The organism is Chitinophaga agri (genome assembly GCF_010093065.1).
Classification (GTDB): domain Bacteria; phylum Bacteroidota; class Bacteroidia; order Chitinophagales; family Chitinophagaceae; genus Chitinophaga; species Chitinophaga agri.
Window position 1 is genome coordinate 5,305,775 of the sequence record NZ_CP048113.1, and the last position, 115,343, is coordinate 5,421,117.

A 115,343-nucleotide genomic window follows, 5' to 3' on the forward strand; every position below is an offset into this window, starting at 1 on the left:
TCCCTTAGGTGTTCCGGTTGTACCGGAAGTATAAATGATGGTCGCCAGCTGGTCTGGCTGTATTGCATCTCTGATAGCAGGGATCTTGTCGATGTCGGGCTGTGTGGCCAGGGCAGGTATTTCCAGCCAGTGACGAACTCCTTCCATTTTATTAAAGGAGAAGATCTCTTTGAGATGTGGCAGTTTGTGACGGATAGGCGTTACTTTATCCAGCATGTCCTGTCCACTGATGAACAGTATGGAGGCACCTGAGTCATTCAGGATAAACTCCATTTCGGTTTCACTAAGTGTCGGATAAAGCGGCGCAAGAATAGCACCTGCCTGCTGACAGGCAAGATCAGTGATCACCCATTCAGGACGATTAGGAGAGATAACGGCGATTTTATCACAACCTTCGGGCGTTGCATCCCCTTTGCCTATTCCCAGTTGCAGCAGTCCGGCGCTAAAACGCAATGTAAGATCGGCTACTTCCTGTGTACTATACTTTTTCCAGACATTATTTTCTTTTCCTACCAGCATGTCTGTTTTCGGGAAATTTTTTAGCTGGTGCTGAATTACATCAAATAGTCTTCGTGGCTGCTCCATAGATTGTAGATAGCTTTGGTGGTATGCTTACCCCTGTAAATGTAGTGGAATTTATATGCCTCTGCGCTGTTTCTCTTCCTGCAGTTTTTCATATTCTCTTACGGCATCGCCAAACGGATCACGATGCCATGCGTTGAAGTACTGGAATGCGAGTCCCAGTCCCCATCCTAATGCTGGCCATACTGGCCATGGTGTGCCGCCCCGGTACCCGTTTTCCGTTGTAATGAACCAGAGGGCCCAGAAGAATGCGTTCATAATAAGATAGATGAGTAGGGATGATCTGAAAGATGCCCTTGCTTTGGCAATCTTCCAAAGTCTTTCGTCTCGTTGCGTGGTTGTTTCCATGTGCAATAAGTGTTTTAGAAGGCTTGACTAAATATAATGTTTTTTCCTGAATAGTATTGTGAGCAGGAGGAGAGGAAGGGGTATAAAAAATGCCGTGTTAAAAATCACGGCCCAGTCTGGAACTGCAATGTTATTTCAGCATGACCTGCTAATTTTGAGAGAAGACCTGAAGGAAAGACTACGTTACGCGATACAAAATATCCCGGCATTTCCACGAATCACACTTAAACTTATTGCTTGAACATTATTACGCTACTACTATAAAGATTGTGTCTTAATGGTTATTTAATTGATGAAACCCAGAGCGTTTTATCCAATAATGCACTCACCAGTCTCTGGTGATAAAAATTCTTTTACCATCAGGGACCGGTGAGCTGGTTTTTATTTCTTTCTACCTGAACCTTCTACTTCGGGCAGGAAGCCTGTGAGCAGACCAATCAGCGGGAGATAAGCACAAACGTCAAACACATAACTGATGCTGGTGTTGTCAGCCAGTTTGCCAAGCAAAGCCGACCCAATACCGCCCATTCCAAATGCAAGTCCGAAGAATAAACCTGCGATCATACCTACTTTGCCGGGAACCAGTTCCTGCGCATATACCAGTATGGCAGAAAAGGCAGACGACAGTATCACGCCAATGAAGACACTGAGCACTGATGTCCACAGCAGATTAGCATGTGGCAGCAATAACGAGAACGGTGCTACACCGAGAATAGAGATCCAGATGACATACTTCCTTCCTATTTTATCACCAACAGGCCCACCGATAAATGTACCGGCTGCAATAGCAAACAGGAAAATGAACAGGTATACCTGTGCGCTCTGTACAGATACATGGAACTTGTCTATAAGATAGAAAGTATAATAGCTGGTCATACTGGCCATGTAGAAATACTTGGAGAAGATCAGTATCAGGAGTATGCTCAATGCAAATACCACCTTGCCCCTGGATAGCTGTACATGATGTACCTCGCCCGTGCTTTTTGATTTTGCACGGATGCGGTGTGTATTGTTCTTATACCAGTTGGCAATATTGATCATTACAACAATGGCCAGTAAGGCGGCTAACGCAAACCAGCTGATACTGGATTGTCCCTTCGGTACAATGATCATAGCTGCCAGTAATGGTCCCAGTGAACTACCGGCATTGCCTCCCAGCTGGAAGAGTGACTGTGCCATACCATGCTTACCACCTGAGGCCATATAGGCAAGCCTGGAAGCCTCGGGGTGGAAGATAGAGGAGCCTACACCCACCAGCGCAACAGATGCCAGTACCAGGTAGAAGTGATGCGCCTGTGACAGGCTGATAAGCCCGAGCAGGGTGAAGGCCATACCAATGGCCAGGGAATAGGGCTGTGGATGTTTATCAGTGTATATGCCTACCAGCGGTTGCAGTAATGATGCTGTGAGCTGATAGGTAAGTGTGATCAGGCCTATCTGGCTGAAGCTCAGTCTGAGAGAGTCCTTTACGATAGGATAGATCGCTGGGATCAATGACTGAATCGTATCATTGATCAGGTGTGAGAAACTGAGTGCCAGCAATATAGAGAATACGGTATTACTGGCAGCCTGTTGTGCCTGTACTTTGGCAGTGTCCTGTAAAGTCTTTTCCATGAATTATTTTATTGGCTCTTCGTTATTGTGTTGTGAGATGCGCTGCGCCCACTGCCAGGCTTTCTGTGGTTCCTGTGCGGTAATGCTGTTAAGCAGATTTTTATGCAGTTGCTGGGTTTCCCTGAAGGTTTCGGCATTTTTGAACCGGGCAAGGAAGTGGTTTTTCAGGTGATGCGCCACAGTCTTGTACAGATCGGTCAGAATACTATTGCCAGATGCCTCTGCGATACTGATGTGAAAGTTGATATCTGCTTCAATGGCAGCGGTTATATCATCTGTCATTGCTGCTTCTTTTCGCTGGCGGAGATAGCGCTCCATCTTTTCCAGGTCAGCGGCGGACCGGTTTACAGCGGCTTTTTGAGCGATCTTGATTTCCAGCAACAGCCTGACCTCATCCAGGTCGTCGGCGGCTGCCCGTTTCAGCCGCTGGGGAAGTGGTTCATCAATGCCGGCACTAGCCTCTACGAAGGTGCCCAGCCCCTGTTGTACACGTAATACACCTGAGTTGGCCAGTATGCGTACAGCTTCCCGTATGGAAGACCGGCCCACGCCAAAAGTTTGCATTAAAGCCGGTTCGGTCGGTAGTTTCTCTCCTGGTTTATAGGTGCCGAGTGAGATCTGTTCCTGCAGTCGCTGGGCCACCTCATCGGCCAGGCTGTTCTTTCTGATTGTAGTCATATACTAAGTCGTCATATCATCTGATGATTCAAAGGTAGAAGAATCTCTTAATATTGACACGTCTTTTTTTATTTATCTTTGCGCCTCTTATAAGAAGTACATAATAAAACGTGCAACTTTGTAAGACGTTCCACCTGATTTTTAAAACAAGATTCGCAAATGAAAGCATTTAATTTTTTTATTCTATATCGTCTGCCATTAGGCATCCTTTTCCTGGTGGGTGGTGTGGCACTGGGTATTACCGTTGGATGGTGGGAAGCAGTTATTCCTTTGCTGATAGCTGTGATATGCATTGTTACGCATTTTATGTTCGGGCCAATGAGACTGGTGCAGGAAGCTGTTGAAGCCGGAGATATTGAAAAGGCGATGGGAATGATGGATAAAATCGCTTTCCCTAAACTGCTGTACAAACCGATCCGCTCCGTATACTACTTTATGCAGAGTAACATGGCGATGTACAATAAAGACCTGGATAAAGCTGAAGCAACTATCCGCCAGAGTATCCAGTCCGGTAGTCCGATGAAGGAATACGAGGGGATGCAGTACTTCCAGCTGGGTACAATTGCTTACCAGAAGAACGACCTCAAAGAAGCCGATCAGAACCTGAAAAAGGCAGTGCGTATGGGGCTTCCAGATAAGGAAAACACAGCCGCCGCATTGCTGACCCTGGCTTCCATTGCTATGAGTCGCCGCGATTTCAGGACTGCTAAAGATTACCTCCGCAGGGCGAAAACGCAGAAAGCTACTACCGCTCAGATAGTTAGTCAGATCAAAGAATTAGATAAATATCTTTCCCGTATGCCAGGTTGATTATACGGCCTGAAAACGGAAAAAAGCGTCCGCCAATGGCGGACGCTTTTTTTATGTCCCTGACATTTCTATTTATGGTAGTATATTTCAATATGTAATAACCAATTAAACCATTATTTTTGTTTAAAACACGTTACTCCTATGTTCAGTCTCGACCTGTTCAATTTTGACCAGATACTGGCTATTACCTTTACGCTTTTTGCCGTAATTGATATTGTTGGTTCTATCCCCGTTCTGATTTCACTGAAGGAAAAACTGGGCCATATTGATTCCGGTAAGGCTACCATTGCTTCCGGTTTCCTGATGGTACTGTTCCTGCTGGTAGGAGAGCCCTTCCTGAACCTGCTCAGTGTTGACGTCCACTCCTTTGCTGTTGCAGGCTCTATTGTGATCTTTGTGATCGGACTGGAAATGATCCTCGGGGTAGAGTTCTTCAAAAGTGAGAAGGACACAAAAACAGGGAGCCTGATCCCGATCGCCTTCCCCCTGATTGCAGGTTCCGGTACGCTGACCACTATTATGTCGCTGAAAGCCAATTATAAAGAGACGAATATCCTGGCGGGAATACTCCTTAATCTGGTGATCATTTTCATCGTATTGCGTTCCCTGAGCTGGATAGAACGTATCCTGGGTAAAGCGGGGCTGATGGTAGTACGTAAGTTCTTCGGCGTGATCCTGTTGGCTATCGCGGTAAAAATCTTCAAGAGCAATCTTACAAAGTGATCAAAAATAAGCGGCAACCGCTTTTGTAATTGATCTTTAAATACCTTAGTTTTGCCTTCCTTTCCTGGTGAACAGGATGGCTTTGGCCTCGTAGTACAATGGATAGTATAAGAGTTTCCGAAGCTCCAGATACAGGTTCGATTCCTGTCGAGGCCACAAAACGGGAACAATACAGTAAAATGTATTGTTCCCGTTTCTCTTTTTAGCCTACACCATCCTTTATCGCTTACCGGATCAGGTACCGCAACTAAATGACAAATCCCCGGTGTCTATACAATAGAACGGCTTGTGATACCTAATCAACCCATCCTGCTGACCAGTGAAACCAGATCGGTATCTCTCTGGAAATGATCAGTACGTCCTACGTGACGCTGGCAGGGAACTGGCGAAAGGCGCGCAATAATTATCTGTATAAAGGAAAGGCGACATAGCGTATCGCTGTGTCGCCTTTTTGTTTCATCAATCATTGAAGATGACCTGCACACCAGGGAGATTTGCCGCTATTTTTGCCTGCTCTTCTTCGCTAAATGAGTTGTAACGTAAGTCGATATATTCCAGCACCTTCAGCTCATAGATCGTATCTGGTAAATAGGGAAGTTTATTAAAAGAGAGATCCAGGTACTTCAGCTTCGGCAACTTGTTGATATGCTGTATGTCTTCAGGGGTGACGCCGGGATTCAGGATATACGAAAATCTACCATCCGCTTCCAGCTTTTTATTGGCAATAATTTTTTTAAGATGCCCATATTGTGCAGGGTCCTCTTCCATCATCTCCAGCCAGATATCCGCTGTGGTTTGATCAAAGTACTCTTTCTGTTCACTGTTCCTGTCTATTACCAGGTATTCCAGTGATGGGATATCAAATACCTCTTCTTTCCAGCTAAGCAGCTTTCTGCTGATGACCAGTTTTTTGAGGTGGGTGAATTTTGTGAAATCAGGAAACTGATCGGAATCTGTGTTACTACCCGTCCACATAAATGCTTCCAGTGATTGTACCTGCTCAAGCGACGTTGGTAGTTCTTTGAAATAATTATCCCGTAGATCAAGCACTTTCAGGTGCTGCAGTGAAAGCATTGCCTCCGGAAAGTCAGCCGCATTACTGCGATCCCTATATGCTCCATATAAACTGATCTCTTCAAGGTTCGGTGGCAATTTAAATGTTGCTGGTAACTCCAGGCTTACATGATCTGCTTTCAAGACCTTCAAACTGGTCAAATTGACAATACTTTCAGGGAACGTGCGTAAGTTGAAATTACTGCTGATATTAAGCGTGTGTAACTGCTTTAATGCGCCGATGGATGATGGCAAGGCTTTCAGCTTGCAGCCATACAATGACAATTCTTCCAGGTTCGTTAAACTGCTTATTTCTTCCGGCAGTTCCTCTATATCATTGTCATTCAGGATCAGCTTGCGCAGATTAGTCAGTTTGATGAGTGATAACGGGAATGCCTTTAGCTTTTTATCGGTCAGATCTAGTTCGGTGATAGCGGTAGTATCGCCTTCAGCGATCTTCGCGATCTCTTCCTCATTTTCTTTCTTCGCGGGTCTGGCGTTCTTCAGGAAGGGCGATTTGCCGGCTTTCAGCACTTCAATGAACTTCCAGCCATCTGGCATACCACTTTTATCTAAAGCAGCTTTGACCAGCTTGGATTCAAGTTCTTCACTCGTATAATCGTATTCAAAGAAATCATTGTCGTCACTGTAAAGATTGATCAGTACAGCTCCTTCAGGCGTGATGTCAGAATGGTGGTCTGAGTTCAGTACGTAGGGAACATAGGTGGTGCCTTCCACTGTAATACTGCCATCGTTATAGTATCCATAGTATGCATATTTCACGTTGGCATCTCCGTTGATGTAGGTTGTATTATCGCCACTGTATAGCACATCACAGGTCACATTGCCGGTTACCAGTAGCCAGGGGCGATAATCCCTGATAGCAATATCTCCGGCGACAATGAGATTGCCGTTCACAAAAACAAGCCTGGCTTCCTGGTGGATGCTATCCGTATAATCAAGGTTAAGATGGCCGTCAATATGTGTATCACCGTCAAAGAAGATGACGTCACCCTTATCGAGGTTACTGATCACGTCATATGCTGACAGGTCAAATTTCTCCCGGATGGCAGACAGGGAAACGATTTGGGGAGTTGTGGTTTTCATATATAGTTAAATTACGAATGACGAATTTAAGATGCTATGGATGTTCACGCATCTGGAAAAACATCTTTATACAATAAAGGAATTTCCTGAATGGGTTACGCTTCTTCATCGCCAGCAGATATCTTTTATACACAAAGTATAAACGCATGCGATTGAAGTTATGTACCAGAGAATAGCTTTCATAGGTTTCCAGCAGGGCAGCAAAAACTTTCTTCTCTTTTGCAAATGCCGGCGGACAGGCATCGCGGAATGTCCGGATCCTGAACTTGGTCGCATCTATCCTCAGTTTGGTACCAGTATGCTTACTGGTTACATTATTACCATGTTGTCTCCATTTTACAAATGGTTTATCCAGGTACTTAATCGTGCCATGCAGCGTTGTGAAGAACCCCAGCCAGAGGTCATGTGGCATATTGGGGAATGGCATAGCCGCTTCTGCGATGGCTCTTTTCATGATCAATGCGTGTCCTGCCACACAGTTATCCGTAGCAAAACAAAGCGGATTGTCAAAGTCCTGTATGGCTTTCAGATCGGAATGGTTCCAGCGCTTCTGGAGGTCTTGCGTCACGATCTCAGAGTCGGAGGTGATCATGGGGTAATCTCCTATGGCAGCCATCAGCTCAGTTGTTTTCTCCGGCACCCAGATGTCGTCCTGGTCGGAAAAGGAGATATAGCTGCCCTTTGAAAGCGTGATGCCTTTTTCGAAGTTCTTGATGTATCCCAGGTTCACCTCATTCTCATATGCATGTACATGCGGATATTTTTGGGCATATCTTTCCAGTATTTCGAAGGTGTTATCGGTACTGCGGTCGTCCACCACAATGATTTCGGTATTGGGATATGTTTGCGCAATCAGCGAATCCATTTGTGCCTCAATATACTTTGCTCCGTTGTAGGTAGCTACCACTATCGATACCAGGGGGTACGCTGCTGTTTGGCTTGACATAGAAAAAAATGCTGTTAATAAGTTCGCCGTTTGGGCATTAAGGGAGTAAAAATATTGATATTCTTCATATTTACATAAAAATCACTATACGCCGGCCCCGGCAGCTATATGACCAAAAAACGCCAGGTATGCGGGTATACCTGGCTTATAGTATCCATTCATCCTGCATGGTATATCGGGCATTTCGACTGCCAATAGCGGCTTTAAAAACTCCTAAAACCAGTAAACAGGCGATTAATAACGATTTCATAGTCAGGCGAAGCCTCAAATTACTATTTTCCCATTATCCACAACCGCTCACAAATCCATTTTTTTTCTCCAAATTACAGCCCTTTGGGGATTTATTATGAATAAAGACGATCTATATTGGCTAATATCCACCTCGCCAGCTATACAAATGCTACGCTTGCGGAATACGCAATGGATTTTACCCTTCCTATATGGTGTTTTTAAGGAGGAGAACCGGTTTTCCATATCAGAAAGCCAACTCACCCGTCTGCTTGCCGAAACCCTTGGGCAGCAGGATGATGGTACCGAAGATCTGGAAGAAGCAAAGATCAACTTTGGAGAGGATGAAGAGACCCGCGCCAGAAAGTATATCCTGAACTGGGTGCAGAAAAGACTGTTGCAGGACTTACCGGACGCTGAAGGTAATACCCAGTATCAGCTGAGTGCTTACACCGAAAAGGTTTTTCAGTGGATGCAGGCCTTACAGCTGCGTCAACACGTAGGTACTGAAAGCCGGTTTAAACTGCTTTTCAACTCCCTGCGGGATATTGTGGAGAATACGGAAGATGACAGGGCTAAAAAACTGGAAATATTAAAGAACAAGCGATCGGAACTGGATAAAGAGATCAAGGCGCTGGAGCTGGGTATCGTTCCGGACAGGTATAACAACGCCCAGGTGGAAGAACGCCTGGAGCTGTTTACCCGACTGTGCTATGAACTGATCAGTGACTTCCGCGAAGTGGAAGATAACTTCAAATCCATTCACCGTACTATCGTAGAGCAACATACCAAAGCAGAACAAAGCAAAGGGGCCATCATTGGTTTCGCATTTGAAGCCTATGATTCCCTGCGCAACAGTAATCAGGGGAAGAGTTTCTATGCTTTCTGGGACTTCCTCATCTCCCGTGCCGGACAGGAGGAATGGCGCGAGTTGACGGAGCAGTTGCTGCATACAGTTGAAGAAAGGAAGATCAGTGCAGATGAACAGTTCCTTCAGAATATCAAATCAATGCTGTTGCAGCAGGGTAAAACGGTATATGATGCCAACGATAAAATGGCTGAAAAGCTGAGTCGTATCATTTCTGAAAAAGAAATTGCCCGCCATCGACGCTTGCGTAAGCAGATCAACAGTATCAAGGAGTTCGTTTTTGACCTGAGAGAAGAAAACCAGGACATTGACTGCGGTATTTCCATTGATGACGGTGCCCAGATCAAAATGGTTATGGAGAAGAAGCTGGCACTGGAGCAAAAGAAAGCCAATGTGGAAGTGAAACAACCTTCCAATGCGACAGAACAGATAGCCGATATAGAGCGTTTCAGCCGCCTGCTGAATACCTCTTTCATCAACAGAAAACAGCTGTGGCAGAAAGTAGAACATGTGCTGAAAGGTAAACAGACGGCCACACTGAAAGAAGTGCTGGAAGAATCACCACTGGAATATGGGCTGGCGGAAATCATCAGTTACTATGATTTTCTGCGTGAGAAATCCAGTCGCGCATACATCGTAAAGAACACTACTGAACTGATACCGTTAAATCCGGAGCAGACAAGATTTGTAGAAGTTCCATATCTATTATTTGGAAAATAAACAGGATATACTATTATGAGCACAGCGAAAATACTACCTTATGCAGCAGTAGTGGTAAAACTATTGAAAGGCCCCGTAGAATATGTAGAGAAAGGTGCATGGGAAAAACTGTTGCAATATAAGGTCGAACTGACCGGTTTCCTGCAGCAGCTCGGCCTGTACCTCGTGTTAGATGAACAGGACGGGTATGCTTTTGTAAAACATGCATTGTCTGAAGATGATGAAGCATATGTGAGCTGGGTACACCGTCGTTCTTTCAGCTATGAGGAAAGCATTATGCTGGTACTTTTGCGTGAAATGATGGCTGAATTTGAGATCAGTGAGTCAGCTTCCCGTGAACTGATCAAGAAACGCCGTGAGATAAAAGAATACGCAGAGCTCTTCTTCAAGGAAGGTGCCAGCCGTATCAAATTCCTGAAAGAGATCGACAAGCTGATTGACAAAGTGGAAGAAAGCGGATTCCTGCATCGCATAGAAAATCATGAAGTGCCGGACGAACAAAAGTTCAGGATCAGAAAAATTATTAAAGCAAAGGTAGACAGTGAAGCGCTCGAGACTTTCCAGCAGCAACTCAGCGAACTGGCAGTTGGCAGCACTGTAGAGGCGGAATAACATACCTTAAAAACTTTTTGTTAGCATAATGCAGTTAAACGTTTTCAGTACTGATAATCATAAGAGTGGATTCCGGTTGCAATACCTTGAAGTATTGAACTGGGGTACATTTGACGAACATATCCACAGCATCAAACCTAACGGGGAAACCAGTTTGCTGACAGGTGCCAATGGTAGTGGTAAGACCACTTTTATTGATGCCCTGCTAACACTCATGGTACCTGAGAAGAGATACCGTTTCTATAACCAGAGTAGTGGTAGTGAGAAGAAAGGTGACAGAACGGAAGATTCTTATGTAATGGGCGGATATGGTATGGTCAACAACGAGGCGACCGGTATTACCAAAACCCTTTATTTAAGAGAGAACAAGGAAGATGCATACAGTATACTGCTGGCCAACTTTGCCAATGAAGCGGACCAGTATGTTACCCTGTTCCAGGTAAGGTATTTCGTGAATGGGGATATGCGTAAGATCTTCGGTGTGGCACACCGCGCAATGCATATCGCTGACGACTTTAGCCCGTTTGATATGGGTGGCGCCTGGAAGAAACGTATCGATCAGCTGTACAATAAAGGCGGCCGCCGACAGGTAGAATGGTTCGATGCTGCCAGCAAGTACGCGCAGCGTATGGTAGATGCACTCGGTATGCAGAGTATTCAGGCATTGCAACTGTTTAACCAGACTGTAGGTATCAAGGTGTTGGGTAACCTGGATGACTTTATCCGCACCAACATGCTGGAGCCGCGCAATATGGAAGAGCAGTTCCAGGAGTTAAAGAAACACCTGACCACGCTGCTCGACGCACAGCGGAATATTGAAAAGGCAGAGGAGCAGATACGTTTGCTGACGCCTATCAAAGATCACCATGAGAATTTCTCATCTTACCAGACGTCTATACGTCAACTTAAACAGGAGCTCAATACAGCTACTATCTGGAATAGCTTTACCCGTAGTCAGTTACTGACACAGGCGCTGGTAGAACGTCGCCAGGAAGTAGAGTCGCTGCAAAAAAAGATTGAAGAGACGAAGGTGAATATGGCGGACCTGCAGGAGCAGGAACGTGTGACGAAGAACCTGATGGAGCAGAATAAAGCCGGTCAGCGTTTGCAACAGCTGGAAAAAGATATTCAGGAACTGGAGAAGAGAAAGGCCACGGCGGAGCAAAACCTGAAGGAATTCAGTGCATGGTGCGATACCCTGCATCTGAAAGATGAAGATATGAACGATGAAGCCACTTATCAGCGTATCCTGAAAGAGGTGAACCGTGCGTCACTCAAACTGGAAACAGAGCAACGTCTGAACGAAGAGGATGAATATAGTGCCAAGAGAGTAAAGGAACGCGCCGAATCTGAGAAAGAGACGCTGGAAAAGGAAATTGAATTATTACACCAGTCCAGGAACAATATTCCTTCTCACCTGGTTGATCTCCGTAAAGAAATCTGTCAAAGCCTTAGGATCGATGTAAGCGAGATCCTGTTTGCAGGAGAACTGATACAGGTAAAGTCGGAAGAGATTGAATGGCAGCCGGCACTGGAGAAGTTGTTACACTCCTTCTCGCTGCGCCTGTTAGTGCCGGAGAAGTACTATAAAAAAGTGACTTCCTACGTGAACAGCAATAACCTGCGTACACGCCTGATCTACTATCAGATCAAGGAATCAGCATTAAACCTGTATCCGGATGATGATACGGTGTATCATAAGCTGGAGTTCCATCCGGATCATAAGCTGAGCCCTTGGGTGCAGCAGCAGGTGATTCAGCAGTTCAGCTATGTGTGTGTGAACAGTGAAAGAGAGCTGCAACGACATGATATGGCGATCACAGTGGAAGGTTTGCAGAAGAACCGTGACAGGCATGAAAAGGATGACCGTGCACACAGTAATGATGCATCCCGTTATGTCATGGGCTGGAATAATGAGCGGAAGAAAGACGCACTCATCGCAAAAAGAAGCAAACTGAATGAAGCGATCATTTCATCCAATGAAATACTGCAAACCTGTAAATCAAGAGCAGCCAGACTGCAAAAGCAATTCTATGCAGTAGGTCGTCTGAAAGAACATAAAGGATTTGATGAGATCAATATTGGTAAGATCCAGAAAGCCATTCGTAAGGCACAGGACCAGATAGGCGCATTGACAGATGATAACCAGGAGCTGGACTCACTGAAACAGCAATTGCTGGAGATTGAGCGTCAGAAAGATGACAATCAGGAAGCCCAGGCCATGTTGATCAGAAATGAGGCCCTGCAGCAACGGAATATAGAGGACATGGAAGAAGAGCTGCAGGCAATGCAGCATCTCTTACAGCATATTACGGAAGGAGATAAGGACGAGTTGCTCAACTTCCAGCAGCAGAATAGCCATCTGTTAGGTAATGTGACATTGGAGAATGTTGGTGCTATCTACAAGTCCCTCCGTGAGAATAAAGAGCAGGACCTGAAACTGGCAGAGGAAGCCCGTCATAAAGAAGAGGTGATGCTGAACAGAAGTATCAGCCGTCTGAAAAACCCACAGGCAGATGTATTACAACGTTTTCCTGACTGGATCTCGGATGTACACGGATTATCTGATGATGCCGGCAATGCAACTGAATATATCGAATGGCTGGATAAACTGACGAATGATAACCTGCCACGGTTCAAAAAAGATTTCGAAAGCTATATCAATGTCACTATCACTTATAAGATCGGCGGATTGAATGAGGAGATGGAGAAGTGGGAACGTGACATCAGCACAACTATTCAGAAGCTGAACGACTCACTGGCTGCTATCAACTTTAACCGTATGCCGGATACCTACATACAGCTGGTAAAACGGCCGGTAGCTTCCGGTTCAGAGGCCCGTGAATTTAAGAGCCGTTTGCTGGATGCATTACCGCAGGAAGCTAACTGGCAACAAAGTACATTTGACGAGAAGGCGAAACACTTCCGGGAAAAGGTACAACCGTTGATCGCCGCGCTGGATGAGAGCGAGGCTTACCGTGCACGTGTACTCGATGCCCGTAACTGGTTTGAATTCTGGGCAGATGAGCGTTTCCGTGAAACGAACGAGTCCAAGAAGATCTATCGTCAGATGGGACAGTTATCGGGAGGAGAAAAGGCGCAGCTGACCTATACCATCCTGTGTAGTGCGATCGCCTACCAGTTTGGTATCACACGTGAGGGCAAGAATGCAAGAAGTCTGCGTTTTATTGCAGTGGATGAAAGCTTCAGTAACCAGGATGAGGAAAAGGCAACTTACCTGATGGAGCTTTGCAAACAGTTACACCTGCAATTGCTGGTAGTAACACCGAGTGATAAGATCCAGATCGTACAGAACTTCATTGCACACGTACACCTGGTGCAACGTGTGAATGGCCGTCAAAGTGTACTGTATAATATGACGGTAAAGGAATTGCAGGATAAGAAGATCGATACAGAAGTGGCTGTATAGATACTCCTGAAAGAATATAAAAGAAAACGCTTCGGCCAGTTAGCTGAAGCGTTTTCTTTTTATTAGTATGTGTGGCTGACTAATAGCTCATTTCAACGATCTTTTCCACATCTGCGGGCGTCAGTGCTTTTCTTTCACCAAGTCCGTTCCAGCCTCTTTCGGTGAACTTCTGCGAAATGATCTGCGCTGTGCCTTTAAACTCCCCGGTGTATGCTGATAGGCGGGTATTGATATCCATGGAATGAAAGAAATCTTCCGTTGCTTTGATACCAGCAGTGGCCTTTTCGTCTGTAGTGCCAGTAGTAATGTTCCAGACACGTTCTGCGTATTGCGCCAGTTTTTCTTTCTTACCGTCAAAATTATAGCGGTAGTGAGAAGGGGCAATAATGGCGAGTGTACGGGCATGGTCAATACCAAAGAGCGCGGTCAGTTCGTGCCCCATGGCATGCACGGCCCAGTCGGTTGGAACTCCTTTCTGTATCAGTCCATTCAATGCCATGGTGCAGCTCCACATAAAGTTGGCGGCTGCCTCATAGTCAGACGGATCTTTTATCACTTTAGGGGCTACTTCTACCAGCGTCTGCATGATGCTTTCGGCTATTCTATCCTGCAATAATGCACCGATAGGATAGGTCATGTATTGTTCCAGCACATGGGTGAAAGCATCTGTTATTCCATTCGCCAGCTGACGTTTTGGTATAGATGCGACTACTTGTGGGTCGAGCACGGAGAACTGCGGAAACAGCCCCGGGCCACCCATAGTGAACTTCTCCTGTGTTTCATGACGGCTGATGACTGCGCCCGAGTTCATTTCGGAAGCAGTAGCAGGGAGGGTAAGTACGGTGCCAAATGGCAACCCTACTTTTGTAACAATCCGCTGGGCAAGTATATCCCATGGATTATCTCCATCATATAGTGCAGCGGAGGAAAGGAATTTGACGCCGTCAATCACGGAACCACCGCCAACTGCCAGCATGAAGTCGATCTTTTCTTCTTTAATCACCTTTAGGGCCTTCAGCAGTACCTCATATTCGGGATTAGCAGGAATACCGCCAAACTCAAGTACGGTGAATCCATCTAACGCGGATCTTACCTGATCATAAATACCATTCTGTTTAATACTACCACCACCATAAAGCATCAATACTTTAGCTCCGGAAGGAATTTCTTTCGCAAGACTGGCGATCTGTCCTTTGCCAAACAAGATCTTGGTAGGATTCCTGAATTCAAAATTTAGCATATGGGCTCTGTTTGTTAAGTAAGTGTGCGGCTAATTACGCAAGGCAAAAGTAACGCCCTGCGCACTATGAATAACATGCTATTACATGAAATAGTTTGCCTGCCATTGTTAAAAATTAACTGTGCAGCAGGGCATTTGGGCAGGGTTATGCCGTAAAAGTGCTATTTGACATGGTCAATTATCAACTGTGACAGGTTATAGATGTGAAAATTTTTTTATTCATTATCAGGAAGATAAAACATTGACATCATCAAGTATGGGATAACAGTGTGAAAATAGTATCAGAAAAGGTGGAAACTGACAGGAGGCTTGTTCTGTGCTTCGCCGTCGCTAGTTCGTCGCTTATTCGTCGCTAGTTCGTCCAATGTTCGTTCGGAAGCTGATATCCTCTGTGAATAAGGGCCTTCCTGTTTTCTCATTATTTGAAACGATACTTTTTTCACACCCGGCGAATGCGATCATATACTTTAGAGGAAGGCATATCCAGCCTCCTGGATGGGGGCTATCGGAACAGGAGTATTGCAATAAGTGCAGAGCAGATCAATAAAAATATATAACCGAATAATTTACTCCAGGCGTTCAGTGGTTTTATGGCTATCATAAATCCGCCCCATATCAGTATACTTCCTGCAGCAACAGCAGCTGGCCATGTGATGTCAACATTCTGCATAGTGAGTAAGTTGAATACAATTAACGATATGAAAATAGCAATCACCAACAGTACATTCAGGAGGAGTTCTCCGATGCTGTTTGTTTTTTTTAAATCCAGATGTTGCGACAATACGTGTCTTATCTGATCATAGTTTTCAATGTTGGCCGGAATAACGATCTTGTCTTTTAATCTGCCGCCCTTAATTACAATTCGCTTATTGAAGGCATGCTCCTTTGCGGATTTTATCTTTGTAAAACCGATCGTCACAATATCACCTGTTGCGGTCTCACAAGCGATACTATTCTCATCAATTGTTAGTTTATAACCAGCATTTCTTTCACTTTCTGTTTTCGCATTATCATATAAAAAGACAGTTCTTGTAACGATAAATACCGTAGCAAATAAAAAACTTGATAGTAGGCTGTCTTCTGGCGCGCGATTTTTCATTAAATGCCCTATGATGCCGATACTTATTACCAGGGGAATGGCTATCAAGGTCTCTTTGATCAGCCGTTTCTTCTCGATGGCAGGGGTAATTGGGATAAGTTTATACGTGTTCATGAACCATGGGTTATGCCCCAATTTACTGGATTTTAGCAAAAATTTAAGGTAAACAATTCTATCTTGTGTGTGAAACAATGAATCAATAGCCATGATCAGAGCAATTAAATTATATACAGGAGAAGACGGACATTCGCACTTTACAGTAGGGACGGTCACACACAGAGATGTGAAAGAAGCGGATTCGATCATGTTCAATGAAACCGCCCCCCATTCTACCTATGACTGGCACCCGGCTCCCACTACACAATATGTAATTACTTTATCTGGCACCCTGTTGTTTGAAACAGCATTGGGAGAGCAGTTTGTACTCAGACCAGGAGATGTACTGATCGCCATGGATACATATGGCTCCGGGCACAAATGGGAGCTGATAGATGATCAGCCATGGAGACGTGTGTATGTTACTTTTAAGGATGGTGCGGATATTAATTTCGTACCTGATGTACAGTAGACTGGTATCCACTTTGGATGTCATTGCAGTCGCTGCCGGAACCGATAATGTGAGCGCCGATATTACAGCTGCTATTTTTCGGATGGACTTATGTCTTTTTGTAGATCCCCTATTTCCCGTTCCAAATTACCGGATTACATAAATATGTACAAAAAAAGCCAGGGAGACCTGGCTGCTGATAATTTATTTGAAAACGTTTCGCAAGAACCGTTCTACTGCGTAGGTGGACAACTGTCCGCCGGGGCCTTTCAGATTATAATCGAATCCATGTGTGGCCCAGGGTAGTGACAGAAAGAAGTGCTTGATGCCATTGCCGGCCAGTTTCTTATTCAGCCGGATACTATGCTCATATGCTACCAGTGCGTCTTTTTCCCCATGTATGATCAGCGTCGGAACGGCATGTTTATCTGCATATTCAATCGGAGAGCTGGCAGCATAATTCCCCGGTACAGCGGAATAAGTACCGCCCAGGTAGTCTTCCAGTACCTTGCGCGAGTCCATTACCAGCGGATTGGCCGGCAGGGAATAGCCCCATACCATATCAGCCGGGCCATAGAAGTCAACCACGGCTTTCAGCCCAGGTACGGGCTGACGGTAAGCTGCCAGCAATGCAATCTGCGCACCGGCAGAACGTCCCAGTAATGCCAGATTATTGGTGTCTATCTGTAACGTAGCAGCCTGTGAACACAGGTAACCGATCGCTGCGTAGACGTCTTCAATGGGAGCGGGACAGAGGAATGCCGGGGCCAGTCTGTAGTTGACAGATGCTACATGATACCCCGCATGTGCGAGATAACTGTTCAGCTCTGGTAGTTGTTTATTGTCCCCGCTTTTCCAAGAACCACCATGTACCACCACCACACACGGCCGGATACCGGGTTGCTGTGAGGGATAAAAATCCAGGGCGGATGAATGCAGGTTATCTGTACGGTAGAAATGGGTTGCTGCGGTTACCGGTGATTGTGGATAGTCAGTCAGCATAGTCAGAAAGCTAAAGGGAGTACCCTGTGCGCTTTCATCCTTCTGTTCGCCCAGTGCTTTGTCCATGGCTGCAGGCAGTTCTCTGGATATATACCAGGCCCGTAGGACCGGGGCCACATACAGCATGATCGCTGCTATGCCGATCAGGGTACCTGCCAGCTGAAACCTGCCGGCATAAAACCCTGTGACCAGTAATACGAAAGTGATCGTAACAAACACCCAGGCAAACTCTGCTACGCCAATAGCCAGCATCCACAGGTGATAGGTTGGCGCTCTGAAAATCGTTAAAAGTGATACCAGGAAAGAGATGATAATTAATACTAAACGAACCATAAACAGGTGTATTCCCTACGTAAAGATATGAATGAAAATGATTGCCCGGCCATCCATCCCAAACTGCTTTGCCGTATACCGCAATAGCAGTAATTTCAGTTTATTGAAAAAAAGGTGTTGTATATGGCAGAAAGAAAAACGAATTCATCCAACTATCAGAACCAGTCTTACCTGGAAAGTAAATGTCCGCTAAATGAGCTGTTGTTTACCATGAGCAGACGCTGGACGACAGATGTCCTCTTTTGCATAGAGGAAGGTAACAACCGTTTTTCCGGCATTCGTGAAGAACTGGCCTATATTACAGATCACATTTTATCAGACAGACTGAAAACATTGGAGAAAACAGGACTGATCACCCGTCATCAGTTTCCGGGAATGCCTCCGAAAGTGACCTATTCGCTGACAGAACATGGGGTAGAACTGTGTAGCCTGCTGGGTAAGTTATGTGACTTTTCCAGTGTGATATATGAAGACAAGGCAGTCACTGCCTGAGATAGGTTCCACGTTATGAAGCACAGCAGTTCTAAGTAAGTTTTATTATCTTGGGGCTAACTTAAACACCCACAATGAAACAAGTTAGCCTGTATCTGTGTCTTCTGCTGACCACCTTTCTGCAGGTCAGTGCACAATCATCGGAAAAGCCAGTACAACGTCTTGCTGGTATTGAAAAATCAATAGACAAGATATTACATGACTGGCATACGGCCGGTATTGCTGTTGCAGTTGTAGAGAAAGATAAAGTGATCTATGCCAGGGGATTCGGATACCGGGATTATGAGAAGAAATTACCGGTAACACCTAATACGGTTTTTGCCATCGGTTCCTGTTCGAAAGCATTCACTTCCGCCTTGCTGGGGCTCCTTCGTGAAGAAGGTAAGCTCGATTTTGAAACACCCGTACGTAATTATCTGCCGGAACTGGTATTCTACAATGATGATATGAACGCGCATATCTCATTGCGGGATATGATGAGCCATCGTACCGGTCTGTCCCGCTACGACGTTTCGTGGTACCTGTTTGGCGCTCCTTCAAGAGACAGCCTATTGTATCGTATCCGCTACATGGAGCCTAATGAGCCGCTTCGTTATAAATGGCAGTATAACAATTTCATGTTTTTTGCACAGGGTGTTGTAGCGGAAAAGCTGACCGGTAAAAGCTGGGAAGACAATATTAAGACCCGCTTCTTTGATAGCCTCGGCATGTCACGTTCATCCACCGCAATCTCGGGATTTAATGTGGAGGACGCCGCCTTCGGATATGGTGTTCAAAAGGATTCGATCATTTTTAAAAGAGAATATAAAAACATTAATGTGATCGGGCCGGCAGGTAGTATTAATAGTACTGTCAATGATATGGCGCATTGGGTAACCGCATGGATTAACGGCGGTAAATACAACGGCAAACAGGTCATTCCTGCTGCCTATGTCGCAGAGGCACAGAGCGGGCAGATGACGATGGGAGCCGGCAGACCAGACAAACAGATGCCGGAAGTATACGGTGGCACTTATGGTCTCGGGTGGATGATATCTTCCTACAGAGGGCATTACCAGGTGGAACACGGTGGTAATATTGATGGCTTTTCTGCCAGCACGTCCTTTTATCCTTCAGATAGTATCGGGATCATTGTACTCACTAACCAGGATGGCTCTCCAGTGCCTTCACTGGTAAGGAGCCTGATCGCCGACAGGATGCTCGGACTGAAGTATTATGCCTGGAGTGATACCCTGTTAAAGAAGGTGACAACACAACGTGCGGCAGATAAAAAGATTAAGGAAAAGAAAGAGGAAGTTCCTGTTGTAAAAGGTGCAGATGTGATCAGGAAGAACCTGACTGACTATACCGGAACCTATTCCAATAATGCTTTCGGCTCGTTTGAGGTGATTATACAGCATGACTCATTATTTGCGCTGCTCGGCGATCAGAAAGAATTTCTGAAACATGTCAACTACGATATCTTCCAGACCTATACTGTCGACAAAATGAAAGGTATAGACTCTACAGAAGGCGGTAATAAAGTGAAGTTTAATGTTGATATCAATGGTGATATCACAGCAGCTGAAATTGATCTCGGGGTAAAGTCGCCGGTTCTTTTTGGCAGAAGGGCGAAGGCCATTCCAATGACCAAAGCGTCTTTGGAGAAATATGTAGGTGTTTATTCTTTTGGTCCGCTGGATGCTACTGTACATCTGAAAGGAGAGGATCAACTGATGATGGATGTGCCAGGGCAAACGGACTACATATTGGTACCTGTTGAAAAAGACAAGTTTTTGCTGAAGGGGTTAAGTGGTTATACGGTGGAGTTTACGGCTAATGACAAAGGAGAGGTCGTGTCACTGACATCTGTACAGCCTAACGGCCGTTTCAAGGCAGAAAAGAAGAAGTAATACTGTTGATATTAAATGCAAAGAGGGTGTTCGTCATAACGGACACCCTCTTTGTTTATAGCAAAATGAATAATTATTACTTTCTGGAAGCGGTCACCCTGAATTCAAGATTCACCACAGAATTGATAAGTTTATCCTGCATGGACTTATCTGCCCTGTAGGTCATACCCCATAATGTCCGGTCAATATTGAAGTTTGCCATAGCAGTAAGTGTGCCTTCGTCAAACCTGATAATGGCAGGGAAAGAAACATTTTTAGTGATGTTTTTAATAGTCAGATTACCCTGCACCATGTAGTTGGCATTCTTCATCAATACCTCATTGCCAACAGAAGGTACGAAGTCGGTCACGTTGGTGATTTCGAAACTGGCTGTCGGGTATTGAGCTACATCGAAGAACAAGGGACCTTTTAACTCGTCCTCCAGTTTGCGCTTCAGGGTAGTGTCTGATTTAGACAGGTCGATGTTTTCCAGTGAGTTCATCCTGATGATGATATTACCACCGGTTACAAGGGAGTCTTTCACCAGCAGTTTTCCTTCCTGTAGTTCAAAACGGCCGGTATGTTTGCCGGTAGGTTTGGTGCCTATCCAACGCAGTTCGCTGTTAGCAGTGTCTACCCGGTATGGACTACCTTCGCCCTCTTTTACCGGATGCGCTTCTGTAATGGTCGCTTTGTCGGCTTTCGGTGCCTGTTCGCAGGCAGCCAGCAAGGCGATCAGCATGATAGAAAGTATATATCTCATAAACATATTATTCGTCAGCTTCCTGCCACTTCCCGGTTACCTACCCATACAAATCTGCGCAGGATAAATTCCGGATTAGTGAAACTGGCATTACCCGCAGGATTCCCACCTGTTACATGAAAATCGGAGAATGCCGCATGCTGGTTAACCCAGATGAATCCGGTAAAGTTAAAGGATACGGGTGTAAATACGTTGTTCATCTCTTCCGTAATCTTTTCTTTTACCTCAGGACTGGTCGTATAGGCAGCACAGGTGATAGCTCCATGTTGCTGCGCCATCTGACGGGCCAGTTGTATTGATTCACTGGTATCTTTTGTTTTAATCAGCAACAAAACCGGGCCAAACAACTCCTGTTCGAAGATATGTTTGTCCGTGCTGCTTACTTCAAGGATAGCCGGTGTGCAACCACGCACACGGGTAAACTCTTCATTGACCAGTGGCTGTCCCTCCAGGATCATTTTAGCACCCAGTTTAGCTGCATTATGCGCTCTTTGCAGGGTACTTTCGTTTTGTAAGGCACCCAGTGTACCTGCACCCATTTTCGGGTTGTTTACGAGGCTCACAACGGCATCTTTGAATTTTTGCACGACTTCATCAAACGACAGCTTACCATTGCTGGTGGTGATCCCATCCGCAGGAATGAAGAAATTCTGCGGAGCAGTACACATCTGTCCTGAATATAGAGAAACTGAAAATGCAAGGTTCTGCAGTACGGCATCAATATCTGCCACGCTATCCAGGATCACTGAGTTAACACCTGCTTTTTCAGTAAAAACAGTCTTGTTACGGAGTGATTCCACATACTCACCAAATCGGCTACCACCAGTATAGTCAATCAGCTGTATGCCCGGGTGCTCACATAATGTCTTGGTGATCAGTGTGGAAGAAGTGTCAGCGGCCAGCTGGCAAAGGGCTGGACTGAAGCCTTTCTCCTGTAATACCCCCTGAATAGCCGCTACTACAATAGCGATAGGCAGGATGGCTTTCGGATGTGGCTTTACGATCACCGGATTGCCAGTCACGAGGTCAGCATAAATACCAGGTAGCGAGTTCCATACCGGGAAGGTGGAGCATCCTATCACCAGACCTATGCCTTTCGGAATAGCTCTGAACTGTTTTTTCAATTGAAGGGATGTCTTACCCATTGGTTTTTCCCATACAAGGGAAGAAGGGTAGCGGTTGCCTTCATGATAGCCCATGGCGATCGCTTCCAGTGCCCTGTCATTGGCATGTGGACCAGAAGCCTGAAAGCTCATCATGAAGCTCTGGCCTGTAGTATGCATAGTCGCATAAGCGATGTCGAAGAAACGTTCTTTCACGGCTTCCAGTGTTTCGACCAGTATGTCGGCGCGTACGTCTACAGTTGTATTGCGCCAGTGGGGAGCGGCAGCAATGGCTGTATGGACCAGTTCATCAGCAGTGAAGATGGGATAGGTGATACCCAGTGCTTCCTGTGTATAAGGAGATACTTCTTCTCCTGCCCAGGAAGTTTCTCCTGTTTGCAGCAATTGCTTAAAAGGGTGCTGCAGCAGCGCTTTATAACGGGCTTCGCCCTGTTCTGCTGCGTTTTCACCATAGGCTTTGGGGTGTTCCGGGTACTGCGAATAGAATGCCCGTTCATGATTAGCCTTTACAGCGTTCTCAATTGTGTTTTGGTGTTTAATGTTTAACATATGTGGAATTTGTGAATTGAATTACCTCATGGTCCAATCACCTTACCAACGTAAACTTGTTATCATTGTAGTATTCATCCTGTCTTAATCTCAGTGGGTGATTACGTTGATATTGCAAAAAGGTGTCGTATTCTGTTTTGTGCATGGTGGTCCATGCTCTATATGCAGGCTGATTAGCCACAGGGCCAAACATCCATTGATTATATGCCTCAAACATACCCTGTTTTAACAGGGTGCGTTGGTAGTCAAACAGGGCATATGGATAATGCTCACCTGCGTAACTATACCAGTCCAGCAGGAAGCGGGTACGCAGCATGATCAGTGTTTCAGGATCAATACCTGCCATCACAACGCTGATTTGTTTACCCATAGATGCTTTGAAGGCAGCCGCAAAGTCAGCCATTTTCTTTTTGCCTTTCTGCTCGTTTTCCTGTTCTATGGCTTTATTCAGCAACGAAGGATCGTTGTATAAAGTTTTATAAGCATCCAGCAGCAGTGTTCTTACTTCCGCCGTACGGGCAGTATAACTTTCCAGGTTCACGAATATTTCCCCGTATATGATGATCCATACCGGATTATTCATGTATGCATATGCTTTCACAGCACTGTAGTAATTGCCTGAATAGTTAGGTGCTTTCTCAATACCTTTCAGATAACTTCCCATACCGCCTTCAAATATTTTGAGGAACATGAGCAGTTGTCCGTTGTCATTATAAAGTTCTCCGCTTTCAGGGAAGCGGCGTAACGCTTTTTCATACAGCTTCTGTGCTGTTTTCCACTCCTGGCGTGACTGATAGATATTGCCTGCTATCTGGAAAGTTTGTTCGTCCGCTTCTTTTTTATTCAGCAGCGGTTCCACTGTACTTTTTGCCTTGTTCATGTCACCCTGCAGGTAATAGGCAAAGCCCAGCTGTTTTTTAACGTCTATATTATCAGGTTCCTGTTGTAGCGCCTGGTTCAAAACAAGGATCGCATTGGCATAGTCTCCATCGCGTATAAAGCCAGTGGCGGTGGAATACAGTTCCTTCGCATCCTGTGCGGACGCAGTTATTATACAAGAAAATAATATAGCAGTAAACAAGCCTGCTTTCAGTAAAGATGCCCTCATATTCATGCCGGTCTGACGTTTGCTGTAAAAATAAAGAAAAAATGTGCCAAACATTCAGGCAGGGCGCGGAATTGGTATTTCTGCGCCTGTTTCCTGCCATATAAAAAAACAAACGCCCACCTGAAGGGTGGGCGCTGTATAGTATGATGAATAATCTTAAATTATCTGAGAGATCAGGCCATCACGCAGTTTAGGCTCAAACCACGTGCTTTTCGGAGGCATTACATTTCCGCTGTCAGCGATGTCAAACAGCTGTTGGATCGTAACCGGATATAATGCGAAAGCCACTTTCATTTCACCGCTATCTACTCTTTTCACCAGTTCCTGCAGTCCGCGGATACCGCCAACGAAGTCAATTCGTTTGTCAGTACGCTGGTCTTTAATACCCAGGATTTTGTCCAGTACATTATTAGAGAGGATGGTTACGTCAAGAATACCAATTGGATCGGTGGTATAGGTGCCTTCTTTAGCTACCAGGCGGTACCAGTTTCCTTCCAGGTACATGCTGAACTCGTGCAGCATGCTTGGTTGCTGTGGCAGGTGACCGATAGATTCTACGGTAAAATCATACTCCAGGCGGGAGAGCAGTGCTTCTTTGCTCAGGCCATTCAGGTCTTTTACCAGGCGGTTATAGTCCAGGATCACCAGCTGGCTGGCTGGGAAGATAGTGGTGAGGAAGAAGTTAGCCGGATCGTCAGTTCCGATCAGCTGTCTTTCTTCAAACTCTTTCTGTACGAGTGATGCAGAAGCTGCGCGGTGGTGACCGTCTGCAATGTAGGTATGAGGTACTTTGGTCTCAAACAGAGATGTGATCTCATTCACAGCGGCTGTTTCATCAACTACCCACACCGTGTGCTGAATACCATCCGTAGCGGTAAAGTCGTATGCAGGTGCGTGTGCATGGATCCAATGATCGATCAGGGAGTTTACTTCCGGAACGTCATTGTAAGCGAGGAACACGTTACCTGTCTGTGCGCGGGTGGTCTTAATATTGTTGATACGGTCCTGCTCCTTATCGGGGCGGGTAAATTCGTGTTTTTTTATAATACCCTGGTTATAGTCAGACACAGAAGAAGCACATACCAGGCCTGTCTGTATGCGACCGTTCATAATGAGCCGGTAGATGTAGTAGCAGGCAGTAGCGTCCTGGAACAGGATGTTATCTTTGATAAATTTCTGCAGGTTTTCAGCAGCTTTATCATATACAGCCTGACTGTATACATCGGTACCTTCGGGAAGGTCAATTTCCGATTTGGAAACATGGTAAAACGAGTACTGGTTACCGGCAGCTTCTGCTTTAGCCTCTGCTGCACTAAGCACATCGTAGGGGCGGGCAGCAACTTTTTCTGCAAGTTCCTGAGTAGGTCTTAATCCTCTGAACGGTCTGATGATTGCCATGATATTATATTGTTAGGCCGCAAAAGTAAATAATTAATTTTTCCCGTCTAAGCGGTAATTAGTTCGACAGAACATATAAAAAAGCCAAGGTCCTGCCTGAGCAGGACCTTGGCTTTTTTATATGTTCTGTCGAACTATGCCTTCTTCAGGCTGAAATATTTCATGGCTTCTACCAGTACTTCCACACTTTCATATGGCAGTGCATTGTAAAGAGAAGCGCGGAAGCCGCCTACGATACGATGGCCCTTGATGCCGACGATATCTTCCTTCTTGCAGAATTTGAGGAATTCTTCTTCCAGCTCAGGTTTATCCATGATGAACGATATGTTCATACGGCTCCTGTCTTCTTTTACTGTAGTACCACGGAAGAGCGGGTTCTGATCGATCTCGTTGTACAGCAGGTTCGCTTTTTTCTCATTTTCTACTTCCATCGCAGCAGCGCCGCCCTGTTCTTTAAGCCAGCGGAGCGTGAGCATGGAGATATAGATAGCAAATACGGGAGGGGTGTTTAACATGGAACCGTTCTCGATATGATTACGGTAGTCGAGGATCGTTGGGATCTTGCGTGTTACCTTACCCAGTGCGCTTTTACGGACAGCCACGAGTGTAGTACCGGCAGCTCCCATATTTTTCTGGGCGCCTGCATAGATCAGTGTGAACTTATTAAAGTCCATCGGGCGGCTGAGTATATCGCTACTCATGTCAGCGATCAGCGGAACATCTACATCTGGTATCTTCTGCCACTGCGTACCATAAATGGTATTATTGGTGGTAATGTGCAGATAGGAAGATTTAGGAGAGATGTTGAACTGTTTGGGGATGTGGTTGTACTGGCTGTCTTTTGAACTGGCCGCTACATCCACGAAGCCGTACTGTTTAGCTTCTTTTATTGCCTTATTGCTCCATACGCCGGTATCTATGTAAGAGGCTGTACCGTCATTTTCAAGGAAGTTTAATGGTACCTGCATAAACTGCGTGGTAGCACCTCCATGAAGATACAATACTTCGAAGTCGTCATCAAGTTGCATCAACTCTTTGACAAGATTTCGTGCCTCATCCAGTACAGCCTGAAATAAAGGAGTTCTATGCCCTATTTCCAAAATAGACATTCCTGAACCTTCAAAGTCAATCAAAGCTTTACTGGCCTTGTACAGCACCTCATTCGGCAATATGGAAGGCCCTGCGTTAAAATTGTGCACCTTCATAGGTCGTTCTAAATTAAATAAATTGTTAGCTTGTTCCACTTTGTTTGGTTTTGTCAGAGGAATGGAAAAAAAGTATGGCATTTCACATACGATGCTGAGCGCGTGTAGGATAAGGCTAAAAAGATAGTACTAACAAAGATAATTTATATTTTTTTAAAATCGAAATTAATTGAAGTACTGTTTTAGCTTTCCTGTCGCCCTATCATGCGCTCAGTTATTGAGGGTACTGTGTCCTGTATTAAGTTACTTTTTTTTAATCCGCTCAGTGGCGGCATTCCAGCGTTGACCCACGCAGTGTACCAGTAGTTGGCTGTAGCATAGATGGCGGCTCTCATTCTCCGTTCTACCATGTCCCCTAATGCGGCCTGATAGGCCCTGACATAAGCTGTTGCGTAATTTCTGACCAGTTTTCCTTTGCGTTTCTCATACGCAAATTTCCTGCCGGAAGGGAAATGATCACTCACTATTTTTTCATTGTGTAGAACGGTATCGGCCGCTGCTGCGCTTTCCAGTACGATCTGCCAGGTGTATGTATTAATATCTTTTATATAGATCGCTCGTCCCGTGAAGTAGTTAAAGTCCTTATCTGCCATCAGTTCGGGGATTCTTGATTCCCACAATCCGTGTATACCATGCTGCCCGGTGAGCTGCCCGTTGTGATTGGAACATGCATGAAGTGGTACATGGGCGTCGCCCGCATAATGGCCAAGGTCTGCGCTCAGCTTCAGTATCCGGTTGATATCCCTGTCTTTGAATGCCTGTGTGAGTCTGTACATCATTTGTGCGATATGCCAGGGCAGAATACCATAGGCATGCAGCGTATCCGCTGTGTACATGCATACTGCTTCCTGCCAGGACCTTGGTAGTGCCGCGAATGGCGCTGCTCCATAGTGATCAATGTCTATGTAATGTCGTGGTCCTTCTTCGGCAACGATGTATCGTCTTTTGTCCGCATCCGTAGCGTGTGCCGTGATATATTCAATATTTGCCTTATAGAACAGCAGCATGTCTGCAGGTAGTGAAAAGACGGCCAGCCGGTTAATACGCTGATGTGCAAAGAATCCCCATCCGTAAGCGGGGAATGAAAGACAGGTCAGGCAGATTGCCAGTAAGATATGGTGCATAATCGGTTGGTTAACATTCTACAATAATATTAGGAAAAAGTATCAATAAAGCGATGGTTTTTTTCATTAGGAGCCCATCTGGAAAATACTGATCGGGTGTAGTTTTATATTAAAATAGTCAGGCTTTCATTTACGTCGTAAAACGTAAGTGAAAGCCTGACTAATTAATAATAATCTCTAATATCTGTATCGGGGAGTTTTATTCTATTTCTTTCTTTTCCGGCTTCTCGTGTACTTCGATATTGGTCACGCCACCACTTACAGCAAATTTCATGGCTTCGCCGGCAGATATATTGGTCAGCGGCTTCACTTTCCCCACAGGTACCATGAATACTTTACCAGTAATGGCGTAGGCATGCGGCACATAAACGGCGGTATAACCTTCCAGTCCCAGACTGGACAGGTCCGCCTGCGTAATGAAGCCCATTTCCCATACGTTATCCCCATAGATCTGTACCAGCACAGGATGATCAAATTTCTTCTTCTCACCCACAAAGGCATCAAACACATCCTTTACCGAAGTATAAATATATTTAATGAAAGGGGTTCGTTCCATCATGTGATCGAACAGCGCAAAGATGCGTCCTACGATAAAAGACGAACTCAGGTAACCTACAATTATGACTAACAGCAGTACCAGCACAAAGCCCACGCCTTTATAGCGAAGGTATTTTAAGGGTGTTTCGAGTGGCAGAATTTCTTTGGGAATGATATTGTCAATAGTAACAAATACCCAATACAGCGTCAGGGCCGTTACTCCAATAGGGGCAATGATCAGTAATCCCTGGAAGAAGTATCTTAAAACCCGCGCTGCTATGACCTTTAAACGATTTTTAGGAGACATATAGATTTGATGCAGATACATACATGTCCGGAGCATCCCCGGACTTTGATACCTGACGGCGTCAAAGTTACATTGTTTATTTTATCCCGTTAAGTGTATTACAGGTATCGAGTATCTGCAAATGATGATCAACGGCAAATTCGAAGAAACCAGCAAGAGAAAAGATAAATCCGGCAAGAAGAATCATGTTCGCCTGAATATCTGATAGTTAAAGAATTTAGCCGGTTTACTGGATAAGTATATTAAAATAAATCGCATTGGAAACTTTCGTAGTTTAAAAAGTTTCCATAGTTTTGTTATCGCATCGCAAATCAGTTGGAGACCACCAAAGAACTATGAAGCCAGGAGGAATTGAAAAGCCACCACGATAAGGATTTGCAGAAGAAAATAAGAAACACATATACTGTCGCAAAATGGATATACAGGAACGTATTCTGGATACTGCATTTAGTCTGTTCTGCCAGTTCGGAACACGATCAATTACAATGGACGATATAGCCCAGCGTATGGGGGTATCTAAAAAGACCTTGTATGCACATTTTGCTGATAAAGATGAGCTGGTGACGCATGCGATATCCAGGTATCTGAATGAACTGGATAGCGGTTGTCTGGAAAACCAGGACAAAGCAGCGAACGCCATAGACGAGCTGTTCCTCGTGATGGAAATGCTGGATAAGAGCTTCCGTAATATGAACCCGATCATCCTGTTCGATCTGCAGAAGTTCCACGCGAAAGCCTACCAGGTATTTCAGGATTACAAGCATAACAATCTGCAGAAAACCGTAAGACAAAATTTGGAAAGAGGTGTACAGGAGGGGTTATACCGGGCAGATTTTGACATAGATATTATGACGCAATACCGGATGGCAACTTCCATGCTCTGCTTTCAGCCTGATATTTTTCCTTATGGAAAATACGATCTGAGTAAGGTGCAACGTATACTTTTAGAACATTTCCTGTACGGAATTGTTTCACGGGAAGGGTATAAACGTGTGGAAGAGAATAAACTACAACTACAGTAAAAAACCAATGACCTATATGCAACTTGACAAAAAGCACGCAGGGCTGACAGGACTACTGCTGCTGCTGATCTTTCACTGTGGGATGGCCCAGCAGCAAACCCAGCCTCCGCTGCAGGAAACTATCTCGCTGTCTGCAAAACAGGCAGTAGACTACGCGCTTACCAACCGGGCTACCGTGCGGATGGCCAAACTGGATGAACTGATCCAGCTGGCCAAGAATAAGGAAGTGAGTGGTCTCGCTTTACCAAACATCGCAGGCTCAGGTGTTTATCAGCATAACCCTATTGTGCAGAAACAATTGATCGATGCTTCCAACTTTAGCGACACTGTGCCTAAGGGAACACTGGTGCCTTTCGCATTTGGACTAAAATATAACGTAATCGGTGAAGTAACACTGAAACAGGTACTGTTTGATCCTAGCGTACTGGTGGCGTTGCAGGCAAGAGAAACGCTGGAGCAACTGGCCGCAAAGTCTGTACAGAAATCTGAGATAGATGTGAAAGTGGATGTCTACAAAGCATATTATAATGTACTTTCTGCGCGCAGGGCAATGGAGATCCTCAGTAACAATATCCGTAACCTGGATAAGCTGTTAAATGAAACGACCGAAATTTATAAGAACGGTCTGGTGGAAAAACTGGATGTAGACAGACTGGTTGTGCAGTTGACTAATCTGCGTACAGAGGAGACCAAACTGCGCAATATAACAGAAGTAGGTATTGCTGCTCTGAAGTATCAGATGGGCATGCCGATGAAACAATCGATTCAGCTGACTGATACATTGTCAACTGAAGGTATCAAATCGGCTATTGCTGCGGAACAATTTGACTACTCACAGCGTATAGAATATCAGCTGATACAAACACAGAAGAAAGCATATGAATACGATCTCAAACGTTACAAACTGCAAAAGCTGCCAACGCTCGCACTGTTTGGTACCGGTGGTGTAAGCCGCGCGAGTGATGTGTTCAATTACTTTAACCGTCAGACATGGTATGGTTATACCTCATATGGGGTTAACCTGTCATTTACCATATTTGGTGGTTTCCAGCGCAGACGCAAGGAAGATCAGGCGTTCCTGCAGTTGAAAAAGACAGAGATCGCCATGGAAGATACAAAACTGGGTATCGATATGGAACAGGCGCAGTCTACTTCCAGTCTCCGCAATAATATACTGACACTGGAAGCACAGGAAAGTAACATGAAGCTGGCAGAAGAAGTATACAATGTTACGCAGATAAAATATCGTGAAGGTGTTGGTTCCAGTCTTGAAATGAGCACTGCTGAAAACGAACTGCTCACGGCACAGAATAATTATTTCACCGCACTGTACAACGCTGCTGTAGCTAAAGTAGATTACCTGAAAGCATACGGAAAACTGTAAGTGAAAACAACCACTAACTATTAACTCTTTACTCTTTACTATATGTCCAAGATATATCGTCCCGCTTTACTGATCGTTATGCTGATGGCTGCCTGTGGTAGCCCATCTCCTGAGGAGCAATTGGCTGAGCTTAAAAAAGAAGAAGCTACGCTTAAGCAGAAGATTGCAAAACTGGAGAAAGAAACAAACAAATCGGATACGGCCGAGCGTAAGAAGAAATCTGTTATCGTTGCTGCTGTACAGGATACAGTATTTGAACACTATATTGATGTACAGGGTAGTATAGATGCACGGGAAAATGTGAGTGTATCAGCAAAAATGCCGGGTATTGTCACCGCTATATATGTCAAGGAAGGACAGGCTGTTAAAAAGGGACAGGCACTGGCACAGGTGGATGATCAGATCCTCAGAGCAAATGTAGCAGAACTACGCACGCAGATGGACCTTGCGAATACCCTGTTCCTGAAACAACAGAACCTCTGGAATCAGAAGATCGGTTCAGAAGTACAATATCTGAATGCAAAGAATCAGAAAGAATCACTGGAACGTAAAATGGCGACACTGAACGATCAGCTTGCGCAGACAAGGATCGTTTCTCCCATCAATGGTACTGTAGATGCGGTGATCGTTAAACTGGGCGATAACGCTGCACCAGGCAGTCCCGCGTTTCATGTAGTGAACGGTAGTAACCTCCGAGTGCTGGCTAATGTAGCGGAAGCGTATGCCAGCAAGGTGAAGACTGGTGATCAGGTCGTACTTGATTTTCCGGATATAGACAAGAATTTGCGTACAAAGATCGGCTTTGCTTCAAAGGTGATCGACCAGACCAGCCGTACCATAAAAGTAGAAGTGCCTTTACAGAATGATCCTGACCTGCGCCCTAATATGATCGCCAGGATGAAGATCATCGACTATGTTGCGCCTAACGCAATTGTAATACCGGTGAATATTATTCAATATTCTCTTGGTAAACCTTATGTCATCATCGCACAGAAACAAAACGGTAACATGATCGCGAAAAGAAGAGAGATCGAAATGGGGCGTACCTATAATGATAAGGCAGAGATCAAAGGTGGACTGAAGGCTGGAGAACAGATAGTGACTATCGGTTACCAGGGATTGAATGATAATGACCTTATCCAGCTTTAATACTCTAAAACTGGTTTATGCAAGACAATCTGAATAAAGAATTTAAACCTACCAGCTGGTCCATTGATAATAAGGTAAGTATTTATGTAGCCACCTTTATCATTGCACTCGCCGGTATTCTGTCCTATCAGAGCCTGCCAAAGGAACAGTTTCCGGAAGTAGTGTTCCCTCAGTTCTATATCAGTACTATCTATAGCGGTACATCCCCAGAGGATATGGAGACACTGGTAACGAAACCAATTGAAAAGCAACTGGGTGGTATTTCCGGCGTGAAGTCGATCAAGAGTACTTCCATGCAGGACTACTCGGCTATCAATATTGAATTTGATGCCAGTGAAGATATAGAAAGCGCCCGTCAGGAAGTACGTGAGAAAGTAGATGACGCGAAGAAGGACCTGCCAAATGACCTGACACAGGAGCCACAGATCATTAAGGTAGATGTATCACAGATACCTATCATGAACGTGAACCTGTCAGGAGACTTTGATCTGCAGTCCCTGAAAAAGTACGCTGATGAAATGCAGGACCGTATTGAAGCATTGAATGAGATCACCCGTGTAGATATAGTCGGCGCTCTGGAAAGAGAGATCCAGATCAATGTTGACAAGTATAAAATGGACGCAGCTAAGATCAGCTTTGATGATGTGTCCAATGCCATTGCAATGGAGAACCGTACCATTTCAGGTGGTCTGGTATCTATGGATGGACAGAAACGTACACTGAGTGTAAAGGGAGAGTACAAAGATGCTTCGAAAATTCGCGACATCGTAGTGCGTGGCATGTCAGGAGCAACGGTATATCTGAAAGATGTAGCAGAAGTAGTAGATGGATTTGAAGAGCAGGAAAGCTATGCGCGTCTGAACGGTAAGAATGTAATTACGCTGAACGTGATCAAGCAAAGTGGTAAGAACCTGATCGATGCATCAGATAAGATCCGGGTCATCATTGATGAAATGAAGGCCGATTATCTGCCTGCTGGTCTGGATGTTACTATCACTGCCGATCAGTCTAACTCTACCCGTGTAACATTACATGATCTGATCAACACGATCATTATCGGTTTCATACTGGTGACATTGATCCTGATGTTCTTCATGGGAGCGGTAAATGCGATCTTCGTAGCATTGTCCGTACCGATCTCTATGTTCATCGCATTCCTGCTAATGCCGATGTACGACTTTACCCTCAACATGATGGTGTTGTTCTCGTTCCTGCTTGCATTGGGTATAGTAGTGGATGATGCGATCGTTGTGATTGAAAACGTGCATCGTATCTTCTATGAGAGAAAGGACCTGGGTATTGTAAAGGCCGCGAAGGTCGCAGCAGGAGAGGTGTTCCTGCCGGTGTTCTCCGGAACACTGACCGTGCTGGCGCCGTTTTTCCCTTTGTTGTTCTGGCCTGGCATTATTGGTAAGTTTATGTTCTTCCTGCCGGTAACGCTGATCACTACACTCGGGGCATCACTGATAGTGGCGTATATTATCAATCCGGTGTTTGCGGTTGACTTTATGGACCGTCATGAAGGAGATAATCATCCGAAGCCGACCTTCAATAAAAACATGGTCATACTCACAGTGGTTGCTATTGTGCTGGCCCTGTTGTTCTATTTAAAGAAAAGTCCGGGTATTGCTAATTTCATCATTTTCGCATTGCTGATGATCCTGCTGGAAAGATTCTGGCTGGGTGGAGTAGCCCGTCGTTTTCAGACGAAGGCATGGCCAAAAGTACAGGAGCGTTACAGGCGTATTCTGAAATGGTGCCTGGTAGGATGGCGCCCGATATGGATATTGATTGCCACATTCGGTTTGCTGGTATTCAGTATTATGCTGACCATCATACGTAGTCCGCAGGTAGTATTCTTCCCGCAGGCAGACCCCAACTTCATCTATACATATATAGAACTGCCGATGGGTACCGACCAGAAGTATACTGATTCGGTTACACATATTATTGAGCAAAAGATCACGCAGGTGGTGGGCGCTAAGAACCCGATAGTGGAGTCTATTATTTCTAACGTAGCGGTAGGTGCAGGAGATCCGTCACAACAGGATCTGAGTGTGCAGCCGCACAAAGGTAAAGTGACGGTAGCATTTGTGGAGTTTGGCAAGCGTGATGGCCATTCAACGGTGCAATACCTGGATAAGATCCGTAAGGCGGTGAGAGGAATACCGGGTGTAGATATTACGGTTGAGCAGGAACAGGGCGGACCTCCTACGGGTAAACCGATCAATATTGAGATATCTGGCGACAATTTTGAGGACCTGACGGCGGCAGCAGATAAAATGAAACGTTATCTGGACAGCCTCGAGATTGGCGGGGTAGAAGAGCTGAAGTCTGATTTTCAGAGTAATAAGCCTGAGATACTGGTAAATATTGACCGTGAAAGAGCGAACAGGGAAGGCATCAGTACGACCACTATTGGTATGGCATTGCGTACGGCGCTTTATGGAGCGGAAGCTTCGAAGTTCCGCGATCCGGAGGATGACTATAAGATCATGGTAAGATTCCGTGAAGACCAGCGTAATAATATTAATACCCTGATGAACCTGAATATAGTGTACCGTGATATGAATATGGGTGGGGCTATACGTCAGGTGCCGTTATCAGCTGTGGCGGAGATTAAATACTCTAACACATACGCAAGTATTAAACGCATTGATCAGAAGAGAGTTGTGACGTTGTATTCCAATGTATTAACTGGGTTTAACGCCAATGAGGTAGTACAGCAGATACAAACGGCGCTGGAAGATTTTCCTAAAACACCGGGTATCACTGTGAAAATGACAGGTGAGCAGGAAGACCAGCAGGAGACATCCAACTTCCTTGGTCTGGCCATGGTTGGCGCATTTGGTCTGATCCTGATGATCATGGTGACACAATTCAACTCGATAGGTCGTCCGCTGGTGATTTTTATGGAAATATTATTCTCCATCATAGGGGTGTTCCTCGGTTTTGCCATCTTTGGTATGGACATCTCCATTGTAATGACGGGAGTGGGTATTATGGCCCTGGCAGGGATAGTAGTACGTAATGGTATCGTACTGGTAGAGTTTACCGACCTGCTGGTGCAACAGAAAATGCCTGTATATGAGGCTGTTGTAGAGGCGGGCAGGACACGTATGACACCGGTATTGCTGACAGCGATCGCAGCTATTCTCGGGCTGATACCACTGGCGGTAGGGTTCAATATTGACTTCGCCGGGTTGTTCAGCTCTTTTGAACCCCATATCTTCTTCGGAGGCGATAACGTGGCATTCTGGGGCCCGCTGGCATGGACGATGGTATACGGGCTGGTCTTTGCTACATTCCTGACCCTGATCCTTGTGCCGGTTATGTATGCTATGAACAAGCGTTCTATTGACGTGCTGGATTACTACGGATGGCCCCGAACGTTAAAGTACGTGCCGTTTCTGGTATTAATCCTGAAGATCACGACTGGTAAGGAGAAGATCCGTGAGCTGCATGATCCGAACTATGTATCTCCCAAGCCTTACAATTTCTTCCCGAACGGGGAGGAGGAAGCTGCCCAACAAACAAGTCACAAACATCATCAAGATAAGAAGATGCATGAAAGAGTTTAGTTCACACTATACAGTGTAACAGTTGTAGGTTTAACAGGTACCGCTTCGTTTCCACGAGGCGGTTTCTTTTTTTTATACCTTAACAAATTTTAACAATTGACTGCGGAAGCAATTACTTACATTTGACCCCACAAGAGCCATTCTTGTTAACCTGATTAATATATCAACGCTATGCGACGCAACCATGAAATAGATTACCGTATCTATGGCGAAGAAATACAGATTGTCGAGATTGAGCTGGATCCACAGGAAACTGCAATAGCTGAGAGCGGCAGTTTTATGATGATGGACCAGGATATACAGATGCAAACGATGTTCGGGGATGGTTCACAAGCTAATCAGGGATTTTTAGGCAAACTGGTATCAGCCGGTAAGCGGATGTTGACAGGCGAGAGTCTGTTCATGACTGCATTTACCAACATGGGCCAGGGTAAGAAGCGGGTCAGTTTTGCGGCTCCTTATCCGGGTAAGATCCTGGCAATGGACCTTCAGCGCCTTGGGGGCAAGGTCATTTGCCAGAAGGATGCGTTCCTGTGTGCAGCGAAAGGTGTTAGTATTGGGATTGAATGGCAGCGGAAGCTGGGAACCGGTATTTTCGGTGGTGAAGGCTTTATTATGGAGAAGCTGGAAGGGGATGGAATGGCATTTGTGCATGCAGGCGGCATGGTGATCGAGCGGGAGTTGTTACCAGGTCAGGTATTAAAAATTGATACTGGTTGTGTGGTAGCATATACTTCCGGAGTACATTTTGACGTTGAATTTGTAAAAGGGATCAAAAATATGGTGTTTGGTGGCGAAGGATTGTTCTTTGCCACGTTAAGAGGTCCGGGTAAAGTATGGATACAATCCTTACCGATCAGCAGGATGGCCGCAAGGCTGGTATCTTATGGTACCGGGAAGCGAAAGGAAGAAGGTAGTATTCTGGGCGGATTAGGTAATTTACTGGACGGGGATTGATCTTATACACGTTATAGCTGTTCCGTTTGCCTCGGGAGGCATCGACAGTACTCATTTTTTTAAGTAGAGTACGGGTAATAACGGAATCAGGCAAGAGAAACCTGGAATTTTGATTTATGTTTGAATTATCAAAGCGGTTTGCCGAAGAGCAGGACCAATCAGACCCATTAAAGACGTACAGGGAACAATTTTATTTCCCTCAGAGAAATGGAAGAGATGCGATTTATTTTTGCGGCAATTCTCTAGGATTACAGCCGAAGAACGTAAAACCGGCAATAGAACAGGAACTGAACGACTGGCAGCATCATGCGGTAGAAGGATACTGGAATGCGCAAAATCCATGGCTTTATTATCAGCAATACTGTAGCAAACCATTAACGAAAATAGTCGGAGCCAGCCAGGAAGAGTTGACAGTGATGAACACGCTTACTGTAAATCTCCACCTGTTATTGATGAGTTTTTACAAACCAACCAGTCAGCGCTTTAAGGTGCTGATGGAAGCAGGCGCCTTTCCGAGTGATCAGTATGCTGTGGAAACACAGGTCCGGTTTTATGGCCTGGACCCTGATGAAGCTATAATCGAAGTGGCCCCCCGGCCAGGTGAACGGTTGATCAGAGAGGAAGATATTTTTGATATTATTGAGCGGGAAAGTAGTAGCTTAGCAATAATATTATTGGGGGGAATAAACTATTATACCGGCCAATTGTTTAATATGCAGTCCATTACGGAAGCAGCTCATAGAGTTGGAGCTGTCGTCGGTTTCGATCTGGCACACGTAGTAGGCAATGTACCTTTGAATTTGCATGACTGGGAAGTCGATTTTGCCGTTTGGTGCTCTTATAAATATTTAAATGGAGGCCCCGGCGCAGTAGGTGGAGCATTTATACACGAGAAACACGCCCGCGATACTAACCGGCAAAGACTAGGTGGCTGGTGGGGCAACGAAGAAAGTACCCGTTTTAAAATGGAGAAGGGTTTTAAACCCAAAAGCCGTGCAGAAGGCTGGCAAATTAGCACGGCACAGGTATTTAACATGGTAGCATTAAAAGCCTCACTGGAACTATTTGAGTCCGCTGGGATGGCAGCTTTAAGAGATAAGAGCATTAAACTCACCAATTATCTTGAATTCCTGTTAAAACACATAGAAAACATAAAATTTGAAATAATTACGCCAAAAAATTGTAAGGAACGCGGTGCTCAATTATCTTTGCTCTTTCATGAAAAAGGGAGAGAAATCCAACAAAAGATGACAGACGCCGGTATAATCGTCGACTGGCGGGAACCCGGAGTAATTCGTATTTCACCGGCGCCCTTATATAACTCATATGGAGACGTATTTCATTTTTATGAAATCATAGCTAATATTGATTCAAACGCTTAATTAAGTAAGATGACTTTTGAGAGAAACGAACGCCCCCGCAGGCCCTACTCTCCACCTGGTACAGAAAAAGACCAAGATCCCAATAAGGAGAGACCAAGCGGCTACTTTAAACCCGATTATAATAACGAAAGGGAGGGCAGACCTGGTGGATACCGGGACAGAGAAGACAGACCTTTTAATTCTGATCGTGACGGTGGTTATAACCGCGGGGATCGTGATGGTGGCGGTGGCGGATATCGCCCACGCGATAATGGTGGCTATGGTGACCGCGATGGCGGTGGCGGTGGTTACAATCGTGGTGGTGGATACGGCGACCGTGATGGTGGCGGATACGGCAACCGTGGTGGCGGTGGTTACGGCGATCGCGATGGCGGTGGTGGTGGCTACAATCGTGGCGGTGGCGGATACGGCGGCGGTGATCGTGATGGTGGCGGAGGCTACAATCGCGGTGGCGGCGGTGGTGGTTACGATCGCGGCGGTGGCGGCGGTGGTTACGATCGCGGCGGTGGTGGCGGAGGCTACAATCGCGGCGGCGGTGGTGGTGGTTACGACCGCGGTGGCGGTGGTGGCGGCTACAATCGTGGCGGCGGCGGTGGTGGTTATGACCGCGGTGGCGGTGGTGGCGGCTACAATCGCGGTGGCGGTGGTGGTGGTTACGATCGCGGCGGTGGCGGCGGTGGTTACAACCGTGGCGGCGGCGGTGGCGGCGGCTTTAACCGTGGTGGTGGCCAACGTGGCGGCCCTCGTGGTGGCGGCCAGCGTAGACCATTTGAACCAAAACCAGACAATAAGATCTATTTTATCGCCTTACTCCCTACAGCTGAAGTAGGTAAGGAGATCATCAAAATAAAACAGGAATTCGCTGAAAAGTACGGCCCGATGTATGCGCTGAAAGTATTGCCGCATATTACCCTGCAGGTACCTTTCACAGCTGATCCTGCACTGGAAAAAGCTTTCTGTGATGAACTGGCTGAATTTGCCAAAACACAGGCGCCGTTTGAGGTTTCCCTCAATGGTTTCGGTACCTTCCCTAATAAACAGAACCGCGTTCTGTTCATCAATGTAGAGAAGAGCGAAACAATGGGTGCCCTGCACAGACAGCTGATCAACTTCCTGCGTAAGGAGTTTGGCTTCAGTACAATGCTGGCCCGTACCGGTTTCACTCCGCATGTGACAGTTGCTTTCAAAGACCTGGAAGATGCGCAGTTCGAAAAGGCATGGCCTGAATACGAAAACAAGGAATATCAAGCCACCTTTAAGGTGAATAACCTGTACTTCCTCCGTCATAATGGTAAATCCTGGGAAGTTCTGCAGAAATGCAAACTGGGAGGAGCCTGATGATAAAAAGGTGGTCTGTCAAACAGACCACCTTTTTTGTTTGAACACATTACAAACTAAGAGAGCCTGGTCATTTACGACCAGGCTCTCTTTATTTTTAACGGCCGACTGTAGCAGCTTTTATCATTGATTAGTCGCTGCTTTTCCCAACCGGTAGGTATCTCCATCTTTTGTCCAGCTTACATTTGCCGTTCTGGCAATGATCTCCAGCACTTGATCCAGTGGCTGACCAGGTGTAAGCCTTGTCTTGATAGTCAATCCCGCGACATTCTCATCTGCTACGATATTGATGCCATACAGGGCTTCCACCTTGCTGATCACATGGCTCACAGGCTCGTCGTTGAACACCATGATATTATCCTTCCAGGCCATGAAGTCATGATTGGCAATAGCGTCTTCTGATAACTGTTGCCTTTCACCAAGTGTCGCTTTGCGACCTTCTGTCAGCACAATCTGGTCCGTCTGCTTTTCCTCTCCTGCTGATACAGCTACTTTTCCACTTAGAACAAATACTTCGGCTGGCTGTTCCGCATAGGCTTTCACATCGAAAGTAGTACCCAGCACCTGGGTCCTGGTTTGTGATGTGTACACGACAAAAGGATGTGCATCATCTTTCACTACGTCAAAGAAGGCTTCCCCATCCAGATGGATCGATCTTTCGCCATCATTAAAATGTTTGGCGTAACGAAGGCTGCTCCCTTTATTAATGAAGGCTTTTGAGCCGTCTGGTAATACGATGATATTCGTTTCATTCGCCGCTGTCTGTACGGTGATCTGCTCAGGACTTGTTAACAGGAAGTAAGCTGTTACCGCTCCGCCTAAAAGCAAAACAGCGGCTGCTGCACGAATGAAACCGCGGTAACTTCTGACAACGGTCAGCTGCTGCGGCTGCGTATCCTGGTTGCCAGTCGTCTGCCGTTTACGGTTGAACGCCGCCCAGTTAGCGTCAATATCAGGAGTGATATCGTCGTCATTACTGTTGGTAAGTTCCCATGTTTTACGCAGTTCCTGGTAGTAGCGGCGGTTAGCGTCATCCTCCTTCAGCCAGCTATCCAGTTCCGCTTGTTCAGCGGCCCCAAGGCTGCTTTCAAGCGAGCGCACAATTAACGTTTCTATATGCTCAAAGGTGTATGACATACATTAAAATTGTAAAAGTAAAGGATAAATAGCGCTGCCTGCCAGAAACAGGACCATTACCTGCAAATAATCCTGCAGCGATACCCGAAGCTTTTTAAGGGCCGTCATCATCTGATTTTCAACCGTCTTGACAGATATGTTCAGCGTACTGGCAATTTCGCGATAGGATAGTTCCTCGTAACGGCTGAGAATGAAGATCTCTCTGCATTTTTCCGGTAGTTTATCGATCGCCTGCTGAATATGCCGGGTGGTTTGCTGTAGACTCTGACCAACGGGAGCTGCCTGGACGGGTTCCATATATTCCTCTATAGGCATATGAACGCCTTTACGCTTATTTTTATCAAGATAATCCAGTGCCATATTGATCCCTGCTCTCTGCAAATATGCTTTAAAATAGACCTGATGCAGCTCTGAGCGCCGGTTCCAGATCTTGATGAACACGTCTTGTGCAAGATCTTCCGCCGTAGCATTATCCTGTACAATGCGGTAAATGGTCTTACAGACGAATGAAAAGTAGGTCTTGAAAAGAGCCTCCATGAAGGCTTCTTCATTTTCCTGTAAAAGTTCTAGTAGTTGTGCATTTTCGGGCATAGTGCAAAAATAGGCTCTGTCCTTATTCCTGTTCACAAAACTGCTCGAAGTACCTGAAAATGCTGCTATATAGCTAGCCTGCATGTGTGACGTTTTCGGATTCGGAATTATAATTTGATGACCCTTCCTGAGCCCTGTATATCTTTCGTGATGGAGGGATTGCCCTTATACCTGACATCCCCGCTACCCCGTATGCTGACATCCAGTGAATGTGATACGCTGAGGGTATGATTGCCCGACCCTTTAACAGCGACTGTAACATCCTGACAAAGAAGATCCAGGCCGCTGACATTCCCGCTCCCACTGATCTGACTGTCGAATGAAGTAGCACTACCCAATAACTGCAGGTCTCCGCTGCCGTTTATCTCTGTGTCCAGTCTGTCTGTAACTATTCTGAAACGTGCGTTACCACTGCCGTCCGTTCTGTAGGTGAAGTTTGGTGAGCGAAGTGTATCCAGGCTTTCCACACTACCAGCACCTGCAAAAACAACGCTGTAATACTTCGCTGACTGCAGATAGATATCGATATTACCCACGGCACGGAGTCTCACGTCTTTTTTAATGCGGATACGCAGGGTATTACCACTGACGTATGTATCAATCACCCGCATCAGATTATCGTCAGCGGTTATCTCTACAGGACCGTCAGTACCTTGTCTTAAATGTATATGGAATGGACCTTCCGCATTAATATCGGTAAATGCAGCGACCGTTCTGGTTTCTGTGACAATAACACCTGAGCCGGAGATGAATTCTTTATCGCACGAAGTCAGGACAAAATTGAATATGGCGAGGAGGAGAAGCTCCCAGGTAATGGTGCTCCATCTGATAGATAAACCGCCTTTATAGTTCCATTTTTTCATTTTTCAGGGGACTTTAATCATTATAACGGCAAATGGAACAAATACCCCTAGATCCGCCGGATTTGGCTCACAAAAAAAGAGCCGGCCATACAGACGTACGGAACCGGCTTTTTGATTAACCCCTATGAAAACCAACTATTGCTTACATGTTTATTGTTCTAACTTGATTTCGCCCAGGTCAGTCACCCTACCTTCCTCTACTCTTACGTCGCTCAGCGTCACACTTTTAAAGGGTGTTTTTGCATTGACGATCACAGTGTAGATGCCTGCCTTTGCCCCCTGTACATTGAATGTGCCATCCAATACATCTGCTTTAAGCGTGTCTGCACCACTAATGGCCCAGGCTAAACTTGCTCCATCAAGTGGTAAAACTTTACCAGTGATAGCGCCTCCATCCATACTGCGGAAGGAGAAGATTGTAATTGTAATGACAGTCATTACAAGGGCTAATATGCTTACGCTGACTTTTTTCATATTGTCATATTTGTTTGAAGGTGATACAATAAAGTATGGCCTTGTGGTGTAAGCATATCTGCTAAATCAACTAAAGAACTATGCATGTAAAAGATCAATTTCCATGCCACCGGACCAATAAAGGAATTATCGGCCGTGTTTTAACATTCCTTTATAAGGGCTTTAACATTAAGCGGTTAGGTCTTAACATAAACCTGACAAGCTGTGAAAATTGGTCATGTCAGAGCGATGAATGTCACCAACAAAATGGCGCATACTGCCAACAAAGTTCACATATCTGCCGGGTTTTTATGCCGCAGCCCGCTACAAACGCAAATCAATTTCCGGAATACATAAACAACAATTGCAAAAGCTGACATAGCTTTGCCCGCCGATCGGGCAGACTGTAGCAGCAAACATGTTAATGGAATGTCCGTAATTACTTAAAGTTATGCGGCATAACATTATACTATATGGCATCCACCGGAAAAGTCTATCAACTTTGTGTACTTTTGTGCTCCCTGGCCTTGCCAACTGGCTTTAATATATCAGCGGTTACTACCTTGCGAATGATTAAATTTACAGCCTGAAAAACAACGGATAGTTAAATAAGATATTCAATGTCAAATACTTCGGTTCAACAGATAGAAGATGTAGTGATAAAATTTGCCGGCGACAGTGGAGACGGTATGCAGCTGACTGGTACCCAGTTTTCCAATAACACTGCGTTAATCGGCAATGACCTGAGCACATTTCCGGACTTTCCGGCAGAAATACGCGCCCCACAAGGTACCCTTGCAGGGGTGAGCGGCTTCCAGCTGCACTTCTCTTCTAATCGTATTTTTACTCCCGGTGATGCCTGTGATGTACTGGTAGCGATGAATGCTGCTGCGTTAAAAGCTAACCTGAAAGGTCTTAAAAAAGGCGGTATCATTATCGCTAATACAGACGGGTTTGATTCCAAAAACCTGCGCCTCGCCAACTATCCTGATGGCGTAAATCCGCTGGAAGATGGCTCTCTGCAGTCATACCAGCTGCATACCATGGACGTGACCAAAATGACCCGTGAGGCACTCAAGGAAGTGAACCTGGGTATGAAGGAGAAAGACCGTGCAAAGAATATGTTCGTGCTGGGCTTCCTCTATTGGTTATATGACCGTAGTATGGAAAGTACAGAGAACTTCCTCAACGAAAAATTCGGTAAGAAGCCAGAGATCCTCGACAGTAACCTGAAGGCATTACGCGCAGGCTATAACTTTGCTGAGACAGTAGAAGCATTCAGCACCCGTTTCCGTGTGGAAAAAGCACGTATGGAACCAGGTACCTACCGCAGCATCACTGGTAATACTGCCCTGGCATATGGCCTGATCGCCGCCAGCCAGAAGGCTAACCTGCCACTGTTCCTGGGTACTTATCCGATCACGCCGGCTTCCGATATCCTGCATGAGCTGAGCCGTTACAAGAACTTTGGCATCCGTACTTTCCAGGCGGAAGATGAGATCGCAGGTATTACATCTGCTATTGGTGCTTCCTATGGCGGGCACATGGGGGTTACTACTACCTCTGGTCCTGGTATGGCACTGAAGGGAGAAGCCATGGGACTGGCAGTGATGCTGGAAATACCACTGCTTATCGTGAACATTCAGCGCGGTGGTCCTTCTACCGGTTTGCCAACCAAAACTGAACAGTCTGACCTGTTACAGGCCTATTACGGTCGTAATGGTGAGTGTCCAATGCCAATCGTCTCTGCTTCTACACCGTCTGATTGTTTCAGCGCAGTTTTTGAAGCATTTCGTATTTCTATTGCACACATGACACCAGTGATCTTCCTGAGTGATGGTTATATTGCAAATGGTGCTGAACCATGGCGTTTCCCGCAAAGCAAAGATCTGCCTGCTATTCCGGTTACTTTCAAAAAGGGGCTGAAAGAAAATGAAGAACATTTCCTGCCTTATCACCGTGATGAAAACCTCGTTCGTCCGTGGGCTGTGCCAGGTACACCTGGACTGGAGCACCGTATTGGTGGCCTGGAAAAACAGAATATTACCGGTAACGTAAGTTACGATCCGGAAAACCACCAGTTAATGGTGCGTATCCGTCAGGAAAAAGTAGACAAGATCGCCGATCATATACCACCACAAACGATCGAACTGGGTCCTGAAAAAGGTAAGGTCCTGGTACTGGGATGGGGTTCTACCTATGGTGCTATCAAGAGTGCTGTACTCGAACTGCTGGCAGAAGGTCATGAGGTAGCACATGCGCACATCAGATACCTCCGTCCGTTCCCTAAAAATCTGGCGGAAATCCTGCATAGCTATGATAAAGTACTGATCCCTGAGATCAACAACGGTCAGCTGATCAAGATCATTCGTGAACAGTTCCTGATCGATGCAGTTGGTTACAATAAAATAATGGGAGTACCTATTACTAAAGGGGAATTGGTAATCAAGATTAAAGAGATGCTGCAGCAATAATTCGGCACGCTTTCATGATAAAATAATAGGAGATCCTGCCTCTCGGGGCAGGATTTTTATTATATTTAATACTATATAACAAAACAGGCAACTGCACGTTTGCTATATAGGAACGGAACACTACTACATAGCCAAAACCTTTATCATGAAAGGCGCCATCTGGTCTACACTGTTTATCTGCCTGTTTATGTTGAACAGTGCATTGTTACACGCCCAAACGCACAATTACGAAATACGTTTCAGTAATCACGTTATCGGTAACGTGACCGCGCATTGTAAAGTGAACGGAGCTGCCCGCAATATTTCTATCAAAAGTAATGTGGATATGAAATTGCTTGCCAGGTTCAATCTGGATATCTCCTGCGATTTTGATAATAATATCCTTATCAGGTCCAAAGTCATCAAAAGTAGCGGTAAGGACGGAGACAACAAGACTATTATCACACAACGGGAAGCTAAAAGCTATTCTGTTGTACTGAACGGTCAGAAGAGCGTACTGAATACTGCTGAGATCATACATTCGGTAGGTGAAATGTACTTTATGGAGCCCCGGCAGATCACGAAGATCTTTTCTGAGACCTTGGGCGTCTTTCTGACGCTTAATTCTCTCGGGAATGGATTGTATGAGCTGTTACTTCCGGAGGGCAAAAAAAACGTCTATAAATACGAAAAGGGGACATTGGTACAGGTGGAGGTGTCACAAACTTTAGGTAAAGCATATATCATAAGGGTTAGCTGATCATTCTTCCAATAGATATTCAACAAAAAGGGACTTCTCAGAAGTCCCTTTTCTGTTTTTAGTCTTATAATACCCGCTCAATGATCTGGCCGCTTTTCTTCTCTTTCAGTATCAGTTTTTTTGCACCAAAGTGGGTCATTTCTTCTTTCACCAGGTAATGATCTGCATCGTAATCCACCAGTGTCTGTGGCTTAGTTAAGCCGGTTTGTCCACGCCAGATATCCAGTTTTACAGGTTCCCATTGTTTGCTGGCAGCGCTACGGTAAGCTGCGTCAAGTACGGCATTTACCACATAGCCATCATAGAAAGTTTCACGTGCCGGCCGGTTGTTTTCAATTGCATTGAACATATCAGCAAACATGTGATTATAGCCTAGTTCATTCAGCTCATCTCCAACAGGGAATAACCAGCCGCTATTGCTTTCTGCCTTCTCTGCCACATAGTCGGCTCCCTTCCCCGTAGTGAACATGTCAAAACCTGTACGAAGGAAGCTATTCAGCCATATGGTTCCTTCTGTTCCCATTACCTCATCCCTGAGATCCAGTCCGCCACGGAAGGTCCAGCTTACTTCGAACTGGCCGATAGCACCGTTCTCGTATTTGACCAGGCCAATAGCATGATCTTCTGCGTCAATAGGTTTTACCTGTGTATCCGCCCAGCACATTACTTCCACCGGTTTAATATCCTTTCCGATGAAGCTACGCGCAATCTCCACGCAATGGCAACCCAGGTCCAGCATACAACCACCGCCTGCCTGTTCTTTATCCCAGAACCACTCACTGTGCGGACCAGGATGTGTTTCCCTGGATTTAGCCCATAGGATACGTCCTAATGCGCCACTCTGCACGCTATCCAGCGCCTTCAGGAATTTTGGCGTATATACCAGGTCTTCCAGGTAACCGTTGAAAATACCAGCAGCTTCCACCATTTCCAGCATGCGCTTCGCCTCTTCTGCATTACGGCCCAGCGGCTTGGTACAGATAACACCTTTTTTGTGTTTACAGCAGAGTGCTACCGCTGCTTCATGCAGATTATTAGGTAGGGAGATACAAACTACATTCACATCCGGATGGGCAATTGATGCTTCCATATCGGTCGTCCAGTGCCCCACATTATAATCATCTGCGAATTTCTTTGCACTTTCTTCTCTGCGCGAATAGATACTGACAATCTTGTCCCGGCTTCTCTGTCCCTGTAACGAGTCTGCATAAAAGCGGCCAATGAAGCCGGAACCTAACATGGAAATACGTTGCATAAATATCTGATTGAATTAAGTGATAACGATCGGGCTAAAATGAGCACTCCGCAGTAAAACACCAGTTTGACATAGGTAGTTCACTGCGGAGTGTGATATAGAAAAAAGGAAGATTATGCGATGACTTCTTTTTTGGTGTCACGGAAAGATACCATGAACAGGAGCCATACAACAACAGCGATACCGGATGGGATCACCCATACATGTCTCCAGAAATTATCAACAGGGTTAGTGGTGTAGTAGTCCGTAATGAAACCTGCTACCCAGAATCCTATCAGCATACCTACACCATAGGTGGCAAGGGTAACAAGACCCTGTGCCGCACTTTTGTATTTTTCTCCTGCCTGAGCATCTGTATAGATCTGACCAGATACGAAGAAGAAGTCATAACAGATGCCATGTAATGCGATACCGATGATCAGCATGAACGAAAGATTGTCCGCATTGCCATAAGCAAATAACAGGTAACGTACAGCCCAGGCAATCATACCTACCATGATGGTTTTCTTAAAACCGTAACGGTTAAAGAACACAGGGATCAGGAGTATAAATAATGCTTCTGATACCTGACCAATGATCATTTTACCGGATGAATTCTCCAGGCCAGACTGTTCCAGGAAATTATGCGCGTTCTGATAATAGAATGCCAGCGGAATACAGATAAGGATGGAAGAGATAAAGAAAATAAGGAAGTTCCTGCTCTTCAGCAGTTTGATGGCATCAAGACCGAGAATGGAACTGATACTGTCTTTCTGACTTTTATCTTTAACAGGAGGCGTTTTAGGTAATGTAAAACTGAGTAAACCGAGCAGCAGGGACGAAATTGCTCCCATTGCGAATGTGTTTTTCAGCATGCCGGCGGCAATACCTTCTTTAGAATCCCAATGGAAAATATAGCTGATAGAGAAACCAGCGACGATCCAACCTACTGTGCCCCATACACGAATAGTAGAGAATTCTTTTTCAGGATTCTTCATCTGGCGGAAGGAGATAGAGTTTACCAGCGCCAGTGTAGGCATATAACCTACCATGTAGGCAAATACATAAGGATAAAATACGCTCACACTTTCCGCACGATACATCTGGAACATCAGCACTGCGCCAAGCAGGTGGAGGATACCCAGGATTTTTTCAGCGTTGAAGTATTTGTCAGCGATCATTCCAATAATAAACGGGGCAATGATCGCGCCGTAGGACTGTGTTGAAAACACGCTGGCTGTTTCCAGACCGGAAGCAGACAAGTTATTTGCAAGAAATGTTCCCAATGTCACAAACCATGCTCCCCATGTGAAAAATTCGAGGAACATCATGATAGACAACTGTAAGCGAGTACCTGGTTTCATAACGATTTTTAGACTTTATAACTCTTTGATAAAACTTTAGCGGCAAAAGATAAGTAAAATATAACCGAAATTCCAAATTAGTAGTACGGACGGTGATGATTTACAGTAATTTTTTAGGCATGACACTGATAGCGGAGCCTTCTGCCAGTAATGCGGAAACCGGTTGCTGCTGCAACATGGGAACGAATGCCGGTCCGTATAGTGCCGCGGTGTCACAATGATAACTATAGTCGGTGATGCGATGTGTTCTCCATTGGGGGTGTGTCACCTGGTATTCGCCGGTACGCGCAGCGGCCATTTGCGTATAACCCCAGTAATGGTCGGTGATGAACTCAGCTTCACTGCCTGGTGGTATAGGCTGGGCTTCTTTTTCAGCAGTAGCTTTTAGATAGTTCCACTCCTGGTTTACTTTCCATTCATAGTTGACTTCCAGTAGGTTGTCTGCTGTATGTCCCCATCGATGGCGCATAGGATGCGTTGCATATTTTTCCTTATAGATCGTATTGGCAACGAAGGTGATCATTCGTTTTGGAACGATCTCTTTGACGAATACAACACCTCTTTTCCATATACCGTCTTCTTTGTAGCGTACATAGAAACGAAGGTTTACCTCTTCGAAGTCGCGATGGAAGGGGAGGGAGAGGCCCATTACGCGGGTATTCTGAAAGAGGAAGCCCACCAGACTGACATACAGGGTATTGTTCCATGTGTCCAGTTCTGTATTGTAGGGTACCAGTGGTTGCAGCACAGCAGGATCGGCCTCGAAGTTGACCATGAGGAGATTGCGCCATGCAGCTGTTAAAAAAGGTTTTGCCATAGTGGTTGGTTAGTTGCTGCGGATAAGTGACTGGTAGTATTTGCATACCGGCCGGAGACCACATTCTTCACATTTCGGAGAGCGGGCAACACAGATGTATCGTCCATGCAGTATCAGCCAGTGATGGGCGATATGCACTTTTTCCTTCGGAATATATTTAAGCAGTTGTTTTTCCGTCTGCAGGGGAGTAGTTGCATTGGTGGTAAGACCGATACGGGCTGATACGCGGAATACGTGTGTATCAACAGCCATATTGGGCTGCTGGTGTACAACGGAAGTGATGACATTGGCTGTTTTACGGCCTACACCAGGTAGTTTGACCAGTTGCTCTACAGTAGCGGGTATTTCCCCGTTAAAGTCTTCAACTACCATCTGTGCCATACCGATCAGATGCCTGGTTTTATTGTTCGGATAGCTGATGCTGCGTATCAGGGGAAAAAGATCATCAAACGTGGCGTGGCTGAGGGCTTCTACATCAGGATATTGGCTGAAGATAGCAGGTGTCGTCATATTGACACGTTTATCGGTGCATTGGGCCGACAGGATCACCGCTACCAGCAGTTGATAAGGATTATCGTAAATCAGCTCGGTCTCCGCATTGGGAGCATGTTCTTCGAAGTACCTGAGAACAAAGGCAAAGCGCTCTTTCTTTGTCATATCTGTAAAGATAGGGCAAAGATGATATGCTGCAAACAGACAGCAGGTATGACAGATAAGGCGCCTGTGTCCGTAAAATATGTTTTACGGGCTTTGGGCAGTGCCTTGATATTCAGTAGCTTATTTTGCCGGCGTTACTGCTTTTTTCGCATAGTCGGCGATAGCCTGCAATGTTTCTGGTCTGGGAGAGAAACGGATGGTGTCAAGCGCTTTTCTGGTCTGGTTAAGGCATCTTTCCTCTTCACGGGATAATTCCGGGTCCTGATTAGTCATTGTCTTTGATTTATTGGCGCTATTAGATACAGAATGTAAGGCAAAAAATGAGTGTGTAGAATTCCCCATGCAATATTTTTTTAATACAAATGATTAGTTGCTAATACTATAACGGAGATTGATGATGAAGTATTGTCAGACTAAGTGAAATATTTCGAAAGTAAGTATAACCGGTCTACGCGGAAAGCTTGCTGGCAAAAGGAATAATTGGTGACGTGGAATCTGGTTGCTAGTTTTTCTCCGTGATAATGAACAGGTCCTCATTATCTTTCTTCATCAGGTATTTTTCACGTGCGAATTTTTCCAGTTTTTCCGGACTGGATAGTAGTTCCTCCTGTTCTTTCCTTGTTTTGCTGATCTCCTCCTGGAAGAAGGATTTCTGGGCTTCCAGCTTATTGACTTCTGACTGCAGTTCGTACTGGGAAATAAAGTTCTTGCTATCCAGAAATACCAGCCATACAAAGAACGCAGCGGCAGAAACAAAGTATTTGTTTCGCATGTAAGCTGGTAGTCTGACGGATTTTAAACCTGGCATATAATGGGTGTGTGACTTAGAACAGTTGTTAAAAAAAGCCGGGTTTTGAAGTAAATCAAAACCCGGCAAATATGGACCACTAATTAAAATATCGTCATCAAAGATCAGATCCCGAAATTCGACGTACGAGACTCAATCCAGCGTTGGTTCTTACTTCTTACCAAATTTAACGGATTTTCCCGGATAATACGCCACGTTGTCCAATTCTTCTTCGATACGGAGCAACTGGTTGTATTTAGCCATACGGTCAGTACGGGAAGCGGAACCGGTTTTGATCTGTCCGCAGTTCAGTGCAACTGCCAGGTCAGCGATGGTAACGTCTTCAGTTTCGCCGGAACGGTGGCTCATGATAGAGGTGTAACCAGCTTTGTGCGCCATGTTTACTGCGTCAATAGTCTCAGTAACAGTACCGATCTGGTTTACTTTGATCAGGATGCTGTTAGCGATATCACCTTCGATACCGGTTTTCAGACGTTTAACGTTGGTAACGAACAGGTCATCACCTACCAGCTGTACTGTAGAACCAACAGCTTCAGTCAGTTTTTTCCAGCCATCCCAGTCGTCTTCAGCCATCCCGTCTTCGATAGAAACGATTGGGTATTTTTTGCACCATTCAGCCCAGAAAGCGACCATTTCTTCGCTGCTGATCACTTTACCGGAGCTTTTGTAGAATTTGTAAGTTTTGTCAGCGTCGTTGTACATCTCGCTGCTTGCCGCATCCAGTGCGATAGCGATCTGCTCACCTGGTTTGTAACCAGCTGCTTCGATAGCTGCGATCACAGTTTCGATAGCTTCTTCGTTGCTCTGGATCTCAGGAGCGAAACCACCTTCGTCACCTACGTTAGTGCTGTAACCCTTCTTTTTCAGAACGGATTTCAGGTGATGGAACACCTCAACACCCCAGCGCAGACCTTCAGAGAAGGAGGAAGCACCTACAGGAACGATCATAAATTCCTGGAAATCAATTTTATTGTCAGCGTGTACACCACCATTGATGATGTTCATCAGCGGAATTGGCAGAGTAGTAGCGTTAACGCCGCCCAGGTAGCGGTACAGAGGCAGGTTAGCTTCGTCAGCAGCTGCTTTAGCAACAGCCATGCTCACAGCCAGGGTAGCGTTTGCACCCAGTTTACCTTTATTTTCAGTACCATCCAGTTCAATCAGGAATTTATCGATACCGGCCTGGTCTTTCACATCCCATCCGATCAGTTCTTCTGCGATGATGTCATTCACGTTGTTAACCGCCTGGATAACACCTTTACCCATGTATACAGCTTTGTCGTTATCACGCAGCTCAACTGCCTCGTGCTTACCGGTAGAAGCGCCGGATGGAACAGCTGCACGGCCGAAATGACCGTCTTCTGTCATTACATCTACTTCTACTGTTGGATTGCCACGGCTATCAAGGATCTGCCTTGCATGGATTGATGAAATGGTACTCATTGTCGTTTAGTTGTTTTAATATAATAATTTGTAAGTTAATCGGTTACCGGTATATTGAGCCTCCCGGGCACCCCCTACTTTGTCAATTCCCTGAAGATGGATTCCAGGCTTTGTGAATTGCTCTGCAAAGAAAGGATGTTCCGGTTATTTATCAAAGCAAATTGTAGCAGGTTTTTACGTACTTCCTCCAGATTGGCCGCAAACAGCTGCCAGGTGCGGGCGTCCTGTTGCTTCAGCCTTGTGACCCCTGCAATTTGTTGCAGGTCTGTTTCCGTAGGATACGGTTCACCAAAGGCCACCTGTATGTAACCATTTTCTATATTACCCTGTTGCAGGTTCTGAAGAGAGTCATCTACAATAATATTCCCCTTATTGATAATGATGACCCGGCTGCACATAGCTTCCACCTCCTGCATAATGTGTGTACTGAGCAGGATCGTCTTTGTTTTTCCCAGTTCTGAGATCAGTTCCCTGATATCGGCCAGCTGGTTAGGGTCGAAACCTGAGGTAGGTTCATCCAGGATCAGTACTTCCGGATCGTGTATCAGTGCCTGGGCTAGTCCCACACGCTGTTTATATCCTTTGGAGAGATCGCCGATCTTCTTTTTGCTTTCCGGTTGTAAACCGGTCATGGCGATCACTTCGGCAATACGTTTATCTGCATTATTTCCCAGCCCGTGTACCTGGGCTACAAAACCGAGAAACTCCCGGATGTACATGTCTGCATAGAGAGGATTGGCTTCCGGCAGATAGCCGATGCGCTGCCTGACCTCCAGCGGATGTGTGACCACATCGTGACCGCCTACGCTGACGCTGCCACTGGTGGGCGGCAGGTATCCCGTGATCATTTTCATAGTAGTACTTTTACCGGCTCCGTTCGGACCCAGAAAACCCACTACTTCTCCCTTCTTCAGCGAAAAAGAGATATCATTGACCGCGCGCTGCTCTCCGTATACCTTGCTTAACTGTGTTACTGTGATTGACATTAGGTTTTCCACTTTGGCGGCCCTAAAGTATGAAAATCGGGCTAGAATAAAAATCGCTTATAATCGTCTACATGTTAAATAACTGTGTCTTCGGGTATTAAATGAGTCATGATACCGATTTAACTAAATATTTATGACTAAAATTATCACGGAATATATAATTTTAAATATATTCACAAATCGTAACCTGATGCTGAGCAGTATGTTCTGATATATTCTGGTTATATTTATCACCTACGTTCTGATGAATGCATGATCGCAACAGTTGTTAATCAATAATCACTATACATTTTAAACCCTGCAAACTTTTAAGATTTCATGGCAATTAATTTACAGAAGGGACAAAAAATCGACATCGGACTTTCCAATATCAGCGTAGGTCTGGGGTGGAATCCCAATGAAGGGACAGGAAATGATTTTGATCTGGATGCCTCCGCGTTTATGATTGATAGCAACAGGTTGATCCCGTCAGAAGGTTATTTTGTATTCTATGGTAATACAACTTCTCCTGATGAGGCATTACGCCACACCGGAGACGATCCTACCGGCGGTAACAGTGCGGACGGTGATGATGAAACCATTAAAGTAGACCTCTCGAAAGTACACTCCGACATCAAGGAAATACTGTTTGTGGTAACCATCCACGATGCGATTGATCGCCGTCAGAACTTTGGTCAGGTGAGAAATTCATATATCCGTATCGTTAATGATGCAAACGGTGAAGAGATCGCGAAATATGAACTCGGAGAAGATTTCTCTGTAGAAACCGGCGTGGAATTTGGCCGTCTGTATAACAGAGATGGCAAGTGGCGCTTTGAAGCTTCCGGTATCGGTTACAAAGAAGATCTGGCTTACTTTCTGGGTAAATACTACAAGGGACAGATCATTAAATAGTCTATTCTATCAACACACATTACTGAAATAAATTTTTATGGCAATTAACTTAGTAAAGGGACAAACCATTGACCTCCGTAAGAATGACAAAGGCGAAACATTTGACCTGTCAACAGTAACGATCGGTCTCGGTTGGGACGTACGTAAAAAAAGCGGTGGCTTTTTTGGTAAACTGTTAGGTGGTAAAGAAGAGGAATTTGACCTCGATGCAATCGCTTTCCTGTTAGATAAAAACGGTAAAGTAGCTGACCTGGGTAAAACCGTACAGACAAATGACGGTCGTAACCTGAGTCTCTACCAGGGAGATGTTGTTTTCTTTAACAGCCAGCGTCACCCGTCAGGCAATATCTGGCTGACAGGCGATAACCGCACTGGTGCCGGCGATGGTGATGATGAGCAGATCATTGTTAAACTGGATAGCCTGGATGCGAAATATGAAAAGATCCTTTTCATCGTTTCTATCTATCAGGGTCGTCAGCGTAACCAGCACTTCGGTGGTATCGAAAACGCTTTCATCCGTGCAGTAGATAACAAAGGAAAAGAAATCGTTAAATTCAATCTTTCCGGCGACGCATCTTACACCAACATGTGCTCCCTCGTATTTGCAGAAGTATACCGTAAAGACGGTACCTGGAAATTCAGAGCACTGGGAGATCCTCAGCCAGCTGATAGCTTTGTGGAAATACTGCGGAGCTACGTTTATTAATTAACCCTTTCTATAAGAGTCATTCATGAGAAGATTACCGGTTTATTTAGTGTTGGATACTTCCGGCTCTATGAGCGGAGAGCCCATAGAAGCTGTGAAAAATGGCGTACAGGTACTGATCTCCACCCTGAGACAAGACCCATATGCCCTGGAAACTGCATTCCTCAGCCTGATCACTTTTGATAGTGATGCGCGCCAGCTGGTGCCACTTACTGATCTGTCATCCTTCCAGATGCCCGAAATTAAAGCATCTGGTGGTACCTCCCTCGGCGCCGCGCTGCAGCTGGTATCTGACAGTATTAACAGGGAAGTCGCTAAGTCAACTCCTGACGTAAAAGGTGACTGGAAACCGCTGGTATTCCTGATGACAGATGGTATCCCAACCGATACGTGGCAGAACGGATTGAATGCCTTCCAGAATACCAAAATAGGTATTACAGTCGCCTGTGCCGCTGGCAATGGTGCTGATGTGAGCCTGTTAAAACAAATCACCAATACCGTCGTTTCACTCGATACAGCAGATGCCGCTACCATCAAAGCATTCTTTAAATGGGTGTCCGCTTCCGTAAGCACCGGCAGCCAGAAAGTAGAAGGCGGAGAGAAAGAAGTAGCCGGATTAAATGAACTGCCACCACCTCCACCGGAAGTGAATATCGTTGTGTAACATGAGTAGTATCAGGCACGTATCTTTCGATCTGTGGATGACGCTGATCCGCTCGCACGCTTCCTATAAAGCAAAACGTGCAGACCTTTTCCGCTCCTTCTTTTCACTTGAGGCGTTCGCGCCGGAAAAAGTGGCAGCAGTGGTTAGAGAAGCGGATGTGCTGATCAATAACATGAACGAAATTACCGGGCGTAATGTGCATACATTTGAAATGTACCTCTTATGCCTGCACCTGTTGGGAATAGATATTAAAAGTGTACACCCGGACAAACTGGAGGAATTCTACAGTTTGTCCGAGGCACTTTTCTTTCAGTATCCTCCATTGCCTTTGTACACGGACACAACGCAGTTGTTAGCCGCTTTGCATCGTCAGGGTATTACCACCAACCTGCTTAGTAACACAGGATTTATTCAGGGTCGTACTTTACGTAAACTGATGACGCAATGGGGATGGGACACCCTGTTTGCCTTTCAGTTGTATTCAGATGAAACGGGTTGTTCAAAACCGGATGTACAAATGTTCAACCGGATGCTGGATAAGGCCGCTATGCTGCATACAGCCCTTGCTCCCGGAGCAGTATGGCATCTGGGTGATAACCAGATAGCCGATGTTCAGGGTGCACAACGTTTGGGTATATCGGCAACATTGACCGACATCACTCATAACCCCTTAAACAAGTTGTTAAATGAAAGATGTTTATGCCTTACATAGCATTGTAGATGATGTTCAATTCCCGTTTGACCCTGCTGATTACAGCCGTTTCAAGTTTGGGGACGGCGCTGTGGCCGGAGCATACGGCACTGCACTTGCTGAAGGTTTCATCGCTGCTTACGGAGACAGGTTGTCAGAGAATGATCAGCTGGTCGTATTACCCAGTCCTTACACGAGTATCCCTACCGCTTCTTATCACATGACTACAGCATTTGTAAAAGTGCTTAACCGCTACCTGTGCATAAGAGGGTATATGCCCGCTGTAACCGCCAAGATCCATCGCTATAAAACATATAGCATCGATTACGGAGCGCTAGACATGGAAAGCCGGAAGGCACTCATTATCAATGACAGGTACCACCTGGACAAAGAATTCCTCGCTGGTAAAACACTGATATTTACCGACGATATCCGGATAACGGGTAGCCACGAACTCATCATCCGCAACCTGCTGAAGAAATTCGAACTAAACAACAATGCGTATTTCCTTTATTATGCACAACTGCAAAATCAGGACGTACATCCCAACATAGAGAACAAGCTCAATTATTATAGTATTCATTCCCTGCAAAGTCTCGAAACTGTGATAGGAGCACCCTCCTTCCTGTTTAATACGAGAGTGGTGAAATACATGCTGCATGCGCCATTTGCTGCGTATAAAGAATTACTGATGAAACAAACACCGCAGTTCCTCCAGGAACTGGCGGACTGCTGCATCAGCAATAGCTACCACCAGATGGAAGAATACAGAGATAATGCAAACTTTTTATTTGATCATCTTCAAAAAATTATACCATCATGGCAATCAATCTGCAAAAAGGAGAAAGAGCCAATCTTGAATTACCAAAATTCACTATTGGCTTAGGATGGGATATCAATGAATCACATACAGGTGGCGAATGCGACCTGGATGCTTCTGTATTCCTCCTGGGTGAAAACAGGAAAATCCTGTCTGATCAGCATTTCGTGTTTTACAATAACCTGGAATCTCCGGATGGTGCTGTTAAGCATTCTGGTGATAACCGTACAGGTGCTGGTGACGGTGATGACGAAACTATCCACGTAGATCTGTCAGTGATCAACCCTGCAGTAAAAGAGATCTGTATCGTGGTAACTATCCATGAAGCCGCTGCACGCCGCCAGAACTTCGGTCAGATCCGTAACTCATTTATCCGTGTCTACGATGCTGCAAAGAACGTAGAACTGGTGAAATATGAACTGGGTGAGGACTTCTCTATCGAAACTGCAGTTGAATTTGGCCGCATCTACAAACGCGATAACGCATGGCGTTTTGAAGCGGTAGGAGTAGGACAGAGCGGTGGATTAGAGCAGTATCTTGCTAAATACGCATAATAAAATTCAATTAGGAATTAGGAGCTAGGAATTGCTGGATGATAACACCTTTTCAATACGTAATCGGATAGCATGTTTAATTAGCCAGTTTAAAACTTTTACGCTTTACATGTGCTGACTATTCATACACAATTCCTAATCCCTAATTCCTAATTATTCAATAATAGCCCAGACATTATAATCGTATGAGACGTCTCCCGGTTTACCTGCTATTAGATACTTCCGGCTCCATGAGGGGCGAACGTATTGAGGCCGTGAAGAACGGACTGCAGGTATTGGTATCTAAATTAAGACAGGACCCTTTTGCCCTGGAATCAGTATGGATCAGCATTATCACGTTCGACAGAGAGGTGAAACAGCTGCTGCCACTGACAGCTTTGGAATCATTACAGTTACCCGAAATTACTACGCCCGAATCCGGCCCGACCAATATGGGTGCAGCATTGGAAATGCTGTGCAGCAAACTGGAATCGGAAGTCGCAAAAGGCAATGATACACAGAAAGGCGACTGGCGTCCTTTACTGTTCCTCATGACTGATGGTAAGCCGTCCGATCTGGCTGCCTTCAGGGAAGTTGTGCCAAAGGTAAAACGCCAGAACCTGGGAGCGCTAGTCGCCTGTGCCGCTGGTGCAGAAGCGCAGGATAGCTTCCTGAAAGAACTGACTGATACGGTCGTGCATCTCGATACCGCAGACAGTTCCACCCTGATGTCGTTCTTCAAATGGGTATCAGCTTCTATCGGTACTGGCAACAAGAGTGCTGGCACAACAGAAGAAATTCAGCTGCCACCACCTCCGGCAGAAGTACATGTCATCATTTAATCAATAGCCAGGACAAAGCCGGCTATACGCCATAACCATAGTGCTGCCTCATAAAACCGGCGGCCGTAAAGAACTATACCAAATGTTATATATAATATTCAAGCTGATTATAAACGTCCTCATAGTAGGACTCTTTTTATATTCCAAACTGCTGCCCTATGAAGAACGTTTAACCGGTCAGTTCAAGCAGACGTTTGGATTCTTCAAAAGTATTTTCAAACCTGTACTGAGCTTGTTCAGTGGTATCAAGCCTTTCCAGGTAGGCACAGGATTATCTGTTGATATGACACAGATCATCCTGCTGATCATATTACTGGTACTTAATTGGTTCTACTAATGAGAAGACTACCCATTTATTTCCTCATTGACGTATCTGAGTCTATGGTAGGAGAACAAATTCAGTTTGTGGAGGAAGGATTGGCCACGATCATTAAGGAGTTGAAGTCTGACCCCTATGCACTGGAAACTGCCTGGATATCTATCATCGTATTTGCCGGCCAGGCAAAGACAATAGTACCACTGCAGGAAGTGATCAGCTTCTATCCTCCTAAATTCCCTATCGGCGCAGGTACCTCTCTGGGCAATGGTTTGGGCCACCTGATGTATGAGCTGCGCAAAAATATCCAGCAAACAACGGCTACACAGAAAGGTGACTGGAAACCTATCGTATTCCTGTTCACTGATGGCACACCGACTGATGATGCCAGTCCGGCTATCCGTGAATGGAAACAGAACTGGCAGGGTAAATCCAACCTGATCGCTATCTCCTTCGGAGACGAAAATAACCTGAGTGTACTGAAAGAACTGACAGAAACCGTATTGCTGTTCAAGAATGCTACACCTCAGTCTTATAAAGAATTCTTCAGATGGGTGACCGCTTCGATTAAATCCAGCAGTGTAAGTGTCAGCAATAATGGCGCTGGTATCGAACTGGCTAAGCTGAGCGATGGTGTGATCGAAAAAGTGGATATAGATAAACTGCCTCCGGGAAAGCCAGGCTTCGTAGATACTAATTACGCCATCTTTGCGGCCAAATGCCAGAATACGCATAAGCCTTATCTGATCAAGTATAAAAAGGGCTTGCGTCCGGTAACCATCAGTGGACTGGATATGCAATCCATGGGTTACCGCCTCAACGGTGCATTTCCGGTAGATAATGTGTATTTTGAATTATCCGCAGAAGGCGGCGTGGTGAACAGTAAAGTGAGTACGGATGAACTGGAAGGTTTTCCGACTTGCCCATGCTGCGGTAATCAGTATGGCTTCAGTGTTTGTTCCTGTGGTAAAGTACACTGCGTAGGACAGGAAGAAGTAAGTACCTGCTCGTGGTGTGGAAAACAGGGTAAATACGGATTCGGTGATGGTCACATGGATATAAACAGAACACAGGGATAATGGCAGCAATGTATGAGACAGGTACTGTACACTCATTCCTGGAGTTACTGTTGAAGCATAAATGCGGAGCGATTAAAGAAAGTCAACAGGCACTGCTCGATCAGTTTAAACAGGATGCGACCATCCTGGAAGCAGTGCAGGTGATCTTAAAATCTCAAAATGATATAGTGGAATCCTGGAAAGAAAGATCAATGATTGATGATATTCTGCAAAAGCAAATTGTATTGCCAAACGGCAGGGTAAATAAGGCATACAGTTTCATATTTGACCCTGCAGCACCAGGGTTACAGGAAATGGGTGATTTTGAATGGAGTATCCCCGCAGAACTGGGGTTGTCATTCGATGAAACGGCCAATACCATTTCCGGTACACCCCAGCAGCAGGGTGAATTTATTCTTACCCTGCTGTTCCGGTTGAAACATCATCCGGCAGATAAACCATTTACTGAGAAGAAAGTGTTTCTCGTTGTGAATCCTGATCCAAAATCATTATGGCAGAATCTGCCTTCCGATAAGCAGGATAGATACTGGCAGCCTGATCATGCCTTTGTGAATGTACCCTTCGGTAACCGTCAGCTGGTGATTGCCTCTAAAAGAGGCCGTAGCCATGCGCATGAAGGTAAATTCAGAGACGATAGCTTTGGATGCGATTTTAACGCTGAAAAAGGCTGGGGAATCATAGCAGTGGCTGATGGTGCCGGATCGGCGAAATATAGTCGTAAAGGGTCTGATATTGCTTGTAAAGCGGCAGTAGCCAGCTTCCGGGAACTGCTGACGGGTGATAGGATGGCCGTACTCGAAGAAACCATTGCGGCTTACCTGGGCGATCCCAATGAGGAGAACCAGAAAAAAGTTAGCGTGCAGTTCATCGAGCAACTGGGTAAAATCGCCTTCACCGCACAGGGAAAGATCAAACAGGAAGCCCAGGACAATGGCGCCGACATAAAGGATTATGCCACGACGCTTATTTTCGCGTTGGTGAAACAATATCCAGCTGGTTATGTGATCAGTTCCTTCTGGGTAGGGGATGGTGGTATCGGCATTTACCAGGATGCAACAGGTGAAGCTTTTGTGATGGGTGTACCTGATAGTGGTGAATTTGCAGGGCAGACACGTTTCCTCACCATGTCCGACATCTTTGCAAACGGGGCGTATGTAAACCGCATCCGTTTCAAAGTGGTTGCTGACTTTACCGCCCTGATACTGATGACGGATGGTATCACTGACCCGAAATTCCAGACTGACGGCAATTTGCAGAAGAATGAAGTGTGGCGCCAGTTATGGCAGGACCTGAACGGTGCGAATGAGGACAGTGCGGATGTAAAGTTCGCCGCTGCGCCTGCTGAGGTCAGTGAACGGCTTCTCAGCTGGCTGGACTTCTGGTCTCCGGGCAATCACGACGATCGAACCATTGCTATTTTATACTGATAAGGGATTACATGAGCAACATTATTACAGTAACAGCGCAGGACGGGAGGACTTATCAATATGTTGATAACGGCGACCCGATGCAGGGGGGAATGAAGGATGTATACTTTTCTCCGGATAAGTCATATGTAGTAGCCTTCTTCCGCGACAAACAAGACTTCAATTCCAAAGAACGTCTGAATAATATTGTGAACACCTTCCGGGAGCGGATCTTCAACCAGCCCGGTGGTGAATACTGGAAAGACCTCTTCTGCTGGCCCAATAACATAGTGGAACGTGATGGTAAGACCGGTATCATTGTACCGGTGTACCAGCAGAAGTTCTTCTTCACCACAGGATATAACGCCGGTGCTGCCCACATGGTTTCCATCGCTGGCAAGGAGAAGGAAGGCCGCTGGTTTGCCTCTCCGCAGTTCAGAAGCCGTCAGTTCAAATTACACCTCGACCCGGCAGAGTTGGGTGACTGGTTTAAATTCTTTCTTATTAATATTAAGATCGCACGCGCTGTGAGGCGTATGCATGCGGCCGGGCTGGCTCACTCCGATCTTTCCTATAAGAACGTATTGATAGACCCCCGCACCGGTAGTGCAACGATCATCGATATTGACGGTCTGGTGGTACCAGGAAAGTTCCCGCCTGACGTGATCGGTACGCCCGATTTTATTGCGCCGGAGGTAATGGCGACCAAGCATCTCCCGAAAGAGGATCCCGCCCGTAAACTACCTAGTATTGCGACGGACAGGCATGCGCTGGCTGTTATGATCTACATGTACCTGCTGTATCGTCATCCGCTGCGTGGAGGTAAGATCCATGACACGGATGCACAGAAGGACGAAGAGCTTTCCATGGGAGCCAAAGCGTTGTTCATTGAGCATCCGACCGATGCTTCCAACCGACCACGTCTTGACCAGGTAAAGCCTACGCATCTGCCGTGGGCAGATGTGAACAAAGTGCCGTATACTATTTGTGGGCCTTATCTGAAAGAGTTGTTTGATAAGGCATTCATCGACGGACTGCATAACCCGTCTCTCAGGCCTACAGCGGACGAGTGGGAGCAGGCGCTGATCAAGACGGTCGACCTGCTGCAGCCCTGTCAGAACAAGAGCTGCGACCAGAAATGGTTCGTGTTTGATAATACCAACAGCCCGGTTTGCCCGCATTGTCATACGCCTTACCGCGGACAGTTACCTGTACTCAATTTGTATTGGTCGAGAAAACCGGGTAGCTTTACGCCGGAAAATCACCGGTTAATGGTTTATCATAACCAGTATTTGTATCCCTGGCATGTAAATAGAAACATTTATCCGAACGAAAGACTAACAGATCAGCAGAAAAAACCGGTGGGATATTTTGTATTTCATAATAATAAGTGGCAACTTGTCAATCAAACGCTTACGTCATTAAAAGATGTTACCGAAGGGAAAGATATCCCGGTGAATTCGATGGTGGAGCTGACGGACAATAAACAACTATTGCTATCACAGGAAGAAGGGGGACGGCTGGTAGTGGTCCAACTCGTAAACAACTAGTCTATCAACAAAAAACAAGCAAATAACAAACAACTATGCAAATCGCTGAAATGTTCCAGCAGATCTTAAACAACCCGATACCTTCGTTGCTGATCGTTGGAAACCTGATTATTATTGAGAGCCTCTTGTCGGTGGATAATGCGGCTGTACTGGCTACAATGGTAATGGACCTGCCAAAAGAACAACGTGACAGAGCGCTCAAATATGGTATTATCGGAGCTTACGTGTTCCGTGGTATCTGTCTGCTGTTTGCCGCCCTCCTCATTAAGGTATGGTGGTTAAAACCAATAGGCGGTCTCTATCTCCTTTACCTCACATTTGATTACTTCAAAAAGAAAGCTGCGAAATCCAAGGCTGATAAACAGGGTGTTGTAGAGGACGAAGCAGAGGAAATAGATAAAAGCAAAAACTGGTTATATAAATCCACTATTGGCTGGATGGGTCAGTTCTGGGCTACAGTAGCACTGGTAGAGATCATGGACCTGGCATTCTCTATCGATAACGTATTCGCAGCGGTGGCGTTCAGTGATAATATCGTACTGATCTGGACCGGTGTGTTCATTGGTATCCTGGCAATGCGTTTCGTAGCGCAGGGCTTCGTAAAACTGATGGAGAAATATCCTTTCCTGGAAACTGCCGCATTCCTGGTGATCGGCGTACTGGGTATCAAACTGATGCTGGCTATTTACGAGCATTTCTATCCGGAAACAGCTGCGTCTAAATTCCTGGAAAGCCATGAAGCGGACTGGGCTACGTCTATCATCACAGTAGCCATCTTCCTGGTTCCTATCATTACCAGCGCATTATTCAACTTCCCTAAGAAACACAAGGTAGAAGAAGCAAAGGCTGAATAGTATTCTGACAGATACACCCAACAGTAACTGATACAGCAAAAAGCCGTTCGCCAGTATTGGCGGACGGCTTTTTGCTTTCTGCCAGATACCGGTAATAACTTAGCTGCCAGGCGACCTGTTCATGCTGATCTGATATAAAATTCAGGACGATATTAAAGACAAAAGCGTACCAGCTGTTGCTGATACGCCTTATCGTGCTATTATAACAGGTGCTCAACCGTTACTAATTCCCAATTCCCAATTCCTAATTCGTAATTTCCTATATTTTTGCGTCATGATAAAACGAATATTCGGGTTATGCATCTTAGTACCTCAGCTGTTACACGCTCAATTGCCGGAAAAGAACTATCCTCAGGGATATTTCCGCAATCCCCTGAACGTGCCTATTCAGCTGGCTGGTAATTACGGAGAGCTTCGTCCCAACCACTTTCACGCGGGTATCGATATCAAAACCCAGCAACAGGAGAACCTGCCTGTTCATGCAGCGGCAGATGGCTATGTCAGCAGGATCGGGGTGTCTCATACAGGTTATGGGAATATCGTGTATATCACTCACCCAAACGGGTACACCACCACTTATGGTCACCTGAACCGGTTTTTTCCTGCATTGGAACAATATGTGAAGCAACAGCAATATAGCGCAGAGAGCTGGGCGACAGACCTGAAGATCCCTGCGGACAAGTTCCCTGTCAAGAAGGGGGACTTTATTGCCTGGAGCGGTAATACCGGCGGTTCCGCTGGTCCGCATGTGCATTTTGAGATCAGGGACACCCATACGGAAAAGCCATTAAATCCTTTACTGTTTGGCTTTGACATCCCTGATACCAAAGACCCGGAAGTGTCCAGGATCGCTATTTATGACATGGACCGGAGCATATATGATCAGACACCAATGATATTACCAGTCAAGAAGGTCAACGGAGAATACGTTACCACTACGCCGGTGATAAAGGTGAAGGCCGCGGTGGCTGGTATTGGATTGAATGCGGTGGACCGTATGAGTAATGCGCCGAACAGTTATGGTATTTATGAAGTGGTAATGTTTGATAGGGACGTACCTAACAGTGGCTTCCAGATAGATAATATCGGCTTTGACGAATCCAGATACATCAACGCACACACTGACTACAAATTGAAGAAAGGCGGTGGCCCATGGATGCAGCTGCTGTTTTCGGTGCCTGGTAATAAACTGGGTATCTACAAAGATGTGCAGGGTGATGGAACGATCGACCTGTCTGATGGTACGCCTCATCCGGTGAGATTACTGGTGAAGGATGCCTATGGTAACTCATCTACCGTGAAGTTCTCTTTGCAGCAGAGTGGCGATGCGATAGAGCCAACCAAATGCGCCAATACGATGTTTGCGGAGTCCAGGAATATCTTCGAAAACAATCAGGTAGAGTTTTCACTGGATGAAGAAGCACTCTATGACAGGATCTGCTTTAATTACTCGGAGATCCCGGCAGGAGAGAAGTCCAAATCTGTGTCATCTATTTTCAGACTGCATAATGCGTTGGTGCCCGTGCACAACTATTTCACATTGCGTATAAAGCCTGACAGGCCTATCCCCGCAACCGTGCAGAATAAGGTAGTCATGATACGTGAAGGGCTGGGCGAAACCATTGTTGGTGCGACGCTGGATAAAGGCTGGTATACCGGTCAGTTCAGAGAACTGGGTAATTTCCATCTGGAGATCGATACCATTGCCCCTAAAATAGCTGTATTGGGGGCTGTGAAGAATGGCGCTAACCTGTCAAAGGCCGCGAGACTGTCCTTTGCGATCAGCGACAATTCAGGTATCAAAGGGTATAAAGCCGAACTAGATGGTAAATGGCTGATGTTCTCCCGGAAGAGCAACATTATCACCTATACATTTGACGAGCATTGCAAGGCAGGTAAACATAGTCTGCGCGTAGTAGTGACAGACCTGGCCGGCAATACGAAAGAACAGACGATTACATTTACAAGATAGAACGTAAGTACTAATGACACATTTGAAGGAAGGGGACAAGGCGCCCATTTTCAAGGGCATAGACCAGGACGGAAAGCAGGTGTCGCTGAAAGACCTGAAAGGTAAAAAAGTGATCCTTTATTTTTATCCGAAAGACATGACGCCGGGTTGTACGGCACAGGCCTGTAACCTGAGAGACAATTATCAGGCGTTATTAAGTAAAGGATTTGCAGTAGTGGGCGTGAGTACAGATGATGAGAAACGGCATCAGAAATTTACAGAGAAGTATGACCTGCCTTTTCCATTACTGGCTGATGTAGATAGAACAATACATACACAGTATGGCGTATGGGGAGAGAAGAAGTTCATGGGGCGTATTTTCGATGGCACACACCGCACTACTTTTCTGATCAACGACAAGGGCGTGATAGACAAGATCATTGTCAAGCCTGACACAAAGAATCATACAGCGGAGATCCTGGAGCTTTGGAAATAGATCACTGGTTAGATGATCAGTTAAAAGGATCCCGGACAATACCCAATAAAAAAGCCCTCCTGATAAAGGAGGGCTTTTTGTTATGCACTGTTTCCAGTACTATCTTTTCTGGCGTTGTTTTTTGAACAGCTGACCAGTTTTGAACTTGTTACCTTCTGGGCTACCCACACGGTCCATTGCACAACGGAAACCTACAGTGTTAGTTGCCATATCTTCCTGCATGTAGCGACGAGCGCCAGGAGACAGCCAGTAAGCACGGTCGTTCCAGCTACCACCTTTTACAACGTGAGATTTATCGTTGATCAGGGAAGTTACACCGTAACCGTATTCTACGTTAGAGAGAGAGTCACCATCGAGGTAGTTGATAACATCACCTTTCTGGTAGTTCAGACGGTTAGCACTTTCTTCATCGGTTACGTCACGCATTTTCAGGTGACCCAGGCTGTCCTTTTCAGGTTCGCCTTCGCCGTTCATATAAGTAGTCTGGAATTTGTTACCACGGAAGTAGTTGAAGTCATCACCATCGATCGGGTTGAGTGGACGATAAACATCCAGTACCCACTCACTTACGTTACCTGACATATTATAGATACCGAAAGTGTTCGGGAAGAATGCGATTACCGGACCAGGGATAGATGCACGGTCATTCAGACCACCAGCCATACCCATGTTGTCACCAGAACCACGTTTGAAGTTCGCCAGGAACTGACCTTGCCATGCACCACGGCGGATATCTCTCAGACCGCTGTTGTTGGTACCCCAGGAATATACCTGTTTGTTCATGATCAACTCCTCACCACGTTTACCTTCTTTTTTGGAAGGGCCAGGGTTCTGACCGATGTAACCGAGTGCTGCGTATTCCCATTCAGCTTCTGTCGGGAGGCGGTAGTTTGGTAACATTACACCATCTTCAAACTGAGCGGTACGAGGAGAACCATCAGAGTTTCTGAACTGCTCTTTGGTAGTTTTTGACATCTTACCAGGGATACCTTCATAGAGACCGGCCATGTAAGACTTGGTATCGAAGGTGTTATCGTCAGACTGGTTTTTCATATCAGCCTTACCGAGCAGCCCTTTATCTATCAGTAATTTTTCATTTACACGGTTTGAACGCCATTTACAGTAGTCTACTGCCTGTTTCCAGTTCACACCTACTACCGGATAATCGTTATAGGCAGGGTGACGGAAGTAGTATTCTACCAGTGGCTCGTTATAAGCCAATTCGCTACGCCATACCAGGGTATCTGGTAAAGCTTTGCGGTATACGTCAGGGAAAGATTCATCATACATACGACGTAACCAGAACAGGTACTCACGATAGTGTACGTTGGCTACTTCAGTTTCATCGATGTAGAAGGAAGATACAGTAATACGTCTTGGGATGTTATTCCAGTCAGCCATTACGTCCTGTTCAGTCGCTCCCATGGCGAAAGTACCGCCCTGCACGAAAACAAGACCCGGACCAGTTTGCTGGTCTTTATTTTTGGCCACACTGAAACCACCCATCTTAGGATCATTGTAATTCCAGCCAGTAGCTGTAGATTTCTCCTTTTTCTTGCCAGTAGAACATGCTGACATTGCGAGGATTATACTGGCGCCTAAGAGCATTGAGACAGAGGTTAATCTATGCATGCGATTCAGCTTTTTTATTTGATGTTTATGGTAAACGCAAATGTAGCACAAATTATTTTATAGTAAAAATAATTAATCTGTAAGCGTTCACCGTTTTATAGGTTTTACTTTATTGAAAATCAGTTCGTTGTAAATAAGCTGGCGAACGGGACTACGTATTAAGTTAATCTTAACTGTAATCTGTTGCTTTGGCTTACTGGTGGCTGTTTGGTCGTAGCTGGCGTTGGTTTATGGTTCATAGATACATGGTTACTACATACATACGCTTTAATACTCCCTTTTTTCGATCCCCCGGCTTTCGTAAATATACGAATTTCCTGTTCCGGTTATCTCCTCGCAGTCTTTATCTTTTCTTTCGCATGCTACCGGCAGCAACGGCCGCTAATTAAACGCTGCGGGGAGCCTACTTATTATACACAGTAAATACTTATGTCATAAAATGTCCCGCCGCCTTATCTTTACATATTATAAAAGGCTGAAATACAAGGTGACTGCTTTTTACCGGACATTTCGTGACAACGCGTATCATGCCTGATTTCGGCTCATAAATATACTTTATTATCACTATGTTTGTGCAAATAGCTACTATGAAGCTGACGCTCTTCTGCTGTTTATTATTCGCCTGTTGCCTGCCGGTAGCAGGAGCTAATGGGAGAGGAGGGCCTTACGCCGCACATTCTGTGCTTTCCAAAGGAAGCTGGTTTAAGCTCGCCGTAACCCGGGAAGGCATATACAAAATAGATAAATCCCTGCTTGCCGGAATGGGAGTAGCGGGGAATCTAAGTGAAGTCAGATTATACGGTACAGGTGGACGAATGCTACCTGAAAGTAATGCCATTACCAGACACGACGATTTACCAGAGGTGGCCCTGATGGAAGAAAGCGATTATCTGCTCTTCTATGCCCCCGGGCCTCATAGCTGGCAATATCAGGGTGGTAACTATACCCATACCGCCAACTTATATGCTGATACTGCCTGGTATTTTCTGACCACGGCCTCCGGAACGGGCAAGAGGGTACAACAGGACCCTTCAACACCAGCCGCTGCGCTGATTGTCAATAGTTTTGACTATCGTACCTTTTATGAGAATGATAGTATAAACTTCCTCAACAGCGGGAAGCAATGGTGGGGAACCGTCTTTAGCAGTGTACAACTTTCGCGTACGGTGGACTTTAGACTGCCACTATTGCCTTATTCGCTGAAAATAGGGACAAGGGTAGCAGCCCGCAGTAACGGCACCAGTCGGTTTTCTGTACAGGCTGGCAACAATATGATCGGTTCTCTCGGTTTATCGCCCGTGAGTGGAAATATCTTTGAAAGTTTTGCTTCGGTGGCTTCCGGTTATTATACCGTAACACCACCCCTTAGTACCGCTGTATCAGTGACCCTGAGCTTTACACCTGGTGGAAGTGGTGCACAAGGTTGGCTGGACTACCTGACATTGCAGGCCCGGTGTCCTTTGCAGTTGCCCGCACAGGAGCCACTGTTCTTCCGCGATATGGCATCGGTGATGCCCGGACAGACTGCACAATTTCGCCTGGAGCAGGCGGGTAGTCAGACAGTTGTGCTGGACGTAACGGATCCGTTAGTGCCAGTAAGGGTCAGCACACAACTGAGTGGTGCAACGCTTACTTTTTCAAGGAACTGCGGTACATTACATGAGTATGCCGCCTTTAACGCCCAGGGATATCTGCAGCCAGTTCCTGCGGGGATGGTACCTAACCAGGACTTGCACGTCATTAATGGGGTGGATATGTTAATCATTACGACACCAGGGCTAGCGGCAGCAGCGAATAAGCTGGCCAGCTGGCATAGTACGCACGATAAACTAAAGGCGCAGGTGGTCACGGTAAATGAGATCTATAATGAATTCGGTTCCGGTACGCCTGATCCGGTAGCGATCCGGGATTTTGTCAAGATGTGTTATGACCGTGGAGGGCTACAATACCTGCAGCTGTTTGGAGATGCTTCGTTTGATTATAAGAACAGAATAACTGGTAATACCAATATGGTACCTACCTGGCAAAGCACGATCTCAAACGATCCCGTATATGCCTATCCTTCAGACGACTTTTTTGGTTTCCTGGATGATACGGATGATATCAATGATAACGGAAAGACCAATCTGCTGGATGTAGCCATAGGCAGATTGCCTGTACAACGGGCTTCAGATGCGGAGGTGGTCGTGAACAAGATCATTGGTTATAATACACCGGCTAATTACGGTCGCTGGCAACAGCACATCACGATCGTAGCCGATGATGGTGATAATAATCTTCACCTGCAGGATGCTGAAAGTATGAGTGATATCGTACGTGCGCAATGGCCTGCAGGGAACGTCAAAAAGATATACCTGGATGCCTATCCGAAAATAGCTGATCCGGGAGGTAGCAGGTACCCTGCAGTCAATACTGCGATCGCAGAAGATATGTTCGACGGTACACTGATATGGAACTATACGGGCCATGGCAGTTACTCTCGCCTTGCTGAAGAGGTGATCATGGAAGAAAGTTCTTTGGCTGGCTGGAAAAATATTGGCAAACTGCCGTTGTTTATCACTGCAACGTGCGATTTTGCACCTTTTGATAACCCTGCCTATGTCTCCCTGGGAGAAAAGCTGCTGCTGAAGGAACAGGGGGGTGGTATTGCGTTAATGACCACTACCAGGGCGGTATTCTCTGCCTCTAACAAGGTAATGAATGCTAACTATCTACAGGCATTGCTGACGCCTGGCAATGATGGCCGGATGCCGACGCTTGGACAGGCTGCGATGCGGGCAAAGAACCTGACATATGCTACCTATGTCGATATTCCTAATAACCGCAAGTTCCAGTTGCTGGGCGATCCTGCGCTGATACTCGCATTCCCGCGATATCATGTGGTAACGGATTCCATCAACGGGAAAGCGGTGAATGATGTACCCGATACACTGAAGGCCACGGGTACCTATACGGTGAAAGGCCATCTGGAAGATGAACAGGGTATCAGGCAGGATAACTACAAAGGCACCATGTACACCACTGTATACGATAAACCTGTTTTACAGTATACGCTGGGTAATGATGCCGGCAGTACGAAGGCGGCTTATCATCAACAGCAGAATATTTTGTATCGCGGTCAGCAAACCATTCAGAATGGACAGTTCTCCTGCACGTTTGTCATACCGGCAGATATCGACTATCAGGCAGGTGCAGGTGCATTGAGCTTTTATGCTGCCAATTCAACCGTAGCCGCAGGTGGTGTGTTTTCAGGGATACAGGTAGGCGGAACGGCTGATAATGTTGAACAAGATGAGTCAGGGCCTGTTATTAAAGCATATCTGGACAACGCATTTTTCCGCAGTGGAGGTATAACGGGTGAAAATCCGGTACTGTTGTTGCATCTGAAAGATGACCAGGGTATCAATACGTCCGGTTATGGCATCGGTCATGATCTTATTGCTACACTGGATAATGATGAAACGCAGTATTATATACTGAATAATTTCTTCGAAGCCACAATGGACAGCTATCAGGAGGGAAGTGTGCGATTTCCGCTATACGGGCTTGCTGAGGGTCTGCATAATATGACGATCAAGGCATGGGATACGCATAATAATTCAGGTACGGCTGCCTTACAGTTCCGGGTGATAAAGTCATCCGGGGTGACGTTAGGAAAGGCAGGTTGTTATCCTAATCCGTTCCATGACCAGACGGTGTTCACTTTCGAGCATAATCAGCAGGGACAGACGCTGGATATTACGGTGAAGATATACACCACAACAGGCCAACAAATAAAAACTATACGTCATACAATAAATAATGGTGGTAGTCGTTATGTAGGAGCACCCTGGAATGGCACTACCGATTCCGGAGCCCGGGTGTCGCCTGGAATGTATTTATACAGTATTTTGGTAACAGCTAATGGTAAAACATCGATTTTAGGCGGAAAAGTGGCAGTATTATAACCTATGCATCAAAAAATGCAACACTAGAATTCGCACGTCCCTTACCAGGCCCCTGTTATTGAACATATTGATTTTCGAACTATTTTTACAACTCGTTCTAAACACTATTGCATGTATAATTGCATGATCAGAAAGGTAACTGTAAACCTTGTCCTTATTTGTTGCATCCTATTTTCTCTGTCAGCCAGTGCTCAAATTAATACTGATGATCTGGATGGTAGAACAAACACTATTAACACGGCGGTTCCTTTTCTGCGTATATCTCCAGACGCGAGAGCCGGCGCCATGGGCGATGCAGGTGTTGCTACCTCTCCGGATGCCAATTCCATGTTCTGGAACCTTTCCAAGGTGTCGTTTGCTAAATCCCGCTCTAATGTTTCCATCACCTATACTCCATGGTTAAAGGAACTGGTCAATGATGTCTTCCTGGCCACACTGGCTGGTTACTATCAGCTGGATGAGTTTCAGACGGTATCTGCGTCATTACGTTACTTCTCTTTAGGTACGATTAACTTCACTGATATTACAGGTATGCCTACATATGACTATCGTCCGCGTGAATATGCTTTCGATGCAGGCTACTCCCGTAAGTTATCCGATAACTTCTCCTTAGCTCTTGCAGGTCGCTATATTTACTCTAACCTGGCTAGTGGTGATATCAATGGCCGTGTGATAAAGCCGGGTACTGCATTTGCAACAGACCTGTCCCTGTTCTACACGAAGGATTTTGAAAAATCAGACAATGTTGTCAATACCTGGAACGTAGGTATGGCCATCACCAATATCGGTACCAAGATCTCTTATACAGAGTCTGCGACCAATAAAGACTTCCTGCCTACTAACCTGGGACTGGGTACTGCATATACCTTCGGTCTGGACGAGACCAATAAACTGATGCTTACCCTCGATCTGAATAAGCTCATGGTACCTACTCCGGATAGTGCAGGACTGTATCGTCAGAAATCTACAGTAGCTGGTATGTTCTCCTCTTTTGGTGATGCTCCGGGCGGTTTCAGCGAAGAACTGCAGGAATTTACCGTATCAATGGGAGGGGAGTATGCGTTCCGTGACCAGTTCTTTGTACGTGCAGGCTATTTCTACGAGAATAAGAACAAGGGTAACCGTAAGTTCGTGACCGCAGGTCTGGGTGTGAAATACAACATGTTCGGTCTGAACTTCTCTTACCTGGTGCCCTCCGGCAATGGTATTCAGCGTAACCCGCTGTCTAACACGCTCCGTTTCTCCCTGATCTTCGATCTGGACCATAAAGAAGAAGACAACAGCAATCAGTGGTAATCGCTGGAATTGAAATAGTTAATGTTTTTTTAAAATATAAGAATCCTCCGGAAATCGCCGGAGGATTTTTAATTTGCGATAAATTTAACCTTTAAAGGTTTATATTTCAAAGTTTATACATCTGTCATGACTAAATTGCGCATCGGGCTTGGAGTAGATTTTCACCAGTTAACAGAAGGAAGGGATTTCTGGCTGGGAGGAGTATTGGTACCACATCATAAGGGGGCACTGGGGCATAGTGATGCAGACGTGTTGTTACACGCCATCTGTGATGCCATGCTGGGAGCAGCCAGTCTCGGAGATATTGGTGTTCATTTCCCTGATACAGATAATACCTACAAGAACATTGACAGCAAGATCTTGCTGAAACGTACCCTGGAGCTGATCAACCAGAAAGGTTACCAGGTAGTGAATATCGACAGTACCCTGTGTTTGCAGGCACCTAAGATCAAACCATACGTGGAACAAATGCAGGCGACAATCGCAGGCATCCTGAATATTTCAACTGAAGAGGTTTCTATCAAAGCCACGACTACAGAGAAGCTGGGCTTTGTGGGCAGGGAAGAAGGGGTAGTGGCTTATGCGACCGTTCTCCTGGAAAAGGAATAGTAAATACATCTGAATCAACCATTTGTCCCTGGTCTGCTGACTATGGACTATTTAAAATACCTTTGCATCAATGGCAGCTATTACAGTTAAAATAATTAATAAATCCGCAAATCCGCTGCCGGCCTATGCCACAGCAGAAGCGGCAGGAATGGACCTGAGAGCCAGCCTGGAAACAGCAATCACATTACAACCACTGGAAAGGACGTTGGTACCAACAGGTCTGTTCATCGAACTGCCAACAGGATATGAAGCACAGCTCAGACCACGTAGCGGTCTGGCTATCAAGCAAGGGTTGACTTTGCTGAATACGCCTGGTACAATTGATGCTGACTACAGGGGAGAGATCAAAGTTATTATGATCAACCTGTCTAACGAGCCACAGACAATTGCACACGGTGAGCGTATCGCACAGATGGTAGTTGCACCATTTGTACAGGCTGCGCTGGAACCTGTTGAACTACTGACAGAAACAGAACGTGGTGTCGGCGGTTTCGGCCACACCGGTAAATCTTAATAAATGTTCAGAACCCACAATAACGATAAAACCCTGCCCGTAATAAACAGTCTGCCGGCTTATGGCAAACTGACCAGCCACTTGTGTTTATTACTGGCAGGTTTTTGTTGTGTGCTGGGTGCCGCCTGTCGCACAGGCAAATCCACTGCCTCCCGCAAGCCGTCTTCCCGGAATACCTATGTTATCAGGGACTCTGCTCTCCTGCAGCAACGGGCTGACAGCTTATTTTTCTCTGCCGAACGTTCCAAATTACTGGGCGACTACCGTACAGCCATTACCGAGTTTTCTGACTACCTGCGCCTTAAAAGGAATAATCCTACTGCTTATTACGAATTGGCCCGCCTCTTCATAGAAGTGCGGAATCCGCAATATGCACTGGGCTTTGCCAGAAGGGCCGTAGCGATAGACAGCGCTAACAAATGGTTCCAGATCACGCTGGCAGATGCCTTCGGGGTGAACGCTCAGTTTGATAGCGCAGCAGCCGTATATGATCGTCTTGCAACAAAATATCCGGCTAACGAAGAGTATCTCTATAATAAAGGGATGTTCCTGACAAAGGCAGATAAACCTGAACAGGCACTGGCTGTATTTGACTCGCTTGAAGCGAGGGCCGGCCTGATCGAGGAACTGGCCTTTCAGAAACAGCGGCTGTATCTGAAGCTTAACAGAACGGATGATGCTGCTGCTGAAGTACAGAAGCTGATCAATCAGAACCCGGAAGATATCAGATATTATCTCGTCCTCGGGGATATTTATAACTCTAATGACCGGATCGAAGAAGCAACCGCTATTTATAACGAAGTGCTGGAAAGAGATCCCAGTAATCCGCGTGCACTCATTGCGTTGTCCGGCTATGCCAAAAAAGATGGGAAGTATGACGCGTACTGGAATTACCTGACCCGCGCATTCGCTAACCCCGATTACAGCATTGACGAAAAAGTAGCTTATGTCTATCCTTATCTGCAGATGCAGAAACTGGATTCCGGTAAACTGAGAGAAGGGTTGCAGCTATCCCAGCTGGTGATCGACGCACATCCGCAGGAAGCCAAGGCTTATGCACTACAGGCAGATATGTACTCTCAGGCAAACATGCTTGACAGTGCACTGACAGATTATAATAAAGCCGTTACACTCGACTCCACACGTTTTACAGTGTGGTATCAGTTAATGTGGATATACTCCAGGATGGAAGACCCGGCTAACCTGCTGAAAGTGAGCCAGGTAGTTGCTGAACGTTTTCCGAAAGAATATATGGGCCATTATTTTAAAGGCGTGGCCAACTTTTTGCTGCAAAATTATCCTGCATCCATAGAGGCACTGAACCTTGCTGTGCAGACAGGCATTAACAGTGATAAGAATACCAGGGCAGACGTGTATTCATTGCTGGGTGATGCTTATCACGCTACGGGACAGCATCAGTTGTCAGATAGCAGTTATGACAAGGCACTGGCATTGAAACCCAATGATGTGCTTGTACTCAATAATTTCAGCTATTATCTCTCCCTGCGTGGAGAGCAGCTGGAAAAGGCCGAGAGTATGTCCAAACGCTCACTGGAACTGGAGCCTGAAAGTTCGAACTTTATGGATACCTACGCCTGGATACTGTTCCGTATGGCCCGTTATGAACAGGCGAAAGTATGGATGGAAAAGGCGTTGCAAAATGAAGATGCCCGCGAAAATCCCAATATGCTGGAACACTACGGAGATATCCTGTTTAACCTCCATGAAGTAGATAAGGCGCTTGAATATTGGCAGCTGGCAAAACAAAAGGGTGCTAATTCGGTTGGTTTAGCCCGTAAAATTGCAGAAAAACGGTATATACTTGCAACCGAAAGGGAATAGCGCATTTCCCGGTGAAAATGGGAATGTATTGAATTAAAGATCATGATGAAGCAAACATTAGCACTGATAGTATTAGGTATTGTAAGCACGGGACTCTTTTCATGCAGGCATAGCCGCCAGATCGCAGGTACATCTTTTCCTGTGACTGATACCACTCAACATCAGACCATAGAGGCAGACAGCGCCTCTCTTGCTGCTGCCGATACTTTCAATAAAGAAATGCTCGCAAAACTGCGCAGTAACTATATCAATTTTAATACCTTTTCCGCTAAGCTGAAAGTAGACTTCGAAACGGAAGCCAAACAGATGTCAGGTATTAATGCGAATATGCGTTTACAGAAAGACTCTATAATCTGGATCTCTGTATCAGCACCTATTATCGGAGAAGTAGCCAGAGCAGTTATTACACCGGACAGTCTGAAGGCGATTGATAAATTTCATAAAGTGGTTTATCTGCGTGATATGAAGGATGCGAAAGATCTCCTGCATATTCCGTTTGACTTCAAGACGCTGCAGGACCTGATCATAGGTAATCCGATCTACCTTACTGATTCTGTGTACCAGGTTGTAAAAACACCTGCCGTGATCTCTTTCACCTGTGATAGTACAATGTTCACCAGCCTGTTCAATGTGTTTGCTGATGATTACGTGCTGCAGCAAAGCAAGGTGATGGATAAAGACAGCACACGCAAGCGTTCTGTCGAACTGACGTATGGTGAATACAAGTCACTCGATAAAGTTAAATTTGCCACCCTCCGGCGTGTTTTTGTGGAAGAGAAACACTACACAAAGATCAATATGGAATTTAATAAAATAGATTTCGACCAGCCGGTCAGCTTTCCATTCACGGTTCCATCCGGTTATACACGCGAATAGGAATGCATTGGAATGTACCTGAAATTTGTAAATTGCTATTTTGCAGCTATCTTTAAAACCATCATGCTGAATCTGAAGAAGTTTTTCCCGTTTGTATTGATCTTAGGTTTATTACCGGCCTTGCTGTATGCACAGGCTCCCCAGTTGTCGCGGGAGGAACTCGAGCATAGAAAAAAAGAACTGCAACGTGAGATAGATGAAGCAAACGAAGCGCTGAAAAGTACGAAGAAGTCCACCCGTGAAAGCCTCAGTCAGTTGAGAGCATTGCGTGATAAAATCACTTTGCGTACCCGTCTTATCAATAATATCAACGAAGAGATCAACTTCATTAACGGTGATATCAATACTGCCTACAGAGATATTAAGACCCTGGAGAAAGACCTTGATACACTGAAGTCTCAATATGCACAGCTGGTCGTGTATGCGTATAAGAACCGCAGTACCTACGACATGCTGAACTTTATCTTTTCTGCCGAAACATTTAATGATGCCATCAAACGGTATCAGTATCTCAAGCAGTATAGAGATTATCGTCGCAGGCAGGCGGATAATATTCTGGAGACGAGGGAATTGCTGAGTAAGAAGATTGAAAGCCTGCAGGACCAGAAAGAAAAGCGTTCCGGTACCCTGAAAGTAGAACAGGAACAGCGTTCTATTCTCGAAGTGGATAAGAAGGAGAAGGACAAGGTACTGACAAACCTGAAAGGCCGTGAGAAAGAACTGGTAGCAGATATCAACAAGAACAAGAAAGACGCACAGAAAGTGCAGGCTGCTATCCAGGCGGTTATCCGTCGGGAGATAGAAATGGCTAGAAGGCAGGCGGAAGAAGAAGCGGCTGCCAAACGTAAGGCTGCAGCTGAAGAGAAACGCAGAAAAGAAGAAGCCGCGAAGAAAGCCGCTGCCATTGCCGCCGCTAATGCTGCTGCTGCCAAAGCTGCGCAGAATGCAGCGAATGCTAACAATCCAGTGGCTGCTAACAAGCCTGAAGATAAACCAGATAATAAACCAGAGCCTAAGCCTGCTGAGCCAGCGCCTAAACCTGCAACTCCTGCTCCGGAACCAGAGAAACCCGTACGTACAGAAAACGTACTGGAAGCAACACCGGAAGCACTGGCACTGTCAGAGAGCTTTGAAAGTAATCGAGGTAAACTGCCCTGGCCGGTAAGTTCCGGTCACATTATTGGTCACTTTGGTCGCCAGCAGCACGCCGTAATAGAAAGGATCACTGTAGAGAATGATGGTGTGATCATTGGTACCAGCAAAGGTGCGCCGGTAAAAGCGATCTTCCAGGGTGAAGTAAGGACGGTAGCTGTTATTCCTGGTGGTGGTTCCCTTGTGATCATCAGACATGGACAGTACTTCACCAACTATGCCCGCCTGCAAAGCGTGAATGTCCGCACTGGTGACAGGGTAAGTACAGGGCAGGTCATCGGAACAGCCGGCACGAACGAACTGGAGAATCTGGGTGAGGTAGAGTTACAGATATACAGAGGTATACAGAAGCAGAATCCTGAATTCTGGATCAGAAAGAAGTAATTGACGGAATATATGAAAGCCCCTGGGAGAATGATCTTCCAGGGGCTTTTTCTTTGGTTGGCACACCTGTGTAAAAAATAAACCCACCAGCCATGTAACTGCCTGGTGGGTCCCGTATTTTCAGTCCTCATGACTACTTATCAACGGATGCTAACGCTCTGTTCATCACTTCTTCATATAGCGCCTCATATTGAGGTATGATATTACTGATGTGGAAGCGTTGAGCCTGTTCCAGGGCGCCTTTACGCATAGCTTCCAGCAGCTTTTCGTCTTCCAGTAGTTTAATGGCGTTGGCCGCCATGCTGTCTACATCGCCTACTGGGCTCAGGTAGCCTGTCTTACCATGGATGTTCACTTCCGGTAAACCGCCGGCATTGGAAGAGATCACAGGTACTTCAGCTGCCATCGCTTCCAGCGCTGCCAGACCGAAACTTTCATAGTCAGAAGGCAATAAGAACAGGTCCGAGATAGACATTACATCTTCCAGTTGTTCCTGTTTACCCACAAAACGCACATCTCCGCAGAGATGCATATCACGGCACATAGACTCAATCGCGGGTCTGTCCGGACCGTCACCTACCAGTAACAGCTTGGCAGGAAGCTTCTCTCTTACCTGTGCGAATACTTTCACCACATCCGGTACGCGTTTTACCTTACGGAAGTTAGAAACGTGTAACAGGATCTTTTCACCATTCGGGGCAATGGCATTCCTGAAATGCATCAGTTCCGCTGCACGGCGTTTGAAACGCTCAGTATCAACGAAGTTGTAGATCACCTCGATGTCTTTCTCAATCTGGAATGATTTATACGTCTCTTCCCGGAGATTGTTAGACACGGCGGTTATTGCATCCGACTCATTGATAGAGAAGGTAACTACCGGGGCATAGGTTTTGTCCTTACCTACCAGGGTAATATCAGTACCATGCAGTGTCGTGATGAACGGCACAATACGGCCCTGTTTGCTTACGATCTGTTTAGCCAGATAGGCTGTTGATGCATGCGGGATGGCATAGTGTACGTGCAGCAGGTCCAGCTGCTGATTCAGTATAACGTCTACCATGGTGCTGCTCAGTGCAGACTCGTAGGGGGGAAAGTCAAATAGTGGGTAAGTAGGAACCTGCACCTCGTGATAATATATATTAGCATGAAAGGCATTGAGCCGGACAGGCTGCTGGTAAGTGATAAAGTGTACCATATGGCCTTTATCTGCCAGCGCTTTCCCAAGTTCTGTTGCCAGTACGCCACTACCCCCATAAGTAGGGTAACATACTATTCCAATTCGCATGTGTTGTTATTTAAAACTTTAAAACGCTAAACGTCAATGCCAGACGTTGCGCATAGAATGCAGAACGCTTCACGCAGAACACAGTTTTTACGTTAATTACAGGATACAAAATTATAACATTTTAATTTGTCACTCTCGGTAAATGGGATTAGCGGCATGTTAAGATTGTCATCCCGAATTAATGTATCACTCACCCATTTGAATAACAGGGTTATTTAATTAGTTTTAGTCCTTCAAATTAACTGTGTTTATGAGACAATACCTGCTGCCGGCACTGTTGGCCATTACCGTTCCGGTATGTGCACAACAGCAAGAGAATGATTCCCTGGCCATGAGACATTTGGCTACTGAAATACTGACACATAGCAAAGCATACGAGAATCTGAGAGAGCTTACCCAGCAGGTAGGCGGTCGTCTGGCGGGCTCGCCACAGATGGTAAAGGCTGAAAAGTGGGGCGCCAGGGTACTGAAAGACGCCGGTGCCGATACGGTGTATATGCAGGAATGCCAGGTGCCTCATTGGGTAAGAGGCGCAAAGGAAGAAGTACGCATCATCTCCCGTCGCCGTGATTTTATACCACCTTTAAATGTGCTGGCACTGGGTAATTCAGTAGGTAGTGCGCCATCCGGTATTACTGCTCCTGTCATCGAAGTGGCCTCTTTTGAAGACCTTGAAGCGAAAAAAGACCAGGTAAAAGGTAAGATCGTGTTTTACAATTATGCGTTCAATCCAGCATATATCCACACTTTTGAGTCTTACGGTGATGCTGTGAAATACCGTGGACAAGGGGCCAGCCGTGCCGCTAAATATGGTGCACTGGCAGTAGTGGTACGTTCCATGACTCATGGCGCTAACAACCTGCCACATACCGGTGCTTTGAGCTATGATGAATCTGCTCCGAAGATCCCGGCTGTGGCTATCGGTCTGGAAGACGCTGAGCGCCTGAGCAACCGCCTGAAAAGCGATGTAGACATGAAACTCTACTTCCGTACCAACTGTAAAATGCTGCCTGATACCACCGGTCATAATGTGATAGGTGAGATCCGTGGTACAGAACATCCGGAACAGATCATCACCGTAGGTGGTCACCTGGATTCCTGGGATGTAAATGAGGGGGCACATGATGATGGTACCGGTTGTGTACAGTCAGTAGAAATACTGCGTGCCTTTAAAGCGTTAGGTATTAAACCGAAGAACACCATCCGTATCGTACTGTTTGCCAACGAAGAAAATGGTGCACGCGGTGGAAAGAAATATGCCGCAGAAGCGAAAGCAAAAGGAGAGCAGCATATATTCGCATTAGAAAGTGATGCCGGTGGTTTTACCCCACGAGGTTTCTCTCTGATGATGCCGGATGCAAAACGTGCAAAGATCCAGTCCTGGGCGCCGTTGTTCCTGCCATATGATGTATATGATTTCAGTGGTGTTGGCGGAGGCGTGGACGTAGGACAGCTGTACGAAGCAATCGGTACTCCAATGGGAGAGCTGCTGCCTGATTCCCAGCGTTATTTCGACCTGCACCATGCTGCTAATGATACCTTTGAAGCCGTGAACAAGAGAGAACTGGAACTGGGCGCTTTCAGTATGGCCGGGCTGATCTACCTGATCGATAAATATGGATTATAATCCTTACCTGATCAAATAAACAATATGCGCAAATTTCTTTTTATGGTAGTCGGAGGCGTTCTGCTACTGTTCGTGCTGTTCTTCCTCTATAGATACTACTATGTATTTGGTAGTGGTGTAAAAGCGGGTGAACTGAACCTCTTTGTGAAAAAAGGTTATATCATGAAAACGTATGAAGGCCGCCTTATTCAGACGGGATACCGCTCTAAACAACCCGGAGCGCTGCAGTCCAATGAATTTAATTTCTCTGTTACGAATGAGCGTGTTGCACAGCAGTTACTGAGAGCCAGCGGTAAGTTCGTTGAGCTCCAGTACAATGAGTATCAGGGAGCGTTGCCATGGAGAGGTGTTAGTAATTTTGTGGTAGACAGTGTGTTGTCGATCAGAGACGTGAACTATTAAATTAGGAATTACTAGTTAGCAATTTGAGCTGCTTATTGCAGCTGGAATAAAAGAAGGCGCCTGATCTAATTATTAGATCAGGCGCTTTGTTTTATAAGCCAGAAGTTTATTTTTAACCGGCATAATTCCTAATTCCCAATTCTTAACTTCCTCCCTGTGCCATCAGCAGGAAGATGGCTGGTTTCTTATGCAGCTCAGGTATTTGCTGTTTCCATTCTTTCACCGTCTTTGTCCGGATGAATTCTTCCGGGCCGGTAATATCAGCAGCTACACATACCTGCGTGTCGTCTTTACAATTATTCAGGATATCCTTGAATACATGGTTGTTACGATAGGGTGTTTCTATGAAGAGTTGTGTTTGCCGTTTCTTCAGTGACTGCATTTCCAGGTCACGGATAGCCTTCACTCTTTCCGGTGGTTTTACCGGCAGATAACCTACGAACTGAAAGTTCTGTCCGTTCATGCCGGAGGCCATCAGGGCAAGCAGCATGGAATTGGGTCCCACCATGGGAATAACCTGTGCATCAATAGCATGTGCCACCTGTACAACACGATGACCAGGATCGGCAATGGCAGGACATCCTGCTTCGCTGATGACGCCGATATCTTTACCAGACAGTAATATCTGTTTGGCAAGTGACGTATCTGGTGACTGGTGTTCTGACATCAGCAGCAACTGCAACTCATCGATGTTGATGCTTCTGTCCAGCGCTTTCAGATATCTTCTGGCCGTACGTTCATTCTCCACAAAAAATACGCTGATCTGTTTTACCACCGGTGTGATATAGGCCGGTATGGTATGCAGCGTGTCTGCACTAAGTACAGTTGGTATCAGGTATACCTTACCAGGTTGCGCCATGCAATAATCGTTTGTCAGATAAGTGAATAGTAGCTGCAATTACAGCATAGGAGGGCGCAAGCACCCATCCCAGTATCGGAATGAACATGAGGATATAAAACACCATCCCATTACCCAGTGCAATGCCTCTGTGTTCCTTGATAAAGCGGATACTTTGTTTTGTGCTCATACGATGCCTTTCACAGCTGTAATCGACCATGGAGAATCCGTAGAAATAGCATTCAATGAAGAAGGCAAATAATGGAGTGATCCAGCCTACGATCGGAATGAAAGAGAGTATGATCAGGAATATCACGCAGATGGTCTGATACAGCATATTCCGCAGGGAGATAACGATACCGCGTCCCATGTCTTTGATGAATTGCTGCCAGCTGAAAGGGAAATCCCGGTTTTCCAGTATCGCTTCTGTTTTCTCTGAGAGATAAGCAAAAAGGGGAGAACCGAGTATAAGGAAAAGATATTTGTAATAGGCAAAGTAAAGCAGTAGCATAACGATCCGTATCGAGAACGCCAGCAGGATAAAGAAGAAGTTCACCCAGCTGCTTTCCAGGTCCTGGATCCATATTTTAAGGGGGAGCAGGTTAAACAGGTATTCAACAAATTCTCCCGAATAACCCCAGACAAAATAACTGCCTGTCATGAACAATATACAGTAAAGGATACCGGGTACTAGTATCCACTTCCATAATCTGTGCTGCATAATAAACTGGTGCGCCTTCCCATAAGCCTGAATCGCTGCCAGTACTTCTCTGAATGAAAACAAAATCCTGGAATTTTAGTGGTTAGTTATTCGCTATAAGCATTGATCCGGTTGTAAGTAACTAAAAATCAGTGGAACAATGGTAAAAAAAATCTGGATGCAATAAAAAACCTGCCAGCTTATGCAACTGGCAGGTTCCGTTGAAATGAGTTTTTATCGGATCAGAACCTCGGACAGAGTGTTCTATATTTACTTCCTTCGCTGCGTCTATGCACGTAGATAATGGAGAGCTCCATACCTCCGCGATAGTTAGAGGCCGGTTTCAGTGTTGATACGTTCATATCGTAAGAAGCACCAATTGTGAAACCATTGATCTCAAGACCTACATATGGGTTGATCGCATCTTTCAGACGGTACCAGCTACCGAGGTAGAAGGTGGTCGGATTTTCATCATCACCGTTGAGATTGAAACCGTAGGCACCACCGAATGAAAATTCAGAAGCTGTACTCTGCTTCATGTACAATGCACTAAAGTGTATACGGTTGCTACCATTCACAGGAACAGAACCACCACCGTGTGCAGTAAATCTGGATGTCAGACGGTTATTGTTCTGCGCCATGAAGGTTTCAGTTGGCTGTGTAATATGATAGTAGGAAGCACCTACATAGATATTGGAAGATTCGCCTACTAGACCATTATACAGGATACCGATATTCGGATCGAAGTAGGAAATGGTCGGATTGACAAAGGTTTCACCGCTTGGTATAGCCGGGTTATAACCATTGTTGTCGATCTGATTTTCGAAGACCAGTTTAGTCTGGTCCAGGCGTTTTTGCACCAGTGTTCCCTGCAAACCTACTGCTAGGGTGTGGTTACCTTCCGGATCTAATCCTTTATGATAGGCTGTACTAAAGCTCAGGTATGTAGAAGTCAGTGCACCACCGCCGGTCCTGTCGTACATGGCCATTATGCCTACACCCCAGATGTCGGTATAGTTCAGCACATTCTTCAGAATGCCGAAGTCTACCGCAGCGGTTCCGGTGGTAAATGGAGTCGAAATACTTCTCCACTGTGAACGATAGTTCCCTGAGACACGAAAATCACCTGAAAACAGGCCCGTAAATGCCGGATTAAGTGTGAGTGGGGAGGCGAAGAACTGCGAAAAATGCGGGTCCTGCGCCCTGGCCGGGTTCATCAGATAAAGGGCAATCGTGAAAAACAGCAACACTTTTTTCATAAAACAATACTTATAAGTATAGGGTTTTCTCATGGTTCCATGTGAAGGTACACAATGCTACTCATATTCCAAATTAAAAATATATAACAGTGTGTTAGAGAAATCCCTAAAGTGCTATGAATGAATGAATAATCGAATCAGTTTTTATTTAGCTGACTACTCAATTTTTTAAAAAATCAATCCATTCTGACGATATTCGGCTATTACTGCTGTAGCTTGTTTCCAAATGCGAGGTCTCCGGCATCTCCAAGGCCAGGAACAATGTATCCTTTAGCGGTCAGTTCGTCATCAATATCACCAGCCCAGATGCTCAGATTGCTGTCTGTGTTTCTTTGTACATATTCAATTCCAACGGTACAGGCGATGGCAACTACCAGGTGTATATGCTTTGGTTTACCCAGGCTTTGCAGATATTCTATGGTTTTCACCAGGGAAGCACCTGTTGCCAGCATCGGGTCAGAAAGGATAACCACCTGGCCATCAATAGACGGACTGGATACATACTCGAGGTTGATATCGAAGGTACCGTCATCTTTATGCTTACGGTAAGCAGAAATAAAGGCATGATCAGCTTTATCAAAGTAGTGAAGTAGGCCCTGGTGTAATGCTAGTCCTGCTCTCAGGATCGTGGCCAGTACAGGTTGTTGCTTCAACACCCGGCAGTTTGCGATGCCAAGTGGGGTCTGGATCTCTTTCTCTTCGTATTCCAATGTCTTACTGATCTCGTATGCGGCAATTTCGCCCACTCTTTCCATGTTGCGTCTGAAACGCATACGGTCAGTCTGTACTTCTACGCTTCTGATCTCACTTAACCAGTCTCCTACTAACGAATTGGTGCTACTTAGATTCACTATCATGTATGCAAAATACCAAAATTTTTACACCCTGGAAATCTAAATAACAATAAAGTAACGAAAAGACTGGCCAGGGTACTTAAACCCTGACCTGCCCGGGAAAAACAATGAAGAAAGGCCGACTAAAACGAACTAATTTGTACCATGATTGTTACTGATTAATTGTGCTTTTTTAACCAATTGTATAAACTCTGCCCTATAGCCCTCTTCGTCCTTCCCGCGCGCATTTCCAGCGAGTTTGAGGACTTGTTCATAGGTAGCATTTCCTTTGTGTTCGGAGTTGCGCAGCAGTAGTCCGAAGTCAGCAACTGCGGCGGCCATACGGAAATCCTCCGGCGCCTGGCTGATATCCTGTTGTTTCCAGTCTAACACTTTCGTTACAAGTTTACTTTGCTGGCCCTCTGGTGCTTTGTACCGCATCTTCACTGTCAGTACTTCGTTGCTGTTGCCAGCCACAGCCTTGTTTTGCTGATATTTCAGCGGGTCGGTACCTGGTTGTGCAACGGCTGCCCCTACCGGTACGATCTCATACAGTGCTGTTACTGTGTGTCCGGCGCCCATATCTCCGGCATCTTTTTTATCATTATTAAAATCTTCGTCGTTCAGTAATCTGTTTTCATAACCTACCAGCCTGTACGACTGCACATATTTCGGATTGAACTCTATCTGTAGCTTAACATCTTTTGCAATCGTGAACAGGGTGCCGCCAAATTCGGTAACGAACATACGGCGGGCTTCTTCATAATTGTCTATGTAAGCATAGTTACCGTTGCCTTTGTCCGCCAGTATCTCCAGTTTGTTATCCTTGTAATTTCCCATACCAAAGCCAAGCACAGACAGGAAAATGCCCTTTTCACGTTCATTTTCAATGAGGCGTTGCAGTTCGCCGTCGCTGGATTGCCCTACATTGAAGTCTCCGTCAGTAGCTATGATCACACGGTTGTTCCCCTTTTTGACCAGGTGCTCCGCCGCAGTCTCATAGGCCAGTTTGATGCCAGCGCCGCCAGCAGTGGACCCGCCTGCTTCCAGTCTGTCGAGCGCATCCAGGATAGCTGTTTTCTGAGAGCCCGGTGTGGACGGTAGCACCAGTCCGGCAGCTCCCGCATATACCACGATCGCGACTTTGTCTACAGGCCTCAGCTGGTTTACGAGTGCCTTGAAGGCCTGTTTTACCAACGGTAACTTCCGGGATTCGCCCATGGAACCGGATACATCGATCAGGAATACAAGATTGGAAGGAGGGAGGTTCTCCTTCGCCACATCTTTGCCTTTTAACGCGATACGTACCAGTTGATGGGTGGTGTTCCAGGGGCAGGCAGCCATATCTGTATATATGGCTACCGGCGCATCATCTGTCGGGTTAGTGTATTGGTAGTCAAAATAGTTGATCATTTCTTCCACGCGCACCGCATCCACAGGAGGCATATTGCCCTCATTCAGGAAGCGGCGGATATTCGCGTAGGAAGCCCTGTCAACATCAATGGAGAAGGTGCTTAATGGATTACTAGACACGGTGTGGAAGCTATTTTCGTTAACTGCGCTATAGTCTTCCGTATTGGGTTCGGATTGGGGAATATAGTTAGCCACGTTATATGACCTGTAGTTAACATTTGCGACGGCGGCAGGGGCCATGGCTGCTTTTCTTTGTATGCCAAGACCGGTAACGACAACTTCCTGTAATGCGGTATTATCCGCTTTCAGCCTGACACGTAATGGTGTACTGGTCTTGTATTTATTAGTTTTGATGCGCTGCTTCTGATAACCAATATATGCTACTTCCAGCTCTACGATGGAACTATCCAGTACCACCTCGGCCTGTCCCAGCTGATCGGTCAGTGTGCCACTGGATGTTTTCGCCTGTTTGGTTTTGAGTAAGATCGTAACACCTGGTAGCGGGACATTATCCCGATCGTCAACCACAGAAACAGATAATTTTACCGGAGTTTTCCCCGCAGCTGCTGACTGAGCCAGCCCTTTAATAGGTATTCCCAACAGACTGAACGCAATCAGGCTCAGTAAGAGGCGGTTGAGATGTTTTCGCATGGGATAATTTTTTAGTCTGCATTCATGATGCGGCGGGAACAACAATTCCATAAAAGGGCGAAAAAAAATGCTGAAAGCGGCACATTATTTACTTTTGCACAAATTTTACCGCATGGTTTATAATGTAATAGGCTTAACGTCAGGCACTTCGCTCGCAGGGCTGGATATAGTTTTCGTGGCATTGACCGAAGTACGTGGCAAATGGACATATGAGTTAAAGGCCGCTGAACGCCTGGCTTATACCTCCGAATGGGAGGAAAAACTGGGGGGAGCTGCTGCATTACCAGCCAGAGACTACTTCCTGTTGCACAGTGAATACGGGCATTTTATCGGACATGCAGTTAATCAGTTCATCGCACAGCATCAGCTGGACCATAAAGTACATTTTATCACTTCTCATGGACATACCGTTTTCCATGTTCCGGCACAAAAGATGACTGCCCAGCTGGGAGACGGCGCAGCTATTGCCGCTGTTACCGGCATTTCTGTCATCAGTGACCTTCGTTCCGTTGACGTGGCGCTGGGAGGAAAAGGAGCGCCCGTATTACCGGTTGCCGAACAGTTACTGTTCCCGGATTACCACTACCGGGTGAACCTGGCTGAAAATGCTAGTATTGCGGCGCAGCCGGATGGTCAGCTTATCGCATTTGATGTATGCCCTTGTAACTATGTGCTGGATACCCTGGCAGGATTGCTGGGACGTCCTTTTGATGAAGAAGGTAAACTGGCTGCCGGTGGTGTAACCGATCAGGGGCTGCTGGATGCATTAAACGGACTGGCGTTTTACAGTGAACAGTATCCAAGAACGCTGACCTCAAAATTTGGTACGGGTACCATTTTGCCCATGATACAACAACAGCAGTTATCTACCCAGGGAAAGCTGAATACCTATACCCATCATATTGCTGCGCAGGTGGCAGCTGCCGTTCAGCAGCTCACACCTTCTGCAGAAGGTGCTGCATATAACCTGTTGCTGACCGGTGGTGGTGCCCGGAATACTTACCTTGTAGAAACGATACGTACCATATTACAGCCATTGAATGTGACTGTAACGGTGCAGGAAGAGCCTTTCAGAAATGCGTTGATGATTGCGTTACTGGGTGCGTTGCGCTGGAGACAGGAACCGAATGCTTTATCAGCCGTAACTGGCGCTGAGAAAGATAGTGTGGGTGGAGCTTTGTGGTCTGTAGAATAAAAATACCGGAGGCATATGAACAATACTGTTCATATGCCTCCGCTAATAAAACAGGTTATATCACTGCTGCTGTGAAGCTGAAACTATCTCCGTCAAATAATCCCTTATCGCTTAGTTTCAGATGAGGGATCACCAGCAGTGCCATGAATGATAATGTCATAAAAGGCGCATCTAATTTACTTCCCAGCGCCTTCGCCGCTTTGTCCAGCTGACTGTATTGTGCGGCTACTTCATAACCATCCAGGTTGCTCATTAATCCTGCTACCGGCAACGGTAGTATGCTTGTCGTTCCATTGACTGCTACACTTACGCCTCCTTTATGTGCGATGACTGCATTGACTGCTTGTGCAATACTATCATCATCTACACCAACAGCGATAATGTTGTGACTATCGTGCGCAACGGATGATGCAATGGCGCCCTGTTTGAAACCGAAGTTCCGGATGAAACCCAGTGCCACTGGCGCTTCGTGATAGCGATTGACCACAGCGAGTTTCAGAATGTCTTTCTCTGTGGATGAAAAAAGTTGATTGTCAGTTACCGGTAGAGTTTCGATAATGCTGTTCGTGATGAGTTGTCCGTCCAGTGCTTCAATCACTTTTACCTTTGATGTGATGCCACTGGCCGTAATATGAAAGTCGCTGGTAGATTTGGGCGTACATTCAAAGTTGTTGATAACCGGTGCGATGATGGATGGGATCAGCGTTTCGCCGTTTTGCGCTACCAGTTGTCCGTTAATGTAAGTCGCCTTGATATTGAATGTATCCGGATGGTCGGCAACAATGAAATCAGCAGGATCGCCAACGCGCAATAGCCCGGCTGGTATTTTGTAATGCAGCACAGGATTAATACAGGCAGCTCTCAGTACTTTGAACAGATCTATCTTCAGCGCCAATGCTCTTCTCACTAATGCATCGATGTGACCTTCCACAAGGTTGTCGGGATGTTTATCATCACTGCAGAACATGATCTTTTCAGGATGATCGTGTAGCAGGTGTATCAATGCATCGAAGTTACGCGCAGCACTACCTTCCCTGATGAGGATATGCATGCCATGCTGTAGTTTATCGAGCGCCTCTTCAGCCGTGAAACATTCATGATCGGTACTGATACCTGCGTCAATATATTTTTTTGCATCTTCTCCACGTAGTCCGGGGGCGTGTCCGTCCACAGGTTTTCCAATGCGTTTTGCAGCGGCGATCTTAGCCATCACATCTGGTTGCTCATGCAGCACGCCGGGAAAGTTCATCATCTCCGTGAGATACAGGACCTCCGGTTTTTCCAGTAACGCTTCCACATCTGCGACCGTTACTTCTGCACCCGCTGTTTCGAAGATCGTCGCAGGTACACAGGATGGTGCACCGAAGCAGAATTTAAAGGGAACGCTTTTGCCATTTTCCAGCATGTATTCCACCCCCTGTACACCCAGTACATTCGCTATTTCATGCGGATCAGAAACTGTTGCCACAGTGCCATGTACAACGGCCAGTCTGGCGAACTGTGATGGCGTCAGCATGGAGCTTTCCACATGTACGTGTGCGTCTACAAAACCTGGTAACAGGTATTGCTCATGGGTCATCGCATCTTCGGTGATCCGGGCGATCTTGCCGTTTTCTACGGTGATAGTAGCAGGGTAGATCTTCTGTTGCAGTATATCTATCAGGTTACCGGATATCTGGAATGAATTGGACATGCAGGAATGATTTTATGATGAATAATTCTGCAGCATAGCTTTCGCTTCTGCGGCTATTTTTTCTGCCAATACTGCTGGTTGCAGCACTTTTACATTCGCGCCGTAGCTCAGCAGCAGCATCTGTAGTTCGTGATTGATCACGACGTGTAGTGATATGCGACATTCCCTGTCGGTATCTTTTTCTACCTGCTGTGAAGGGTGTATGGGTTGCGACTTGATGTATTTACCCTGTAATGGCGTAAACGACAGCAGCACTTTTTCAGGTTCACCCTGTGGCACAGTTACCCCGATCGCATGTTTGTAGTAGCTGGCATCGTCAAAGTTCTTTTCGCTGAACGTTTTGCTGGTAGGCCATATGTCCACGATCCTGTCCAGTGCAAATGTGAGCAGTGTACCACCCTTGGCCTTCTGGCTTTTGCCAATCAGGTAAAAGCGGTATTGATACTCACGCAGGTGGTAAGGTTCCACCCAGTGTTCTTTCGGCTCGTTCCTGTCAAAGCTCTGGTAGGCAATACGGATCACTTCCCTGCCTTTGATCGCATCTACAATGAAGGGTATATGTGCAGCGCCTTTGTATTGCGTGGCGCGCGCAAATTTGATCAGGCCCTTGTGTTCCAGTACTTCCCTGTTCTTTTTCAGGCTGGCCGCTATTTTGAGAATAGCGTCCTCAAACTGCACGATAACCGGCAGGCTGCGGAATTGTTCCAGGATACCAATAGCGATCTCCAGCCCCTGAAGATCTGCTTCATCTATTGGCAGACTATTGATAGAATATGTTTCGTCATCGTATCGGTAAGTGCCTGTACTGCGATCGTACAGGATAGGCGCCTTATAGTTTAGTTCGGGGTCATGGCGCATGTCCTGGATGTCTTTCTGAATAGTACGTACGGAAATGGTAGCATCCATTTTCGCAGATACAAACTCAATGAGGTCTTCCAGGGTGGGTTTTCTCAAACGCTTGTTGCGTAACCGTTCGTCTATCCAGCGGTAACGCGAAACAGCATCCTTGTTTTTAGGCATGCAGTGAAATATTTAGAGGATAAAAGTAGTTAAAATTCGCTACGCAGATTGTCTGCGTTTTGACCGGGTATCTTTGTATTGTTATCAACAACAAACGGTTATGAAACAGACAAATACCGCTACAGTAACCGCCTCACAGGCAATTTCAGTTGGCCAGATCATCCTGGATGATACCAATTATTTAACCTTCTGGGGACACATCCAAAAGGATGAGATGTGGCAGCGTTGCGACTTTATCACGACTTACGAAGTGTTGAACACGATGCTCCGTTATGTGCAGGACAGAAGCGATGCCGTACAGATGTCTATCGTGCAGAAACTGGAGAATATGGAGCAGATCCCGGATATGATCGACCTGGAGATGGAACTGGGAAAAGCAGTGCTGTTTGATAACATGTATTTCAGGTTAACCCGCCCGGGCCATCTTCAAGGTGGTAACTGGGTTGAATATACCGCAGGAGAATGCTATTTCATTGAACAGGTAACCCCATTAGCATCCGCCAGCGTGCCGCATTTTGTCAGAAAGACTGACCATTTTATGGAAATGCTCCATAATAGCTATGAACTGTATCTGGGCTATATAGAGCTTGAATTTGATGAAGATGCGGCACGCAGGAAGGCTGACCTTACAGACGATCTTAAGTTTACCCTGGCATATTATGCGTGGAAAGAACGGACTTTATAAACTAGTACCCCATACTATTCCCGTGAAACCCCTAAAAGTACCCTGAGAAACCCTGATAACCCCGAAAAAGCGACCCGGTAACCCCTACGGTGTTGTGTTGCGCTTTTTATGAAGCGTCATCCCTGATACCTTTTATGTCCAGTTGTTTGTATTAACTCCGCCCTGCCTGTTCTTCAGGCAGGGAATTTTTTTTTGAAAAATCCGCGTAAAGTCTATAATAATTGTAGGAAATTCATATTTTTGAATACTTTAAAACCCAAACGTATGAGTTTAAGACTAGGCGATATAGCTCCGAATTTTCAGGCGAAGACATCCCAGGGTGATATTGATTTCTATGAGTTTTTGGGAGATAGCTGGGGGGTACTGTTTTCGCATCCGGCAGATTATACGCCGGTATGTACTACCGAATTAGGTAAGACAGCTCAGCTGAAAGACGAATTTGCAAAACGTAACGTAAAGGTCCTTGCACTGAGCGTGGACCCATTAGAGAAACACCTTGGCTGGATCAATGATATCAATGAAACTCAGCATACTAACGTTGAGTTTCCGATTATTGCTGACGAAGACAGGAAAGTTTCCGATCTTTATGATATGATACACCCGAATGCATCAGAAACTTTCACCGTAAGGTCTCTGTTTGTGATCGGACCAGATAAAAAAGTGAAACTTACAATCACTTATCCGGCTTCTACAGGCAGGAATTTCCATGAAGTACTGCGTGTGATCGATTCGCTCCAGCTGACTGCTAACTACAGCGTTGCGACTCCGGCTAACTGGGTTGATGGTGAAGATGTGATCGTGACTGCTGCGGTGAAAACCGAAGATATTCCGGCTCGCTTCCCGAAAGGTCATAAGATTATCAAGCCTTACCTCAGAACAACACCTCAGCCGAACAAATAAGGCGGAGAATTGTTAACAGTAAGCAAACTAATAAACTTGTTCGTTTAAGACCTGCACAGTTTATGTGTCAGGTTTTTATTCATAAGACTTTTTAATGGTTGGTTTTTGATTTTTACGAAACGGGGATTTCTCCCCGTTTTTTCTTTTTATACCCTCCCCAACCAGCCTCAGGCCATAAAAAAAGGCGGCCTCCTGAGAAACCGCCTTCCTGAATATGTTAGTCTGTTAGAGTATCAGCGCAGTACTTCTACCGCTATTCTTGCGCAATTGTGTTACAACGGCCTGAATATCTTTAGGTAGTGGCGCTTCTACGATCACTTCCTCTCCCTGCTGGTCTGTGAAATGCAGCTGCCACGCATGCAGCGCCAGACGGCTCAGTAAAGGACGCTCTTCATCCACTCTTTTACTCAGTTTGTAATCTTTCTTAATAGAAGACAATAAAACCGGCGCAGCAGTGCCGTATTGCTCGTCTACGGCTATCGGATGGCCCAGATGTTTCATATGCAGACGGATCTGGTGTGTACGGCCGGTATGGATCTGTAATTTTACCAGGCTGTAGAGTCCAAAAGACTCTTCTACCACATAATCAGTGAGTGCCGCTTTACCCTTCCTGTTGGTCACCATCCTTCCCTTGATAGTAGGATGTTCCATGATCGGTTCGTCTACACTGCCAGAAGCCGGGTGCAGCTGTCCGTTCACAAGTCCCTTATAGAATTTCTTCACGTTACGGCCTTCAAACAGCTGGGAATAATATTTATGGGCTATCTCATTCTTAGCAAACAGGATAATCCCACTGGTATCCTTGTCCAGACGGTGTACGGTGAAGATCTCACCGTAATGTTTTTTTAGTAATCCCTGAATGGAATCCAGGTGATTGTCATGCCTGTCAGGGATAGTCAGTAAGCCAGCAGGCTTGTTCAGAATGACGTAGTCTGCTGTTTCTTTTATGATGATGTCGTTGATACGCATAGTTTACTTAAAATGCTTCAGAAGAATGATCTCTTTTTCTGTCAGGAAACGCCATTTACCGCGATTGATATTTTTCTTGGTAAGGCCAGCGTAGGTAACACGGTCCAGTTTCTCTACCTCATATTCCAGGTGTTCGAAAATACGGCGTACGATACGGTTCTTTCCACTGTGAATTTCGATGCCTACCTGCGCTTTGTCACCCGCTTCCACATAACCGAGCGCATCTACATTGGCAATACCATCTTCCAGTGTAACACCCTGCAGGATCTTGTCGAAGTCGGCCTTGGTCAGCGGCTTGTTCAGTCCTACGTGATAGATCTTTTTGATATTATGCTTCGGATGCGCCAGTTTCTGTGCCAGTTCGCCATCATTGGTTAACAACAGCAGACCAGAGGTATTACGATCTAGACGACCCACAGGGTATACGCGCTGTTCTTCTGTGGTAGCGTCCTGGATCAGTTCCATTACTGTTTTACGGCCTTCGGGATCATCCGTAGTGGTGATGTATCCTTTTGGTTTGTTCAGCAGGATGTATACCAGATTTTTCTGGATAGTGATACGTCTGTTGCTGATAGCTACTTCATCTTTCGCAGTCACTTTGAAAGCTGGTTCTGTCACAGGCTGACCATTTACAGTCACCTTACCTTCCTTTACGAAGTCAACGGCTTTTCTGCGGGAGCAGAGGCCGGAGTGAGCAATATATTTGTTCAGGGGCATTTCGCCGGGAGCGTTGCCACCTTCTTCTTTTTTAGACGATCTTTTAGAGAATTTGTCATCTTCATGACGTGCTTTTCTCGTAGCAAATTTACGATCCTGCTTATCAGCGAAGCGCTCATTGGCAGTATCGAAGAATTTCTTACGGTTAAAACCACTCGGCGTAGGGCGTTCGTCTCTGCTACCACGTCTGAAGCTTTTCTTCTCCGTGCCACCGTGGAAAGCACTGTCATCAGCCTGTTCACCTTTTGCTTTCGGCTTGAAAGGAGTTCTGCCGCTGGCGGTCTTACGTACAGGTTCTATGCGGCGTCTGCGGCCGTTTTCGTCTCTGTTGGTATGTTTAAATGATGGCGTTTCGTCTGCATCTTTTTTACGCGGACCACTTTTAGCTGCGCTTTCCTCACCATGCTCTTTGCGTGCGCTACGGAAAGGACGTTCACTTTTTTCAAATTTGCCACGACCTGCGTTGTCACCATCACCTTCTTTGCGTGCGCTACGGAAAGGACGTTCACTTTTTTCAAATTTGCCACGACCTGCATTGTCACCATCACCTTCTTTGCGAGCGCTACGAAAAGGACGTTCACTTTTTTCAAATTTGCCGCGACCTGCATTGTCACCATCTTTCTCTTTGCGATCACCGCGGAAAGGGCGTTCGGTTTTTTCGAATTTGCCGCGGCCTGCGTTATCACTATCTCTCTCTTTACGATCACCACCGAAGGAGCGTGGGCGGTCATTCTTTTTAAAGTCGCCACGTCCGGGTTTTTCGTCATCACCCCGTTTACGGTCAGTGTTGCCAGAACGCTGACCGCCTTTATTTGAACTGCTGTTTTTATTTTCCTTGAAAGGGGAAAATCCTTTCTTAGCAGGTGTGTTTTTTCTCATCTGTTTGTTTTTGAAAATTGTTTGCAGGATACTGATCAACCTTTATTCGCCAGCTGGCCGCAGGCCGCATCGATGTCTTTACCGCGGCTACGACGGAGGCGGGCATTTACCTTGTTTTTAGCGAGGTATTCCATAAATGCCTCCGCAACGTCCTCGTCCGGTTTCATGAAGCGGGCGTTGGAAATTGGGTTGTATTCAATAATGTTGACCAGGTCTGCAGGTACCTGGCGGTATATACGGATCAGCTCATCGGCATCCTTCAGGGAGTCATTGAAGTCCTTAAAGAGGATGTATTCGAATGAGATCTGGTTCTGTGTAGCTTTGTAGAAGTAGTTCAGCGCTTCAATGAGTACTTTGAGGTTGTTGGTATCATTGATCGGCATGATCTGGCTGCGTTTTTCATCATTTGCAGCGTGCAGGGAAAGGGCCAGGTTAAATTTCACTTTATCGTCTCCGAGCTGGCGGATCATTTTAGCCACGCCGGCAGTAGATACGGTGATACGTCTTGGAGACATGCCCAGGCCATCCGGGGAAGTGATACGCTCAATAGATTTCAGCACGTTCTTATAGTTCAGGAGCGGTTCGCCCATACCCATGTACACGATATTGCTGAGTTTCTTGCCGTATTTATCCATAGCCTGCTGATTCAGCAGGGCCACTTCATCATAGATTTCATCGTATTCCAGGTTACGCTTACGGTCCATGTAGCCCGTAGCGCAGAATTTACAGCTAAGGCTGCAACCTACCTGGGAAGAAACACAGGCAGTTTGCCTGGTATCTGTAGGGATCAGTACGCCTTCTACGAAGTGACCATCATGCAGGCGGAAGCGGCTCTTAACAGTGCCGTCATCACTATGCTGGGTATGATCTGCTGAGATTGCGGGAAGTGTAAAGTGTTCTTCCAGTTTTGTGCGTAAATCCTTGGAAATGTTGGTCATTGCGTCGAAGCTCGTAGCGTGTTTCAGCCACAACCACTCATACACCTGTTTGGCGCGGAAGGGTTTTTCCTGTATTGACCCAAAGTATTCCTGTAATTCCGGTAAGCTGAGGTGCCGGATATTTGTTTTGCCCGATTTCATTCCTGACCTTTAAATGAGATAATGTCTGCCTTACGGCAGTCGGTAGTAAGCTGCAAAGGTACAGTATTTTACATGTACCACCATAAATGAGGACTGTAGGCTGGTAATCAGTTAGTTATTCCTCTGTTGAAAGCCGGTTCATCCCATTATACTTTTTTAGTACCCGTTGGTACGCCTGTACCTTTCCTTCAGGCGGGAGTAAAAGGTCGCAATCGGAGGTATAATGCAGGTACAACGGGCACTTCGGCTACCTGTTGGAAGACGCACAGGCTGATAAACAATGCATTGGTATTATTGCCGATTCCCCTACATTTACAACCTTTATTAACCAAAGCAATCCATCAAAGTAATGCAAGCTGCTTACATAGTAGACGCGGTCCGCACCCCAATAGGCCGGTATGGTGGGGTTCTGAGTTCAGTACGGCCGGACGATCTGTTGGCCCACCTTATAAAAGCTATCATTCAACGCAATCCAACACTCGATCCTGCTGGTATTGAGGATGTTATAGCTGGTGCTACCAACCAGGCAGGCGAAGATAACCGTGATGTAGCCAGGATGGCAGCATTACTGGCAGGGCTGCCGGTCACTGTACCTGGTAATACGGTCAACCGCCTCTGTGCCTCCGGCATGCAGGCCATTATGGATGCCGCCCGGGCAGTGATGTGTGGTGATGGAGACGTGTTCCTGGCAGGAGGGGTGGAGAGTATGACACGTGCCCCGCTGGTAATGCCCAAGGCTGATGGCGCTTTCAGCCGGAGTACAGAAATGTATGACTCCACGATCGGCTGGCGTTTTACCAATAAGCGCTTAGCGGAAATGTACCATCCCTATTCCATGGGCGAAACGGCTGAAAATGTAGCCCGCCAGTGGAAGATCAGCAGAGAGGACCAGGATATGTTCGCCTATCAGAGTCAGCTGAAATACAAGGATGCCTACGCTGCTGGTAAGTGGTCGGCTGAAATCATTCCGGTGCCTGTCACGCCTAACAAACAGGGGCAGGTAGTGATCACGGATGATGAACCACCCAGGGAGACTTCACTGGAGAAGCTGGCCGGATTGAAACCTGCCTTTATCAAAGAGGGGACTGTGACTGCCGGTAATTCGGCCGGGATCAATGATGGAGCTGCAGTCGTGCTGGTTGTATCTGAAAAGGCATTGAAACAATATAATCTTACACCGCTGATGCAGATCAAATCCATGGCGGTGGCAGGTGTAGATCCTTCGATCATGGGAATAGGGCCGGTGCCTGCATCTCAGAAAGCATTACTGCGCGCGGGGCTTTCTGTTGGCCAGCTGGACCTGGTGGAGTTAAACGAAGCATTCGCAGTACAGGCGCTGGCTTGTACCCGTGACCTGGGATTAGACCCCGCAAAGGTCAATGTGAATGGCGGGTCTATTGCCATCGGGCATCCTTTGGGATGTACAGGGGCCAGGATAGCAGCGACACTCCTGCATGAGTTCCGGCGCAGACCCCAGGCTAAATATGGATTAACTACTATGTGTGTGGGAGTTGGTCAGGGAGCCGCTATGATCTATGAAAATCTGAGTTAAGTCATTACTGTCTGGTAATAAGCCCCTTACTGGTTGATGAGAGACTGGTAAGGGGTTTTTGTTACTGGCAGATGGGTGGTAGATGTAGTATACCAGTGTATAGGATGCTTTAGGTATGCTTTTAGTATTCATCAGGTAGGCTTTCTCTTACGTTTCTCTTACGTTTTAAGACGTAAGAGAAACGTAAGAGAAAGCCACCTCAAAGCCACCTCAAACAAAGGTCAACCGAACCAATTTACATCGTCGGCTCGGGAACCCACAGGGGTTGAATGAAGGCTTATGCTGCGATATTGACCCTTCGTGACGCGGAAACGACGGCTCGTGTGCTTTGTTCAGCACCGCGTTAAAATCCTTGCTAATATTGTGTTATCGGTCACGGCCAAAGGGCGCATCTGTAGCAGAATAGAGGTGGGCTCTGTTATACATGACAGCTGTGACAAAAGTGGAGTTGTGTTGGTTGATATCGTAAAAAATAAAAACGGGCGGTCGGAGTCCCCCGGCCGCCCGTCGATGGCAAGCAAAAAAAGGATTACAAACAAATCTGTTTCTCCGTCATCATCTTCCGGAGATTTATCAGACCATATCTCATACGGCCTAATGCGGTATTGATACTCACCTGGGTGAGGTCGGCAATTTCTTTGAAACTTAAGTCAGCGTAGTGGCGGAGAATAATGACCTCACGTTGTTCTTCCGGCAGCAGGTCGAGCATACGCCTTACACGATCGTGGCTTTGTGCTGTGATCATTTTTTCTTCTGCACTGCTCTCGCTGAAATTCAGTACGTTGAAAATATCTTTGTCGTCGCTGGTTTTGATGATAGGAGTACGTTTGATCTTACGGAAGTGATCTACACATAGGTTGTGCGCAATACGCATCGCCCAGGGAAGGAATTTACCTTTTTCCGTATAGCGCTCTGCTCTGATTGTATCGATAATCTTTATAAAGGTATCCTGGAAAATGTCTTCAGCCAGGAAAGCGTCTTTCACAAGTAATACGATAGAGGTATAGAGCTTATCTTTGTGTCTGTGCACTAATTCTTCCAATGCTGAAGCATGACCCTTTTTGAAGAGGGTAATTAGCTGCTCATCACTTAGTTTGTACATTATTTGCATAAACTTCTACAATAGCGGGTTTATAATAAAAATAGGACTTGTGACAGTCGTAGGAAAAAAGTGTAGAGTTTATGCTATAATAGGTAGATTTTAAGTTATTAATTGATCCCGAAAAAAGACTTTCAGGTCTCATCTATTGCAAATGTAATGTAATAGTTCAATAAAACAATCCCTCATTTGTGCAATTTTCCTGCAATTTAATATAGGCACAGGCCAGCTGAATTGACCTACTGTTGCAGGTTCCACGCATAACATATTCAGGAAGAATGGAAATGCGCCGGAATAGTTTACTTTCGGTATTTTTGCATCCATTATGGCTACTAAAGTGAAGAAAACGGAAACAATAACTGATGATCAGTCAGTTAGTACGCAAGATCAGATTTTCATCAAGGGCGCACGCGTTCACAACCTCAAAAATGTAAGCGTAGGCATCCCCAGAAGCAAGCTGGTAGTAGTAACCGGGGTATCCGGTTCTGGCAAGTCTTCACTGACCATGGACACTTTATATGCTGAAGGACAGCGCCGTTATGCGGAAAGTCTCAGCGCCTATGCACGTCAGTTCCTCATGCGCATGAACAAACCTGACGTCGATTATATCAAAGGCATCTGTCCAGCCATTGCCATCGAGCAGAAAGTGATCACCCGTACACCCCGCTCTACAGTGGGCTCTATGACGGAAATTTATGATTACCTCCGCCTGTTATTTGCCCGTGTAGGCAAGACCTATTCCCCCATCTCCGGTCAGCTTGTAAAAAAGCATGAAGTGAGCGATGTGGTGGATTATATCAAAAAACTCCCTTCCGGTTCTAAAATACAATTGCTCGTAACCTTCCGCCGCCACGAAAAACGTGATGTGAAGGAAGAATTACAGATCCTGATGCAGAAGGGCTTTTCCCGCCTCTATGTGAAGGAGAAAGGGAATGGTTCCCTGCTGCGTATTGAAGAACTGCTGGAAGAGAAAAAACCTTCTCTCCCCAAGGAGGCTTACCTGCTGGTAGACCGCCTGGTGGCAAAGGAATTTGACGAAGATGACCTGCATCGTATCGCAGATAGTGTGCAGACTGCCTTTTATGAGAGTGAAGGCGATTGCCTCGTGGAAGTGGATGGTGGAGACATGAAACATTTCTCCAATCGTTTCGAACTGGACGGTATGCAGTTTGAAGAGCCCGTACCAAACCTGTTCTCTTTCAACAACCCTTATGGTGCATGTCCGGTATGCGAAGGCTTTGGTCAGGTGCTGGGTGTTGATGCGGATCTCGTTATACCGGATAAACGCCTGAGTGTATTTGAAAACGCTATTGCTCCCTGGAGAGGCGAGAAGATGGGCGAATACAAAGAAGCCCTGATAAAAGCTTCCCGCAAATTCAACTTCCCGATCCACAAGCCTATTGTTGATCTTACTGATGAGCAATATCAGTTGTTGTGGACAGGGAATGAGCACTTCTACGGTCTGAATGAGTTCTTCAAAATGGTGGAGCAGAACCTGTACAAAGTGCAGTACCGTGTGCTGCAATCCCGCTACCGTGGACGGACTATCTGCCCTGAGTGCGGAGGAGGCCGCCTGAGAAAAGAAGCGCTGTACATTAAAGTAGCGGATGTCAATATCGCGCAACTGGTAGATATGCCGGTAGGTAATCTCTACCAATGGTTCCAGGAGTTACAGCTGAATGAATACGATCAGCAGGTAGCAAAGCGGATACTACTGGAAATAGATCACCGGCTGAAAACATTACTCGACGTTGGTCTGACCTACCTTACACTGAATCGTGTAGCCAATACGCTGAGTGGTGGAGAAAGCCAGCGTATTCAACTGACTCGTTCGCTGGGTAGTAACCTGACTAATTCCATGTACATACTGGACGAGCCGAGTATTGGTCTGCATGCACGTGATACACATCGCCTGATTGGCGTATTGAAAGAACTGCGCGATCTGGGTAATACGGTTGTGGTTGTTGAGCACGACGAGATGATGATGCAGGAAGCCGATTATATCATCGATATGGGACCTTTGGCTAGTCACCTGGGTGGTGAAGTGATCTTTGCAGGAAACTATCAGCAGATACTAAAAGACAGTAAAAGCCTGACAGGTAAATATCTTAGCGGGCAGTTCAGTATTGAACCTCCTGCTAAGCTGCGTAAATGGAAGAAAGCGATCACCCTGGAAGGATGTCGTCAACATAATCTGAAAAACATCAATGTTGATTTCCCGTTACAGGTGCTTACGGTCGTGAGCGGTGTCAGTGGCTCCGGAAAAACGACGCTGGTAAAACAGATCCTGTATCCTGCACTCATGAAACTGAAAGGTGAGTTCGCAGAGCGTGTGGGCCAGCACCGTGCGTTAAAGGGTGCTGTGGATGATATCACACAGATTGAAATGGTAGACCAGAACCCGATCGGTAAATCATCCCGTTCTAACCCGGTTACCTATATTAAAGCATACGACGAAATCCGTGATCTGTACGCTAAACAGCAACTGAGCAAGATGCGCGGCTTCCAGCCAAAACATTTCTCATTTAACGTAGATGGGGGCCGTTGTGATGCTTGTAAAGGAGAAGGCGAAGTTGTAGTGGAAATGCAGTTCCTGGCAGATGTACACCTGCAATGTGAAACCTGCGGTGGCCGTCGCTTTAAGGAAGAAGTGCTGGAAGTAACCTATAAAGGCAAAAATATCCATGATGTACTGGAGATGAGCGTAGAAGAATCGCTGGACTTCTTCAAGGATGAAAAAGATGTGACCAATAAGATCCGTCCGCTGAGTGATGTGGGGCTGGGGTATGTGAAACTCGGACAGAGCAGTGATACCCTGAGTGGTGGTGAAGCACAGCGTGTAAAACTGGCTTCTTTCCTGGGTAAGGGGAAAGCACAGGGGCACATCCTCTTCATTTTCGATGAACCCACTACCGGTCTGCACTTCCATGATATTAAAAAGCTGCTGGCTTCATTCAACGCCCTGATCGACCAGGGACACAGTGTGCTGGTAATTGAACATAACATTGATGTGATCCGTAGTGCTGACTGGGTGATTGACCTGGGGCCTGAAGGTGGTGCCGGTGGCGGAGAATTGCTGTATGCAGGATTGCCGGAAGGCCTGAAGGCAGTGGAGAGAAGTTATACAGGGAAGTATTTGTAGAATTGGGGATTGATGCTCGGTATGAAATAATTCCTTGATTATTAATTAATTGTAATTTTTTCTGGTTAGCCAGAATGGCATAAAATAAAAAGCTGCGGAATGATCTCCGCAGCTTTTTATTTTATGATCAGCCATTGTTGGCCTGATATCTTTTGTACTAGTAGTGAGTTGCTGTAAGGTTACCATATGCCAGCGAATTTGAAATGACAGGCTGTATTGATATGTACTCACGGGTATTTGCAGCTCAATTCCCGATTCCCCATTGAATCTATCTCAGTCTGTCCAGCGATTTGATCAGCTTCTGATCTTTATACACACCTCTTGCTGCCATTACCAGAAATATAAAGATCAACAACGGGAGGAATGCGCCTGGCAGATAGTTGGAAGTAGTGATCACTTTACCACCCGACTGTATCTTGTTAGCCATTTCCTGCACCTGGAAATACTCCAGCGCCAGTGCCGCAAGGGAGAGCACCGCATTTAGTACGATCAGTTTGAACTGTAGTTTACGGTTCTTATACAGGAAAATAGTGAACAGGGCTAATCCTACAACCAGCATCAGTACCAGGAACACTATAAAGCTCGACTGTGCATTAAAATATTGGATGGCCTCGTTACCAACCTGGACCTTCCAGATATTCAGGAACCATGTGCCGATACCGGCCGCAGCCGCTAATAAAAGGTAAAGACTTTGAATGCGTTGTATCATGTTTGTCAGAGAGATTTACCGGGTAAAAATAAGTAAATATTGTGAACCTACTCTTTTGTGCTACGTTCTGTTCCTCCAATACTTCGTATATTGCACGCCCAAGAACAATCTTTTATTGAAATGGCAAGAAAACAGAACAAGCAGGATGCGTTGGATTACCACGCATTGGGGCGGCCTGGAAAAATTGAAGTAATACCTACAAAGAACACCAAGACACAGTGGGACCTTTCACTGGCTTACTCTCCCGGAGTAGCAGAACCATGTAAGGAGATTGCAAAAGATGTAGAGAATGTGTACAAATATACCGCCAAAGGAAACCTGGTAGCGGTAATCAGTAATGGTACTGCGGTGCTGGGCCTGGGCGATATCGGCCCGGAAGCCGGTAAACCAGTAATGGAAGGTAAGGCCGTACTGTTCAAGATATTTGCAGATATCGATGTATTTGATATCGAGTTGAACACGAAGAACGTTGACGAATTTGTACAGGTTGTGAAAGCAATGGAACCGACTTTCGGTGGTATCAACCTGGAAGATATCAAGAGTCCTGAGTGTTTTGAGATAGAAGAGCGCCTGAAAAGGGAACTCAAAATCCCTATCATGCACGATGACCAGCATGGTACAGCCATCATTTCCAGTGCTGCATTGCTCAATGCCCTGGAACTGGTTAAAAAAGATATAGACAAAGTCAGGATCGTTATAAATGGCGCCGGCGCAGCTGCTATGGCCTGCGTAAAGCTTTATGTAGCACTGGGCGCAAAGAAAGAAAATATCATCATGTTCGATAAGGATGGTGTGATCAACACCTCCCGCCCGAACCTGTCAGACCTGCATCAACAATTTGCTACCACATCAACCGTAACCCAGCTATCAGAAGCACTGAAAGGTGCCGACATGTTTGTCGGTTTGTCAGTCGGTAATGTGGTCACGCCGGATATGATCAAGAGTATGGCGGATAATCCGATCGTGTTTGCCATGGCAAATCCTGATCCGGAGATCGCCTATGAACTGGCAGTCGCTTCCCGTCCTGATGTGATCATGTGTACAGGTCGTTCCGACCATCCTAACCAGGTAAACAACGTGTTGGGTTTCCCATACATCTTCCGCGGAGCGCTGGACGTACGTGCCACTACTATCAACGAAGAGATGAAACTGGCGGCTGTGCACGCACTGGCAGAACTGGCCAAGGAGTCCGTACCAGATATCGTGAACCTGGCTTACAACGAAAAGAACCTCTATTTCAGTCCTAAATATATCATTCCAAAACCACTGGACCCACGCCTGCTGAGCCATGTAGCACCAGCTGTAGCCAAAGCTGCGATGGATAGCGGCGTAGCACAGCAGCCGATCACTGACTGGGACGCTTATATAGAAGTACTGAACAAAAGGCTGGGGCTGGATAACCAGCTGTTCCGTGTGATTGGTACCAAAGCGCGTCAGGACCCGCGTAAAGTGGTATTCGCAGAAGCAGATAACCTGAAAGTCCTGAAGGCATCTCAGGTGGTGAGAGACGAAGGTATTGCCTATCCGATCCTGCTGGGTAATGAACAACGTATCCGTAACCTGGCAGCAGAACATGGCATTGAACTGGAAGACACGGTGATCATCGATCCCAAGAGCGATGAAATGAGTGAAAAGCGTCATCATTTTGGTGAACTGTTCTTCAAAAAGCGTCAGCGTAAAGGTTTCAATCTGTACGAAGCGAAGAAGGTAATGCGTGAGCGTAACTACTTCGGTTGTATGCTGGTAGAAACCGGAGAAGCAGACGCGCTGATCTCTGGTCTGACCCGTAACTATCCCGATACCATCCGTCCTGCATTACATGTTATCGGTATGGAGCCAAACGCAAAGCGCGTGGCGGGTATGTATATTATCAACACCAAACGAGGTCCGCTGTTCCTGGGCGATACAACCGTGAACTTCAATCCTACGGCAGAAGAACTGGCAGAAATTACCCTGCTGGTAGCGAATGAAGTAAGACAGTTCAACATCACACCACGTATAGCGATGCTGTCTTATTCCAGCTTCGGTTCCAGCGGTACACCGGAAGCACAGCTGGTGGCAAGGGCACGTGAGATCGTAAAACAGAAAGATCCTACCCTGATCGTAGACGGTGAGATCCAGGCGGCTATGGCCTTCAACCAGGAGATCCTGAAGGACAGCTATCCATTCAGTGAGTTACTGGGACAGGAAGTGAACACCCTGATATTCCCGAATCTGGCAGCAGGTAATATTGCTTATAACCTTCTCCAGGAAGTAGCAGGCTTTGATGCGATCGGGCCGGTTTTGCTGGGTATGAAGAAGCCGGTGCATATCCTCCAGTTGGGCAGCACCGTAAGGTCTATTGTAAACATGGTGAATATCGCGGTAGTAGATGCGCAACATAAGTGCTGCGACGGAAAGAAGTAAATTGGGATCAGGAACTTAGTTTTCTTATTACCCTTTCAATGATATAAACAGGGTGCTTCAGTTGTGAGGCACCCTGTTTCTTTTTGTGTAATAATATGCATTACTTACCTTAACGAATGGAATAAGGCTGTGTATGATGGTAGGCTGCTTAATTCCTAAATACTAATTCTTAATTCCTAATTACATCCATGCAACATATCTCAAAAAAGAAAGCCTTCTTTCCCCTGAATCCCTCATTCAGAGGATACCTTAAGCTCTACGAGAGAGAGGTGAAACTCCCTGTTTCCTACGAAGAGTTGCGTTACTTTGATAACAGTATTCCGGTATATGATAAAGAGGGGAAGGATACATTATGGGAGTCGGTATTCTACCCGCAGAGTATGTACAATCAGCTGCAGGCCGGATTGAAAAGGATCTATTCTATTCTGAAGGCAGGAGGTGACTTTACGGCAGAGGAACACCTGGAAGTGGAGCGTATAGACTTCTGTACGTTTGGTAATTCGCACCCTTTCCGTATCAGGATACGTAATACCTATAATGATGTGTATGATTATTTCTATATCAAGGTAGCAGATGCTTCCCGTATTTACGGACTGGAGCTGGAACATATCTTATCTCCGTACCAGATCACTTTTATCGTGGACGGGAATACGCTGATAGAAGAACATATTGCCGGTGTACCGGGTGATCAGTTTATTCTGCAGTATATGGACCGGCCCGAGTTTAACCCTAAACGTATTGCAAAGGAGTTTGTGAAGTTTAATGAACGCTGTTTTGTACGTCTCCTGGGGGATATGCGTTCCTATAATTTTGTGTTTGACATTACGCAGGACTTTGATGATGTGCAGTTCCGTATAAGGGCGATCGATTTTGACCAGCAGTTCTATGAAGGCCGGCGCACATTATATATGCCTCAGTTCTTTAAGGAGAACAGGGTATTTGTGGAACTGGCTATGAAACACCTGAATGCTGAAGTGGTGAAGCAATATCAGCAGGAGGAGCGTTCAGTGATTGCCCGAAGGATAAAGACCCAACGCCACCGCATAAAGGACCTGCGGGACGTTATCATGACAGACAGGGTATCCTTTCCCGAAAAAATAAGTCAGCTGGGACATGAGCTGGCCCAGTATTATGATGATCCGATCTTTGCGCATTGTAAAACAATGGGTGAGATCATTGAACGTAGTCTGAAGCGCCTGCTGGTAAGAAGTCTTAAATAATGGGAACCCTCCGGGGGCTATGTAGTCCCAACTATTTTTCCCTATCTTTGACCAGTTATGGAGTTTAGATTCTTTCATCATTTCGGAAGCTACCTGCTTATGCTCAAAGGCATGTTCACCCGCCCGGAAAACATGCGTATGTTCTGGCGGGAGTTTATGCGGCAGTGTGTGGATATAGGCATCGGATCATTAGGAATAGTACTGATCATTTCAATGTTTATGGGAGGGGTGACCACCCTGCAGATCGCTTATCAGCTGGTAAGCCCGATCATTCCCAGATCAACCATTGCACAGATAGTAAGAGATACCATCATACTTGAATTTGCGCCTACACTGACATGTATCGTACTGGCAGGTGTGGTAGGGTCCAAGATAGCCTCCGAGTTGGGTAATATGCGTGTATCCGAGCAGATCGATGCGCAGGAGATCATGGGTATCAATACCAAGGGGTATCTGATCATGCCAAAGATCCTGGCGGCCATTATTATGATCCCGCTGCTGATCAGTATTGCCGGTTTCCTGGGCATCTGGGGCGGTGAGAAGGCTGGCGAACTGGGAGGTATCCTGTCGTCAGAGCAGTATTGGCAGGGACTCAGACAGGATTTCAGGGCATATAATATCTTCTTTGCCCTGTTTAAAGCATTCGTATTTGCATTTATTATTGCCAGCGTACCCTCCTATTATGGTTATAATGTGCAGGGAGGTGCGTTAGAGATCGGTAAAGCCAGTACCAGTGCGGTAGTGGTTACCTGTGTGCTGATCCTGTTTATGGATTACCTGCTGGCAGCACTGTTGTTATAAAGTAATTCGCCCGTTACAGACGAAAAGAAAGGCATTATTCAGCGTTTTGTAGTTCGGATCCTAATTCGTAATTGTTTATGATTGAATTGGTTAATATTAAGAAGGGCTTTGGTGATAAAATCATTCTGCCGGATGTTTCTGCGGTGATGGAGACCGGAAAGGTCAACCTGATCATCGGGAGCAGCGGCAGCGGAAAGACGGTGATGATGAAGTGTATGGTGGGACTGATGCCGGTGGACGAGGGTAAGATCCTCTATGATGGCAGGGATTTCACCAATATGAGTGACCATGAAAAGAAAGAGGTACGTCAGCAGATCGGAATGCTCTTCCAGGGATCTGCGCTTTTTGATAGTATGACAGTGGAACAGAATGTGATGTTTCCCCTGGAAATGTTCGGAAAAGGTAGCCATAGAGAGAAAAAGGACCGTGTCATGGAGTGCCTGGAGAGGGTACAGCTGAAGGACGCGGCTAAGAAATTCCCGGCCGAGATCAGTGGAGGGATGAAGAAAAGGGTAGGTATTGCCCGTGCTATCGTATTGAACCCCAAGTATTTATTCTGTGATGAACCTAACTCAGGTCTGGATCCGCAAACATCCCTGCTGATAGATAAGCTGATCAAGGAATTAACACTGGAGTACAAGATCACTACAGTTATTAATACGCATGATATGAATACCGTAATGGAAAGCGGTGACCATATCGTATATATGTATAAAGGTCGTAAACAGTGGGAGGGAAGTAATAAAGACATCATTTTCAGTAAAGATGAAAAGCTGAATGACTTTATATTTGCATCCGATTTCCTTCGGGATGCCAAGGAAATGAGGCAAACGGAGATGTTCCAGAGTCAGGATTGGCGTAATAAGTTAAAAAAAGATTGATTTGGAATTTGGGTTTAGGGCTTTAATTTTGCCGATATCTATTATAAAACAATAAACCAAGCGCGATGAGTGTTTTAGTTAATAAGAATAGCAAAGTGATTGTACAGGGTTTTACCGGTACAGAAGGCACTTTCCATGCCACACAGATGATAGAATATGGCACGCAGGTAGTAGGTGGCGTTACGCCGGGTAAAGGTGGCTCCAAGCACCTGGACCGTCCCGTATTCAACACTGTAGAAGATGCAGTAAAGGCTACAGGCGCTGATGTTTCTATCATTTTCGTACCACCAGGCTTCGCTGCAGATGCTATCATGGAAGCTGCTGAAGCTGGCATCGAACTGATCGTATGTATCACTGAAGGTATTCCTGTACAGGACATGATCAGGGCTAAAAACTTCCTGGTTGGCCGTAACAGCCGCCTGATCGGACCAAACTGCCCTGGTGTCATCACTGCTGAAGAGGCTAAAGTAGGTATCATGCCTGGTTTCATTTTCAAAAAAGGTAATATTGGTATCGTATCTAAATCCGGTACTTTAACATATGAAGCTGCTGATCAGGTAGTTAAAGCTGGTCTGGGTGTTTCTACCGCTATCGGTATCGGTGGAGACCCAATCATCGGTACACCAACCAAAGATGCGGTTGAACTGCTGATGAACGATCCTGAAACCGTTGGTATCATCATGATCGGTGAGATCGGTGGTAGCATGGAGGCTGACGCTGCAAAATGGATCAAAGAAAACGGTACTAAACCAGTAGTTGGTTTCATCGCTGGCCAGACCGCGCCTCCGGGCCGCCGTATGGGTCACGCTGGTGCAATCATCGGTGGTGCTGACGATACTGCAGCAGCTAAGATGAAGATCATGGCTGAGTGTGGTGTACACGTGGTAGAAAGCCCTGCTAACATTGGTAAGACAATGGCAGAAGTGTTGAAAGCTGTGAAAGCATAATAATCAATAGATTATGTAATATTGATCCTCCCGCGGTTGAACCCGTGGGAGGATTTTTTTTTCGCCCCGGACATATTTTTATTGACTTTTACACTGGAACCCTGTGGAATAGGAAGGCTTTATGCATCCTTTTCCCGAGATAAACAGAAATTAAAATGCTATCCCACATGCGTTTAATCGGAACTGCTTTCATTTTATTAATCCTAAGCTGTACAACTGCTATGGCACAGTTTAACTATGACTCCCACTGGAAGAAGATTCAGGAACTGGACGGGAAAAGTCTCTTCAGATCGGCTCTTCAGGAACTGGATATTATTTCAGAAATTGCTGTAAAACAGCAAAATGAGGCCCAGTTGCTTAAAACTTACATCTACAGGATCAAATACCTGGCTACCCTGGACGAAGAGGAAATCGGGCCGGAAAAGACCCGCGCCTGGAAGACGGCTTCCTTTTCTCCGACTGCCAGGGCTATCCTGAAAAGCATTCAGGCGGAAACCCTGTTGAGATACCTGCAGAATAACAGGTATGAGCTCTACAGCCGCACAGATGTGCAGGGCGATACGTCTATGGATGTATCTACCTGGAGTGAAGCCCGCCTCCACAGGGAGATCGCGGCGGCATATGATGCGTCTCTGAAGGATGCTGCACTGCTTAAAAAGACTGATATCAGTAAGTATGACGATATCCTGAAACAGGGTGCCGGCAATGGCCGTAAACTGCGTCCTACCTTATATGACCTGCTGGCACATCGTGCCCTGGAATACTATAAATCAGGAGAAAGCATGATCACCAGTCCGGAGAACCAGTTCGAGCTGGTAGACCAGGCAGCCTTTGCACCTGCACAGGTATTTATGCAGCATTCCTTCGCAACTGCTGATTCTTCCTCCCTGCAATACAAAGCGCTGGTACTGTTACAGGAACTGATGCGCTTACATGCGAATAATAAAACTGCCCTGCTGGATGTGGACCTGGAAAGGATGGCATATGTGAACGAAGTGGCTGTATTGCCAGAGAAAGAAGCGTCTTACCTGGCATTACTCACTGCTTCAGAGCAGGCATATGCCGGTGAGAAAGAAGTAACGGTGATCATTGCCAGACTTGCCTCACTCTACTATCAGGCCAGTCAGAATAACGGTACGTCTATCAATGGAATGTCTCCATCAGAAGCTGCCAGACATGCAAAAGCTTTAGCTGAAAAAGGTCTTGCACTCGCGCCCGGATCAATGGGTAGTGCCCAGTGCGCGGACCTGCTGACTACAATCACTACAAAACAGCTGCAACTCAAAACTGAACTGGTGAACCTCCCGGGCTTACCTTTCCGTTCACTCGTTACCTATCGTAATACCGATAAGATCTATTTAAGAGCAGTACCTATTGACGAATCATTCCGTAGTGCCCTGCGCGCAGCTCAGTATGACTATCGTGATACCACAAACCGTTACTGGCGTTTAATGCTGGAAAAGCAGCCGGTAAAGTCATGGGAACAGGCATTGCCTGGCACTGATGATTATCGCGAACATAACGCGGAAATAAAGGTGGATGCACTGCCTTTGGGCATGTATATTATCGTGGCGAGCGTAAAACAAAATTTCTCTCTGAAGGATAACCTGCTGGCAATACAGTTTGTACATGTGTCTAACATCAGTTACATATTGCGTGAGTATAATGAGAGTGATATCACTAACAGATTCTATACACTGCACCGCGGAACCGGACAGCCATTAGCAGGTACAAAACTGATGATCTGGTCGCAGGTAGGCTCCGGTCAGAAAGAAGTAAGCAAGGTAGAGCAAACATACACTGCTGGTAAGGATGGGGCGATAGACCTGACATGGCCTGCCAAGCGTGAGAATGTAAGATTGCAATGGGTAAACGGTGAAGATGACCTGTTCATCGATGAACACAAGTATGTATATAGTTATAAGTATCAGCAGCAGTCTGATGACCTGAAAGATAAGCATACCAGTTTCCTGTTTACAGACCGCGCTATTTATCGTCCCGGTCAAACGCTTTACTTCAAAGGCATCGTGTTAAGAAAAGAAGGGAAAACCAGTAGGGTGGTGGCGGACATGCCAGCTACCATACAGTTGTATGATGTAAATGGTGAACTCGTAGACAGTATGAAGGTGAGGTCCGGTGAATATGGTACTTATTCTGGCAAATTTACACTTCCTACCGGCCGTTTGAATGGTGAGTTCCATATTCAGGAAGCGAGTGGTGAAGGCCACACTGCTTTCAATGTAGAAGAGTATAAACGTCCAAAATTCTATGTGGAATTTGAGCCGGTACGTGGTACTTACCGTGTGAACGATTCTGTAAAAGTGACTGCGAAAGCATTGGCTTATGCAGGTAATAATATCGGTGGCGCAAAAGTAGAATACCGTGTGGTAAGAACTGCCCGTTTCCCTTATCCCTGGCTGATGTGGAGAATTCCGTATCGCAGCGATTCCCGTGAGATCACACATGGGGAGACAAAAACAGGTGCGGATGGTAGCTTTACTGTATCATTCGACGCAATACCTGACGGGAAAGTACCTGCATCATTGAAGCCGATCTTCTCGTATACTGTATCTGCTACGGTTACGGATATCAATGGGGAGACGCACAGTGAAGAGCAGTCAGTGAGTGCTGGTTATCAGGCATTGGAAGTAAATATCGGTTTGGCGAAAAGACTGCTGGCAAAAGACCTGGATTCAGTAAGGATCACCACACAGAACCTGAATGGTAACTTTGAGCCTGCTGATATTAACATCTCTGTGAGTCCGGTAAAGCGCCCCAACCGTTTATTAAGGTCCAGATACTGGGATAAACCTGATCAGTTTACTATATCGCAGGCGGAGTATGAAAATCTATTCCCACATGATGTGTATAATGATGAAGATAACGAGGAAAGCTGGACAAGAGAGAAAGCGGTGTTAAATGCGTCAGTAACGACAAATGAAAGGTCACGTATTGCGTTGGGCAAACAGCAATTAGCCGCTGGTTGGTATGAGCTGAATGTAAGTACTAAAGATAAGTACGGTCAGGAAGTGATACAGAAGCACTTATTTGAACTGGTTGATCTGGAAGCGAAGAAGCCGTCTTATCCTGTGTATCTGTGGCAATATGTAAGTGCAAAGAGCATAGAGCCAGGGGAGAAAAAACTGATCCGTATTGGTTCCTCTGCGAAGGATGTGCATGTATTGCAATTGTTCGCTCAGCAGGATAAGAAAGAAGCATTCAGTAGCTTCGGTGTTAATAATACCATTGAAAACAGGGATTATACCGCACAGGAAGCGGACAGAGGAAACGTCATGTTCCAGTACGCTTTTGTAAAGGATAACAGGATCTATACCCTGACAGAAACAGTGGCGGTACCATGGACTAACAAACAACTGGATATTACTATTGGTACACACCGTGATAAACTGTTACCGGGTGAGAAAGAGAAATGGCAGGTGAAGATCAGGGGATACAAAGGAGAGCAGGCGGCAGCTGAAATGTTAGCAACTATGTATGATGCATCCCTGGATGAGTTCCGTGAGCAATCCTGGTCTGCACCATCAGTATATCCTTACCTGTATAGCTATAAATACTGGACAGCAGCTGATAACTTTAAAGTACAGTATTCTATTGGCCGTGATGATATCAAACGTAAGAGAACGCCGGAGGCTAAGCCATTCTCTTATGATTATCTGAACTGGTTTGACTGGTATATGTCGGGTGCGTATATGTTACTAAATGATGCAAGTGGTAATAAACAGGAAGTAGATATCGTAGGATATGAGAACAGAAGGAGAATGGTGATGAAGCGTGGTAGGGTTGATGCAATGCGGGAAGCAGTGCCGATGGCAGCTCCGGTGGCTTCGCTTCAGGCTGGTTTATTGGAAGATGCTAAAGGTACAGGTGTAATCGAGCCACCTCCTCCTCCGGGAGCAAGCAATGATTTTGCTTTTAGTAAAATCCCGGGTGCTCCTGAAGCTACACAAGGTCAATCTGACAAACCGGCTGAAACTATTCAGCCACGTAAAAACTTCAACGAAACAGCCTTCTTCCTGCCGGATCTGCGCACAGATAAAGATGGTAATATCACTTTTGAGTTTACCGTTCCTGAGGCACTGACCCGCTGGAAATTCCTCTCACTGGCGCATACAAAAGATGCTGCATTTGGGACTGCTGAAACCAGCATTGTTACACAGAAACCACTGATGGTGCAGCCCAATGCACCGCGTTTTATGCGTGAAGGAGATAAGATTGAGTTCTCTGCCAAGATCAGCAACCTTGCTGATAGTACACTGAAAGGTGAAGCAAGACTCGAACTGCTGGATGCAACCACCATGCAACCTGTAGACGGCTGGTTCCAGAACCTGTTCCCAGTACAGCATTTCACGGTAGAGAAAGGGCAAAGTACAGCAGTGACTTTCCCGGTACAGATACCATTCAACTTTAACAGTTCTCTGGTATACCGCGTTGTTGCGGTATCTGGTAAGTATAGTGATGGCGAAGAGAACGCATTGCCGGTACTGACCAACACCATGCTCGTCACGGAAACATTGCCACTCTCCATGCGCGGCAATGGTACACGTACTTTCACCATGCCTAAACTGCTCAGCAGCGGATCATCGGAAACATTACATCAGCATTCCTTCACACTGGAATATACAGCTAACCCTGCATGGTATGCAGTACAGGCACTCCCTTATCTGATGGAGTATCCATATGAATGTTCTGAGCAGATCTTCAACAGGTACTATGCAAATACATTGGCTACACATATCGCGAATGTCGTACCTGGTGTAAAGACCACATTTGAAAAATGGCGTACTACTGATACAGCTGCATTGCAGAGTAACCTGCAAAAGAATGAGGAGCTGAAATCTGTATTACTGCAGGAGACACCATGGGTGCTGGAAGCCAAGAATGAATCTGAGCAGAAGAAACGTATCGCGCTGCTATTTGATCTGAAACGTATGATCAGTGAGCAGAAACGGGCGATTGAGCAGTTAAGGGAACGTCAGATGAGCAATGGTGCATTCCCATGGTTCAATGGTATGTCGGAAGACCGTTTTATTACACAGTACATCCTTTCCGGCTTAGGTCGTTTGAATGATGTAGGCGCGTTGACAGCGGAAGATGCTGTTGTTGCTGAGGATATCATCACGAATGGATTGAACTACATTGACAAAGCAACGGATGCATCCTATCATAACCTGAAGAAATCAAAGGTGGATATGAATGCGCAGCACATCGGATATCTGGAAACACATTATTTGTACACACGTAATCTGATGAAATCACAGGAGCTGCCTGGCGAGTTCAGAGAAGCCTATCAATACTACATTACCCAGGCGAAGAAATACTGGACAAAGATGGATATCTATCCGCAGGCAATGTTAGCGGTTGTATTCAACAGAAGCGGCGATGCTAAAACAGCAGCAGAGATCATCCGTTCACTGAAAGAACGTGCGATCATCAATCCTGAAACGGGTATGAGCTGGAAGGCACTGCGCGGTGGTTACTGGTGGTACGAAGCGCCGGTAGAAACCCAGGCGATGCTGATCGCCGCATTTAAAGAAGTGGGTAATGATTCAGCAGCCGTAGGCGATATGAAAACATGGTTACTGAAGAATAAACAGACCAACAGCTGGAGTACGACCAAAGCAACTGCTGACGCATGTTACGCGATGCTGCTAGGTGGTAGCAACTGGCTGGAAGTAACACCTGCTATCAGTATAAAAGCAGGTAATGCTACTGTAAGCAGTACTACTGAAAAGACGGAAGCAGGTACCGGATATTTCAAGAAACGTTTCAATACGACCGAAGTAAAACCTGATATGGGTACCATCGCTGTAACTGTAGAAGACAGCAAAGGACAACCATCATGGGGCGCTGCTTACTGGCAGTATTTTGAGCAACTGGATAAGATCACCAGTGCTGCTACTCCGCTGAAACTGGAAAAGGAGCTGTTCATTGAGAAGAATACTGGCGCTGGTCCTGTACTGACAGCGATCACTGATGGTAATACGCTGAAGGTGGGTAACCGTGTGAAAGTGCGTGTTGTGATGCGTGTAGATCGTGACATGGAATACGTTCACCTGAAAGATATGCGTGCCGCCTGCTTCGAACCAGAAAGCGTGCTGAGTGAATGTAAATGGCAGAATGGAGTAAGTTATTATGAAAGCACAAAAGATGCGAGTACCAATTTCTTCTTTAGTAGTCTGCCAAAAGGTACCTATGTGTTTGAATATACCTTGTTCGTTACTCACCAGGGTAACTTCAGCAATGGTATCAGCACCGCACAATGTATGTATGCACCGGAGTTCAGTGCACACAGCGAAGGTATCAGAGTGAAGGTGACGGAGTAAGTAAAAGTTTAGTGCGTTATAAAGCGGGTGTATCAAAAGTGATTTTGATGCACCCGCTTCTCTTTTATCCCTATATGAACCTGAATAGCAGGAAGGGTTGTATTTTGCGCCCAAATGAAAGTAGATTTTCTGATAATAGGCCAGGGCATTGCCGGTACTGTACTCAGTTATACACTGATGCAGGCAGGGCAGTCTGTACTGGTCATGGATGAATATAAAGCGAATAGTGCATCCCGGGTAGCAGCG

At 45.9% G+C, this 115,343-nt stretch carries 94 protein-coding genes and 1 tRNA gene (2 of these 95 running past the window's edge); 53 read left to right on the forward strand and 42 right to left on the reverse strand.

Annotated features, from left to right (window positions below; genetic code table 11):
- From GWR21_RS21180 to GWR21_RS21195, 4 genes are all read right to left on the reverse strand, one after another.
- A protein-coding gene (locus GWR21_RS21180; protein ID WP_162333677.1) for an AMP-dependent synthetase/ligase crosses the window boundary here: on the reverse strand, positions 1–585 show its 5' portion. 1,197 nt of this gene lie to the left of the window's left edge; 585 of the gene's 1,782 nt are visible here — the first part of the coding sequence; the start codon lies at positions 583–585; its stop codon lies beyond the left edge, outside the window.
- Between the two features lie 51 nt (positions 586–636).
- Positions 637–930, reverse strand: coding sequence for a 2TM domain-containing protein (locus GWR21_RS21185; RefSeq protein WP_162333678.1), 294 nt, complete (start codon positions 928–930; stop codon positions 637–639).
- Positions 931–1,311: 381 nt separating this feature from the next.
- Positions 1,312–2,544: an MFS transporter gene (locus GWR21_RS21190; protein ID WP_162333679.1), complete on the reverse strand. Its 1,233-nt coding sequence runs from the start codon at positions 2,542–2,544 to the stop codon at positions 1,312–1,314.
- Between the two features lie 3 nt (positions 2,545–2,547).
- Positions 2,548–3,222: a FadR/GntR family transcriptional regulator gene (locus GWR21_RS21195; RefSeq protein WP_162333680.1), complete on the reverse strand. Its 675-nt coding sequence runs from the start codon at positions 3,220–3,222 to the stop codon at positions 2,548–2,550.
- A gap of 159 nt (positions 3,223–3,381) precedes the next feature.
- On the opposite strand from GWR21_RS21195, the gene GWR21_RS21200 reads away from it, so the two are divergent.
- From GWR21_RS21200 to GWR21_RS21210, 3 genes are all read left to right on the forward strand, one after another.
- Positions 3,382–4,032 (forward strand): tetratricopeptide repeat protein, encoded by a 651-nt coding sequence (locus GWR21_RS21200; RefSeq protein WP_162333681.1) that lies wholly within the window; start codon positions 3,382–3,384, stop codon positions 4,030–4,032.
- A gap of 141 nt (positions 4,033–4,173) precedes the next feature.
- Positions 4,174–4,755 carry a MarC family protein gene (locus GWR21_RS21205; RefSeq protein ID WP_202928974.1) on the forward strand — a complete coding sequence of 194 codons (582 nt, stop codon included), beginning with the start codon at positions 4,174–4,176 and terminating at the stop codon, positions 4,753–4,755.
- Positions 4,756–4,839: 84 nt separating this feature from the next.
- A tRNA-Arg gene (locus GWR21_RS21210) sits at positions 4,840–4,911 on the forward strand.
- Between the two features lie 303 nt (positions 4,912–5,214).
- On the opposite strand, the gene GWR21_RS21215 is transcribed toward GWR21_RS21210, so the two are convergent.
- Together GWR21_RS21215 and GWR21_RS21220 are read right to left on the reverse strand one after the other, a co-directional pair.
- Positions 5,215–6,915: a leucine-rich repeat domain-containing protein gene (locus tag GWR21_RS21215; protein WP_162333682.1), complete on the reverse strand. Its 1,701-nt coding sequence runs from the start codon at positions 6,913–6,915 to the stop codon at positions 5,215–5,217.
- Positions 6,916–6,949: 34 nt separating this feature from the next.
- Positions 6,950–7,861, reverse strand: coding sequence for a glycosyltransferase family 2 protein (locus GWR21_RS21220; protein ID WP_162333683.1), 912 nt, complete (start codon positions 7,859–7,861; stop codon positions 6,950–6,952).
- Positions 7,862–8,207: 346 nt separating this feature from the next.
- Between GWR21_RS21220 and GWR21_RS21225 the strand changes: the two genes are divergently transcribed.
- The 3 genes from GWR21_RS21225 to GWR21_RS21235 are packed head-to-tail and all read left to right on the forward strand — an operon-like array spanning position 8,208 to position 13,719.
- Entirely contained in the window at positions 8,208–9,677 is a 1,470-nt protein-coding gene (locus GWR21_RS21225; RefSeq protein ID WP_162333684.1) for a DUF3375 domain-containing protein, read from the forward strand.
- A 15-nt stretch (positions 9,678–9,692) separates the two neighbouring features.
- A complete protein-coding gene (locus GWR21_RS21230; protein WP_162333685.1) occupies positions 9,693–10,289 on the forward strand; it encodes a DUF4194 domain-containing protein in 597 nt (198 codons plus the stop codon).
- 28 nt (positions 10,290–10,317) lie between these two features.
- Positions 10,318–13,719 (forward strand): ATP-binding protein, encoded by a 3,402-nt coding sequence (locus GWR21_RS21235; RefSeq protein WP_162333686.1) that lies wholly within the window; start codon positions 10,318–10,320, stop codon positions 13,717–13,719.
- 79 nt (positions 13,720–13,798) lie between these two features.
- Here GWR21_RS21235 and GWR21_RS21240 read toward each other — a convergent pair whose 3' ends face one another.
- Both GWR21_RS21240 and GWR21_RS21245 read right to left on the reverse strand, forming a co-directional pair.
- Positions 13,799–14,959 (reverse strand): iron-containing alcohol dehydrogenase, encoded by a 1,161-nt coding sequence (locus tag GWR21_RS21240; RefSeq protein WP_162333687.1) that lies wholly within the window; start codon positions 14,957–14,959, stop codon positions 13,799–13,801.
- 502 nt (positions 14,960–15,461) lie between these two features.
- Complete coding sequence (locus tag GWR21_RS21245; RefSeq protein ID WP_162333688.1) at positions 15,462–16,172, reverse strand: hypothetical protein; 711 nt, start codon at positions 16,170–16,172, stop codon at positions 15,462–15,464.
- A gap of 91 nt (positions 16,173–16,263) precedes the next feature.
- Between GWR21_RS21245 and GWR21_RS21250 the strand changes: the two genes are divergently transcribed.
- On the forward strand, positions 16,264–16,626 hold the full coding sequence (locus GWR21_RS21250; RefSeq protein WP_162333689.1) for a cupin domain-containing protein: 363 nt from the start codon (positions 16,264–16,266) through the stop codon (positions 16,624–16,626).
- Between the two features lie 183 nt (positions 16,627–16,809).
- Here GWR21_RS21250 and GWR21_RS21255 read toward each other — a convergent pair whose 3' ends face one another.
- Entirely contained in the window at positions 16,810–17,940 is a 1,131-nt protein-coding gene (locus GWR21_RS21255; RefSeq protein ID WP_162333690.1) for an alpha/beta hydrolase, read from the reverse strand.
- Positions 17,941–18,063: 123 nt separating this feature from the next.
- Here GWR21_RS21255 and GWR21_RS21260 point away from each other — a divergent pair, with 123 nt between their 5' ends.
- Both GWR21_RS21260 and GWR21_RS21265 read left to right on the forward strand, forming a co-directional pair.
- On the forward strand, positions 18,064–18,432 hold the full coding sequence (locus GWR21_RS21260; protein WP_162333691.1) for a winged helix-turn-helix transcriptional regulator: 369 nt from the start codon (positions 18,064–18,066) through the stop codon (positions 18,430–18,432).
- 74 nt (positions 18,433–18,506) lie between these two features.
- The gene (locus GWR21_RS21265; RefSeq protein WP_162333692.1) at positions 18,507–20,324 is read left to right on the forward strand and encodes a serine hydrolase; all 1,818 of its coding nucleotides are present in this window, start codon (positions 18,507–18,509) and stop codon (positions 20,322–20,324) included.
- 76 nt (positions 20,325–20,400) lie between these two features.
- On the opposite strand, the gene GWR21_RS21270 is transcribed toward GWR21_RS21265, so the two are convergent.
- From GWR21_RS21270 to GWR21_RS21300, 7 genes are all read right to left on the reverse strand, one after another.
- A complete protein-coding gene (locus tag GWR21_RS21270; RefSeq protein WP_162333693.1) occupies positions 20,401–21,066 on the reverse strand; it encodes a YceI family protein in 666 nt (221 codons plus the stop codon).
- A gap of 14 nt (positions 21,067–21,080) precedes the next feature.
- Complete coding sequence (gene paaN / locus GWR21_RS21275; protein ID WP_162333694.1) at positions 21,081–22,739, reverse strand: phenylacetic acid degradation protein PaaN; 1,659 nt, start codon at positions 22,737–22,739, stop codon at positions 21,081–21,083.
- Between the two features lie 37 nt (positions 22,740–22,776).
- Positions 22,777–23,853: a tetratricopeptide repeat protein gene (locus GWR21_RS21280; protein WP_162333695.1), complete on the reverse strand. Its 1,077-nt coding sequence runs from the start codon at positions 23,851–23,853 to the stop codon at positions 22,777–22,779.
- A gap of 150 nt (positions 23,854–24,003) precedes the next feature.
- A complete protein-coding gene (locus tag GWR21_RS21285) occupies positions 24,004–25,245 on the reverse strand; it encodes a DUF1015 domain-containing protein (RefSeq protein ID WP_162333696.1) in 1,242 nt (413 codons plus the stop codon).
- 134 nt (positions 25,246–25,379) lie between these two features.
- A complete protein-coding gene (gene serC, locus GWR21_RS21290) occupies positions 25,380–26,450 on the reverse strand; it encodes a 3-phosphoserine/phosphohydroxythreonine transaminase (protein ID WP_162333697.1) in 1,071 nt (356 codons plus the stop codon).
- Positions 26,451–26,632: 182 nt separating this feature from the next.
- The gene (locus tag GWR21_RS21295; RefSeq protein ID WP_162333698.1) at positions 26,633–27,574 is read right to left on the reverse strand and encodes a zinc dependent phospholipase C family protein; all 942 of its coding nucleotides are present in this window, start codon (positions 27,572–27,574) and stop codon (positions 26,633–26,635) included.
- Positions 27,575–27,773: 199 nt separating this feature from the next.
- On the reverse strand, positions 27,774–28,418 hold the full coding sequence (locus GWR21_RS21300) for a DUF502 domain-containing protein (protein ID WP_162333699.1): 645 nt from the start codon (positions 28,416–28,418) through the stop codon (positions 27,774–27,776).
- Between the two features lie 413 nt (positions 28,419–28,831).
- Between GWR21_RS21300 and GWR21_RS21305 the strand changes: the two genes are divergently transcribed.
- The 7 genes from GWR21_RS21305 to GWR21_RS31715 all read left to right on the forward strand — a co-directional run bounded on the left by GWR21_RS21305 (position 28,832) and on the right by GWR21_RS31715 (position 39,231).
- Positions 28,832–29,440 (forward strand): TetR/AcrR family transcriptional regulator, encoded by a 609-nt coding sequence (locus GWR21_RS21305; RefSeq protein WP_162333700.1) that lies wholly within the window; start codon positions 28,832–28,834, stop codon positions 29,438–29,440.
- A gap of 16 nt (positions 29,441–29,456) precedes the next feature.
- Positions 29,457–30,824 (forward strand): TolC family protein, encoded by a 1,368-nt coding sequence (locus tag GWR21_RS21310; protein WP_162333701.1) that lies wholly within the window; start codon positions 29,457–29,459, stop codon positions 30,822–30,824.
- 42 nt (positions 30,825–30,866) lie between these two features.
- Positions 30,867–31,973, forward strand: coding sequence for an efflux RND transporter periplasmic adaptor subunit (locus GWR21_RS21315; protein ID WP_162333702.1), 1,107 nt, complete (start codon positions 30,867–30,869; stop codon positions 31,971–31,973).
- Positions 31,974–31,990: 17 nt separating this feature from the next.
- Complete coding sequence (locus tag GWR21_RS21320; RefSeq protein ID WP_162333703.1) at positions 31,991–35,554, forward strand: efflux RND transporter permease subunit; 3,564 nt, start codon at positions 31,991–31,993, stop codon at positions 35,552–35,554.
- A gap of 171 nt (positions 35,555–35,725) precedes the next feature.
- Positions 35,726–36,511 (forward strand): TIGR00266 family protein, encoded by a 786-nt coding sequence (locus tag GWR21_RS21325; protein ID WP_162333704.1) that lies wholly within the window; start codon positions 35,726–35,728, stop codon positions 36,509–36,511.
- A 116-nt stretch (positions 36,512–36,627) separates the two neighbouring features.
- Entirely contained in the window at positions 36,628–37,893 is a 1,266-nt protein-coding gene (gene kynU, locus GWR21_RS21330; protein ID WP_162333705.1) for a kynureninase, read from the forward strand.
- Between the two features lie 9 nt (positions 37,894–37,902).
- Positions 37,903–39,231: a 2'-5' RNA ligase family protein gene (locus GWR21_RS31715; RefSeq protein WP_262888463.1), complete on the forward strand. Its 1,329-nt coding sequence runs from the start codon at positions 37,903–37,905 to the stop codon at positions 39,229–39,231.
- A 123-nt stretch (positions 39,232–39,354) separates the two neighbouring features.
- Here the strand turns inward: GWR21_RS31715 and GWR21_RS21345 are convergent, their stop codons facing one another.
- From GWR21_RS21345 to GWR21_RS21360, 4 genes are all read right to left on the reverse strand, one after another.
- Positions 39,355–40,368: a FecR family protein gene (locus GWR21_RS21345; protein ID WP_162333706.1), complete on the reverse strand. Its 1,014-nt coding sequence runs from the start codon at positions 40,366–40,368 to the stop codon at positions 39,355–39,357.
- 3 nt (positions 40,369–40,371) lie between these two features.
- Complete coding sequence (locus GWR21_RS21350) at positions 40,372–41,043, reverse strand: RNA polymerase sigma-70 factor (protein ID WP_162333707.1); 672 nt, start codon at positions 41,041–41,043, stop codon at positions 40,372–40,374.
- Positions 41,044–41,066: 23 nt separating this feature from the next.
- Positions 41,067–41,822 carry a head GIN domain-containing protein gene (locus GWR21_RS21355; RefSeq protein ID WP_162333708.1) on the reverse strand — a complete coding sequence of 252 codons (756 nt, stop codon included), beginning with the start codon at positions 41,820–41,822 and terminating at the stop codon, positions 41,067–41,069.
- Between the two features lie 150 nt (positions 41,823–41,972).
- Entirely contained in the window at positions 41,973–42,296 is a 324-nt protein-coding gene (locus GWR21_RS21360) for a carboxypeptidase regulatory-like domain-containing protein (protein ID WP_162333709.1), read from the reverse strand.
- A 599-nt stretch (positions 42,297–42,895) separates the two neighbouring features.
- Between GWR21_RS21360 and GWR21_RS21365 the strand changes: the two genes are divergently transcribed.
- Together GWR21_RS21365 and GWR21_RS21370 are read left to right on the forward strand one after the other, a co-directional pair.
- Positions 42,896–44,749 carry a 2-oxoacid:acceptor oxidoreductase subunit alpha gene (locus GWR21_RS21365; protein ID WP_162333710.1) on the forward strand — a complete coding sequence of 618 codons (1,854 nt, stop codon included), beginning with the start codon at positions 42,896–42,898 and terminating at the stop codon, positions 44,747–44,749.
- Between the two features lie 145 nt (positions 44,750–44,894).
- Positions 44,895–45,488, forward strand: coding sequence for a DUF6134 family protein (locus GWR21_RS21370; protein WP_162333711.1), 594 nt, complete (start codon positions 44,895–44,897; stop codon positions 45,486–45,488).
- A gap of 64 nt (positions 45,489–45,552) precedes the next feature.
- Here GWR21_RS21370 and GWR21_RS21375 read toward each other — a convergent pair whose 3' ends face one another.
- The 8 genes from GWR21_RS21375 to gldA all read right to left on the reverse strand — a co-directional run bounded on the left by GWR21_RS21375 (position 45,553) and on the right by gldA (position 52,797).
- Positions 45,553–46,743, reverse strand: a complete 1,191-nt coding sequence (locus GWR21_RS21375) for a Gfo/Idh/MocA family protein (RefSeq protein WP_162333712.1) — start codon at positions 46,741–46,743, stop codon at positions 45,553–45,555.
- 113 nt (positions 46,744–46,856) lie between these two features.
- Complete coding sequence (locus tag GWR21_RS21380) at positions 46,857–48,086, reverse strand: MFS transporter (RefSeq protein WP_162333713.1); 1,230 nt, start codon at positions 48,084–48,086, stop codon at positions 46,857–46,859.
- A 100-nt stretch (positions 48,087–48,186) separates the two neighbouring features.
- Positions 48,187–48,903 (reverse strand): YqjF family protein, encoded by a 717-nt coding sequence (locus GWR21_RS21385; protein ID WP_162333714.1) that lies wholly within the window; start codon positions 48,901–48,903, stop codon positions 48,187–48,189.
- 9 nt (positions 48,904–48,912) lie between these two features.
- A complete protein-coding gene (gene nth, locus GWR21_RS21390; protein ID WP_162333715.1) occupies positions 48,913–49,560 on the reverse strand; it encodes an endonuclease III in 648 nt (215 codons plus the stop codon).
- Positions 49,561–49,680: 120 nt separating this feature from the next.
- Positions 49,681–49,833, reverse strand: coding sequence for a hypothetical protein (locus GWR21_RS21395; RefSeq protein WP_162333716.1), 153 nt, complete (start codon positions 49,831–49,833; stop codon positions 49,681–49,683).
- Between the two features lie 229 nt (positions 49,834–50,062).
- On the reverse strand, positions 50,063–50,332 hold the full coding sequence (locus tag GWR21_RS21400) for an FtsB family cell division protein (RefSeq protein ID WP_238429932.1): 270 nt from the start codon (positions 50,330–50,332) through the stop codon (positions 50,063–50,065).
- A 186-nt stretch (positions 50,333–50,518) separates the two neighbouring features.
- Positions 50,519–51,811: a phosphopyruvate hydratase gene (eno, locus tag GWR21_RS21405; RefSeq protein ID WP_162333718.1), complete on the reverse strand. Its 1,293-nt coding sequence runs from the start codon at positions 51,809–51,811 to the stop codon at positions 50,519–50,521.
- 74 nt (positions 51,812–51,885) lie between these two features.
- Positions 51,886–52,797 carry a gliding motility-associated ABC transporter ATP-binding subunit GldA gene (gldA, locus tag GWR21_RS21410; protein WP_162333719.1) on the reverse strand — a complete coding sequence of 304 codons (912 nt, stop codon included), beginning with the start codon at positions 52,795–52,797 and terminating at the stop codon, positions 51,886–51,888.
- A 318-nt stretch (positions 52,798–53,115) separates the two neighbouring features.
- Here gldA and GWR21_RS21415 point away from each other — a divergent pair, with 318 nt between their 5' ends.
- The 14 genes from GWR21_RS21415 (at position 53,116) to bcp (ending at position 65,599) form a co-directional block, all read left to right on the forward strand.
- Entirely contained in the window at positions 53,116–53,691 is a 576-nt protein-coding gene (locus GWR21_RS21415) for a TerD family protein (protein ID WP_162333720.1), read from the forward strand.
- 37 nt (positions 53,692–53,728) lie between these two features.
- On the forward strand, positions 53,729–54,397 hold the full coding sequence (locus tag GWR21_RS21420) for a TerD family protein (protein ID WP_162333721.1): 669 nt from the start codon (positions 53,729–53,731) through the stop codon (positions 54,395–54,397).
- Between the two features lie 25 nt (positions 54,398–54,422).
- Positions 54,423–55,061, forward strand: a complete 639-nt coding sequence (locus tag GWR21_RS21425; protein ID WP_162333722.1) for a vWA domain-containing protein — start codon at positions 54,423–54,425, stop codon at positions 55,059–55,061.
- A 1-nt stretch (position 55,062) separates the two neighbouring features.
- Positions 55,063–55,773, forward strand: a complete 711-nt coding sequence (locus tag GWR21_RS21430) for an HAD family hydrolase (RefSeq protein WP_162333723.1) — start codon at positions 55,063–55,065, stop codon at positions 55,771–55,773.
- Positions 55,748–56,638, forward strand: coding sequence for a phosphoribosyltransferase family protein (locus GWR21_RS21435; RefSeq protein WP_162333724.1), 891 nt, complete (start codon positions 55,748–55,750; stop codon positions 56,636–56,638). The genes GWR21_RS21430 and GWR21_RS21435 overlap by 26 nt, the downstream gene beginning before the upstream one ends.
- Positions 56,572–57,126 carry a TerD family protein gene (locus GWR21_RS21440; protein ID WP_162333725.1) on the forward strand — a complete coding sequence of 185 codons (555 nt, stop codon included), beginning with the start codon at positions 56,572–56,574 and terminating at the stop codon, positions 57,124–57,126. Before GWR21_RS21435 ends, GWR21_RS21440 begins: the two co-directional genes overlap by 67 nt.
- A gap of 185 nt (positions 57,127–57,311) precedes the next feature.
- Positions 57,312–57,947: a vWA domain-containing protein gene (locus GWR21_RS21445; RefSeq protein ID WP_162333726.1), complete on the forward strand. Its 636-nt coding sequence runs from the start codon at positions 57,312–57,314 to the stop codon at positions 57,945–57,947.
- A gap of 82 nt (positions 57,948–58,029) precedes the next feature.
- A complete protein-coding gene (locus GWR21_RS21450) occupies positions 58,030–58,284 on the forward strand; it encodes a hypothetical protein (protein ID WP_162333727.1) in 255 nt (84 codons plus the stop codon).
- Positions 58,284–59,342, forward strand: coding sequence for a TerY-C metal binding domain-containing protein (locus tag GWR21_RS21455; RefSeq protein ID WP_162333728.1), 1,059 nt, complete (start codon positions 58,284–58,286; stop codon positions 59,340–59,342). Before GWR21_RS21450 ends, GWR21_RS21455 begins: the two co-directional genes overlap by 1 nt.
- Positions 59,342–60,769 (forward strand): PP2C family serine/threonine-protein phosphatase, encoded by a 1,428-nt coding sequence (locus GWR21_RS21460; RefSeq protein ID WP_162333729.1) that lies wholly within the window; start codon positions 59,342–59,344, stop codon positions 60,767–60,769. Before GWR21_RS21455 ends, GWR21_RS21460 begins: the two co-directional genes overlap by 1 nt.
- 11 nt (positions 60,770–60,780) lie before the next feature.
- Positions 60,781–62,298 (forward strand): helix-hairpin-helix domain-containing protein, encoded by a 1,518-nt coding sequence (locus GWR21_RS21465; protein ID WP_162333730.1) that lies wholly within the window; start codon positions 60,781–60,783, stop codon positions 62,296–62,298.
- A 35-nt stretch (positions 62,299–62,333) separates the two neighbouring features.
- Positions 62,334–63,152, forward strand: coding sequence for a TerC family protein (locus tag GWR21_RS21470; RefSeq protein WP_162333731.1), 819 nt, complete (start codon positions 62,334–62,336; stop codon positions 63,150–63,152).
- Positions 63,153–63,426: 274 nt separating this feature from the next.
- Positions 63,427–65,124: a peptidoglycan DD-metalloendopeptidase family protein gene (locus GWR21_RS21475; protein WP_162333732.1), complete on the forward strand. Its 1,698-nt coding sequence runs from the start codon at positions 63,427–63,429 to the stop codon at positions 65,122–65,124.
- 13 nt (positions 65,125–65,137) lie between these two features.
- Positions 65,138–65,599, forward strand: coding sequence for a thioredoxin-dependent thiol peroxidase (gene bcp / locus GWR21_RS21480; protein ID WP_162333733.1), 462 nt, complete (start codon positions 65,138–65,140; stop codon positions 65,597–65,599).
- Between the two features lie 99 nt (positions 65,600–65,698).
- Here bcp and GWR21_RS21485 read toward each other — a convergent pair whose 3' ends face one another.
- A complete protein-coding gene (locus GWR21_RS21485; protein ID WP_238429934.1) occupies positions 65,699–67,177 on the reverse strand; it encodes an SUMF1/EgtB/PvdO family nonheme iron enzyme in 1,479 nt (492 codons plus the stop codon).
- 641 nt (positions 67,178–67,818) lie between these two features.
- Here GWR21_RS21485 and porU point away from each other — a divergent pair.
- From porU to GWR21_RS21520, 7 genes are all read left to right on the forward strand, one after another.
- On the forward strand, positions 67,819–71,178 hold the full coding sequence (gene porU / locus GWR21_RS21490) for a type IX secretion system sortase PorU (RefSeq protein WP_162333735.1): 3,360 nt from the start codon (positions 67,819–67,821) through the stop codon (positions 71,176–71,178).
- A gap of 111 nt (positions 71,179–71,289) precedes the next feature.
- On the forward strand, positions 71,290–72,474 hold the full coding sequence (gene porV, locus GWR21_RS21495) for a type IX secretion system outer membrane channel protein PorV (protein ID WP_162333736.1): 1,185 nt from the start codon (positions 71,290–71,292) through the stop codon (positions 72,472–72,474).
- A gap of 126 nt (positions 72,475–72,600) precedes the next feature.
- Positions 72,601–73,083: a 2-C-methyl-D-erythritol 2,4-cyclodiphosphate synthase gene (ispF, locus tag GWR21_RS21500; protein ID WP_162333737.1), complete on the forward strand. Its 483-nt coding sequence runs from the start codon at positions 72,601–72,603 to the stop codon at positions 73,081–73,083.
- Between the two features lie 70 nt (positions 73,084–73,153).
- Positions 73,154–73,597, forward strand: coding sequence for a dUTP diphosphatase (gene dut / locus GWR21_RS21505; RefSeq protein WP_162333738.1), 444 nt, complete (start codon positions 73,154–73,156; stop codon positions 73,595–73,597).
- Between the two features lie 3 nt (positions 73,598–73,600).
- Positions 73,601–75,439 (forward strand): tetratricopeptide repeat protein, encoded by a 1,839-nt coding sequence (locus tag GWR21_RS21510; RefSeq protein WP_162333739.1) that lies wholly within the window; start codon positions 73,601–73,603, stop codon positions 75,437–75,439.
- Between the two features lie 42 nt (positions 75,440–75,481).
- A complete protein-coding gene (locus tag GWR21_RS21515) occupies positions 75,482–76,315 on the forward strand; it encodes a DUF4292 domain-containing protein (RefSeq protein WP_162333740.1) in 834 nt (277 codons plus the stop codon).
- A 63-nt stretch (positions 76,316–76,378) separates the two neighbouring features.
- On the forward strand, positions 76,379–77,851 hold the full coding sequence (locus tag GWR21_RS21520) for a murein hydrolase activator EnvC family protein (RefSeq protein ID WP_162333741.1): 1,473 nt from the start codon (positions 76,379–76,381) through the stop codon (positions 77,849–77,851).
- A gap of 133 nt (positions 77,852–77,984) precedes the next feature.
- On the opposite strand, the gene bshA is transcribed toward GWR21_RS21520, so the two are convergent.
- Positions 77,985–79,136: an N-acetyl-alpha-D-glucosaminyl L-malate synthase BshA gene (bshA, locus tag GWR21_RS21525; protein WP_162333742.1), complete on the reverse strand. Its 1,152-nt coding sequence runs from the start codon at positions 79,134–79,136 to the stop codon at positions 77,985–77,987.
- A 250-nt stretch (positions 79,137–79,386) separates the two neighbouring features.
- Between bshA and GWR21_RS21530 the strand changes: the two genes are divergently transcribed.
- Entirely contained in the window at positions 79,387–80,763 is a 1,377-nt protein-coding gene (locus tag GWR21_RS21530; protein WP_162333743.1) for a M20/M25/M40 family metallo-hydrolase, read from the forward strand.
- A gap of 24 nt (positions 80,764–80,787) precedes the next feature.
- Positions 80,788–81,165 carry a hypothetical protein gene (locus tag GWR21_RS21535; RefSeq protein WP_162333744.1) on the forward strand — a complete coding sequence of 126 codons (378 nt, stop codon included), beginning with the start codon at positions 80,788–80,790 and terminating at the stop codon, positions 81,163–81,165.
- 142 nt (positions 81,166–81,307) lie between these two features.
- On the opposite strand, the gene GWR21_RS21540 is transcribed toward GWR21_RS21535, so the two are convergent.
- From GWR21_RS21540 to GWR21_RS21560, 5 genes are all read right to left on the reverse strand, one after another.
- Complete coding sequence (locus tag GWR21_RS21540) at positions 81,308–82,024, reverse strand: SAM-dependent methyltransferase (RefSeq protein ID WP_162333745.1); 717 nt, start codon at positions 82,022–82,024, stop codon at positions 81,308–81,310.
- On the reverse strand, positions 82,008–82,787 hold the full coding sequence (locus tag GWR21_RS21545; RefSeq protein ID WP_162333746.1) for an EI24 domain-containing protein: 780 nt from the start codon (positions 82,785–82,787) through the stop codon (positions 82,008–82,010). The genes GWR21_RS21540 and GWR21_RS21545 overlap by 17 nt, the downstream gene beginning before the upstream one ends.
- A gap of 158 nt (positions 82,788–82,945) precedes the next feature.
- Complete coding sequence (locus GWR21_RS21550; protein WP_162333747.1) at positions 82,946–83,962, reverse strand: PorP/SprF family type IX secretion system membrane protein; 1,017 nt, start codon at positions 83,960–83,962, stop codon at positions 82,946–82,948.
- Between the two features lie 203 nt (positions 83,963–84,165).
- A complete protein-coding gene (gene upp, locus GWR21_RS21555; protein ID WP_162333748.1) occupies positions 84,166–84,819 on the reverse strand; it encodes a uracil phosphoribosyltransferase in 654 nt (217 codons plus the stop codon).
- 129 nt (positions 84,820–84,948) lie between these two features.
- Positions 84,949–86,859 (reverse strand): YfbK domain-containing protein, encoded by a 1,911-nt coding sequence (locus tag GWR21_RS21560; protein WP_162333749.1) that lies wholly within the window; start codon positions 86,857–86,859, stop codon positions 84,949–84,951.
- 112 nt (positions 86,860–86,971) lie between these two features.
- Here GWR21_RS21560 and GWR21_RS21565 point away from each other — a divergent pair, with 112 nt between their 5' ends.
- Positions 86,972–88,054 (forward strand): anhydro-N-acetylmuramic acid kinase, encoded by a 1,083-nt coding sequence (locus GWR21_RS21565; protein ID WP_162333750.1) that lies wholly within the window; start codon positions 86,972–86,974, stop codon positions 88,052–88,054.
- Between the two features lie 55 nt (positions 88,055–88,109).
- On the opposite strand, the gene ade is transcribed toward GWR21_RS21565, so the two are convergent.
- Together ade and GWR21_RS21575 are read right to left on the reverse strand one after the other, a co-directional pair.
- Positions 88,110–89,747: an adenine deaminase gene (ade, locus tag GWR21_RS21570; RefSeq protein WP_162333751.1), complete on the reverse strand. Its 1,638-nt coding sequence runs from the start codon at positions 89,745–89,747 to the stop codon at positions 88,110–88,112.
- Between the two features lie 12 nt (positions 89,748–89,759).
- Positions 89,760–90,767: a helix-turn-helix transcriptional regulator gene (locus GWR21_RS21575; RefSeq protein ID WP_162333752.1), complete on the reverse strand. Its 1,008-nt coding sequence runs from the start codon at positions 90,765–90,767 to the stop codon at positions 89,760–89,762.
- Between the two features lie 100 nt (positions 90,768–90,867).
- Between GWR21_RS21575 and GWR21_RS21580 the strand changes: the two genes are divergently transcribed.
- Together GWR21_RS21580 and GWR21_RS21585 are read left to right on the forward strand one after the other, a co-directional pair.
- A complete protein-coding gene (locus GWR21_RS21580; protein WP_162333753.1) occupies positions 90,868–91,452 on the forward strand; it encodes a hypothetical protein in 585 nt (194 codons plus the stop codon).
- A gap of 264 nt (positions 91,453–91,716) precedes the next feature.
- Positions 91,717–92,352 (forward strand): peroxiredoxin, encoded by a 636-nt coding sequence (locus GWR21_RS21585; RefSeq protein WP_162333754.1) that lies wholly within the window; start codon positions 91,717–91,719, stop codon positions 92,350–92,352.
- 225 nt (positions 92,353–92,577) lie between these two features.
- On the opposite strand, the gene GWR21_RS21590 is transcribed toward GWR21_RS21585, so the two are convergent.
- The 3 genes from GWR21_RS21590 to rlmN are packed head-to-tail and all read right to left on the reverse strand — an operon-like array spanning position 92,578 to position 95,996.
- Entirely contained in the window at positions 92,578–93,321 is a 744-nt protein-coding gene (locus GWR21_RS21590; RefSeq protein ID WP_162333755.1) for an RluA family pseudouridine synthase, read from the reverse strand.
- Between the two features lie 3 nt (positions 93,322–93,324).
- Positions 93,325–94,917, reverse strand: a complete 1,593-nt coding sequence (locus tag GWR21_RS31595) for a pseudouridine synthase (protein ID WP_238429937.1) — start codon at positions 94,915–94,917, stop codon at positions 93,325–93,327.
- A gap of 35 nt (positions 94,918–94,952) precedes the next feature.
- On the reverse strand, positions 94,953–95,996 hold the full coding sequence (gene rlmN, locus GWR21_RS21600; RefSeq protein WP_162333756.1) for a 23S rRNA (adenine(2503)-C(2))-methyltransferase RlmN: 1,044 nt from the start codon (positions 95,994–95,996) through the stop codon (positions 94,953–94,955).
- A gap of 349 nt (positions 95,997–96,345) precedes the next feature.
- Here rlmN and GWR21_RS21605 point away from each other — a divergent pair, with 349 nt between their 5' ends.
- On the forward strand, positions 96,346–97,548 hold the full coding sequence (locus GWR21_RS21605; RefSeq protein WP_162333757.1) for a thiolase family protein: 1,203 nt from the start codon (positions 96,346–96,348) through the stop codon (positions 97,546–97,548).
- A 529-nt stretch (positions 97,549–98,077) separates the two neighbouring features.
- Here the strand turns inward: GWR21_RS21605 and GWR21_RS21610 are convergent.
- Complete coding sequence (locus GWR21_RS21610; protein WP_044217966.1) at positions 98,078–98,659, reverse strand: sigma-70 family RNA polymerase sigma factor; 582 nt, start codon at positions 98,657–98,659, stop codon at positions 98,078–98,080.
- A gap of 313 nt (positions 98,660–98,972) precedes the next feature.
- Between GWR21_RS21610 and uvrA the strand changes: the two genes are divergently transcribed.
- Positions 98,973–101,789, forward strand: a complete 2,817-nt coding sequence (gene uvrA, locus GWR21_RS21615; RefSeq protein ID WP_162333758.1) for an excinuclease ABC subunit UvrA — start codon at positions 98,973–98,975, stop codon at positions 101,787–101,789.
- Positions 101,790–102,057: 268 nt separating this feature from the next.
- On the opposite strand, the gene GWR21_RS21620 is transcribed toward uvrA, so the two are convergent.
- The gene (locus GWR21_RS21620) at positions 102,058–102,498 is read right to left on the reverse strand and encodes a DUF4293 family protein (protein ID WP_162333759.1); all 441 of its coding nucleotides are present in this window, start codon (positions 102,496–102,498) and stop codon (positions 102,058–102,060) included.
- Between the two features lie 120 nt (positions 102,499–102,618).
- On the opposite strand from GWR21_RS21620, the gene GWR21_RS32005 reads away from it, so the two are divergent.
- From GWR21_RS32005 to GWR21_RS21655, 7 genes are all read left to right on the forward strand, one after another.
- The gene (locus GWR21_RS32005; protein ID WP_162333760.1) at positions 102,619–104,904 is read left to right on the forward strand and encodes an NADP-dependent malic enzyme; all 2,286 of its coding nucleotides are present in this window, start codon (positions 102,619–102,621) and stop codon (positions 104,902–104,904) included.
- Positions 104,905–105,092: 188 nt separating this feature from the next.
- Positions 105,093–106,124 carry a hypothetical protein gene (locus GWR21_RS21630; RefSeq protein ID WP_162333761.1) on the forward strand — a complete coding sequence of 344 codons (1,032 nt, stop codon included), beginning with the start codon at positions 105,093–105,095 and terminating at the stop codon, positions 106,122–106,124.
- A gap of 57 nt (positions 106,125–106,181) precedes the next feature.
- A complete protein-coding gene (locus tag GWR21_RS21635) occupies positions 106,182–106,925 on the forward strand; it encodes an MlaE family ABC transporter permease (RefSeq protein ID WP_162333762.1) in 744 nt (247 codons plus the stop codon).
- A 77-nt stretch (positions 106,926–107,002) separates the two neighbouring features.
- Positions 107,003–107,806, forward strand: a complete 804-nt coding sequence (locus GWR21_RS21640; protein WP_162333763.1) for an ABC transporter ATP-binding protein — start codon at positions 107,003–107,005, stop codon at positions 107,804–107,806.
- A gap of 65 nt (positions 107,807–107,871) precedes the next feature.
- Complete coding sequence (gene sucD, locus GWR21_RS21645; RefSeq protein WP_162333764.1) at positions 107,872–108,753, forward strand: succinate--CoA ligase subunit alpha; 882 nt, start codon at positions 107,872–107,874, stop codon at positions 108,751–108,753.
- A gap of 221 nt (positions 108,754–108,974) precedes the next feature.
- A complete protein-coding gene (locus GWR21_RS21650; RefSeq protein ID WP_162333765.1) occupies positions 108,975–115,097 on the forward strand; it encodes an alpha-2-macroglobulin family protein in 6,123 nt (2,040 codons plus the stop codon).
- A gap of 114 nt (positions 115,098–115,211) precedes the next feature.
- Positions 115,212–115,343 carry the 5' end (the start) of an NAD(P)/FAD-dependent oxidoreductase gene (locus GWR21_RS21655; protein WP_162333766.1) on the forward strand. 924 nt of this gene lie beyond the right edge of the window, so 132 of the gene's 1,056 nt are visible here — the first part of the coding sequence; the start codon lies at positions 115,212–115,214; its stop codon lies off the right edge, out of view.

What these genes read in the sequence shown, in the direction of transcription:
- GWR21_RS21185 (WP_162333678.1), bottom strand. Translation starts at nt 930, where the DNA reads ATGGAAACAACCACGCAACGAGACGAAAGACTTTGGAAGATTGCCAAA.
- GWR21_RS21190 (WP_162333679.1), bottom strand. Translation starts at nt 2,544, where the DNA reads ATGGAAAAGACTTTACAGGACACTGCCAAAGTACAGGCACAACAGGCT.
- GWR21_RS21195 (WP_162333680.1), bottom strand. Translation starts at nt 3,222, where the DNA reads ATGACTACAATCAGAAAGAACAGCCTGGCCGATGAGGTGGCCCAGCGA.
- GWR21_RS21200 (WP_162333681.1), top strand. Translation starts at nt 3,382, where the DNA reads ATGAAAGCATTTAATTTTTTTATTCTATATCGTCTGCCATTAGGCATC.
- GWR21_RS21205 (WP_202928974.1), top strand. Translation starts at nt 4,174, where the DNA reads ATGTTCAGTCTCGACCTGTTCAATTTTGACCAGATACTGGCTATTACC.
- GWR21_RS21215 (WP_162333682.1), bottom strand. Translation starts at nt 6,915, where the DNA reads ATGAAAACCACAACTCCCCAAATCGTTTCCCTGTCTGCCATCCGGGAG.
- GWR21_RS21220 (WP_162333683.1), bottom strand. Translation starts at nt 7,861, where the DNA reads ATGTCAAGCCAAACAGCAGCGTACCCCCTGGTATCGATAGTGGTAGCT.
- GWR21_RS21225 (WP_162333684.1), top strand. Translation starts at nt 8,208, where the DNA reads ATGAATAAAGACGATCTATATTGGCTAATATCCACCTCGCCAGCTATA.
- GWR21_RS21230 (WP_162333685.1), top strand. Translation starts at nt 9,693, where the DNA reads ATGAGCACAGCGAAAATACTACCTTATGCAGCAGTAGTGGTAAAACTA.
- GWR21_RS21235 (WP_162333686.1), top strand. Translation starts at nt 10,318, where the DNA reads ATGCAGTTAAACGTTTTCAGTACTGATAATCATAAGAGTGGATTCCGG.
- GWR21_RS21240 (WP_162333687.1), bottom strand. Translation starts at nt 14,959, where the DNA reads ATGCTAAATTTTGAATTCAGGAATCCTACCAAGATCTTGTTTGGCAAA.
- GWR21_RS21245 (WP_162333688.1), bottom strand. Translation starts at nt 16,172, where the DNA reads ATGAACACGTATAAACTTATCCCAATTACCCCTGCCATCGAGAAGAAA.
- GWR21_RS21250 (WP_162333689.1), top strand. Translation starts at nt 16,264, where the DNA reads ATGATCAGAGCAATTAAATTATATACAGGAGAAGACGGACATTCGCAC.
- GWR21_RS21255 (WP_162333690.1), bottom strand. Translation starts at nt 17,940, where the DNA reads ATGGTTCGTTTAGTATTAATTATCATCTCTTTCCTGGTATCACTTTTA.
- GWR21_RS21260 (WP_162333691.1), top strand. Translation starts at nt 18,064, where the DNA reads ATGGCAGAAAGAAAAACGAATTCATCCAACTATCAGAACCAGTCTTAC.
- GWR21_RS21265 (WP_162333692.1), top strand. Translation starts at nt 18,507, where the DNA reads ATGAAACAAGTTAGCCTGTATCTGTGTCTTCTGCTGACCACCTTTCTG.
- GWR21_RS21270 (WP_162333693.1), bottom strand. Translation starts at nt 21,066, where the DNA reads ATGAGATATATACTTTCTATCATGCTGATCGCCTTGCTGGCTGCCTGC.
- paaN (WP_162333694.1), bottom strand. Translation starts at nt 22,739, where the DNA reads ATGTTAAACATTAAACACCAAAACACAATTGAGAACGCTGTAAAGGCT.
- GWR21_RS21280 (WP_162333695.1), bottom strand. Translation starts at nt 23,853, where the DNA reads ATGAATATGAGGGCATCTTTACTGAAAGCAGGCTTGTTTACTGCTATA.
- GWR21_RS21285 (WP_162333696.1), bottom strand. Translation starts at nt 25,245, where the DNA reads ATGGCAATCATCAGACCGTTCAGAGGATTAAGACCTACTCAGGAACTT.
- serC (WP_162333697.1), bottom strand. Translation starts at nt 26,450, where the DNA reads ATGAAGGTGCACAATTTTAACGCAGGGCCTTCCATATTGCCGAATGAG.
- GWR21_RS21295 (WP_162333698.1), bottom strand. Translation starts at nt 27,574, where the DNA reads ATGCACCATATCTTACTGGCAATCTGCCTGACCTGTCTTTCATTCCCC.
- GWR21_RS21300 (WP_162333699.1), bottom strand. Translation starts at nt 28,418, where the DNA reads ATGTCTCCTAAAAATCGTTTAAAGGTCATAGCAGCGCGGGTTTTAAGA.
- GWR21_RS21305 (WP_162333700.1), top strand. Translation starts at nt 28,832, where the DNA reads ATGGATATACAGGAACGTATTCTGGATACTGCATTTAGTCTGTTCTGC.
- GWR21_RS21310 (WP_162333701.1), top strand. Translation starts at nt 29,457, where the DNA reads ATGCAACTTGACAAAAAGCACGCAGGGCTGACAGGACTACTGCTGCTG.
- GWR21_RS21315 (WP_162333702.1), top strand. Translation starts at nt 30,867, where the DNA reads ATGTCCAAGATATATCGTCCCGCTTTACTGATCGTTATGCTGATGGCT.
- GWR21_RS21320 (WP_162333703.1), top strand. Translation starts at nt 31,991, where the DNA reads ATGCAAGACAATCTGAATAAAGAATTTAAACCTACCAGCTGGTCCATT.
- GWR21_RS21325 (WP_162333704.1), top strand. Translation starts at nt 35,726, where the DNA reads ATGCGACGCAACCATGAAATAGATTACCGTATCTATGGCGAAGAAATA.
- kynU (WP_162333705.1), top strand. Translation starts at nt 36,628, where the DNA reads ATGTTTGAATTATCAAAGCGGTTTGCCGAAGAGCAGGACCAATCAGAC.
- GWR21_RS31715 (WP_262888463.1), top strand. Translation starts at nt 37,903, where the DNA reads ATGACTTTTGAGAGAAACGAACGCCCCCGCAGGCCCTACTCTCCACCT.
- GWR21_RS21345 (WP_162333706.1), bottom strand. Translation starts at nt 40,368, where the DNA reads ATGTCATACACCTTTGAGCATATAGAAACGTTAATTGTGCGCTCGCTT.
- GWR21_RS21350 (WP_162333707.1), bottom strand. Translation starts at nt 41,043, where the DNA reads ATGCAGGCTAGCTATATAGCAGCATTTTCAGGTACTTCGAGCAGTTTT.
- GWR21_RS21355 (WP_162333708.1), bottom strand. Translation starts at nt 41,822, where the DNA reads ATGAAAAAATGGAACTATAAAGGCGGTTTATCTATCAGATGGAGCACC.
- GWR21_RS21360 (WP_162333709.1), bottom strand. Translation starts at nt 42,296, where the DNA reads ATGAAAAAAGTCAGCGTAAGCATATTAGCCCTTGTAATGACTGTCATT.
- GWR21_RS21365 (WP_162333710.1), top strand. Translation starts at nt 42,896, where the DNA reads ATGTCAAATACTTCGGTTCAACAGATAGAAGATGTAGTGATAAAATTT.
- GWR21_RS21370 (WP_162333711.1), top strand. Translation starts at nt 44,895, where the DNA reads ATGAAAGGCGCCATCTGGTCTACACTGTTTATCTGCCTGTTTATGTTG.
- GWR21_RS21375 (WP_162333712.1), bottom strand. Translation starts at nt 46,743, where the DNA reads ATGCAACGTATTTCCATGTTAGGTTCCGGCTTCATTGGCCGCTTTTAT.
- GWR21_RS21380 (WP_162333713.1), bottom strand. Translation starts at nt 48,086, where the DNA reads ATGAAACCAGGTACTCGCTTACAGTTGTCTATCATGATGTTCCTCGAA.
- GWR21_RS21385 (WP_162333714.1), bottom strand. Translation starts at nt 48,903, where the DNA reads ATGGCAAAACCTTTTTTAACAGCTGCATGGCGCAATCTCCTCATGGTC.
- nth (WP_162333715.1), bottom strand. Translation starts at nt 49,560, where the DNA reads ATGACAAAGAAAGAGCGCTTTGCCTTTGTTCTCAGGTACTTCGAAGAA.
- GWR21_RS21395 (WP_162333716.1), bottom strand. Translation starts at nt 49,833, where the DNA reads ATGACTAATCAGGACCCGGAATTATCCCGTGAAGAGGAAAGATGCCTT.
- GWR21_RS21400 (WP_238429932.1), bottom strand. Translation starts at nt 50,332, where the DNA reads ATGCGAAACAAATACTTTGTTTCTGCCGCTGCGTTCTTTGTATGGCTG.
- eno (WP_162333718.1), bottom strand. Translation starts at nt 51,811, where the DNA reads ATGAGTACCATTTCATCAATCCATGCAAGGCAGATCCTTGATAGCCGT.
- gldA (WP_162333719.1), bottom strand. Translation starts at nt 52,797, where the DNA reads ATGTCAATCACAGTAACACAGTTAAGCAAGGTATACGGAGAGCAGCGC.
- GWR21_RS21415 (WP_162333720.1), top strand. Translation starts at nt 53,116, where the DNA reads ATGGCAATTAATTTACAGAAGGGACAAAAAATCGACATCGGACTTTCC.
- GWR21_RS21420 (WP_162333721.1), top strand. Translation starts at nt 53,729, where the DNA reads ATGGCAATTAACTTAGTAAAGGGACAAACCATTGACCTCCGTAAGAAT.
- GWR21_RS21425 (WP_162333722.1), top strand. Translation starts at nt 54,423, where the DNA reads ATGAGAAGATTACCGGTTTATTTAGTGTTGGATACTTCCGGCTCTATG.
- GWR21_RS21430 (WP_162333723.1), top strand. Translation starts at nt 55,063, where the DNA reads ATGAGTAGTATCAGGCACGTATCTTTCGATCTGTGGATGACGCTGATC.
- GWR21_RS21435 (WP_162333724.1), top strand. Translation starts at nt 55,748, where the DNA reads ATGAAAGATGTTTATGCCTTACATAGCATTGTAGATGATGTTCAATTC.
- GWR21_RS21440 (WP_162333725.1), top strand. Translation starts at nt 56,572, where the DNA reads ATGGCAATCAATCTGCAAAAAGGAGAAAGAGCCAATCTTGAATTACCA.
- GWR21_RS21445 (WP_162333726.1), top strand. Translation starts at nt 57,312, where the DNA reads ATGAGACGTCTCCCGGTTTACCTGCTATTAGATACTTCCGGCTCCATG.
- GWR21_RS21450 (WP_162333727.1), top strand. Translation starts at nt 58,030, where the DNA reads ATGTTATATATAATATTCAAGCTGATTATAAACGTCCTCATAGTAGGA.
- GWR21_RS21455 (WP_162333728.1), top strand. Translation starts at nt 58,284, where the DNA reads ATGAGAAGACTACCCATTTATTTCCTCATTGACGTATCTGAGTCTATG.
- GWR21_RS21460 (WP_162333729.1), top strand. Translation starts at nt 59,342, where the DNA reads ATGGCAGCAATGTATGAGACAGGTACTGTACACTCATTCCTGGAGTTA.
- GWR21_RS21465 (WP_162333730.1), top strand. Translation starts at nt 60,781, where the DNA reads ATGAGCAACATTATTACAGTAACAGCGCAGGACGGGAGGACTTATCAA.
- GWR21_RS21470 (WP_162333731.1), top strand. Translation starts at nt 62,334, where the DNA reads ATGCAAATCGCTGAAATGTTCCAGCAGATCTTAAACAACCCGATACCT.
- GWR21_RS21475 (WP_162333732.1), top strand. Translation starts at nt 63,427, where the DNA reads ATGATAAAACGAATATTCGGGTTATGCATCTTAGTACCTCAGCTGTTA.
- bcp (WP_162333733.1), top strand. Translation starts at nt 65,138, where the DNA reads ATGACACATTTGAAGGAAGGGGACAAGGCGCCCATTTTCAAGGGCATA.
- GWR21_RS21485 (WP_238429934.1), bottom strand. Translation starts at nt 67,177, where the DNA reads ATGTCAGCATGTTCTACTGGCAAGAAAAAGGAGAAATCTACAGCTACT.
- porU (WP_162333735.1), top strand. Translation starts at nt 67,819, where the DNA reads ATGAAGCTGACGCTCTTCTGCTGTTTATTATTCGCCTGTTGCCTGCCG.
- porV (WP_162333736.1), top strand. Translation starts at nt 71,290, where the DNA reads ATGTATAATTGCATGATCAGAAAGGTAACTGTAAACCTTGTCCTTATT.
- ispF (WP_162333737.1), top strand. Translation starts at nt 72,601, where the DNA reads ATGACTAAATTGCGCATCGGGCTTGGAGTAGATTTTCACCAGTTAACA.
- dut (WP_162333738.1), top strand. Translation starts at nt 73,154, where the DNA reads ATGGCAGCTATTACAGTTAAAATAATTAATAAATCCGCAAATCCGCTG.
- GWR21_RS21510 (WP_162333739.1), top strand. Translation starts at nt 73,601, where the DNA reads ATGTTCAGAACCCACAATAACGATAAAACCCTGCCCGTAATAAACAGT.
- GWR21_RS21515 (WP_162333740.1), top strand. Translation starts at nt 75,482, where the DNA reads ATGATGAAGCAAACATTAGCACTGATAGTATTAGGTATTGTAAGCACG.
- GWR21_RS21520 (WP_162333741.1), top strand. Translation starts at nt 76,379, where the DNA reads ATGCTGAATCTGAAGAAGTTTTTCCCGTTTGTATTGATCTTAGGTTTA.
- bshA (WP_162333742.1), bottom strand. Translation starts at nt 79,136, where the DNA reads ATGCGAATTGGAATAGTATGTTACCCTACTTATGGGGGTAGTGGCGTA.
- GWR21_RS21530 (WP_162333743.1), top strand. Translation starts at nt 79,387, where the DNA reads ATGAGACAATACCTGCTGCCGGCACTGTTGGCCATTACCGTTCCGGTA.
- GWR21_RS21535 (WP_162333744.1), top strand. Translation starts at nt 80,788, where the DNA reads ATGCGCAAATTTCTTTTTATGGTAGTCGGAGGCGTTCTGCTACTGTTC.
- GWR21_RS21540 (WP_162333745.1), bottom strand. Translation starts at nt 82,024, where the DNA reads ATGGCGCAACCTGGTAAGGTATACCTGATACCAACTGTACTTAGTGCA.
- GWR21_RS21550 (WP_162333747.1), bottom strand. Translation starts at nt 83,962, where the DNA reads ATGAAAAAAGTGTTGCTGTTTTTCACGATTGCCCTTTATCTGATGAAC.
- upp (WP_162333748.1), bottom strand. Translation starts at nt 84,819, where the DNA reads ATGATAGTGAATCTAAGTAGCACCAATTCGTTAGTAGGAGACTGGTTA.
- GWR21_RS21560 (WP_162333749.1), bottom strand. Translation starts at nt 86,859, where the DNA reads ATGCGAAAACATCTCAACCGCCTCTTACTGAGCCTGATTGCGTTCAGT.
- GWR21_RS21565 (WP_162333750.1), top strand. Translation starts at nt 86,972, where the DNA reads ATGGTTTATAATGTAATAGGCTTAACGTCAGGCACTTCGCTCGCAGGG.
- ade (WP_162333751.1), bottom strand. Translation starts at nt 89,747, where the DNA reads ATGTCCAATTCATTCCAGATATCCGGTAACCTGATAGATATACTGCAA.
- GWR21_RS21575 (WP_162333752.1), bottom strand. Translation starts at nt 90,767, where the DNA reads ATGCCTAAAAACAAGGATGCTGTTTCGCGTTACCGCTGGATAGACGAA.
- GWR21_RS21580 (WP_162333753.1), top strand. Translation starts at nt 90,868, where the DNA reads ATGAAACAGACAAATACCGCTACAGTAACCGCCTCACAGGCAATTTCA.
- GWR21_RS21585 (WP_162333754.1), top strand. Translation starts at nt 91,717, where the DNA reads ATGAGTTTAAGACTAGGCGATATAGCTCCGAATTTTCAGGCGAAGACA.
- GWR21_RS21590 (WP_162333755.1), bottom strand. Translation starts at nt 93,321, where the DNA reads ATGCGTATCAACGACATCATCATAAAAGAAACAGCAGACTACGTCATT.
- GWR21_RS31595 (WP_238429937.1), bottom strand. Translation starts at nt 94,917, where the DNA reads ATGAGAAAAAACACACCTGCTAAGAAAGGATTTTCCCCTTTCAAGGAA.
- rlmN (WP_162333756.1), bottom strand. Translation starts at nt 95,996, where the DNA reads ATGAAATCGGGCAAAACAAATATCCGGCACCTCAGCTTACCGGAATTA.
- GWR21_RS21605 (WP_162333757.1), top strand. Translation starts at nt 96,346, where the DNA reads ATGCAAGCTGCTTACATAGTAGACGCGGTCCGCACCCCAATAGGCCGG.
- GWR21_RS21610 (WP_044217966.1), bottom strand. Translation starts at nt 98,659, where the DNA reads ATGCAAATAATGTACAAACTAAGTGATGAGCAGCTAATTACCCTCTTC.
- uvrA (WP_162333758.1), top strand. Translation starts at nt 98,973, where the DNA reads ATGGCTACTAAAGTGAAGAAAACGGAAACAATAACTGATGATCAGTCA.
- GWR21_RS21620 (WP_162333759.1), bottom strand. Translation starts at nt 102,498, where the DNA reads ATGATACAACGCATTCAAAGTCTTTACCTTTTATTAGCGGCTGCGGCC.
- GWR21_RS32005 (WP_162333760.1), top strand. Translation starts at nt 102,619, where the DNA reads ATGGCAAGAAAACAGAACAAGCAGGATGCGTTGGATTACCACGCATTG.
- GWR21_RS21630 (WP_162333761.1), top strand. Translation starts at nt 105,093, where the DNA reads ATGCAACATATCTCAAAAAAGAAAGCCTTCTTTCCCCTGAATCCCTCA.
- GWR21_RS21635 (WP_162333762.1), top strand. Translation starts at nt 106,182, where the DNA reads ATGGAGTTTAGATTCTTTCATCATTTCGGAAGCTACCTGCTTATGCTC.
- GWR21_RS21640 (WP_162333763.1), top strand. Translation starts at nt 107,003, where the DNA reads ATGATTGAATTGGTTAATATTAAGAAGGGCTTTGGTGATAAAATCATT.
- sucD (WP_162333764.1), top strand. Translation starts at nt 107,872, where the DNA reads ATGAGTGTTTTAGTTAATAAGAATAGCAAAGTGATTGTACAGGGTTTT.
- GWR21_RS21650 (WP_162333765.1), top strand. Translation starts at nt 108,975, where the DNA reads ATGGCACAGTTTAACTATGACTCCCACTGGAAGAAGATTCAGGAACTG.